This window comes from Streptomyces sp. yr375, from assembly GCF_900110755.1.
Lineage (GTDB): Bacteria > Actinomycetota > Actinomycetes > Streptomycetales > Streptomycetaceae > Streptomyces.
In genome coordinates, this window is record NZ_FOFF01000014.1 from 57672 (window position 1) to 167584 (window position 109913).

At 70.3% G+C, this 109913-nt stretch carries 105 protein-coding genes, 1 tRNA gene and 1 pseudogene (1 of these 107 only partly in view); 71 read left to right on the forward strand and 36 right to left on the reverse strand.

Annotation, left to right across the window (positions count from 1 at the left end; translation table 11 throughout):
- Together BMZ82_RS16645 and BMZ82_RS40230 are read left to right on the forward strand one after the other, a co-directional pair.
- Positions 1-655, forward strand: partial view of a helicase HerA domain-containing protein gene (locus tag BMZ82_RS16645; RefSeq protein ID WP_143098867.1) — the 3' end only. The gene continues 2888 nt to the left of window position 1, outside the view; 655 of the gene's 3543 nt are visible here — the last part of the coding sequence; its start codon lies off the left edge, out of view; it ends in the stop codon at positions 653-655.
- A complete protein-coding gene (locus BMZ82_RS40230) occupies positions 655-1089 on the forward strand; it encodes a hypothetical protein (protein WP_143098868.1) in 435 nt (144 codons plus the stop codon). Before BMZ82_RS16645 ends, BMZ82_RS40230 begins: the two co-directional genes overlap by 1 nt.
- Before the next feature lie 384 nt (positions 1090-1473).
- On the opposite strand, the gene BMZ82_RS41830 is transcribed toward BMZ82_RS40230, so the two are convergent.
- Positions 1474-1782 (reverse strand): DUF5959 family protein, encoded by a 309-nt coding sequence (locus BMZ82_RS41830; RefSeq protein WP_256251945.1) that lies wholly within the window; start codon positions 1780-1782, stop codon positions 1474-1476.
- A 299-nt stretch (positions 1783-2081) separates the two neighbouring features.
- Here BMZ82_RS41830 and BMZ82_RS16655 point away from each other — a divergent pair, with 299 nt between their 5' ends.
- From BMZ82_RS16655 to BMZ82_RS16670, 4 genes are all read left to right on the forward strand, one after another.
- On the forward strand, positions 2082-2933 hold the full coding sequence (locus tag BMZ82_RS16655) for a helix-turn-helix domain-containing protein (RefSeq protein ID WP_093776425.1): 852 nt from the start codon (positions 2082-2084) through the stop codon (positions 2931-2933).
- A gap of 96 nt (positions 2934-3029) precedes the next feature.
- The gene (locus tag BMZ82_RS16660) at positions 3030-3434 is read left to right on the forward strand and encodes an ATP-binding protein (protein WP_093776427.1); all 405 of its coding nucleotides are present in this window, start codon (positions 3030-3032) and stop codon (positions 3432-3434) included.
- 172 nt (positions 3435-3606) lie between these two features.
- The gene (locus BMZ82_RS16665) at positions 3607-4458 is read left to right on the forward strand and encodes a sigma factor-like helix-turn-helix DNA-binding protein (protein ID WP_093776429.1); all 852 of its coding nucleotides are present in this window, start codon (positions 3607-3609) and stop codon (positions 4456-4458) included.
- Entirely contained in the window at positions 4455-5279 is an 825-nt protein-coding gene (locus tag BMZ82_RS16670; RefSeq protein ID WP_093776431.1) for an integrase, read from the forward strand. Before BMZ82_RS16665 ends, BMZ82_RS16670 begins: the two co-directional genes overlap by 4 nt.
- Before the next feature lie 29 nt (positions 5280-5308).
- Here BMZ82_RS16670 and BMZ82_RS16675 read toward each other — a convergent pair whose 3' ends face one another.
- Positions 5309-6613, reverse strand: coding sequence for a HEAT repeat domain-containing protein (locus tag BMZ82_RS16675; RefSeq protein ID WP_093776433.1), 1305 nt, complete (start codon positions 6611-6613; stop codon positions 5309-5311).
- Positions 6614-6848: 235 nt separating this feature from the next.
- On the opposite strand from BMZ82_RS16675, the gene BMZ82_RS16680 reads away from it, so the two are divergent.
- The 10 genes from BMZ82_RS16680 to BMZ82_RS16725 all read left to right on the forward strand — a co-directional run bounded on the left by BMZ82_RS16680 (position 6849) and on the right by BMZ82_RS16725 (position 13251).
- Positions 6849-7196, forward strand: a complete 348-nt coding sequence (locus BMZ82_RS16680; protein WP_093776435.1) for an SCO3933 family regulatory protein — start codon at positions 6849-6851, stop codon at positions 7194-7196.
- Between the two features lie 5 nt (positions 7197-7201).
- Positions 7202-8569 (forward strand): FtsK/SpoIIIE domain-containing protein, encoded by a 1368-nt coding sequence (locus BMZ82_RS16685; protein WP_093776437.1) that lies wholly within the window; start codon positions 7202-7204, stop codon positions 8567-8569.
- Positions 8570-8656: 87 nt separating this feature from the next.
- Positions 8657-9331, forward strand: coding sequence for a DUF2637 domain-containing protein (locus tag BMZ82_RS16690; RefSeq protein WP_093776439.1), 675 nt, complete (start codon positions 8657-8659; stop codon positions 9329-9331).
- 15 nt (positions 9332-9346) lie between these two features.
- Positions 9347-9532 (forward strand): hypothetical protein, encoded by a 186-nt coding sequence (locus BMZ82_RS16695; protein WP_093776441.1) that lies wholly within the window; start codon positions 9347-9349, stop codon positions 9530-9532.
- Complete coding sequence (locus tag BMZ82_RS16700; protein ID WP_093776443.1) at positions 9529-9711, forward strand: mobile element transfer protein; 183 nt, start codon at positions 9529-9531, stop codon at positions 9709-9711. The genes BMZ82_RS16695 and BMZ82_RS16700 overlap by 4 nt, the downstream gene beginning before the upstream one ends.
- A gap of 15 nt (positions 9712-9726) precedes the next feature.
- Positions 9727-9882 (forward strand): hypothetical protein, encoded by a 156-nt coding sequence (locus tag BMZ82_RS40720; protein WP_093776445.1) that lies wholly within the window; start codon positions 9727-9729, stop codon positions 9880-9882.
- Between the two features lie 20 nt (positions 9883-9902).
- A complete protein-coding gene (locus BMZ82_RS16710; RefSeq protein ID WP_093776447.1) occupies positions 9903-10202 on the forward strand; it encodes a SpdD protein in 300 nt (99 codons plus the stop codon).
- A 108-nt stretch (positions 10203-10310) separates the two neighbouring features.
- Entirely contained in the window at positions 10311-11678 is a 1368-nt protein-coding gene (locus BMZ82_RS16715; RefSeq protein WP_093776449.1) for a replication initiator, read from the forward strand.
- Entirely contained in the window at positions 11678-11848 is a 171-nt protein-coding gene (locus BMZ82_RS16720; protein ID WP_093776451.1) for a helix-turn-helix transcriptional regulator, read from the forward strand. Before BMZ82_RS16715 ends, BMZ82_RS16720 begins: the two co-directional genes overlap by 1 nt.
- The gene (locus BMZ82_RS16725; RefSeq protein WP_093776453.1) at positions 11845-13251 is read left to right on the forward strand and encodes a tyrosine-type recombinase/integrase; all 1407 of its coding nucleotides are present in this window, start codon (positions 11845-11847) and stop codon (positions 13249-13251) included. The genes BMZ82_RS16720 and BMZ82_RS16725 overlap by 4 nt, the downstream gene beginning before the upstream one ends.
- A 232-nt stretch (positions 13252-13483) precedes the next feature.
- Here the strand turns inward: BMZ82_RS16725 and BMZ82_RS16730 are convergent.
- Positions 13484-13555 (reverse strand) — tRNA-Arg (locus BMZ82_RS16730).
- A gap of 110 nt (positions 13556-13665) precedes the next feature.
- Between BMZ82_RS16730 and BMZ82_RS16735 the strand changes: the two genes are divergently transcribed.
- The 26 genes from BMZ82_RS16735 (at position 13666) to BMZ82_RS16860 (ending at position 41681) form a co-directional block, all read left to right on the forward strand.
- Entirely contained in the window at positions 13666-14145 is a 480-nt protein-coding gene (locus BMZ82_RS16735; RefSeq protein ID WP_093776615.1) for a response regulator, read from the forward strand.
- Between the two features lie 168 nt (positions 14146-14313).
- Complete coding sequence (gene nrtL / locus BMZ82_RS16740) at positions 14314-15357, forward strand: ArgS-related anticodon-binding protein NrtL (RefSeq protein ID WP_093776455.1); 1044 nt, start codon at positions 14314-14316, stop codon at positions 15355-15357.
- 14 nt (positions 15358-15371) lie between these two features.
- A complete protein-coding gene (gene lysA / locus BMZ82_RS16745; RefSeq protein ID WP_093776457.1) occupies positions 15372-16763 on the forward strand; it encodes a diaminopimelate decarboxylase in 1392 nt (463 codons plus the stop codon).
- Positions 16764-16935: 172 nt separating this feature from the next.
- Positions 16936-18225, forward strand: a complete 1290-nt coding sequence (locus BMZ82_RS16750) for a homoserine dehydrogenase (RefSeq protein WP_093776617.1) — start codon at positions 16936-16938, stop codon at positions 18223-18225.
- Positions 18226-18231: 6 nt separating this feature from the next.
- Positions 18232-19290, forward strand: a complete 1059-nt coding sequence (gene thrC, locus BMZ82_RS16755; RefSeq protein WP_093776459.1) for a threonine synthase — start codon at positions 18232-18234, stop codon at positions 19288-19290.
- 266 nt (positions 19291-19556) lie between these two features.
- On the forward strand, positions 19557-20486 hold the full coding sequence (gene thrB / locus BMZ82_RS16760; RefSeq protein ID WP_093776461.1) for a homoserine kinase: 930 nt from the start codon (positions 19557-19559) through the stop codon (positions 20484-20486).
- A gap of 427 nt (positions 20487-20913) precedes the next feature.
- A complete protein-coding gene (gene rho, locus BMZ82_RS16765) occupies positions 20914-22956 on the forward strand; it encodes a transcription termination factor Rho (protein WP_093776463.1) in 2043 nt (680 codons plus the stop codon).
- 210 nt (positions 22957-23166) lie between these two features.
- Positions 23167-24942 (forward strand): trypsin-like serine protease, encoded by a 1776-nt coding sequence (locus BMZ82_RS16770; protein WP_177244526.1) that lies wholly within the window; start codon positions 23167-23169, stop codon positions 24940-24942.
- A gap of 184 nt (positions 24943-25126) precedes the next feature.
- Entirely contained in the window at positions 25127-26266 is a 1140-nt protein-coding gene (locus BMZ82_RS16775) for an LCP family protein (protein WP_093776467.1), read from the forward strand.
- A gap of 194 nt (positions 26267-26460) precedes the next feature.
- Complete coding sequence (gene rpmE / locus BMZ82_RS16780; RefSeq protein ID WP_093776469.1) at positions 26461-26685, forward strand: 50S ribosomal protein L31; 225 nt, start codon at positions 26461-26463, stop codon at positions 26683-26685.
- Positions 26686-26792: 107 nt separating this feature from the next.
- Entirely contained in the window at positions 26793-27869 is a 1077-nt protein-coding gene (gene prfA, locus BMZ82_RS16785; RefSeq protein ID WP_093776471.1) for a peptide chain release factor 1, read from the forward strand.
- 38 nt (positions 27870-27907) lie between these two features.
- Positions 27908-28753: a peptide chain release factor N(5)-glutamine methyltransferase gene (gene prmC, locus BMZ82_RS16790; RefSeq protein ID WP_093776473.1), complete on the forward strand. Its 846-nt coding sequence runs from the start codon at positions 27908-27910 to the stop codon at positions 28751-28753.
- Between the two features lie 55 nt (positions 28754-28808).
- Positions 28809-29456: an L-threonylcarbamoyladenylate synthase gene (locus BMZ82_RS16795; protein ID WP_093776475.1), complete on the forward strand. Its 648-nt coding sequence runs from the start codon at positions 28809-28811 to the stop codon at positions 29454-29456.
- Positions 29453-30130, forward strand: coding sequence for an arsenate reductase/protein-tyrosine-phosphatase family protein (locus BMZ82_RS16800; protein ID WP_093776477.1), 678 nt, complete (start codon positions 29453-29455; stop codon positions 30128-30130). Before BMZ82_RS16795 ends, BMZ82_RS16800 begins: the two co-directional genes overlap by 4 nt.
- An 87-nt stretch (positions 30131-30217) precedes the next feature.
- Entirely contained in the window at positions 30218-31465 is a 1248-nt protein-coding gene (gene glyA / locus BMZ82_RS16805; protein WP_093776479.1) for a serine hydroxymethyltransferase, read from the forward strand.
- 184 nt (positions 31466-31649) lie between these two features.
- The gene (locus BMZ82_RS16810; RefSeq protein WP_093776481.1) at positions 31650-32966 is read left to right on the forward strand and encodes an MraY family glycosyltransferase; all 1317 of its coding nucleotides are present in this window, start codon (positions 31650-31652) and stop codon (positions 32964-32966) included.
- A gap of 300 nt (positions 32967-33266) precedes the next feature.
- Positions 33267-33683, forward strand: coding sequence for a Cg1360 family ATP-synthase-associated protein (locus tag BMZ82_RS16815; RefSeq protein WP_093776483.1), 417 nt, complete (start codon positions 33267-33269; stop codon positions 33681-33683).
- A gap of 222 nt (positions 33684-33905) precedes the next feature.
- Positions 33906-34715 (forward strand): F0F1 ATP synthase subunit A, encoded by an 810-nt coding sequence (gene atpB, locus BMZ82_RS16820; protein WP_177244527.1) that lies wholly within the window; start codon positions 33906-33908, stop codon positions 34713-34715.
- Between the two features lie 72 nt (positions 34716-34787).
- Positions 34788-35033, forward strand: coding sequence for an ATP synthase F0 subunit C (gene atpE / locus BMZ82_RS16825; protein WP_067259277.1), 246 nt, complete (start codon positions 34788-34790; stop codon positions 35031-35033).
- A 43-nt stretch (positions 35034-35076) separates the two neighbouring features.
- A complete protein-coding gene (locus tag BMZ82_RS16830) occupies positions 35077-35622 on the forward strand; it encodes a F0F1 ATP synthase subunit B (RefSeq protein WP_093776621.1) in 546 nt (181 codons plus the stop codon).
- Positions 35619-36440, forward strand: coding sequence for a F0F1 ATP synthase subunit delta (locus BMZ82_RS16835; RefSeq protein ID WP_093776485.1), 822 nt, complete (start codon positions 35619-35621; stop codon positions 36438-36440). The genes BMZ82_RS16830 and BMZ82_RS16835 overlap by 4 nt, the downstream gene beginning before the upstream one ends.
- Before the next feature lie 134 nt (positions 36441-36574).
- The gene (gene atpA / locus BMZ82_RS16840) at positions 36575-38164 is read left to right on the forward strand and encodes a F0F1 ATP synthase subunit alpha (RefSeq protein ID WP_093776487.1); all 1590 of its coding nucleotides are present in this window, start codon (positions 36575-36577) and stop codon (positions 38162-38164) included.
- A 21-nt stretch (positions 38165-38185) separates the two neighbouring features.
- Positions 38186-39103: a F0F1 ATP synthase subunit gamma gene (locus BMZ82_RS16845; RefSeq protein ID WP_093776489.1), complete on the forward strand. Its 918-nt coding sequence runs from the start codon at positions 38186-38188 to the stop codon at positions 39101-39103.
- On the forward strand, positions 39103-40539 hold the full coding sequence (gene atpD, locus BMZ82_RS16850) for a F0F1 ATP synthase subunit beta (protein WP_093776491.1): 1437 nt from the start codon (positions 39103-39105) through the stop codon (positions 40537-40539). The genes BMZ82_RS16845 and atpD overlap by 1 nt, the downstream gene beginning before the upstream one ends.
- A 180-nt stretch (positions 40540-40719) precedes the next feature.
- Positions 40720-41094, forward strand: a complete 375-nt coding sequence (locus BMZ82_RS16855) for a F0F1 ATP synthase subunit epsilon (RefSeq protein ID WP_079659511.1) — start codon at positions 40720-40722, stop codon at positions 41092-41094.
- Between the two features lie 140 nt (positions 41095-41234).
- A complete protein-coding gene (locus BMZ82_RS16860; protein WP_093776493.1) occupies positions 41235-41681 on the forward strand; it encodes a DUF2550 domain-containing protein in 447 nt (148 codons plus the stop codon).
- Positions 41682-41700: 19 nt separating this feature from the next.
- On the opposite strand, the gene BMZ82_RS16865 is transcribed toward BMZ82_RS16860, so the two are convergent.
- The 3 genes from BMZ82_RS16865 to BMZ82_RS16875 form a co-directional block, all read right to left on the reverse strand.
- A complete protein-coding gene (locus BMZ82_RS16865; protein WP_093776495.1) occupies positions 41701-43530 on the reverse strand; it encodes a glycoside hydrolase family 18 chitinase in 1830 nt (609 codons plus the stop codon).
- 156 nt (positions 43531-43686) lie between these two features.
- Complete coding sequence (locus BMZ82_RS16870; protein ID WP_093776623.1) at positions 43687-44328, reverse strand: response regulator; 642 nt, start codon at positions 44326-44328, stop codon at positions 43687-43689.
- Positions 44329-44333: 5 nt separating this feature from the next.
- Positions 44334-45509 carry a sensor histidine kinase gene (locus BMZ82_RS16875; RefSeq protein ID WP_093776497.1) on the reverse strand — a complete coding sequence of 392 codons (1176 nt, stop codon included), beginning with the start codon at positions 45507-45509 and terminating at the stop codon, positions 44334-44336.
- A 163-nt stretch (positions 45510-45672) separates the two neighbouring features.
- On the opposite strand from BMZ82_RS16875, the gene BMZ82_RS16880 reads away from it, so the two are divergent.
- Positions 45673-46248, forward strand: coding sequence for a hypothetical protein (locus BMZ82_RS16880; protein ID WP_093776499.1), 576 nt, complete (start codon positions 45673-45675; stop codon positions 46246-46248).
- A gap of 113 nt (positions 46249-46361) precedes the next feature.
- Here the strand turns inward: BMZ82_RS16880 and BMZ82_RS16885 are convergent, their stop codons facing one another.
- Positions 46362-46934 (reverse strand): cob(I)yrinic acid a,c-diamide adenosyltransferase, encoded by a 573-nt coding sequence (locus BMZ82_RS16885; RefSeq protein ID WP_093776501.1) that lies wholly within the window; start codon positions 46932-46934, stop codon positions 46362-46364.
- A gap of 384 nt (positions 46935-47318) precedes the next feature.
- Here BMZ82_RS16885 and BMZ82_RS16890 point away from each other — a divergent pair, with 384 nt between their 5' ends.
- Positions 47319-47642, forward strand: a complete 324-nt coding sequence (locus tag BMZ82_RS16890) for an STAS domain-containing protein (protein WP_093776503.1) — start codon at positions 47319-47321, stop codon at positions 47640-47642.
- A gap of 251 nt (positions 47643-47893) precedes the next feature.
- On the forward strand, positions 47894-50401 hold the full coding sequence (locus BMZ82_RS16895; RefSeq protein ID WP_093776505.1) for an ATP-binding protein: 2508 nt from the start codon (positions 47894-47896) through the stop codon (positions 50399-50401).
- An 82-nt stretch (positions 50402-50483) separates the two neighbouring features.
- Here the strand turns inward: BMZ82_RS16895 and nucS are convergent, their stop codons facing one another.
- A complete protein-coding gene (gene nucS, locus BMZ82_RS16900) occupies positions 50484-51155 on the reverse strand; it encodes an endonuclease NucS (RefSeq protein WP_093776507.1) in 672 nt (223 codons plus the stop codon).
- Positions 51156-51465: 310 nt separating this feature from the next.
- Between nucS and BMZ82_RS16905 the strand changes: the two genes are divergently transcribed.
- Positions 51466-51858: an SCO5389 family protein gene (locus BMZ82_RS16905; RefSeq protein ID WP_093776508.1), complete on the forward strand. Its 393-nt coding sequence runs from the start codon at positions 51466-51468 to the stop codon at positions 51856-51858.
- A gap of 89 nt (positions 51859-51947) precedes the next feature.
- Here the strand turns inward: BMZ82_RS16905 and BMZ82_RS16910 are convergent, their stop codons facing one another.
- Positions 51948-52976 carry an LLM class flavin-dependent oxidoreductase gene (locus BMZ82_RS16910; RefSeq protein ID WP_093776510.1) on the reverse strand — a complete coding sequence of 343 codons (1029 nt, stop codon included), beginning with the start codon at positions 52974-52976 and terminating at the stop codon, positions 51948-51950.
- Between the two features lie 222 nt (positions 52977-53198).
- Here BMZ82_RS16910 and BMZ82_RS16915 point away from each other — a divergent pair, with 222 nt between their 5' ends.
- Positions 53199-53531 carry an ATP/GTP-binding protein gene (locus tag BMZ82_RS16915; protein ID WP_093776512.1) on the forward strand — a complete coding sequence of 111 codons (333 nt, stop codon included), beginning with the start codon at positions 53199-53201 and terminating at the stop codon, positions 53529-53531.
- Positions 53532-53556: 25 nt separating this feature from the next.
- Here BMZ82_RS16915 and BMZ82_RS16920 read toward each other — a convergent pair whose 3' ends face one another.
- From BMZ82_RS16920 to mce, 7 genes are all read right to left on the reverse strand, one after another.
- Complete coding sequence (locus tag BMZ82_RS16920; RefSeq protein ID WP_093776514.1) at positions 53557-54417, reverse strand: ABC-2 transporter permease; 861 nt, start codon at positions 54415-54417, stop codon at positions 53557-53559.
- A complete protein-coding gene (locus BMZ82_RS16925) occupies positions 54414-55610 on the reverse strand; it encodes an ABC transporter ATP-binding protein (protein ID WP_093776516.1) in 1197 nt (398 codons plus the stop codon). The genes BMZ82_RS16920 and BMZ82_RS16925 overlap by 4 nt, the downstream gene beginning before the upstream one ends.
- A gap of 161 nt (positions 55611-55771) precedes the next feature.
- Complete coding sequence (locus tag BMZ82_RS16930) at positions 55772-56542, reverse strand: ABC transporter permease (RefSeq protein WP_093776518.1); 771 nt, start codon at positions 56540-56542, stop codon at positions 55772-55774.
- A 1-nt stretch (position 56543) separates the two neighbouring features.
- Positions 56544-57518 carry an ABC transporter ATP-binding protein gene (locus BMZ82_RS16935; RefSeq protein ID WP_093776520.1) on the reverse strand — a complete coding sequence of 325 codons (975 nt, stop codon included), beginning with the start codon at positions 57516-57518 and terminating at the stop codon, positions 56544-56546.
- Positions 57519-57612: 94 nt separating this feature from the next.
- Complete coding sequence (locus BMZ82_RS16940; protein WP_057583994.1) at positions 57613-58551, reverse strand: coiled-coil domain-containing protein; 939 nt, start codon at positions 58549-58551, stop codon at positions 57613-57615.
- 184 nt (positions 58552-58735) lie between these two features.
- Complete coding sequence (gene scy / locus BMZ82_RS16945; RefSeq protein ID WP_093776522.1) at positions 58736-62584, reverse strand: polarized growth protein Scy; 3849 nt, start codon at positions 62582-62584, stop codon at positions 58736-58738.
- A 232-nt stretch (positions 62585-62816) separates the two neighbouring features.
- Positions 62817-63257: a methylmalonyl-CoA epimerase gene (gene mce, locus BMZ82_RS16950; protein ID WP_093776524.1), complete on the reverse strand. Its 441-nt coding sequence runs from the start codon at positions 63255-63257 to the stop codon at positions 62817-62819.
- A gap of 160 nt (positions 63258-63417) precedes the next feature.
- On the opposite strand from mce, the gene BMZ82_RS16955 reads away from it, so the two are divergent.
- The 3 genes from BMZ82_RS16955 (at position 63418) to BMZ82_RS16965 (ending at position 67088) form a co-directional block, all read left to right on the forward strand.
- Positions 63418-64629, forward strand: a complete 1212-nt coding sequence (locus tag BMZ82_RS16955; RefSeq protein ID WP_093776526.1) for an acetyl-CoA C-acetyltransferase — start codon at positions 63418-63420, stop codon at positions 64627-64629.
- Positions 64630-64702: 73 nt separating this feature from the next.
- Positions 64703-65659: a methylmalonyl Co-A mutase-associated GTPase MeaB gene (gene meaB, locus BMZ82_RS16960; RefSeq protein ID WP_093776528.1), complete on the forward strand. Its 957-nt coding sequence runs from the start codon at positions 64703-64705 to the stop codon at positions 65657-65659.
- Between the two features lie 190 nt (positions 65660-65849).
- The gene (locus BMZ82_RS16965) at positions 65850-67088 is read left to right on the forward strand and encodes an MFS transporter (RefSeq protein WP_093776530.1); all 1239 of its coding nucleotides are present in this window, start codon (positions 65850-65852) and stop codon (positions 67086-67088) included.
- Between the two features lie 30 nt (positions 67089-67118).
- On the opposite strand, the gene BMZ82_RS16970 is transcribed toward BMZ82_RS16965, so the two are convergent.
- Positions 67119-67706, reverse strand: a complete 588-nt coding sequence (locus BMZ82_RS16970) for a PepSY domain-containing protein (RefSeq protein ID WP_093776532.1) — start codon at positions 67704-67706, stop codon at positions 67119-67121.
- Positions 67707-67852: 146 nt separating this feature from the next.
- On the opposite strand from BMZ82_RS16970, the gene BMZ82_RS16975 reads away from it, so the two are divergent.
- Together BMZ82_RS16975 and BMZ82_RS16980 are read left to right on the forward strand one after the other, a co-directional pair.
- Entirely contained in the window at positions 67853-68602 is a 750-nt protein-coding gene (locus BMZ82_RS16975; RefSeq protein WP_371271238.1) for a response regulator transcription factor, read from the forward strand.
- Complete coding sequence (locus tag BMZ82_RS16980; RefSeq protein ID WP_093776536.1) at positions 68599-69972, forward strand: sensor histidine kinase; 1374 nt, start codon at positions 68599-68601, stop codon at positions 69970-69972. Before BMZ82_RS16975 ends, BMZ82_RS16980 begins: the two co-directional genes overlap by 4 nt.
- A 49-nt stretch (positions 69973-70021) precedes the next feature.
- Here the strand turns inward: BMZ82_RS16980 and BMZ82_RS16985 are convergent, their stop codons facing one another.
- From BMZ82_RS16985 to BMZ82_RS17000, 4 genes are all read right to left on the reverse strand, one after another.
- The gene (locus BMZ82_RS16985) at positions 70022-70498 is read right to left on the reverse strand and encodes a MarR family winged helix-turn-helix transcriptional regulator (protein ID WP_093776538.1); all 477 of its coding nucleotides are present in this window, start codon (positions 70496-70498) and stop codon (positions 70022-70024) included.
- 92 nt (positions 70499-70590) lie between these two features.
- Entirely contained in the window at positions 70591-71397 is an 807-nt protein-coding gene (locus BMZ82_RS16990; protein WP_093776540.1) for an AIM24 family protein, read from the reverse strand.
- Between the two features lie 2 nt (positions 71398-71399).
- Positions 71400-72050, reverse strand: a complete 651-nt coding sequence (locus BMZ82_RS16995; protein WP_093776542.1) for an AIM24 family protein — start codon at positions 72048-72050, stop codon at positions 71400-71402.
- A gap of 1 nt (position 72051) precedes the next feature.
- The gene (locus BMZ82_RS17000; RefSeq protein WP_093776625.1) at positions 72052-72684 is read right to left on the reverse strand and encodes an AIM24 family protein; all 633 of its coding nucleotides are present in this window, start codon (positions 72682-72684) and stop codon (positions 72052-72054) included.
- Between the two features lie 190 nt (positions 72685-72874).
- Here BMZ82_RS17000 and BMZ82_RS17005 point away from each other — a divergent pair, with 190 nt between their 5' ends.
- The gene (locus BMZ82_RS17005; protein WP_093776544.1) at positions 72875-73219 is read left to right on the forward strand and encodes a DUF3817 domain-containing protein; all 345 of its coding nucleotides are present in this window, start codon (positions 72875-72877) and stop codon (positions 73217-73219) included.
- Positions 73216-73509 (forward strand): MTH1187 family thiamine-binding protein, encoded by a 294-nt coding sequence (locus BMZ82_RS17010; protein ID WP_093776546.1) that lies wholly within the window; start codon positions 73216-73218, stop codon positions 73507-73509. The genes BMZ82_RS17005 and BMZ82_RS17010 overlap by 4 nt, the downstream gene beginning before the upstream one ends.
- Before the next feature lie 21 nt (positions 73510-73530).
- On the opposite strand, the gene BMZ82_RS17015 is transcribed toward BMZ82_RS17010, so the two are convergent.
- From BMZ82_RS17015 to BMZ82_RS17025, 3 genes are all read right to left on the reverse strand, one after another.
- Positions 73531-74142 carry a TetR/AcrR family transcriptional regulator gene (locus tag BMZ82_RS17015; RefSeq protein ID WP_256251952.1) on the reverse strand — a complete coding sequence of 204 codons (612 nt, stop codon included), beginning with the start codon at positions 74140-74142 and terminating at the stop codon, positions 73531-73533.
- Positions 74143-74234: 92 nt separating this feature from the next.
- Positions 74235-74915: a DUF4166 domain-containing protein gene (locus BMZ82_RS17020; protein ID WP_093776627.1), complete on the reverse strand. Its 681-nt coding sequence runs from the start codon at positions 74913-74915 to the stop codon at positions 74235-74237.
- 23 nt (positions 74916-74938) lie between these two features.
- Positions 74939-75727, reverse strand: a complete 789-nt coding sequence (locus tag BMZ82_RS17025; RefSeq protein WP_093776550.1) for an SRPBCC family protein — start codon at positions 75725-75727, stop codon at positions 74939-74941.
- 218 nt (positions 75728-75945) lie between these two features.
- On the opposite strand from BMZ82_RS17025, the gene BMZ82_RS17030 reads away from it, so the two are divergent.
- The 4 genes from BMZ82_RS17030 to BMZ82_RS17045 all read left to right on the forward strand — a co-directional run bounded on the left by BMZ82_RS17030 (position 75946) and on the right by BMZ82_RS17045 (position 79719).
- Positions 75946-76941 carry a matrixin family metalloprotease gene (locus BMZ82_RS17030; RefSeq protein WP_093776552.1) on the forward strand — a complete coding sequence of 332 codons (996 nt, stop codon included), beginning with the start codon at positions 75946-75948 and terminating at the stop codon, positions 76939-76941.
- Between the two features lie 73 nt (positions 76942-77014).
- The gene (locus BMZ82_RS17035; protein WP_093776554.1) at positions 77015-77524 is read left to right on the forward strand and encodes a MarR family winged helix-turn-helix transcriptional regulator; all 510 of its coding nucleotides are present in this window, start codon (positions 77015-77017) and stop codon (positions 77522-77524) included.
- A gap of 44 nt (positions 77525-77568) precedes the next feature.
- Complete coding sequence (locus BMZ82_RS17040) at positions 77569-77907, forward strand: DUF3817 domain-containing protein (protein WP_093776556.1); 339 nt, start codon at positions 77569-77571, stop codon at positions 77905-77907.
- 111 nt (positions 77908-78018) lie between these two features.
- On the forward strand, positions 78019-79719 hold the full coding sequence (locus BMZ82_RS17045) for a coenzyme B12-dependent isobutyryl-CoA mutase large subunit (protein WP_093776558.1): 1701 nt from the start codon (positions 78019-78021) through the stop codon (positions 79717-79719).
- Positions 79720-79789: 70 nt separating this feature from the next.
- Here BMZ82_RS17045 and BMZ82_RS17050 read toward each other — a convergent pair whose 3' ends face one another.
- The gene (locus BMZ82_RS17050) at positions 79790-80455 is read right to left on the reverse strand and encodes a TetR/AcrR family transcriptional regulator (RefSeq protein ID WP_093776560.1); all 666 of its coding nucleotides are present in this window, start codon (positions 80453-80455) and stop codon (positions 79790-79792) included.
- A gap of 345 nt (positions 80456-80800) precedes the next feature.
- Here BMZ82_RS17050 and BMZ82_RS17055 point away from each other — a divergent pair, with 345 nt between their 5' ends.
- The 4 genes from BMZ82_RS17055 (at position 80801) to BMZ82_RS17075 (ending at position 85227) form a co-directional block, all read left to right on the forward strand.
- On the forward strand, positions 80801-81778 hold the full coding sequence (locus tag BMZ82_RS17055) for a tetratricopeptide repeat protein (protein WP_093776562.1): 978 nt from the start codon (positions 80801-80803) through the stop codon (positions 81776-81778).
- A 639-nt stretch (positions 81779-82417) separates the two neighbouring features.
- Complete coding sequence (locus BMZ82_RS17065) at positions 82418-83059, forward strand: DUF6230 family protein (RefSeq protein ID WP_093776564.1); 642 nt, start codon at positions 82418-82420, stop codon at positions 83057-83059.
- 133 nt (positions 83060-83192) lie between these two features.
- The gene (locus BMZ82_RS17070) at positions 83193-83843 is read left to right on the forward strand and encodes a DUF6114 domain-containing protein (protein WP_093776566.1); all 651 of its coding nucleotides are present in this window, start codon (positions 83193-83195) and stop codon (positions 83841-83843) included.
- A complete protein-coding gene (locus BMZ82_RS17075) occupies positions 83833-85227 on the forward strand; it encodes a hypothetical protein (protein ID WP_093776568.1) in 1395 nt (464 codons plus the stop codon). Before BMZ82_RS17070 ends, BMZ82_RS17075 begins: the two co-directional genes overlap by 11 nt.
- A 122-nt stretch (positions 85228-85349) precedes the next feature.
- Here the strand turns inward: BMZ82_RS17075 and pyk are convergent, their stop codons facing one another.
- The 3 genes from pyk to pta all read right to left on the reverse strand — a co-directional run bounded on the left by pyk (position 85350) and on the right by pta (position 90249).
- Positions 85350-86780, reverse strand: coding sequence for a pyruvate kinase (gene pyk / locus BMZ82_RS17080; protein ID WP_093776570.1), 1431 nt, complete (start codon positions 86778-86780; stop codon positions 85350-85352).
- Between the two features lie 155 nt (positions 86781-86935).
- A complete protein-coding gene (locus tag BMZ82_RS17085) occupies positions 86936-88150 on the reverse strand; it encodes an acetate kinase (protein ID WP_093776572.1) in 1215 nt (404 codons plus the stop codon).
- A complete protein-coding gene (pta, locus tag BMZ82_RS17090; RefSeq protein ID WP_093776574.1) occupies positions 88147-90249 on the reverse strand; it encodes a phosphate acetyltransferase in 2103 nt (700 codons plus the stop codon). Before pta ends, BMZ82_RS17085 begins: the two co-directional genes overlap by 4 nt.
- Before the next feature lie 202 nt (positions 90250-90451).
- Here pta and BMZ82_RS17095 point away from each other — a divergent pair, with 202 nt between their 5' ends.
- Positions 90452-91477 carry an ATP-dependent 6-phosphofructokinase gene (locus BMZ82_RS17095; protein ID WP_054239866.1) on the forward strand — a complete coding sequence of 342 codons (1026 nt, stop codon included), beginning with the start codon at positions 90452-90454 and terminating at the stop codon, positions 91475-91477.
- A 29-nt stretch (positions 91478-91506) separates the two neighbouring features.
- Here BMZ82_RS17095 and BMZ82_RS17100 read toward each other — a convergent pair whose 3' ends face one another.
- Both BMZ82_RS17100 and BMZ82_RS17105 read right to left on the reverse strand, forming a co-directional pair.
- Positions 91507-92244: an XRE family transcriptional regulator gene (locus BMZ82_RS17100; protein ID WP_371271239.1), complete on the reverse strand. Its 738-nt coding sequence runs from the start codon at positions 92242-92244 to the stop codon at positions 91507-91509.
- Between the two features lie 40 nt (positions 92245-92284).
- The gene (locus tag BMZ82_RS17105) at positions 92285-93094 is read right to left on the reverse strand and encodes a 5'-methylthioadenosine/S-adenosylhomocysteine nucleosidase (RefSeq protein ID WP_093776576.1); all 810 of its coding nucleotides are present in this window, start codon (positions 93092-93094) and stop codon (positions 92285-92287) included.
- A gap of 45 nt (positions 93095-93139) precedes the next feature.
- Here BMZ82_RS17105 and BMZ82_RS17110 point away from each other — a divergent pair, with 45 nt between their 5' ends.
- Together BMZ82_RS17110 and BMZ82_RS17115 are read left to right on the forward strand one after the other, a co-directional pair.
- Positions 93140-93685 (forward strand): hypothetical protein, encoded by a 546-nt coding sequence (locus BMZ82_RS17110; protein WP_093776578.1) that lies wholly within the window; start codon positions 93140-93142, stop codon positions 93683-93685.
- A 197-nt stretch (positions 93686-93882) separates the two neighbouring features.
- Complete coding sequence (locus BMZ82_RS17115; protein ID WP_256251948.1) at positions 93883-94374, forward strand: hypothetical protein; 492 nt, start codon at positions 93883-93885, stop codon at positions 94372-94374.
- A 98-nt stretch (positions 94375-94472) separates the two neighbouring features.
- On the opposite strand, the gene BMZ82_RS17120 is transcribed toward BMZ82_RS17115, so the two are convergent.
- On the reverse strand, positions 94473-95177 hold the full coding sequence (locus BMZ82_RS17120) for a response regulator (protein WP_093776582.1): 705 nt from the start codon (positions 95175-95177) through the stop codon (positions 94473-94475).
- Entirely contained in the window at positions 95174-96856 is a 1683-nt protein-coding gene (locus tag BMZ82_RS17125) for an ATP-binding protein (protein WP_093776584.1), read from the reverse strand. The genes BMZ82_RS17120 and BMZ82_RS17125 overlap by 4 nt, the downstream gene beginning before the upstream one ends.
- 123 nt (positions 96857-96979) lie before the next feature.
- Here BMZ82_RS17125 and BMZ82_RS17130 point away from each other — a divergent pair, with 123 nt between their 5' ends.
- A complete protein-coding gene (locus BMZ82_RS17130; RefSeq protein WP_093776586.1) occupies positions 96980-98413 on the forward strand; it encodes a cation:dicarboxylate symporter family transporter in 1434 nt (477 codons plus the stop codon).
- Between the two features lie 137 nt (positions 98414-98550).
- Here the strand turns inward: BMZ82_RS17130 and BMZ82_RS17135 are convergent, their stop codons facing one another.
- Positions 98551-99462 (reverse strand): NAD-dependent epimerase/dehydratase family protein, encoded by a 912-nt coding sequence (locus BMZ82_RS17135; protein ID WP_256251949.1) that lies wholly within the window; start codon positions 99460-99462, stop codon positions 98551-98553.
- A gap of 45 nt (positions 99463-99507) precedes the next feature.
- Here BMZ82_RS17135 and BMZ82_RS17140 point away from each other — a divergent pair.
- From BMZ82_RS17140 to BMZ82_RS17160, 5 genes and pseudogenes are all read left to right on the forward strand, one after another.
- Positions 99508-100017, forward strand: a pseudogene (locus BMZ82_RS17140) (Lrp/AsnC family transcriptional regulator).
- Between the two features lie 29 nt (positions 100018-100046).
- Positions 100047-100433: a MerR family transcriptional regulator gene (locus BMZ82_RS17145; RefSeq protein WP_033285465.1), complete on the forward strand. Its 387-nt coding sequence runs from the start codon at positions 100047-100049 to the stop codon at positions 100431-100433.
- A complete protein-coding gene (locus tag BMZ82_RS17150) occupies positions 100430-100753 on the forward strand; it encodes a thioredoxin family protein (RefSeq protein ID WP_093776590.1) in 324 nt (107 codons plus the stop codon). The genes BMZ82_RS17145 and BMZ82_RS17150 overlap by 4 nt, the downstream gene beginning before the upstream one ends.
- 174 nt (positions 100754-100927) lie before the next feature.
- Positions 100928-103180: a HelD family protein gene (locus BMZ82_RS17155; protein ID WP_093776631.1), complete on the forward strand. Its 2253-nt coding sequence runs from the start codon at positions 100928-100930 to the stop codon at positions 103178-103180.
- Between the two features lie 53 nt (positions 103181-103233).
- A complete protein-coding gene (locus tag BMZ82_RS17160; RefSeq protein ID WP_093776592.1) occupies positions 103234-104634 on the forward strand; it encodes a cytochrome P450 family protein in 1401 nt (466 codons plus the stop codon).
- A gap of 43 nt (positions 104635-104677) precedes the next feature.
- Here BMZ82_RS17160 and glgB read toward each other — a convergent pair whose 3' ends face one another.
- The 3 genes from glgB to treS form a co-directional block, all read right to left on the reverse strand.
- Positions 104678-106888 (reverse strand): 1,4-alpha-glucan branching enzyme, encoded by a 2211-nt coding sequence (gene glgB / locus BMZ82_RS17165; RefSeq protein WP_093776594.1) that lies wholly within the window; start codon positions 106886-106888, stop codon positions 104678-104680.
- A 90-nt stretch (positions 106889-106978) separates the two neighbouring features.
- On the reverse strand, positions 106979-108352 hold the full coding sequence (locus BMZ82_RS17170; RefSeq protein WP_177244528.1) for a maltokinase N-terminal cap-like domain-containing protein: 1374 nt from the start codon (positions 108350-108352) through the stop codon (positions 106979-106981).
- Positions 108353-108440: 88 nt separating this feature from the next.
- Positions 108441-109913, reverse strand: a 1473-nt coding sequence (treS, locus tag BMZ82_RS17175) for a maltose alpha-D-glucosyltransferase (protein ID WP_093776598.1), incomplete at its 5' end; no start/stop codon positions are given.

Genomic DNA, 109913 nt, shown 5'->3' on the forward strand with positions numbered 1-109913 from the left:
GGCCCTTGGTGCGGGGCCAAGTAAGTTTTTGGGCTCCTTCATCGTGAAGCGGGTGTTGCACGCCACGATGAAGGGAGTGTTCCTAAAAAGGAAGGCCCCCGCACTACTAATCGTTGATGAATTTCAAAATTTTGTAGATACTTCGTTTGCTACGCTGATCCCTGAAGCTCGGAAGTTCAATCTCGGTGTTACCGTGGCTAACCAGACGCTGGGGCAACTATCCTCCTTCTCTCTACATGAGGGTATGCGGAACGAAGCTCTGATCCAAACAGTCCTTGGCAATGTCGGTAACATGATTATTCAGGGTGTTGGCCGTCACGACGCGGAACGTTTGGCCCCAGAAGTAGAACTCACTGCCGCCGATTTGTCCCGGATTGGAAAATATAGCGGGGTGGTGGCCTTTACTGTTAATGGGGAACGGCTCGCCCCTTTCACCGTGCGCATGAGTGATTCTCGAGAACGTCCGGGTACCGTCGCTGAGGTCGTCGCATTGGCTCAGGCAGACGACACTTTGAAGCGCTTGGCCGGGGAGGTTCAACCTCCGGAGATTGAAAGAGGCGAAGGCTCCGGAGAGCGCCACAGAGAAGAACCTTCTAGCAAATTTGAAAAGGAGGATGGCGATGATATGGAATCTCGCCAAGGTGAGATAGGGTAATGTGGATTGCACCGGTTGTTTCAGGCGTTAGTGCCACGCTTTCCTTGATCGTGGTCATCCTGGTCGCCAAGATGAAAACTCAGGATGATCACGAGAGATGGTTGAGGGAGGAGCGCATACGTTCTGTCATCCAGTTGAAACTTGCTGTCTCCCGGGTGCGCTCTGAATACTCCCGCCCGCATGAGGTGGCGCAGGTAGATGCCGGTGCCCTTCACCATGATTTTGACTTCACTGAGGTAAACGCTGCGATGACGCATATAGATGTCGTCGGTACCCAAAGCGCTGTTTCAGAAGTGGCGACCCTGAGGCGGGGGCTTCGGGAGTTTGTCAGGGCCAGTTCGAACAGTGGGCCAGAATGGCGAGCAAAGCGAAATGCTCTAGACGCTACCGTAAACAATATCGTCGAACTCGTTCGGAAGGATGTGGTGTTGTGAATAGTAATTGTTGAGCAATCGTAAGGGCTAGAGTGATATCCTACTGGCATGTGTCACGGTGTTTGATGCCAGCCCGAGAGGAGTTACGGGTGTGATCATGGCCCCGTAAGCTTCCGGCGCGTCGGGCAGTAGACGGCTGATTGCTGAGAGCGTGGCACGGGTTCCGGCCGGGCTGGAGCGGGGCGGAGACAGGAGCGCAGGCCCGGCCGGGAGCCGGGCCGCGCGCGGCGAGCGGAGCGAGCCGCCTTGAACCAGTAGAGAAAGTTTGAATCATGCTCGAGTCGCTGGTGTTGTCCGGTCCCGGGAGATGCTTGACACTTCGGTCCCAGCTGATGGTTGACGGCGCCCGTGATCGGCTTGGCCGTGTGCCACTGATCGGCTCGTTCAGTGCCGCCATTCATAGACGCCTGGTGAAGATTGCAGTACTTCGGTCGGCCACTCCTGCCTCACAAGCTCAAGCAGCCCCCGCTGCTCGTCGATCCATCCCTCTGCAAGACGCATGGGAATGAACACCGAGACACACGAACTCCCCAGGTCCTCAACGCTGACCGTAGGGGTCTCATGCTCCTCGTTGTACGGCTGGATCCTGATCTCAGGACTGTGGTCGTTGTCCTTCCAGCAGGCGTCGTGGCCTGCGGCGAGCACATCCAGAGCACGAGACCAGTCCTCCAGGTCGGAGGGGAACAGGGCCATGTCGAGTCGACCGCTGACGAAGCTGCTCGTGATGAGAACCTCTGCATCGGAGCTGGTCGTGAAGGTGCAGCACGCCCTGCAGGTGACGCCCCAGCACGCGCACCCGGAAGCTGTTCTCACCATCGGTGAGGCTGATCAAATCCACCCTGCGTCCCCTGCTCTGCCCGTTGACCATCGGTCGTACCTCATGGTGTTGAACCTGTCCTTTGGCCACAACCATGTTGTTCATAGACAAGCGGGGAGCGTTGCCATGACTCGGGGGCCCGGCGCCTGCTGCTCCGTGGTGTAGAACCCTGGGTATGGGGAGTGAGCGACAGCAGCGGATGAAGGCGCTTGGGGTGCGTCTTCGGGGACTTCGCGCGGAGGCCGGCCTGACGGGTGCGGTGTTGGCGCAGCGGGCTGGTGTGGGGCAGCCGACCGTGTCCAAGGTCGAGAACGGGCGGATGGTTCCCAGCCTCGACGTCCTGCGGCGCTTGACACTTGCCCTCGACCTCGACGAGCCGACCACCCATGAGGTGCGTGACCTCCTGGCCGCCGTCGAGGCTGCGCCGGATACCGACGAGACAAACAGCGACGACGCGCCGGCCGGGGCGACCCTCGATGACGCGGTGCGGTCCGCACGGCTGGTGCGCTCGTTCCAGTGCGTCGTTCTGCCGGCCATGCTCCAGAGCGCGGAGTACGCCCGTCACGTTTTCGAGAGTGCGCCGAACTTGACCCCTGAGGGGATCGGTCGTGCGGTGGCTGCCCGTGTGGAACGGCAGAGCCTCCTGTACGAGCCTGGGCGGGAGTCGGTGTTCGTGCTGACGGAAGCCGTGTTGCGGACCTGGCCAGGGAACCCCTCGTTAATGCTCGCCCAGTTCGACCGGCTCCTTGCCGTCGAGAGTCTGAGCACGGTGCGCCTCGGGGTCATCCCCTGGCGTCGGGCCGTACCCGTCATGCCTCGTCACGGGTTCACCTTGTGCGACCGGCGGGCGGTCGTCGTCGAGACCTTCCGAGGTGAACGGGTCCTGGACGACTCCGCCGAGGTCACGGCGTACGAGGAGACCTTCGCCCGGTTCGAAGAGGCTGCGATCTTCGGGATCGAGGCGCGGGAGCTGCTGCTCCGGGTGATGCAGGAGTTCCGGGAGTTGGAGGACTTCACCACTCGTTAGAGGAATAATTCCTCTAGATGCCTGGCTCATCAGTCATGCGTAGGAATACTCTGCTCGCAATGCCGTCTAGCCCCCTAGACGAAGAGGAGAGTTCCCATGCCCAAAAAGTGGTGCCGCATCTTCCCTGGCCTGGCCTGGCAGGTTGCGGAGGCCCGACACTTCGTCGGCGCCCTGCTTGAGGACGAGGGCTCCGGCCTCGTGGACGACGCGGTCCTGGTCGTCGGCGAGCTGGCGGCCAATGCAGTCCGGCATACGCGAAGCGGCTGGTACCGCGGATGGTTCCTCGTAGTCGTCCACTTCGGCGACGACCTGGTCCGCATCGAGGTGACCGACCAGGGCGGCGACGAGGAGCCCCTGCTCCGCAGCGTGAACAGCCAGGTGGAAGAGGGCGGCCGCGGGCTGATGCTGATCGCGGCCTGCGCCAAAGACTGGGGCGTGAAGGACCGGCCCGCCGGTGGGCGTTGCGTCTGGGCCGAGCTGTCGCGGAACGGCGCGTCATGACCTCCTGTCCTGTGGTGATCCGTGGCCGCCTCGTGGGCAGTGGAGGGTGAGTCCTCGTGGTGTGCCTCGGCGGCGGGCCGGCTTCTATGTGATCGGTGTTCATTCGGGAAGGCGACTCCCGCCCATTCCGTCTAGGGCCCTAGACTCCTGGGTACTTCTAGGAGGTGTGGTCATGTCGGACGAGTTGCAGCGGATCATGGCGATCGATGATCCGTACCTGCTCCTGCGTGAGGTCACGACGCGGTTGGCCGACGCGCAGCAGGAGGTGACCGAACTCGCCCGGCTCCGTCGCCGTGTGGTCCAGGACCTCCATGCACAAGGGCTGTCGTATGCGCAGATCGCCGAGAAGGCCGGCCTGAGTCGGGGGCGGATTCACCAGATCCGGCACACCGGTCCGGCGCCCGAAGGGGTCTTCCTTGGTGCGGGCGCCGTCACGATCGTGACTCCGCTGCGGTGGGACGGCGAGAAGAAGCGTCCGGTCGTCGCCATGGCTGACGTGAACTCCGGGAAGCGGCTGGAAGAGCTGGCCAAGTCGTACGGGCTCGATGTCAGCTCCGGTCACGTGCTGGTGAGCGGTGAGGTCGACCTCAACCGTGACGGCCTGGTCGTCGTCTGCGGTCCGGGCATGTCCGAGACCATGAGTGACCTGTACGCCCAGGATCCGGTACTGAGCTGGGAGCATCCGGAAGGAGAACCCTGGGCGCTGGTGGACCGGCGTACCGGCAACTCGTATCGAGCGGGCCGGGACACCGATCCGTCTCGCTGGTACGACGTCGGGTACCTCGGCCGGCTGCCTCGGCCGGACGGCAACGGCTCAGTGCTCGCCATCGCCGGAATCCACACCGAGGGCTCCCTCGGTGTGGTCCACATGCTCACCTCCGACCTCAACACGATCTGGGGGCAGGTGGGCGAGCGCCGCTTTTCCACGCTGGTGGGCGTCGAGTACGACCCCGAGACCGACGAACCGCAGTCCGTCGAACTGCTCACCCCCCTCTACCTGCACGACGAGGAGACGGAGGCGTGAACGTCGCCCTCGGTTCACAGCCCTCCGAACCGCGCGGCGGCAACGAGGACTTCGCCGCTGCCGCACATGGCACGGCTGTCCTGCTGGACGGTGCCGGCGTGGCCGGGGCGGAGACCGGTTGCATGCACGGCGTCGCGTGGTTCTCGTTCACGCTGGGCGGGCTGCTGTTGAGCGCCATCACGGTGCTACCTGCACGGCCGCTCGCCGATTGTCTGGCCGACTCGATCCGCGGAGTCCGGTCGCTGCACGAAGACACCTGCGACCTGGCCTATCGGGCCAGTCCGACCAGTACGGTCGTCGCCGTGCGTGCCGCTGAGGGAGTCCTGGAGTACCTCGTACTCGGCGACTCGACACTCCTGCTCGCCGACAAGGACGGGAAGACGACCGCCGTCACGGATCTGCGCCTGGACGACGTCAGCGTGCAGTTGCGTGGGCCAGTCGACGCGTTGCCTACCGGTTCCCCCGAGCACGCTGCCGCCCTGGCCGAGTACCGCGACGCCCTGACGGGGCTCCGCAACCGGCCGGGCGGTTTCTGGATCGCCGGACCCGATCCTCAAGCGGCCGAACATGCCCTCACCGGGTGCGTCCCGCTGGAGTCGCTGACCTCCGTGACGCTGCTCAGTGACGGCGCTACGCGACTCGTCGACCTCTTTGAACTCGTCACCTGGCAAGAGGCGTTGGACGTCCTCGGCGAGTCCGGGCCCGACGGGCTGATCCGCCGCGTGCGGGATGCCGAGGCCGACGACCCCGACGGTCGGCGCTGGCCACGGGGCAAGGCACAGGATGACGCCACCGCCCTGCACTGGGTGCTGCCGAAGTAACCGGCGTTTGCCCCTGCTCTCGCCCTTGCTCAGATGCGGTAGGCCCCCGCTGGTACGCCATGGGCGAGGCCGTGCGGAGTCAGGGCGATGACGCCGGTTCCCCGTGACGGTGTGTCGGGGCCGATGTGCAGGGGGCTGACGCCGTAGGAGCGGGCGAGGTCGGCGGCCATGTCGTGGGCGGCCCACCGCCATTCGTCTTCGTCGTCCTGGCTCTCTTGCGCGGCGTCCCAGTCGGGCGTGAGGCCCAGTTCCACACGGCGGGCCCGCTCGTACGGCAGGGGCTCGCCGAGGGTGAGCAATTCATCCTCTCCCTCGCCTGTTTCGCAGTACCGCCGGGTTACGGTGCCTTGCTCGGCGATGAGCCAGGCGGAGCCGTCGCCCTGGCCGCCGTAGTAGTACGCGTGTGCCTGGCCGTAGCGGGCGCTGAGTTCGGTGCACAGGCGCAGGACGTCCTCGCTCCGTTCCTCGCCGCACGGGTCGCACCATGCACCGAGGATGAGGGTCCAGCCGTCGAGCTCGGGCGTCACGAAGACCCGTTCGTAGCCGTTGTAGGGGTCGTCCTCGCCGAAGCCGTGGCCGTCGGCGTCGACGATGTCATTGCCCAGAGCGAAGGTCACGGGTCGCGGGTCCGCCAGGCCGAGGGTCTGCATGATTCCGGCCTGGTCACCGCTCGGGACGGCCATCCAGTGATTCCAGCACGCCCACATTCCTTCGGGCCGGTCGTCCGGGAGCTTGACGCGGATGAGTCGTTCGATCGCGGCCACGTCGGCGCGGGACAGTGCCGGTTCGCCGCCCAGCTCGGCCAGCACGGTCAACGCCCGCGCCCGCTGCTGGCCCGGTCCTTCTTCCCGGATGCGCTGGAGCAGGGGAATGACGTGCTCGCCTTGAAGAATCAGGGCGTCCTGCGCCTGTCGGGCAACCCTCTCGTCGGGGTCCCCGAGCAACGGCAGCAGAGCAGAGACGGCGGGCCGGGCAGCGTCGCCGCAGTGCTGGAGTCCGCGGATGGCCATCCTGCGCACGTCCGGCACGGGATGGGAGAGGGCTGCGGTGTAGCGGTCCAGGGCCGCCGAGCCAAGGCAGGAGAACGCGAAGCCGACGCGCTTGCGAGAGCTCTTAGTGGACGCGGAGGCGAGACCTCGGAGTAGGCCGTCGAAGGCTGCGTCGCCGATCCGCTCAAGCACGTCGGCGATCGGCCGCCAGTCCACGGGGGATTCCTCGTCCGTCAGCTCCCGCACCAGGTGCTCCACCGCGTCGGTGCCGAGAGCGGCCAACGTGTCCGCCGCCGCTTCACGTCGGTCTGGCACCCCGAGGTCCCGTATCAAGTCGGTGTCCATCGCGTTCCCTCCAGCAAGGTCGAACGGCCCTCGGGCGTCATGATCCGGCACAGGTCTGACAACGCCAGAGCCACCCGACTTGCATACCCCCCTAGACAGTTGACGGGGTGTCGGTCTAACGTGGTCGTCAACCCCCCTAGACAGTCAGGGCGGGCCGCCTCCCGTGCTGTCTAGGGGGGTATTCAAACCGAAGCGGCGCGGACTGAACGCGTCGCCGACAAGTGAGGTTCAAGAAATGCGTGTCATCCCCGTAGACGTCTCTACCGCAACGCTGCTCGTCACCAAGCTGCCTGAGATCAAGGTGAAGGACCGTCAGACCGGTGAGGTCGCCGTGGACCCGGTGACCAACCAGCGGCTCATGGTGCTGGAGCTGGTGTTCATCGCGCAGGGCGGTTCGGACATGATCAAGGTGACCATCCCTGAGCAGGGCATCGGTGAGGGCCTGGTGATGGGTGCTCCGGTCATCATGTCCGGACTCATCGCCCGGCCGTGGGAGAGCGAGTTCGGTGGGCGGATGCGTCACGGCATCGCCTATCGGGCGGACGCCGTCATGGTCAACGCCCCCGCTCCGGTGCAGGGCTGATCACCATGACTGACACCCTCTGGGGACTGGTGCTGTGCCTGCTGGCCCTTGCCGCGCTGCTGGTCCTGCGCCGTCGTCTGCCGGTCGCGTTCTGGTGGCTCGTGGGCTATCCGTTCGTGGCGCTGCGCGTGCTCACCACGTACCGGGCCACGATGGACGCCTGTGGTCTGACGGTTCCGGCTTCGGCCGTCCGTCGGGCCACGGCCCGGGTGATCGGGAGGGAGGCGGCACCCGTACCGCCTCGCCGGTCGCTGCCGCTGCCGACCGGGTCCGGTCTCGTGATGCGGCTGCGCATGGCGACCGGGCAGGCTCCTGAAGACTTCATGGCGTCGGCTGACCGGCTGCGGCATGCCTGGGCCGCGCACGCCGTGCACATCCGTCCTACCAAGCCGGGGTGGCTCGAACTGAGGCTGATCGGTTGGGACGTGCTTGCTGACGTGCGGCCCGCCCGGCGGTGGCAGAGGAGTGGCCCGCTCTCCCTGCCCATGGCGCTGCGGGATGACGGGCGGTGGCACGTGCGGGACTTCCGTGCCGTGCCGCATGAACTCATCCTGGGTGCAACGCAGTCCGGGAAGTCCGTGTACCTGCGGAACCTGCTGTGCGGCCTGGCCCGGCAGCGGGTCGTGCTCGTCGGGATCGACTGCAAGTGGGGCGTCGAACTCGCGCCGTTCGCACCCCGGTTGTCGGCACTCGCTGACACCTCCGACTGTGCCAACGAGCTCCTCGACGTCCTGCTGGAAGAGATGGAGGCACGGTTCCGGCTCATTGGTCTCCGGTCCGGGGCGGGTGCGGATGCCGTGCTCACCTCGGACGTGTGGGGGCTGCCGGATGCGGTGCGGCCGGTGCCGGTCGTGGTCGTCGTCGACGAGGTCGCGGAACTCTTCCTCGCCGCAAGCCGGGACGACGAGAAGCGACGCGACGCCATGGTCACCAAGCTCATCCGCATCGCCCAGCTCGGCCGCGCGGCCGGCATCTACCTCGAAGTGTGCGGACAGCGCTTCGGCTCCGAACTCGGCAAGGGCGCCACCATGCTCCGCGCCCAGCTCACCGGCCGCATCTGCCACCGGGTCAACGACGAATCGTCGGCGAACATGGCGCTCGCCGACATCTCCCCTGAAGCGGCGCTCGCCGCCACCTCCATCCCGGCCGAACGGCCCGGCGTCGCCATCGTCGGCGACTCCTCCGGCGGCTGGTCCCGCGCCCGCTCACCCCACCTCACCCTCGACGAGGCGGCGGCGATCTGCCGCGCGACCTCCGCTCTGGTGCCGGAACTGCCCCGCCTCGACCCCTTCCGGCCCTTCGTCGCCGAAGAGTCCGCCGGGTCTGCCTCTCCCGCCGCTGCTGCACCCACCGCGCGCCCGGTGACCGAGTAGCCGCACTTCCCTCCCCACGGTCGGCGTAACCGCCTCGCGCCAAGTCCCTATCCCTCCCATGCCTCGAACCGGAAGGAAGTCGAGCCGATGCGTGCCCAGTTGGCCCGTGTGGACGCCGTGATCGTCCAAGCCGTCATCGCGGGTGCCCTGTCCTTCTCGCACCTGCACGACCTTGCTGAGGCGGCTGGACAGGGCGGCTGGAAGGCGTGGGCCTATCCCGTCAGCGTCGACCTGCTGTTGGTCGCCGCCTGGCGTCGGATGCGGGAAGCGCAGCGCGCCGGACAGCCCGCTGGGGGACCGCGGCTGTGGTTCCTCGTCGCCCTGGCCGCATCCCTCGGCGCGAACGTCGCGACCGCAGGGCTCCTCGACCTGGACGACGTTCCCGCGTCGCTCCGCGTGGTGGTGGCCGGCTGGCCCGCCGTCGCCTTCTTCGGCGGAACGCTCCTTGCGCACTCGCCCCACACGCCAGAGGCACCTTCGGAGACGGAGACGCCCACCGCCCCGGTCGCCATCGAGGAGCCGCAGCGTGACGCGCTCCCGGAACCGTCCATCGAACCGGAACCCACTATCGAGCCGATCACCGCCCCAGCCCCGGCGCCCACTGCTCCCGCCGTCTCCCTGCCGCCCGCCCTCGTCGACCGCGTCCGGGTCCTGGCCGAGGAACACCGCGCCGCCACCGGCGGCCCCGCCGACCCCGACGCCGTCCGGGCCCGGCTCGGCCTGCCCGCGTCCATGACGCCGTCCGTCGCAGCCCACCTCTGAAAGGAGACGCACCTGATGCGCCCCGCCATCCGCTCCGCACTGGAGTACGCCGCAGAACTGACCCGCCGCAATCGGCTCGTCGAAGCCGTCGCCGTCGCGCAAGCCGCGTTCCAACAAGCCACCGAGGACGAATTCCCCGAGATCAGGCAGTGGCTCACCGACCACGCCGACGACTTCACCGGAGAGGACGCCCAGCAATGACCAGCCCCAGGTTCCGCAACGTCCGCCGCATCGGCCCCGTCCAGGTCGCCTCGTTCATCGCCCGTGGCCGTAACCGCCACCTCGCCGCCTGCACGGCTCCGCGCTGCGACTTCTCCGCCGAGTACGACAGCCGCGCCGCCGCCGAACTCGCCGCCCGCACGCACCGCTGCAGGGCCTGAAAGGAGATCAACGCCATGGATGTCCCGCTCTGGTTCGCCGTGCTCGTCGTCGGCTTCCTCGGCATTCAACTCGCCCGTCCTCCTTGGTGGTTGGTCGCCCTGCTCCTCCTGGGCGGCTACCTCATCGCCCACAGCGTCCTCGCCCCCGCCGTCGCCACGCTCCTCGACTGACCGCAGAAGGGACCCCCCTCGTGTTCACCCCGAAGTACCCGCCCCAGGACACCGCCCCGATCCACACCACCACGACCCCGACCGCCTACAACCCGGCGCACTACGTCCCGGCTCCCGCACCGGTTCCGTTCGCCCCAGTCCCCAACCGGCCGGCCGTCCAGATCACCCCCGGAAGCGTGCTCGCCCTGGTCGCCGGTGGTAGCGCCGCCGTCTTGGTCGTCGGCGCGGTCCTGGTCTCCATGCTGCTCGCGGTCGCGATCACCGCCGCCTCTGTGGCCGTCTGCGCGGTCGTCATCCGCTCCATCCTCAAGAGCCGCTGACCTCTCCCGCTCCGCTCGCCCCGGCTTGCCCGCACTGTCTATCCCCCTTGACAAGGCAAGTCGGGGCTTCCGTCCCAAACTCCCGCCCCTCCGAGGAGGAACCCGCACATGCGCCCCGAGGCTCCCGCCGGAGCCATCCGCCAACTGGCAACCCTCGCCCAGTACGGCGACCTGAGCACCTACGCACACCAGATCCAGCGTCTCGGCGGCTGCGAGCGGCCCGTACGGATGGAGGGCCACCGCCTCGACGTCCACGCCGCAACCGGTGAGATCGTCCGTGAGGTCGTCGACCGCGACCTTCCGGCCGGACAACTCCTCATCCGCTGCAACAACCGCCGGGCAACCCGGTGCGCCGCCTGTGCGGAGGTCTACCGCAAGGACACCTTCCACCTCGTCACGGCCGGCCTGAGCGGCGGCAAGGGAATTGGCCCGGCCGTCGCCGGACACCCCCGCGTCTTCGCGACCTTCACTGCTCCGTCCTTCGGGCCCGTCCACAACCGACCGGGCGGCGGTCGCTGCCGCTGCGGACGCAGCCACCCGGACGACGACCCCGCTCTCGGCACGCCCTTGAACCCGGAGCGTTACGACTACCGTGCGGCCGTCCTCTGGAACGCGCACGCTGGTGCCCTCTGGGCCCGGTTCACCACCTACCTGCGCCAACAGCTCGCCTCCCGCGCGGGTATCGGCCGATCGGCGCTGCGCGACTGCCTCAAGGTGTCGTATGCCAAGGTCGCCGAGTATCAGCGGCGCGGGGCCGTCCACTTTCACGCTGTGATCCGGCTCGATGGCCCGGACGGTGCCGAGGACACCCCGCCGGTCTGGGCCACGACAGAACTCCTCAGCGACTCGATCCGCTCTGCAGCCCGGCTCGCCGAGGCGCCCGGCCCGACCCTCGACGGCCGCGCCCACACCTTCCGCTTCGGCGAACAGCTCGACATCCGCCCCATCGCCTCGGCCGACTTCACCGGACCCACCAACCTGACCAGTCGGGCTGTCGCCGCCTACATCGCCAAGTACGCCACCAAAGGCGCGGAGAGCGCGACGGGCACTCTCGACCGCCCGATCCGCAACCCCGTCATCGACCTCATCGGCACCGACGTCACCGACCACGCCCGTCAGATGATCCTGACCTGCTGGCACCTCGGCGCACGCTCCGAACTCGAAGACCTGCGCCTGCGCAAGTGGGCCCACATGCTCGGCTTCCGCGGCCACTTCTCGACCAAGTCCCGCGCGTACTCGGTCACCCTCGGGGCCCTCCGCCAGGAGCGCGCCGACCACAACGAAGCGCTCACCCGCGAACGCGCGGCCCTGGCTGGCCACCCCCTCCCGGACCCGGACACCGTCCTTGTCCTCTCGCACTGGCGCTTCGCCGGTACCGGGCTGACCGCCGCCGAATCCTGGCTCGCCTCCTCGCGGCGACCCGACACCCCGGACACGGAAGGAGACTCGTCGTGGACCGCCGACGAGACGAACTGATGACCGTCCCGCAGATCCTCACCGAGCTGGGCGGAGTCTCCCGCCGCACCTTCTACCGCTGGCGGGAACTGGGCCAGGCCCCGGAAGCGATCAAGCTTCCGAACGGTGAACTCCGCTTCTGGCGAAGTGACTTCACCTCGTGGCTCCACGGACTCGGGGAGGCCGCGTGAAGTCCTACGACGTGCGGATCTGGAGCATCCGCAAGAGGCCGACAAAGAAGGCTTCGTATGAGGTGCGCTGGAGGGTCGCCAGCACGCTGCCGTTCTCCGAGACCTTCCGAACCAAGGCACTCGCCGACAACTTCCGGGCGCAGCTACTCAGGGCCGTTCAGAACGGGGAGGCATTCGACTCGGAGACCGGTCTGCCGGACTCGATGGCAACCGCCAAACCGTCCCTCACCTGGTACGACTTCGCGCGGGCGTACATCGCCATGAAGTGGCCGCACGCCGCGCCGAACTCCCGAGACAGCGCCAACGAGACGATGACGCTCGTCACGACACAGTTGCTCGACGACAGGCCGGGTCGGCCGGCTGATGACGTGCTCCGCCGTGCGTTGCGAGGCTGGGCCTTCGTCGTCCAGAGCGCGGACGAGGAACCGCCGCCCGTCGACATCGCGAACGCCCTGCGCTGGGTGGCCAAGGCGTCGCTGCCGCTGGCGACGCTCAAGAACCCGGCGGACATCCGACGCATCCTCGACTCGCTCAAGCTCACGCTGTCCGGGGCCACGGCCGCCGCCGAGACAGTGCGGCGTAAGCGGGCTGTCCTCTTCAACGCCCTCGCCTATGCGGTCGAGCTGGGGGAGCTCCCCGAGAACCCGGTCGCGCTCGTGAAGTGGAAGCCCCCCAAGGTGACCAAGGAAGTAGACCGTCGGGTCGTCGTGAACCCTCGGCAGGCCGGGGAGCTCCTGGCCGCGGTCTCGTACGTGGGCGGCTACCGCCGGGCTCGCGGGCGTCGTCTTGTCGCGCTGTTCGCCTGCATGTACTTCGGAGGTCTTCGTCCGGCTGAGGCTGTGGCGCTGCGCCGTCAGGACTGCACGCTGCCGGACAGCGGGTGGGGTTCGTTGATCCTGGAGAAGAGCCGCCCGACCGTCGGGAAGCGTTGGACTGGCACTGGTGCCGTGCACGACGACCGAGGCTTGAAGAACCGAGCGGCGAATGAGACCCGTATCGTTCCGATTCCGCCCCGCCTGGTGCGCATGCTCCTCGCGCACCTCCAGGAGTTCGGCACGGCCAAGGACGGCCGGCTGTTCGCCAACGAGCGTGGGGGAGTGGTCGCCTCCACCACGTACTGGCGCGTCTGGGATGAGGCGCGGCACCTGGCGCTCACGCCCGAACAGGCGGCATCACCGCTTGCCGCTCGCCCCTACGACCTGCGGCACGCTGCGCTGTCGTCCTGGCTGAATGCCGGGGTGGATCCGACCGAGGTTGCGGAGCGGGCGGGCAACAGCGTCGAGGTGCTGCTGAGTCGGTACGCGAAGTGCCTCGACGGGCGACAGGACGTCGCCAATCGCCGGATCGCCGAACTCCTCGGCGAGGACGGCGGCGGGGAGGACGGACAACCGGAAGCGACCTGATCCCGCCGCACCTGCGACCGCCCACCCGCGGCATGATGGCCCCTGGACTTCGGTCCGGGGGCATCGTCGTTTCCCGGGGTCTACCTGCGATTTTCTGCTCTGCGGCCTGGCCGCGAATAGGCCGCGGGCTCCGACATACAGCCGCTCCGAGCGGCACATGGCTGCACATACGCGAAGACCCCGGCCTCAGCGTTTCCGCTGGTGACGGGGTCTTTGGGCACCGTATGAAGGGTGCCCCCGGCAGGATTCGAACCTGCGCACACGGCTCCGGAGGCCGTTGCTCTATCCCCTGAGCTACGGGGGCGTGTCGGTCGTGAGGTGTTGCTCGCGGCGACGGGTAGAACACTACCAGCTCGTTCGGGGTGTTCATGAACGGTTTCCGTGGGGGGTGGAGGTCGCCCGCACGGGGTGGAAGTGGGGAAAACCCGGACGCGGTGGCCGGTGCCGACCTACTCTCGAGTTGTGTCAGGCGCGTCGGGTCGGGTGCTTGTTGTGGACGACAACAAGGTCATCCGGCAACTGATCAGGGTCAATCTCGAGCTGGAGGGCCTCGAGGTCGTGACCGCGTCCGATGGTGTCGAGTGTCTGGATGTCGTTCATCAGGTACGGCCCGATCTCGTCACCCTCGATGTCGTCATGCCCCGGCTGGACGGGCTGCGCACCGCCGCTCGGTTGCGTGCCGATCCGCTGACGCATGATCTTCCCCTTGCCATCATCAGCGCCTGTACGCCGTACGAGGTCGAAGCCGGCCTCGAAGTCGGCGTCGACGCCTTTCTCACCAAGCCCTTCGATCCCGCCGAACTCGTCTCGGTCGTACGGGAGTTGATGGAGGGGAGGCGTGGTGAGGGCGGGGTGCGGCCCCATCGTGTTCTTCCTACCCGGCCCTGCCCGTAGGAACCCGTAGGGGAGGGGGAGGGGCTTCGGCTGTCTGTGTCGGTCGTCCGGCGGCCCGCCTGTCCGTGCTCTGCATCGGCGTCCATATCGGCGTCCATATCCCGGAATCCCGGGCTCTGCGCCAAACCGGCTCGCCTACCCGCCCCCCTCCTCCCCTACGCTTGTCCCGTGACCCCCGTCGAGCTCTCCCGTACCGTGCTGCGCGCGGTGCGTCGTGCTGTGGACGACGGGGAGCTCAGCGTGGCCGTTCCTGCGCGGGCGGTGGTCGCGCCGCCGGGGCCCGGCGGGCGGGGGGACTACGCCACCGGCATCGCCCTGCAGCTCGCCCGGCCGGCCGGGCAGCCCCCGCTTCGGGTCGCCGAGGTGCTGCGGCCCTACCTGGCCGGCGCCGAAGGTGTCTCCGGCGTCGAGATCACCGGGCCCGGCTTCCTCAACATCAGTCTTGACGGTTCCGCCGCCTCCGCACTCGTCCGGCGGATCCTGCGCGACGGCCTGCGGTACGGGCATACCGACCGCCTCGCCGGGCAGGTCTTCGCGGTGTGTGTGCCGTACGAGGTGCGGGCCGAGGTTCTCGCCGACGCGCTCGCGCGGATCATCGCGACGCAGGGCGCCCGCGTCGACATCAGCCACGACGACGTCAGCCAGGGCGCCCCCCACCCCCTCACCCTCCGCCCCGTCCCCCCTCCCGAGGATCCCGCCCCCCTCGGGCTCGACGCCGCGCGCTGGGCCCTGTTGCATCCCTCGCCGCATGATCGGCCGCGCGTTACCGCTGATCATCTGGTGCAGCGGGAGGGGAATCCGCTCTTTCGGGTTCGTTACGCCCATGCCCGCACCCGGGCCGTGTGTCGTAATGCCGCCGATCTCGGGTTCGGCGGCGAGGTCGGGTCCGTCGTGTCGCCGGATGTCGGGGAGCTCGTCGCCCTGCTTGCGGACCATCCACGTGTTCTTGCCACGGCGGTCGTAGCCGTCGCCCCCTCGTCCCTGTCGGCGAACGGGGCGCTCGGGCCCGACCCCGCCGCCCCCTCCCGTCTCACCCGTCACCTTCTTGCCCTGGCCGATGCCACCCTTCTCCTTCTTCCCGCCGTTCTTCCCCTCGGGGAGGAGAAACCCTTGGCCGCCCACCGTGCCCGGCTCGCGCTTGCCGAAGCCGCCGGGGTGGTGCTGGCCGGTGGCCTGTCCCTGCTCGGTATCGACGCACCCGACCACCTCTGAGAGAGCAAGCCCAGATGAGCCGTTCCGCCCACCCCGCCGGGCCCCGTCACGCCGACGTCCTTCCCGAGGGGTATTACTCCGCGCCGCCCGCCGATCTCAACACGCTCGACCCGAAGATCTGGGCGCGGACCGTCACGCGTGACGCCGACGGTGTGGTCACCGTCGGCGGTGTCGACGTCGCCTCGCTCGCCGAGCAGCACGGCACCCCCGCCTACATCCTCGACGAGGCCGACTTCCGGGACCGGGCCCGTGCCTGGCGTACCGCGTTCGGGCCGGACGCCGACGTCTTCTACGCCGGCAAGGCGTTCCTGTCCCGGGCCGTCGTGCGGTGGCTGCACGAGGAGGGGCTCAACCTCGATGTGTGCTCGGGCGGCGAGCTCGCCACCGCGCTGTCCGCTGGGATGCCCGCCGAACGCATCGCCTTCCACGGCAACAACAAGTCCACGGACGAGATCCACCGGGCCGTCGACGCCGGGGTCGGGCGGATCGTCCTCGACTCCTTCCAGGAGATCGTGCGGGTCGCGCACATCGCGCAGTCCCTCGGCAAGCGGCAGCGCGTGCAGATCCGTATCACCGTCGGGGTGGAAGCGCATACGCACGAGTTCATCGCCACCGCCCACGAGGACCAGAAGTTCGGGATTCCGCTCGCCGGCGGGCAGGCCGCCGAAGCCGTGCGCCGGGCCCTTCAGCTCGACGGGCTCGAAGTCGTCGGGATCCACTCCCACATCGGGTCGCAGATCTTCGACATGTCCGGGTTCGAGGTTGCCGCGCACCGCGTCGTCGGGCTGCTCAAGGACGTGCGCGACGAGCATGGCGTCGAGCTGCCCGAGATCGACCTCGGTGGTGGGCTCGGGATCGCCTACACCAGCGACGACGATCCCCGCGAGCCGCACGAGATCGCCAAGGCGCTCACCGAGATCGTCACCCGCGAGTGCGACGCGGCCAAGCTGCGGACCCCTCGTATCTCCGTCGAGCCGGGGCGGGCCATCGTCGGGCCGACCGCCTTCACGCTGTACGAGGTCGGCACCGTCAAGCCGCTCGACGGGCTGCGGACGTACGTCTCCGTCGACGGCGGCATGTCGGACAACATCCGCACCGCGCTGTACGACGCCGAGTACAGCGTCGCCCTCGTCTCCCGCACGTCCGACGCCGCGCCGATGCTCGCCCGGGTGGTCGGCAAGCACTGCGAGAGCGGGGACATCGTGGTCAAGGACGCGTTCCTGCCCTCGGACCTGGCACCGGGCGACCTGATCGCCGTACCCGCCACCGGCGCGTACTGCCGGTCGATGGCCAGCAACTACAACCACGTGCTGCGGCCGCCGGTCGTCGCCGTGCACGAAGGGGAGTCGCGGGTGATCGTGAGGCGGGAGACCGAGGAGGATCTGCTGCGGCTCGACGTCGGATAGGCGCCCTTGAAGGCGCGCTTCCGAACGGGGCGGAAGATCTCCTGTCTGCCGCCCCGCAGGAAATGAAATACATGTCTCACGATCCGGACCAGGGATAGAAACTCCGGTCCGGTGAGTGAGACTGGGTCAACCGGAAACTGTCGTAGACGGTATGAGGAAACGAGGTCGGATGATGCGTACGCGTCCGCTGAAGGTGGCGCTGCTGGGCTGTGGAGTGGTCGGCTCAGAGGTGGCGCGCATCATGACGACGCACGCCGACGACCTCGCCGCGAGGATCGGCGCCCCCGTCGAGCTCGCGGGCGTCGCCGTCCGGCGGCCCTCCAAGGTCCGGGACGGCATCGACCCCGCCCTCGTCACCACCGACGCCACCGCCCTCGTCAAACGCGGCGACATCGACGTCGTCGTCGAGGTCATCGGCGGCATCGAGCCCGCTCGTACGCTCATCACCACCGCCTTCGAGTACGGCGCCTCCGTCGTCTCCGCGAACAAGGCGCTCCTCGCGCAGGACGGCGCCGCGCTGCACGCCGCCGCCGAGGAGCACGGCGAGGACCTGTACTACGAGGCCGCCGTCGCCGGCGCCATCCCGCTGATCCGGCCGCTGCGCGAGTCCCTCGCCGGCGACAAGGTGAACCGGGTGCTCGGCATCGTCAACGGCACCACCAACTTCATCCTCGACAAGATGGACTCCACCGGCGCCGGCTATCAGGAGGCCCTCGACGAGGCCACCGCCCTGGGGTACGCCGAGGCCGACCCGACCGCCGACGTCGAGGCCTTCGACGCCGCCGCCAAGGCCGCCATCCTCGCCGGGATCGCCTTCCACACGCGCGTGCGCCTCGACGACGTCTACCGCGAGGGCATGACCGAGGTGACGGCGTCCGACTTCGCCTCCGCCCGGGCGATGGGCTGCACCATCAAGCTGCTCGCCATCTGCGAGCGGGCCGCCGACGGCGGGTCGGTCACCGCCCGCGTGCACCCCGCGATGATTCCGCTGACCCACCCGCTCGCCTCCGTGCGCGGCGCGTACAACGCCGTGTTCGTGGAGTCGGACGCGGCCGGGCAGCTCATGTTCTACGGCCCCGGCGCCGGCGGTGCTCCCACCGCCTCCGCCGTGCTCGGCGACCTCGTCGCCGTCTGCCGCAACCGGCTCAGCGGGGCAACGGGGCCCGGCGAGTCGGCGTACGCCGCCCTGCCGGTGTCGCCGATGGGCGATGTCGTCACCCGCTACCACATCAGCCTCGACGTGGCCGACAAGCCTGGCGTTCTCGCCCAGGTCGCGACCGTCTTCGCCGAGCACGGGGTGTCGATCGATACCGTTCGGCAGCAGGGCAACAACGGCGAGGCCTCTCTCGTCGTCGTCACCCACCGCGCGTCCGACGCCTCCCTGACCGGGACCGTCGAGGCGCTGCGCACGCTCGACACCGTGCGGGGTGTCGCCAGCATCATGCGGGTTGAAGGAGAGTAACCAGCAATGACCCACCAGTGGCGCGGAATCATCGAGGAGTACCGGGACCGGCTTCCGGTGTCCGACAGCACGCCGGTCGTGTCGCTCCGGGAGGGCGGCACGCCCCTCGTGCCCGCGCAGGTGCTCTCCGAGCGCACGGGCTGCGAGGTCCACCTCAAGGTGGAGGGCGCCAACCCGACCGGGTCCTTCAAGGACCGCGGTATGACCATGGCCATCACGCGGGCCAAGGAGGAGGGCGCGCAGGCAGTCATCTGTGCCTCCACGGGCAACACCTCTGCCTCCGCCGCCGCGTACGCCGTGCGCGCCGGGATGGTCTGCGCCGTCCTCGTCCCGCAGGGCAAGATCGCGATCGGCAAGATGGGCCAGGCCCTCGTGCACGGCGCGAAGATCCTCCAGGTCGACGGAAACTTCGACGACTGCCTCACGCTCGCCCGCGCGCTGAGCGACAACTACCCGGTGGCGCTGGTCAATTCGGTCAACCCGGTGCGCATCGAGGGCCAGAAGACGGCCGCCTTCGAGATCGTGGACATGCTCGGCGACGCCCCCGACATCCACGTCCTGCCGGTCGGCAACGCGGGCAACATCACCGCGTACTGGAAGGGATACCAGGAGTACGCCGCCGACGGCATCGCCGCGCACAAGCCCCGCATGTGGGGCTTCCAGGCGTCCGGCAGCGCCCCGATCGTGCGCGGCGAGGTCGTCAAGGACCCGTCGACGATCGCCACCGCCATCCGCATCGGCAACCCCGCCTCCTGGAAGTTCGCGCTGGCGGCGCGGGAGGAGTCCGGCGGCTTCATCGACGAGGTGACGGACCGTGAGATCCTGCGCGCCTACCGGCTGTTGGCCGCGCAGGAGGGCGTCTTCGTGGAGCCCGCGTCCGCCGCGTCGGTGGCCGGTCTGCTGAAGGCGGCCGAGCAGGGCAAGGTCGACCCGGGGCAGCGCATCGTCTGCACGGTCACCGGAAACGGCCTGAAGGACCCCGACTGGGCCGTCGCCGGCGCCCCGCAGCCGGTCACCGTCCCGGTCGACGCGGCCACGGCCGCCGCCCGCCTCGGTCTGGCCTGAGCGACAACCCGCAGGCAGGAAACCCCGACTCGAACGGGTAATCCCCGTAAGGGGTGCACAGGGGGCTTACGACACGCATCGTGCGCCTCCTGTGCGCCCTATGTCGCGGCAGAACCTTCCTTCGATACGCTGTACCGAACCCGCCCGCCGCATATGCGCTGTGCCGGTGCCGCGTCGTCAGCGCGTCACCGACGGGCCTCAAGGGTCCTCACACACCCATCGAATGTCATTCGACAGTCCCGCAGCTCAAGGAGAGTCATCGCGAGATGGCCGGTCCCGCCTTCCGCGCCGCCCCCGTCCGGGTGCGCACCCCCGCCACCAGCGCCAACCTCGGCCCGGGCTTCGACGCCTTCGGCCTCGCACTGGGGCTCTACGACGACGTCGTCGTCCGGGTGGCCGACTCCGGGCTGCACATCGACATCGCGGGGGAGGGCAGCGAGACCCTCCCGCGCGACGAGAAGCACCTCCTCGTCCGCTCCCTGCGCACCGCCTTCGACGTCCTGGGCGGCCAGCCGCGCGGCCTGGAGATCGTCTGCGCCAACCGCATCCCGCACGGCCGGGGCCTCGGCTCCTCCTCCGCCGCGATCTGCGCCGGCATCGTCGCCGCGCGCGCGGTGACCATAGGCGGCGAGAGCAGGCTCGACGACGCCGCGCTGCTGGAGCTCGCGACCGAGATCGAGGGCCACCCGGACAACGTCGCGGCCTGCCTGCTCGGCGGCTTCACGCTGTCCTGGATGGAGTCGGGCGCCGCGCGGGCGATCAGGATGGAGCCCGCCCGTTCCATCGTTCCGGTGGTTTTCGTGCCCGGGAAGCCCGTGCTCACCGAGACCGCGCGCGGACTGCTCCCGCGCTCCGTCCCGCACGTCGACGCAGCAGCAAACGCCGGTCGGGCGGCCCTACTTGTCGAGGCCCTCACCCGGCGCCCCGAGCTACTGCTGCCCGCCACCGAGGACCGGCTGCACCAGGAGTACCGCGCACCGGCGATGCCGGAGAGCGCGGCGCTCGTGGAGCGGCTGCGCGCCGACGGGATCCCCGCGGTGATCTCCGGTGCCGGACCCACCGTGATGGCGCTGGCCGACGCGGACACGGCCGACAAGATCGAGGCGTCGGCCGGTGCGGACTGGGCCGCGAACCGCCTGGTCATGGACGCGCAGGGGGCGTGCGTGCTGCCGCTCGCGCCCGCCGGTGACCTTTGACAGCACACGGTCGCCGGATTTCGAGAGGGGGAATGTTTGTTGGATCCGGTAGTGTTAACCTCAAGTCTGCACCCGACCCCACCACGGCGAGGTGCTTCGTGTCCCCCTTCGGGACAGACATTCTTCCGGGAGCTCCCCAAGCCGCACTGCGTTCCGTACGTCGTACCTGGGCAGTACGCCGTGCAGCGGCGCTGAGCGGTCCACAGGTGGGGATCCCCCCCTCTGGGGGAGCTTCGGAATCGGTGCGACCACGCCACGTGACACTGAGTGTCACGGCTCGTCGAGGAAGCGCCATCACCAGCACATCACTCTTCCGCCGTTTAGGCGGACAGCCGCCCCGGCTTCGCCACAGCAAGGTCCGAAGCCGGACAGCACAACCGGTCGCCGAGCCAGACAGGCCGACGTCCGCTCCAGGGAAGGACCCTTCGTGAGCGACACCACCGATCTGATGGGCGCACGTGTCGAGGAGACCGCTGCCGCGCCCGCCACGGACGCCTCCGCGCCTGCCACCGGTGCCGGCTCCCGGCGGCGCCGCGGTACCGGCCTCGACGGCATGGTGCTGGCCGAGCTGCAGCAGGTCGCATCCGGCCTCGGCATCAAGGGCACCGCGCGGATGCGCAAGAGCCAGTTGATCGAGGTCATCAAGGACGCGCAGGCCGGGGGCGGCAGCGCCCCGGCGAAGGCCGCGGCTCCCGCCGGGGACGCCGCCGAGACCAAGCCCAAGCGCCGCGCCACCTCCAAGGCCCGTACGGGTGACGCCGCCGCCGAGAAGCAGGCGGCCGAGGCCCCCGCCGAGCAGGCCGTGGCCCAGCAGCAGATCGAGATCCCCGGCCAGCCGGCCAGCAACGACGCCCCCGTGGAGCGCCGTCGCCGCCGCGCCACCGCCGAGGCGGGCAGCCCGGAGACGGTCACCGCCGAGGCGAAGAGCGCCCCGAAGGCCGAGACGCCCGCCCCGGCGCAGACCGAGGCCCAGGCCCAGCCCCAGGGCGACGCCAGGAACGACGACGGTGCCGAGGGCCGCCGCCGCGACCGCCGTGAGCGCGGTCGCGAGCGCGGCGAGCGCACCGACCGCGGCGACCGTCGCAAGGGCGACGACCAGCAGGGCGGCGGCCAGGGCCAGCAGCGCGGCGGCCAGCAGCAGGACCGTCAGCAGCAGCGCGGTCAGCAGCAGGAGCGCCAGCAGCGCGACAGCGGCCCCCGTGACAACGGCCCGCAGGACGACGACGACTTCGACGGCGGCAGGCGTGGCCGGCGCGGCCGCTACCGCGACCGCCGCGGCCGCCGCGGGCGCGACGAGATCGGCACCCCCGAGCCGCAGGTCAACGACGACGACGTGCTGATCCCCGTCGCGGGCATCCTGGACATCCTCGACAACTACGCGTTCATCCGGACCTCCGGCTACCTGCCGGGCCCGAACGACGTGTACGTGTCCCTCGCCCAGGTCCGCAAGAACGGTCTGCGCAAGGGCGACCACGTCACCGGCGCGGTCCGGCAGCCGAAGGAAGGCGAGCGGCGCGAGAAGTTCAACGCGCTGGTGCGTCTCGACTCCGTCAACGGCATGGCGCCCGAACACGGCCGTGGCCGCCCGGAGTTCAACAAGCTGACCCCGCTCTACCCGCAGGACCGCCTCCGCCTGGAGACGGACCCGGGCGTGCTGACCACCCGGATCATCGACCTCGTGTCGCCGATCGGCAAGGGCCAGCGCGGTCTGATCGTGGCCCCGCCGAAGACCGGCAAGACCATGATCATGCAGGCGATCGCCAACGCGATCACGCACAACAACCCCGAGTGCCACCTGATGGTCGTCCTGGTCGACGAGCGTCCGGAAGAGGTCACCGACATGCAGCGGTCGGTCAAGGGCGAGGTCATCTCCTCGACCTTCGACCGCCCGGCCGAGGACCACACCACGGTCGCCGAGCTCGCCATCGAGCGCGCCAAGCGGCTGGTGGAGCTGGGCCACGACGTCGTCGTCCTGCTCGACTCGATCACCCGTCTGGGCCGTGCGTACAACCTCGCCGCCCCGGCCTCCGGCCGCATCCTGTCCGGTGGTGTCGACTCGACGGCCCTCTACCCGCCGAAGCGCTTCTTCGGTGCGGCCCGCAACATCGAGGACGGCGGCTCGCTGACCATCCTCGCCACCGCGCTGGTCGACACCGGGTCCCGCATGGACGAGGTGATCTTCGAGGAGTTCAAGGGCACCGGCAACATGGAGCTCAAGCTCGACCGCAAGCTCGCCGACAAGCGCATCTTCCCGGCGGTGGACGTCGACGCGTCCGGCACCCGTAAGGAAGAGATCCTGCTCGGCAACGACGAGTTGGCCGTCACCTGGAAGCTGCGCCGTGTGCTGCACGCGCTCGACCAGCAGCAGGCGATCGAGCTGCTCCTCGACAAGATGAAGCAGACGAAGTCGAACGGCGAGTTCCTGATGCAGATCCAGAAGACGACCCCGTCGCCGGGCAACAACGACTGACGTTCGTCTCGCAGCATTCGGTACCCGTAAGGGCCGCCCCTGGTGAAAGGGGGCGGCCCTTATCCGTTCTTCACGGCGGGATACGATCGCGCCTTTACACCACCTGATCAAACTCTTGGTCAGAACGTCTTGAAACGAACTTCTTGATCCCTAGGGGGGACTCGAGTGGGTACACCCACGTCCGAGGGCGGCGGTCGGCACAGACGCCGGATGAGGATCGCCCTGCCCGTCGCCGCGGCCGGTCTGGCCGCCGTGGTCGCCGGCGCGCTGTTCCTGACGTCGGCCCAGGCCGCCGAGACGCCGCCGACGCCCACGCAACCCGCGACGAAGTCCGCCAAGGAGCTCCAGAAGCTCATCTCCGTCGCCGTCAACGGGGACGACACCCCGGGGCAGACCTCCAAGGAGGCCCTGAGCGCGGGCAAGAACGCGAGCACCGGCGCCACCAAGGTCGACCCGAAGATCATCGGCGGTACGGCGGCGAGCATCACCAACGCGCCGTGGATGGCCCAGCTCTGGTACGGCGACGACCGGGGCACCGCCACCACCAGCGACGACATCGGCTTCTTCTGCGGCGGCTCCGTCATCTCGCCGACGAAGATCCTCACCGCCGCGCACTGCGTCAAGGGCTACGACTGGCAGGCCAACGGCTATGTCGTCACCGGCAGCACGCAGCTCATGGGCGAGGACGGCGACCTGCACGGCGGTACGGGCACGCTCGTCGCGCGGCAGTGGAACCACTGGTCCTACAGCGACACCAGCCTCGACAACGACATCGCCGTGCTGACCCTGGACACCCCGGTCAAGGCCACGCCGATCAAGATGACGACGAACACGGACAGCGCCTCGTACGCGACCGGCACCAAGGCCACGCTGTACGGCTGGGGCCGCACCAGCTCCACCACGCAGGACATCTCCGAGACGCTGAAGACGGCCGAGCTGCCGATCCAGTCGAACGCGACCTGCACGGCCTACTACGGCGCCGAGTACATCAAGGGTCACATGGTGTGCGCGGGCACGCCCGCCACCGGCAGCGACGAGGGCACCACCACCGCCTGCAACGGCGACTCCGGCGGCCCGCTGATCGTCAAGAACACGGCCGGTGAGAGCCGGATCGTGGGCGTCGTCTCCTGGGGCGTCGAGAACTGCGTCGAGAGCGGCGCGTACAGCGTCTTCAGCAAGATCTCCACGTACGCCGCCAGCGCCTACCCGCGCGTGGACGACACCAACCTCAGCGGTGACCACCTCGCCGACCTGTGGGTGCGCAACGCGTCCAGCAAGGCCGCCCGGGACCTGTACTCCAAGGGCACCTCGCTGACCGGCGGCGACTCCTGGGGCACCATGAGCGCCTACAACCTCGTCGTGCAGACCGACCTGGACCGCGACGGCGTCCAGGACCTGATCCTGCGCCGCACCTCCGACGGCGACGTCCTGTGGATGCACTACGTGCTGTCCAGCGGGACCTGGGCCACCAAGCTGATCGGCGACAACTGGAAGACCCGCACCCAGATCGTGGCCCCCGGCGACGTCACGGGCGACACCCTTCCCGACCTGATCGCCGTCGACTCGGCCGGCGCGCTGTGGGTCTACCCGGGCAAGGGCAACGGCTCCTTCGCCGCGCCCGTCAAGAACGGCACGGGCTGGAACCAGTACAACGTCGTACGCGGTCACGGCGACTTCAGCTTCGACGGCAAGACGGACCTGCTGGCCCGCAACAAGACCACCGGCGAGCTGTTCCTCTACAAGGGCAACGGCACCCCCACCGCCTCCTTCGCGGCCCGCATCAAGGTCGCGACGTGGAGCAACACGACGTACAACGTCATCGCCACCGTCGGGGACGTCAACGGCGACGGTCTCGCCGACGTCCTGGCCCGCACCCCGGCCGGCACCCTGTACCTGTACAAGGGCACCGGAAAGGCCACCACTGCGATCTTTGCCACAAAGGTCTCACTCGGCACGACGTACAAGCAGTACGACCTCTTCGGCTGAGTTGGCCTGAGTCCGGCCGAAATCGCAGGTGAGCGGGGGTGCTCCCGACCCGCTCGCGTCACGCTCCGTGCCCGGTCCGCCTCGGATCGGGCACAGAGCGTTGTGCAACCCTGTCCCGAGTTTCCCCGTCTGACCTGACGGAGTGACGATGGTGAGGTCGCGCGAGACGAGAACAGAGGAGCACATGGCCGCCGAGAGCACGCCGGAGCCCGGCACACCGGGTGAGTCCGGCACGACGAGCGGGGAGCCCCGCTGGGACGGGCCGCGCCACCGCAAGGAGCGCGGCAGCCGCAAGGGGCTGCTGATCGCCGCGTGGATGGCCGCGGGCGTCGTCGTCCTCGGCGGCACCGGTGCGGGCTATCTGTACTTCAAGCTCAACGGCAACATCAAGAGCGTCGACATCAACCAGGCCCTGGGCACCAACCGGCCGACGAAGACGGACAACGGCTCCGAGAACATCCTCGTCCTCGGCTCGGACACCCGCTCCGGCGCCAACAAGAAGCTCGGCGGCGGCACCGACGACGGCAGCGCCCGCTCCGACACGGCGATGATCATCCACGTGTACGAGGGCCACAAGAAGGCCAGCGTGGTGTCCATACCGCGCGACACCCTGATAGACCGCCCCGCGTGCACCGACACCAAGGGCGTCACCCATGACGCCGCGTCCGCGGTGATGTTCAACTCGGCGTACTCGACGGGCGGCGCGGCCTGCGCGGTGAAGACGGTCGAGGCGATCAGCGGGGTCCGTATGGACCACTACCTGGAAGTCGACTTCGCCGGCTTCGAGAAGCTCGTCGACGAACTCGGCGGCGTCCAGGTCACCACGACCAAGGCCATCAAGGACTCCGACAGCCACCTGAACCTCAAGGCCGGCACGCACACCCTCACCGGCGAGCAGGCCCTCGGCCTGGTCCGCACCCGGCACGGCGTCGGCGACGGCTCCGACCTCGGCCGCATCCAGCTCCAGCAGGCCTTCATCAAGGCCCTGGTCGAGCAGGTCAAGCACATCGGCCTGTTCACCAGCGGCACCAAGCTGTACGACCTCGCCAACACCGCCACCAAGGCCGTCACGACCGACTCCGACCTCGGCTCCCTGAACGCCCTGATGTCCTTCACGAACGGCCTCAAGAGCATCAGCGCGGCCGACATGAACATGGTCACGATGCCGGTCCAGTACGACCCGTCCAACCTCAACCGCGTCATCGTCTCCGAGGCGAAGGCCAAACAGGTCTGGACAGCCCTCAAGACCGACCGCCCCATCCCCAAATCAGCCACCGAGGGCACCGCCACAGGCGAGGCGGCGGGCGTCGTGACGTCGTCGTAGGACTTGGGAGGGTGCTGGGGGCGAGGGCTCGGGGGAGGGCCGACGGGGCCGGGGAGCACTCCCGGGAATACTGGGGGCCCGACCCCGGTTTTGGGGGATACGGCCAGTGCTGGCAGACTGGTACGTCGGCTCCGGTTCACGTTTGTCGCATCCCGCGGCAGCGACCCGGCGCCCTCCCGAAACTAGGAGACACCTTGAAGCGCGACATCCACCCCGAGTACGTCGAGACGCAGGTCAGTTGCACCTGTGGCGCGTCGTTCACCACCCGTAGCACGATCGACAGCGGCGCCATCCGCGCTGACGTCTGCTCCGAGTGCCACCCGTTCTACACGGGCAAGCAGAAGATCCTCGACACCGGTGGCCGTGTGGCCCGCTTCGAGGCCCGCTTCGGCAAGGCCGCCGCAGGCTCCACGAAGTAGCGAGCCCCTTCTCGCCGGTCCACGGTCGTGTCCCCGCCCAGGGACATACCGGGACCGGCGTTTTTGGTCGCCCGCCCTTCCCGCCCGCACGTCATCTGGAGCCCACCATGTTCGAGGCCGTCGAGGAACTGCTCGGTGAGCACGCCGACCTGGAGAAGAAGCTCGCCGACCCGTCGGTCCACTCCGACCAGGCCAACGCGCGCAAGCTGAACAAGCGGTACGCCGAGCTCACCCCCATCGTCGGCACGTACCGCTCCTGGCGGCAGACGGGCGACGACATCGAGACCGCGCGGGAGTTCGCCGCCGACGACCCGGACTTCATCGCCGAGGTCAAGGAGCTGGAGAAGCAGCGCGAGGAGCTCACCGAGAAGCTGCGCCTGCTGCTCGTCCCCCGGGACCCCAACGACGACAAGGACGTCATCCTCGAGGTCAAGGCCGGCGCCGGCGGCGACGAGTCCGCGCTGTTCGCGGGCGACCTGCTGCGTATGTACCTGCGGTACGCGGAGCGCGTCGGCTGGAAGACCGAGATCATCGACGCCACCGAGTCCGAGCTGGGCGGCTACAAGGACGTCCAGGTCGCCGTGAAGACCAAGGGCGGCAACGGCGCCACCGAGCCCGGCCAGGGCGTGTGGGCGCGGCTGAAGTACGAGGGCGGCGTGCACCGCGTGCAGCGGGTGCCGGCGACCGAGTCGCAGGGCCGGATCCACACCTCCGCCGCCGGTGTCCTCGTGACGCCCGAGGCCGAGGAGGTCGACGTCGAGATCAACGCCAACGATCTGCGCATCGACGTCTACCGCTCCTCGGGACCCGGCGGCCAGTCCGTCAACACGACCGACTCCGCCGTGCGCATCACGCACATTCCCACCGGAGTCGTCGCCTCCTGCCAGAACGAGAAGAGCCAGTTGCAGAACAAGGAGCAGGCGATGCGTATCCTGCGCTCCAGGCTGCTCGCAGCGGCGCAGGAGGAAGCGGAGCGGGAGGCCGCCGACGCCCGGCGCAGCCAGGTCCGCACCGTCGACCGCTCCGAGAAGATCCGCACGTACAACTTCCCGGAGAACCGCATCTCCGACCACCGCGTCGGCTTCAAGTCGTACAACCTGGACCAGGTCCTGGACGGCGACCTCGACGCGGTGATCCAGGCCTGCGTCGACGCGGACTCGGCCGCCAAGCTCGCAGCCGCCTGAGGCACCTCGTACGACGTACCGAGTACCGGAGGACTTGCGTGAACCTGCTGCTCGCAGAGGTGGCCCAGGCCACCCAGCGGCTGGCCGACGCCGGCGTGCCCTCGCCGCGCAACGACGCGGAGGAGCTCGCCGCGTTCGTGCACGGTGTGAAGCGCGGTGAACTCCACTCCGTGAAGAACTCCGACTTCGACGCCCGCTACTGGGAGACCATCGCCCGGCGTGAGCAGCGCGAGCCGCTCCAGCACATCACCGGGCGGGCCTTCTTCCGGTACCTGGAGCTCCAGGTCGGGCCCGGAGTCTTCGTGCCGCGCCCCGAGACCGAGTCGGTGGTCGGCTGGGCCATAGACGCCGTCCGCGCCATGGACGTCGTCGAGCCCCGCATCGTCGACCTGTGCACCGGCAGCGGCGCCATCGCGCTGGCCCTCGCCCAGGAGGTGCCGCGCTCGCGCGTGCACGCCGTGGAGCTGTCCGAGGACGCCCTCAAGTGGACCCGCAAGAACATGGACGGGTCCAGGGTCGACCTCCGTCAGGGCGACGCCCTGGACGCCTTCCGCGACCTCGACGGCCAGGTCGACCTGGTCATCTCCAACCCCCCGTACATCCCGCTCACCGAGTGGGAGTACGTGGCGCCCGAGGCCCGCGACTACGATCCCCAACTCGCCCTGTTCTCAGGGGAGGACGGCCTCGACCTGATCCGCGGCATCGAGCGCACCGCGCACCGGCTGCTGCGCCCGGGCGGTGTCGTCGTGATCGAGCACGCCGACACCCAGGGCGGCCAGGTGCCGTGGATCTTCACCGAGGAGCGGGGCTGGGCCGACGCGGCCGACCACCCCGACCTCAACAACCGACCGCGCTTCGCGACCGCCCGCCGGGCGATGCCGTGAGCCGCACCATCCCGACTTCAGCCCGGCAGTACGTGCACGAGGAGGCCCGCTAGACATGGCACGGCGATACGACACCAATGACGCGACCGACCGCGTGACCGGTCTGCGCGAGGCCGCGTCCGCCGTCCGCCGTGGCGAGCTCGTGGTCCTGCCGACCGACACGGTGTACGGGATCGGCGCCGACGCGTTCTCCTCGGAGGCCGTCGCCGATCTCCTCGACGCCAAGGGCCGGGGCCGCAACATGCCCACGCCCGTCCTCATCGGCTCCCCGAACACGCTGCACGGCCTGGTCACGGACTTCTCCGAGCTGGCCTGGGAACTGGTCGACGCGTTCTGGCCGGGCGCGCTGACGCTCGTCGCCAGGCACCAGCCGTCCCTCCAGTGGGACCTGGGCGACACCCGCGGCACGGTCGCCGTGCGCATGCCGCTGCACCCGGTCGCCATCGAGCTGCTGACGGAGGTCGGCCCGATGGCGGTCTCCTCCGCCAACCTCACCGGCCACCCGGCGCCGGAGAACTGCGACCGCGCGCAGGAGATGCTCGGCGACTCCGTCTCCGTGTACCTCGACGGCGGCCCGACGCCCGCCAACGTCCCGTCGTCGATCGTCGACGTCAGCCGTGCGGTGCCGGTGCTGCTGCGGGCGGGCGCGATCTCCGCGGACGAGCTGCGGAAGGTCGTACCCGACCTCGAGGTGGCGAATTGACAGCCCCTGACGCGGGGCGTGGCATAGGCAACGGGGACCGTGCCGCGGAACAGACGACGACGTTCGGGTTTCCGCGCGACACCTTCCGCATCCTCCACGTCAGCACCGGCAACGTCTGCCGCTCGCCGATCACCGAGCGGCTGACCCGGCATTTCGTGTCGCAGCGGCTCGGGATGCTGGGCGGCGGGCTGATCGTGGAGAGCGCGGGCACCTGGGGCCACGAGGGCGCGCCGATGGAGGCCAACGCGGAGACCGTGCTGGCCGACTTCGGCGCGGACGCGACCGGGTTCACCGGCCGCGAACTCCTCGACGAGCACGTCATCATGGCCGACCTGGTCCTGACGGCGACCCGTGACCACCGCTCCCAGGTCATCTCCATGGGCCACTCGGCGGGCCTGCGCACCTTCACCCTCAAGGAGTTCACCCGCCTGGTGAACGCGATCGACCCCGCGACCCTGCCCCCGCTGGACGAGGGCGTGGTGATGCGCGCCCGCGCCCTGGTCCGCGCGGCGGCGGCCCTGCGCGGCTGGCTGCTGGCCCCGACCCTGGAAGCGGACGAGGTCTACGACCCCTACGGGGCGCCCCTCCCCTTCTTCCGTTCGATCGGCGACGAGATACACCAGGCACTGGATCCGGTCGTCACCGCACTGACGGGCGTGCCCGCGCGGATGTAGCGCATGCGGCGGATGTGACCGGCCGCGCACCCCTGCCGCCCCGGGCCTACATTGGACGTACGTCACCGTCGACGCCCGGAGCGCACCATGTCGGTCACCCACGTCCCCGAGACCGATGTCCTGCGCCGGCAGGACCCCGAGCTGGCCGAGATCCTGCTCGGGGAACGGCAGCGGCAGGCGACGACGCTGCAACTGGTGGCCGCCGAGAACTTCACCTCGCCCGCCGTGCTGGCCGCGCTCGGCTCACCCCTCGCCAACAAGTACGCGGAGGGCTATCCGGGGGCCCGCCACCACGGCGGCTGCGAGATCGTCGACGTCGCCGAGCGCATCGCGGTGGACCGCGCCAAGACACTGTTCGGCGCCGAACACGCCAACGTCCAGCCCCACTCGGGCTCCTCCGCGATGCTGGCCGCCTACGCCGCCCTGCTGCGTCCCGGCGACACGGTCCTCGCCCTCGGGCTGCCCTACGGCGGCCATCTCACGCACGGGTCGCCGGCGAACTTCTCCGGGCGCTGGTTCGATTTCGTCCCCTACGGGGTGGACGCGGAGAGCGGGCTCATCGACCACGACCAGGTGCGGGCGCTGGCCCGCAGCCACCGCCCGAAGGCGATCGTGTGCGGGGCCATCGCCTACCCCCGCCACCTCGACCACGCCTTCTTCCGCGAGGTCGCCGACGAGGTCGGCGCCTATCTCATCGCCGACGCCGCCCACCCCATCGGCCTGGTCGCCGGGGGAGCGGCGCCCAGCCCGGTGCCGTACGCCGACATCGTCTGCGCCACCACGCACAAGGTGCTGCGCGGGCCGCGCGGCGGGATGATCCTGTGCGGCGCCGAACTCGCGGAACGGGTGGACCGGGCTGTTTTCCCGTTCACGCAGGGCGGTGCGCAGATGCACACCATCGCCGCCAAAGCGGTCGCGTTCGGCGAGGCGGCAACCCCGGCGTTCAGCGCGTACGCCCATCGGGTGGTCGCCAATGCGAGGGTTCTCGCCGCCGCGCTCCAAGGCGCGGGGCTGGCCGTCACGACCGGCGGCACCGACACCCACCTCATCACCGCCGACCCGGCTCCCCTAGGGGTCGACGGACGCACCGCGCGCGGGCTGCTCGCCGCCGCCGGGATGGTGCTGGACTGCTGCGCCCTGCCCCACGACCACGCCCGTGGCCTGCGCCTGGGCACCGCCGCGGTGACCACGCAGGGCATGGGGGAGATGGAGATGACCAGGATCGCGGCCCTGCTCGCCGGGGTGCTGCGGGATGAGATAGAGGTCAAGAAGGCCCGAGAGGAAGTGCGCGAACTGGCCGCGGCGCATCCGCCGTACCCGCCGTATCCGGGCTGAACCGGGGTAGACGCGCCCTGTGCACACCCTGGAGCGCACCCCCGTACGCCGCTGCGCACAGCCGCACGTGAAACCATCCTCCCTACCCGGAAGTCCTCACACATATGCGACACATATGCGCTGTGGAGGAGTCGATCGCTAGGGTGTGGGACTGAGATGGCCAGCGAGACCTGTGGGGAAGCCCGTGCGTGAATACCTGCTGACGCTCTGCATCACGGCCGCGGTGACGTATCTGCTGACAGGGCCGGTACGGAAGTTCGCGATCGTGGCCGGAGCGATGCCGGAGATCAGGGCCCGTGACGTGCACCGGGAACCCACTCCGCGGCTCGGCGGGATCGCCATGTTCTTCGGCCTGTGCGCCGGTCTGCTGGTCGCCGACCATCTCAACAACCTCAACGAGGTCTTCGAGAAGTCGAACGAGCCGCGCGCCCTGCTGTCGGGCGCCGCGCTGATCTGGCTGATCGGCGTCCTGGACGACAAGTTCGAGATCGACGCCCTGATCAAGCTGGGCGCCCAGATGATCGCCGCCGGTGTGATGGTGATGCAGGGTCTGACGATCCTGTGGCTGCCCATCCCGACCGTCGGCACGGTCGCGCTGACCCAGTGGCAGGGCACCCTGCTGACGGTGGCGCTGGTCGTCATCACCATCAACGCGGTCAACTTCGTGGACGGCCTCGACGGTCTCGCCGCCGGCATGGTGTGCATCGCGGCCGCCGCGTTCTTCATGTACGCCTACCGCATCTGGTACTCGTACGGCATCGAGGCCGCCGCCCCGGCGACGCTGTTCGCGGCGATCCTGATGGGCATGTGCCTGGGCTTCCTGCCGCACAACATGCATCCGGCGCGGATCTTCATGGGCGACTCGGGCTCGATGCTGATCGGGCTGGTGCTGGCCGCGGGCGCGATCTCGGTCACCGGGCAGGTCGACCCCGACGTGATGAAGCTGTTCTCCGGGTCGGAGCGCAACGCGGTGCACCAGATGGTGCCGGTCTACATCCCGCTGCTGATGCCGCTGACGATCATCGCGATCCCGGCCGCCGACCTCATCCTGGCGATCGTGCGCCGTACCTGGCGCGGCAAGTCGCCGTTCGCGGCGGACCGCGGGCATCTGCACCACCGGCTCCTGGAGATCGGCCACTCGCACAGCCGGGCGGTGCTGATCATGTACTTCTGGTCGGCGCTGATCGGGTTCGGGGCGCTCGCCTACTCGGTCAACTCGGCTTCCATGTGGATCGTTTTGGGCGTCGTGTTCCTCAGCGCGATCGGCCTGGCACTGCTCCTGCTGCCCCGCTTCACCCCGCGCGCCCCGCGTTGGGCGGAGTCCTTCGTGCCGCCCCGCTACCGCCGCCCCCGGGCCGCCGAGACGGTCGCGGCCACCGCGCAGGAACAGCCGGAAACCGTCGCCGCCGTCGCCGACGAGGAGCCGGTTCCGGTGGGTGTGACGGGCGTCAACGGGGCCACCGCGATCGGCGGTCGGCACAGCTCCAAGGTAAGAATCTGACTAGAGCATTGCCAAAACGTGGGAGAACGAGGAGCGGGCAAAGCCCCCATTACCAGACAACCTCCCCCGGTTTCTGCACAGACGCGCACTGTCACTCTCATGTGTGACAGCAACCACACCATCCAGGTAAAGAGCTCATCAAATAGTTTGTGATACGGTTCACGAGAACCCCGGACAGAGCCGACGGGCCGCAGCACGCCGGTCCATCGGAGCGAGATGGCGTGAGGTCTTTCGCCCCTCGAGCCGGGACTACGCTCGTCCATGACGACACCTGCCCCCCTTGAATGCGGAGTTGCCGCCATGCAGTCCAACGACGTACGAACGCTGCTGCACTGTGCCCTGCCCACCGCGCTCGCGGGTGTGGCGGGAGTCGCGGTGAGCGCCGCCGTTGCCGGTGGCAAGGGAGCGCTCGGCGCCGTCTTCGGCGCGGTTCTCGTCCTGCTGTTCATGGGCGGCGGACTGATGGTGCTGCTGCGCACCGCGCGCCAACTGCCCCATCTGTTCCAGTCGATGGGGCTGTTGCTCTACACCACCCAGATCCTGCTGTTGATGATCGTGCTGATCACGTTCAAGGGGACCTCGGCCTTCAACCCGAAATGCTTCGCCTTCACGCTGCTCGCATCCACCCTGGTGTGGATGGCGGCGCAGGTGGTTTCCCATATGAAGGCCAAGATCCTCTACGTCGAGCCGGATTCCGCCGCTCGGACGTCGTCGTGACCTGTAGGGCCGGTGTAAAGGGACTTCCGCTCTTTTGCTATGGTCTCGCCACAACTGCGGCAGAGCTGGCGCGGGCGGCAGTCGTGCCTGTGACGTCTCACGGTTCGGACCCCAGTCGCCGCCCCCTTATCCGCAAGTCCAGTCCAGTGCCGTCCCGCGGTCGCAGGCCGCGCCGACACATCGAGGTTGCCGTACCCATGCGCCACGCTGAAGGAGCTCGCGGTGAGTAACGCCAAGACGCTCGCCTTCGAGACCGACTGTCATATTTTCGACGGGTGCGGTTTCCCGACCCCCGGCCTGCACTCGTTCATGTTCGAGCCGCTCTTCACCGTCGGCGGCATCGAATTCAACAAGCCGATGCTGCTCTCGCTGGTGAGCACCGTCGTCGTCATCGGATTCTTCTGGGCGGCCTTCAACAAGCCGAAGCTGATCCCGGGCAAACTCCAGATGGTCGGCGAAGCGGGGTACGACTTCGTACGCCGCGGCGTCGTCTACGAGACGATCGGCAAGCGCGAGGGCGAGAAGTACGTCCCGCTGATGTTCGCGCTGTTCTTCTTCATCTGGATCATGAACCTCTGGTCGATCATCCCGGTCGCCCAGTTCCCGGCCACGTCGGTCATCGCGTTCCCGGTGGGTCTCGCGGCGCTCGTCTACATCGTGTGGATGAGCATCACGTTCAAGCGCCATGGCTTCATCGGCGGTTGGAAGAACATCACCGGCTACGACCCGTCGCTCGGCCCGGTGTTCCCGATGGTCATGTTCTTCGAGTTCCTGTCGAACGTGTTCATCCGGCCCTTCACGCACGCCGTCCGGCTCTTCGCGAACATGTTCGCCGGCCACGTGCTGATCCTGATCTTCACCATCGGAACCTGGTACCTCCTCAACGGCATCGGCATCGCCTACTCGGCGGTCTCGTTCCTGATGGTCATCGTGATGACGGTCTTCGAACTGTTCATCCAGGCCCTCCAGGCCTACGTCTTCATCCTCCTGTCCTGCAGCTACATCCAGGGCGCGCTCGCCGAGCACCACTGAGCACCCGCACCATCCCCTGAATTTCCGGTGGCCAACCCCCACCGGTCTGTGTAAAGAGAAGGAAGTTACGGCATGTCCGCTCTCGACACCCTCGCCGCGGTCGAAATCAAGGGCAACCTCGCTGCCATCGGCTACGGTCTCGCGGCCATCGGCCCCGGCGTCGGCGTTGGCATCATCTTCGGTAACGGCACCCAGGCGCTGGCTCGCCAGCCCGAGGCCGCCGGCCTGATCCGCCAGAACCAGATCCTGGGCTTCGTGCTCTGTGAGGCGCTCGCCCTCATCGGTCTGGTCATGGGCTTCGTCTACCCGTCTGCCTGACGGTTTCGGCCGACGAGAGAATTCCACGGAAGGAACTGATGTGATCTCGCCCTTGCTGCTCATGGCGGCTGAGGAGGAACAGAATCCTCTGATTCCGGAGATTCCCGAGCTCGTCATCGGTCTGATCGCTTTCGCGATCGTGTTCTTCGTCCTGGGCAAGAAGCTCCTTCCGAACATCAACAAGGTTCTGGAAGAGCGTCGCGACGCCATCGAGGGCGGGATCGAACAGGCCGAGATTGCTCGGACCGAGGCGCAGAGCGTTCTGGAGCAGTACAAGGCCCAGCTCGCCGAGGCCCGTCACGAGGCCGCGCGGCTGCGCCAGGAGGCGCAGGAGCAGGGCGCCGTGCTCATCACCGAGATGCGCGCGGAAGGCCAGCGTCAGCGCGAGGAGATCGTCGCCGCCGGGCACAGCCAGATCGAGGCGGACCGCAAGGCCGCCGCGTCCGCGCTGCGTCAGGACGTCGGCAAGCTCGCCACCGAACTGGCCGGCAAGCTGGTCGGCGAGTCCCTCGAGGACCACGCCCGCCAGAGCCGCGTCATCGACCGCTTCCTCGACGAGCTCGAGGAGAAGGCCGAGGCGTCTCGATGACCTCACACGGAGCGAGCCGCGAGGCATTCGCAGCAGCCCGTGAGCGTCTCGACGCGCTGACGGACTCCACGTCCGTGGACGCGGCACAGCTTGCCGGCGAGCTGGCGGCCGTCACCTCGGTGCTCGACCGCGAGGTCAGCCTGCGACGGGTCCTCACCGACCCGGCGCAGGCCGGTGACGCCAAGGCCGAGCTGGTCAAGCGCCTGCTCGGCACCCAGATCAGCGGCACCGCCGCCGACCTGGTGGCCGGCACCGTGCGCTCCCGCTGGTCGCAGTCCCGCGACCTGGTGGACGCGCTGGAGGAGCTGGCGAGCATCGCCGACCTCACCGCCGCGCAGCAGGCGGGCACGCTCGACGACGTCGAGGACGAGCTGTTCCGCTTCGGGCGGATCGTCTCTTCCAACACCGGGCTGCGCGCCGCACTGACCGACCGGAAGGCCACCGTCTCGGCCAAGAGCGAGCTGCTGAGCAGCCTGCTCGGCAGCCGGGCCGACGCGGCCACCGGGCGACTGGTGACGCGCCTCGTGACCGCCCCCCGTGGACGTAGCCTGGAAGCGGGCCTCGAGTCCCTGTCCAAGCTCGCCGCGGAGCGCCGCGACCGGATGGTCGCCGTCGTCACCTCGGCGGCACCGCTGAGCGACCCGCAGAAGCAGCGCCTCGGCGCCGCCCTCACGAAGCTCTACGGCCGCCCGATGCACCTCAACCTCGACGTGGACCCCGCGGTCCTCGGCGGGATCCGGGTGCAGGTCGGCGACGAAGTGATCAACGGCTCCCTCGCGGACCGTATCGAGGACGCCGCCCGCCGCATGGCGAGCTAGCAGCAACTCAAGACCGCAGTACGAACTGATGGCGGCCCTGGTTGGGCCGTGCAGAGGATTCACCTCTTTCAGGGGGGAGTCCCCATCCCCCCAAAGTGAAACTTCGGGCCCAACAAGGAGAGCAGGGAACCCAGATGGCGGAGCTCACGATCCGGCCGGAGGAGATCCGGGATGCGCTGGAGAACTTTGTCCAGTCGTACAAGCCGGACGCGGCCTCGCGCGAGGAGGTCGGTACGGTCACCCTTGCCGGCGACGGCATCGCGAAGGTAGAGGGCCTCCCCTCGGCCATGGCCAACGAACTGCTGAAGTTCGAGGACGGCACCCTCGGCCTCGCGCTCAACCTCGAAGAGCGCGAGATCGGTACCGTCATCCTCGGCGAGTTCAGCGGCGTCGAGGAGGGCCAGCCGGTCACCCGCACGGGAGAGGTCCTGTCCGTCGCCGTCGGCGAGGGCTACCTCGGCCGTGTCGTCGACCCGCTCGGCAACCCGATCGACGGCCTCGGCGAGATCGAGACGTCCGGCCGCCGTGCCCTGGAGCTTCAGGCTCCGGGCGTGATGGCCCGTAAGTCGGTGCACGAGCCGATGGAGACCGGCTACAAGGCCGTCGACGCGATGACCCCGATCGGCCGTGGTCAGCGTCAGCTCATCATCGGTGACCGCCAGACCGGCAAGACCGCCCTGGCCGTCGACACGATCATCAACCAGCGCGACAACTGGCGCTCGGGCGACGTGAACAAGCAGGTTCGCTGCGTCTACGTCGCCATCGGTCAGAAGGGCTCGACCATCGCCTCCGTGCGTGGCGCCCTCGAAGAGGCCGGCGCGCTGGAGTACACGACCATCGTCGCCGCCCCGGCGTCCGACCCGGCCGGCTTCAAGTACCTTGCGCCGTACACCGGTTCGGCCATCGGTCAGCAGTGGATGTACGAGGGCAAGCACGTCCTCATCATCTTCGACGACCTCTCGAAGCAGGCCGACGCCTACCGCGCCGTGTCGCTGCTGCTGCGCCGTCCGCCGGGCCGCGAGGCCTACCCGGGCGACGTCTTCTACCTGCACTCCCGGCTGCTCGAGCGCTGCGCGAAGCTCTCGGACGAGCTGGGCGCCGGCTCGATGACCGGTCTGCCGATCGTCGAGACGAAGGCCAACGACGTCTCGGCGTTCATCCCGACCAACGTCATCTCCATCACCGACGGCCAGTGCTTCCTGGAGTCGGACCTGTTCAACGCCGGTCAGCGTCCCGCGCTGAACGTCGGTATCTCCGTCTCCCGAGTCGGTGGTTCCGCGCAGCACAAGGCGATGCGTCAGGTGTCCGGCCGGCTCCGCCTCGACCTCGCCCAGTACCGCGAGCTGGAGGCGTTCGCCGCCTTCGGTTCCGACCTGGACGCGGCGTCGAAGTCCCAGCTCGAGCGCGGTCAGCGTCTGGTGGAGCTGCTCAAGCAGGCTCAGTACCAGCCGATGCGCACCGAGGACCAGGTCGTCTCCGTCTGGGCCGGCACCACCGGCCGGATGGACGAGGTTCCGGTCTCCGACATCCGCCGCTTCGAGAAGGAGCTGCTGGAGTACCTGCACCGCAAGGAGCAGGGCCTCATGACCTCCATCAAGGAGGGCGCGAAGATGTCGGACGACACCCTCACCGCCATCGCCGACGCCATCGCCGAGTTCAAGAAGCAGTTCGAGACCTCGGACGGCAAGCTCCTCGGCGAGGACGCCCCGGCCGCGGCCAAGTGACGTAAGGAAGGGACCTGACTCATGGGAGCCCAGCTCCGGGTCTACAAGCGTCGCATCCGATCCGTCACCGCGACCAAGAAGATCACCAAGGCGATGGAGATGATCGCCGCCTCGCGCGTCGTCAAGGCGCAGCGCAAGGTGGCGGCCTCCGCGCCGTACGCGACCGAGCTCACCCGCGCGGTCACGGCGGTCGGCACCGGTTCGAACACGAAGCACGCGCTGACCACGCAGGCCGAGACGGTCGTGCGGTCCGCGGTGCTGCTCCTGACGAGCGACCGCGGTCTGGCCGGCGCGTTCAACTCCAACGCCATCAAGGCCGCCGAGCAGTTGACGGCGCGCCTCGAGGCCGAGGGCAAGCAGGTCGAGACGTACATCGTCGGCCGACGTGGCGTGGCCCACTACAACTTCCGTGAGCGCAAGGTCGCGGAGTCGTGGTCGGGCTTCACCGACGAGCCGACGTACGCGGACGCCAAGAAGGTCGCGGCCCCGCTGATCGAGGCCATCGAGAAGGACACGGCCGACGGCGGCGTGGACGAGATCCACATCGTCTTCACCGAGTTCGTCTCGATGATGACGCAGACGGCGATGGATGACCGTCTGCTGCCGCTCAGCCTCGACGAGGTGGCGAAGGAGTCGGCGCCGAAGGGCGAGATCCTTCCGCTGTACGACTTCGAGCCCTCGGCGGAGGACGTCCTCGACGCCCTGCTGCCGCGCTACGTGGAGAGCCGCGTCTACAACGCGCTTCTCCAGTCGGCCGCTTCCAAGCACGCCGCCACGCGGCGCGCGATGAAGTCGGCCACCGACAACGCGGGAGATCTCATCGAGACCCTCTCGCGGCTTGCCAACGCGGCCCGCCAGGCCGAAATCACCCAGGAAATCAGCGAGATCGTCGGTGGCTCCGCAGCCCTGGCCGACGCGACCGCGGGGAGTGACAGGTAATGACGACGACAGTTGAGACGGCCGTTGCCACGGGCCGCGTCGCCCGGGTCATCGGCCCGGTCGTCGACGTGGAATTCCCCGTCGACGCCATGCCGGAGATCTACAACGCCCTTCACGTCGAGGTCGCCGACCCGGCGAACGACGGCGAGAAGAAGACGCTGACCCTGGAGGTCGCCCAGCACCTGGGTGACGGCCTGGTCCGCACCATCTCGATGCAGCCCACCGACGGTCTGGTCCGCCAGGCCGCCGTCACCGACACCGGCACGGGCATCACCGTCCCGGTCGGCGACTTCACCAAGGGCAAGGTGTTCAACACCCTCGGTGAGGTGCTGAACGTCGACGAGAAGTACGAGGGCGAGCGCTGGTCCATCCACCGCAAGGCCCCGCGCTTCGACGAGCTCGAGTCGAAGACCGAGATGTTCGAGACCGGCGTCAAGGTCATCGACCTGCTGACCCCGTACGTCAAGGGCGGCAAGATCGGCCTGTTCGGCGGTGCCGGCGTCGGCAAGACGGTGCTCATCCAGGAGATGATCTACCGCGTCGCCAACAACCACGACGGTGTCTCCGTGTTCGCCGGTGTCGGCGAGCGCACCCGTGAGGGCAACGACCTCATCGAGGAGATGGCCGACTCGGGCGTCATCGACAAGACGGCGCTTGTCTTCGGTCAGATGGACGAGCCCCCGGGCACCCGTCTGCGCGTGGCCCTGGCCGGTCTGACCATGGCGGAGTACTTCCGCGATGTGCAGAAGCAGGACGTGCTGTTCTTCATCGACAACATCTTCCGCTTCACGCAGGCCGGTTCCGAGGTCTCGACCCTGCTCGGCCGCATGCCCTCCGCGGTGGGCTACCAGCCGAACCTGGCCGACGAGATGGGTCTCCTCCAGGAGCGCATCACCTCGACCCGTGGTCACTCGATCACCTCGATGCAGGCGATCTACGTCCCCGCGGACGACCTGACCGACCCGGCCCCGGCCACCACCTTCGCCCACCTCGACGCGACGACGGTGCTCTCCCGTCCGATCTCCGAGAAGGGCATCTACCCGGCCGTGGACCCGCTGGACTCCACGTCCCGCATCCTGGACCCGCGGTACATCGCGGCGGACCACTACAACACCGCCATGCGCGTCAAGACGGTGCTGCAGAAGTACAAGGACCTCCAGGACATCATCGCCATCCTCGGCATCGACGAGCTGGGCGAGGAGGACAAGCTCACCGTCCACCGCGCCCGTCGCGTGGAGCGCTTCCTGTCCCAGAACACCCACGTCGCCAAGCAGTTCACCGGCGTCGACGGGTCGGACGTCCCGCTGGACGAGTCGATCGTGGCGTTCAACGCGATCATCGACGGCGACTACGACCACTTCCCGGAGCAGGCGTTCTTCCTGTGCGGTGGCATCGAGGACCTGAAGGCCAACGCCAAGGAGCTGGGCGTCTCCTGACCTCGGAGCCGAAGAGCTCTGAAGAGTTCTGAAGAGTTCCGATATCTGAAGAGTTCTGAGTTCTGAAGTGTTCTGAAACTCGTGTGAGGGGGCGGGCGCGTCCTGCCCCCTCACGCACGCCTACTAGACTTGTAACCAACACCCGGCAGAACCCGCCGGGTGGTGACCCGAGGAGCCACCTTGGCTGCTGAGCTGCACGTCGCGCTGGTCGCGGCCGACCGAGAGGTCTGGTCCGGCGAGGCCACCCTGGTCGTCGCGCGCACCACGTCCGGCGACATCGGCGTCATGCCCGGTCACCAGCCGCTGCTCGGTGTGCTGGAGTCGGGCCCGGTGACCATCCGTACGAGTGATGGTGGAACGGTCGTCGCCGCGGTGCACGGCGGTTTCATCTCGTTCGCGGACAACAAGCTGTCGCTGCTGGCCGAGATCGCCGAGCTGTCGGACGAGATCGATGTCCAGCGCGTGGAGCGCGAGCTCGAGCGCGCGAAGGCGGAGGGCGACGCCGCCGCCGAGCGCCGCGCGGACGTACGACTGCGTGCGGCGGCTACGCGCTAACCCGCGCGAGCTGCCTGACGTCACTCAGCCGCGGTCGGCTCCGGAGCAATCCGGAGCCGACCGCGGCTGAGGCAGATATGGATGTTTTTTCCGTTCCGTTACCTATTTTCGGTACCTAGGAGACGAGGAGGTCGGTGTCGATGGTCCTCGCTCTGACTGTGTGCGGAATCGTCGTGGCCCTGGTGGCGCTGGGGCTTTTCGTCTTCGGTCTGCGCCGCAGACTCATCCAGCGTTCCGGCGGCACCTTCGACTGCTCCCTGCGCTGGGACGTCCCCGAGAAACCGGACACCAGCGGCAAAGGCTGGAGCTACGGGGTCGCCCGCTACAACGGCGACCGCATCGAGTGGTACCGCGTCTTCTCCTACGCCTACCGCCCGCGCCGGGTCCTGGAGCGCGGCTCGATCGAGGTGGCCGGCCGCCGTCTCCCCGAGGGCGAGGAGGAGTTGGCGCTGCTGTCCGATGCCGTCGTCCTGGTCTGCCTGCACCGGGGCACGCGTCTCGAACTCGCCATGAGTGAAGACGCGCTGACCGGTTTCCTCGCCTGGCTGGAGGCGGCTCCGCCCGGACAGCGCGTCAACGTCGCCTAGTTCTCTTCGGGCAACTCCCTTACGACAGCCCGCTGTTGATGGCGTTCACCAGCTCGCCGCCCGCGGTGTCGCCGCTGAACTCCCAGAAGAACGCGCCGCCCAGGCCCTGGCTCTTGGCCCAGGCCAGCTTGGTGGCGATGGTGGCCGGGGTGTCGTAGGACCACCAGTTGCTGCCGCAGTGCGCGTATGCCGTGCCGGCGATGGTGCCGGTGGCCGGGCAGGACGTCTTGAGGACCTTGTAGTCCTCGATGCCCTGTTCGTACGTCCCCGACGCCGGGCCCGTCGCCGTGCCGCCCGGGGCGTCCTGGGCGACGCCGGTCCAGCCACGGCCGTAGAAGCCGATGCCGATGAGCAGCTTGCTCGCGGGGACGCCCTTCGCCCTGAACTTGGCCATCGCGTCGGCCGTGCTGAATCCGGCCGTGGGGATGCCGCTGTACGAGGTGAGCGGGGAGTGCGGGGCCGTCGGGCCCTGGGCGGCCCACGCGCCGAAGAAGTCGTACGTCATGACGTTGTACCAGTCGACGTACGCCGCCGCGCCCGCGTAGTCGGCCGCGTCGATCTTGCCGCCGGTGCTGCCGTCGGCGGTGGTGGCCGCGGTGACGAGGTTGCCGGTGCCGAACTTGGCGCGCAGGGCGGCCATCAGGTTCTTGTAGGCCGCCGCCCCGCTGGTGTCGCAGGACAGGCCGCAGGCGTTGGGGTACTCCCAGTCGATGTCGATGCCGTCGAAGACGTCGGCCCAGCGTGGGTCCTCGATCAGGTCGTAGCAGGACTGGGCGAAGGCCGCCGGGTTGGCGGCGGCCTGGGCGAAGCCGCCGGACCAGGTCCAGCCGCCGAACGACCACAGCACCTTGAGGCCCGGGTACTTGGCCTTGAGCTGCCGCAACTGGTTGAAGTTGCCGCGCAGCGGCTGGTCCCAGGTGTCGGCGACGCCGCTGACGGACTGGTCGGCGGTGAACGCCTTGTCGTAGTCGGCGTAGGAGTCGCCGATCGCGCACTTGCCGTTCGTGACGTTGCCGAAGGCGTAGTTGATGTGCGTGATCTTCGCGGCGGAGCCGGACGTCACCAGGTTCTTGACCTGGTAGTTGCGGCCGTAGATGCCCCACTCGGTGAAGTAGCCGAGCTTGACCTTGTCGCCGTTGGTCGGGGGAGTGGTGCCGCCGGTGGTGTGGACGGCGACCGCGCCGCCGGCCGGTCCGCTCTGGTCGGCGGTGTCGCGGGCCTGGACGGCGTAGGAGTAGTCGGTGCCTGCGGTGAGGCCGGTGTCGGTGTACGAGGTCGTCGTCACGGTGGCGACCTTCGCGCCGTCGCGCAGGACGTCGTAGTTCTTGATGCCGTGGTCGTCGGTGGCGGCGGACCAGGTCAGTTTCACCGAGGTGTCGGTGACGCCCGAGGCGGTGGGGGTGCCGGGGGCGGACGGGGCGGCGTCGCCGGGGACCGTCGTGCCGTCACAACTGCCGCCGTTCAGCTTGCAGTTGGCGGGGGAGCCGGGGCCCGCGCCGTTGAAGCCGAAGGAGAGGGAGGCGCCGGGGGCGATCGTGCCGTTGTAGGACTTGTTCCTGGCGGTCCAGTGGGTGCCGGCGGACGTGACGTCGGCGTCCCAGGCGGAGGTGACGGACGTGCCGGACGGGAAGTCCCATTCCACCGTCCATGAACCGAGGGCGGTGGCACCGGTGTTCGTCACCGTCCAGCGGCCCTCGAAGCCGGTGCCCCAGTCGGAGGCCTTGGTGTAGGTGGCGGTGGCCGATACGGCATCCGCGGCGGCGCGGGCGGGGCTCGCGAGGCCGGCCAGTCCGGCGAGCGGGAGCAGCAGGGCCGCGAATCCTGCCGCGGCTCGGTGTCTGAAGCGCATCCGGCGTCTCCTCAAGGGGAGTTGGGGGGGCGTGGCTGAGCCCTCACGCCCACGGTGCCGCGAGAATAGAAAGGTCTGGACCATCGGTCAATAGGTCTGGACCATCTAGGTGTTGGCCTCGCCGCCGGCCCATCCGTCGGCCTCTTCGTGGGCGCTCTAGATCCCCAACTCCTGTGCCAGCACCGCCGCTTGCACCCGGCTGCGCAGCTCCAGCTTGCCCAGCAGCCGGCTGACGTGCGTCTTCACCGTCGCCTCCGCCATGTCGAGGCGCTCGGCGATCCCCGCGTTGGACAGCCCCTCGCCGAGACAGGCCAGCACCTCGCGCTCGCGCCGGGTGAGGCTGTCGAGGACGGCGGGGTCGGCCCTCGGCCCCCGTACCGGCTTCGCCGCGAACTCGGCGATCAGCCGGCGGGTCACGGCCGGGGCGATCATGCCCTCGCCGGCCGCCACCGTGCGGACCGCCGCCAACAGGTCCCTCGCCTCCGTGTTCTTCAGCAGGAACCCGGCAGCGCCCGCCCGCAGCGCCCCGAACACGTACGCGTCGAGGTCGAAGGTGGTCAGCACCAGGACGTCGGCGAGGCCCTCCGCGACGACCAGCCGGGTCGCCGACACCCCGTCCAGACGCGGCATCTGAAGGTCCATCAGAACCAGATCCGGCCTCAACTCGCGGGCCAGCGCCACCGCTTGCTCCCCGTCCGCCGCCTCCCCGACCACCTCGATGTCGGGCGCGCTGCCCAGGATGAGGACGAGCCCGGCGCGCACGGCCGACTGGTCCTCGGCGACCAGGACCCGGATCACGGAGCTCACGCGGGCTCTCCTTCCGCGAGGGGGAACGTGGCGCGCACCGTCCAGTGAGCGCCCTCGGGCCCGGCGTCGAACGCGCCGCCCAGCAGCGCCGCCCGCTCCCGCATCCCGATCAGCCCGGCCCCCGAACCCGGGGCGCGGGGCCCGTCCCGGTGGCCGTAGGGGCTGCGCACCCGGACGTCGAGCACGCCGTCGCGCTGGGCGAGGGCGACGGTGACCCGGCCGGGGGGCGCGTGCTTGAGGGCGTTGGTCAGTGACTCCTGGACGATGCGGTAGGCGGCGAGTTCGACGGGGGCGGGGACCTGGCCGTGCTCGGCGTGCAGGGCGACGTCCAGGCCGTTGGCGCGGGCGCCGCCGACGAGCGCCGCCAGGCCGTCCAGGGTGGGAGCGGCGGCGGGTTCGTGGTCCTCGCTGCCGTCGCGCAGGATCCCGATCAGCCGCCGCATCTCCGCGAGCCCTTCGACACTGTTCTCGCGGATGACGGACAGGGCCTGCCGGGAGGTGCCCGGCTCGTCGATCGAGAGGGCCGCCGTCGAGTGGATGGCGATCGCGGACAGGTGGTTGGCGACCATGTCGTGCAACTCCCGTGCCATCCGCGCCCGTTCGCTCGTGACGGCCTGGGCGCGGTCCATCTCCGCGAGCAGCGCGGTCTGTTCGGCGCGCAGCCGGGCGGCCTCGGCGGCGTCACGGTGGTTGCGGACGATCCAGCCGGTGGCGGCGGGACCGTAGGCCACGATGCCGATCACCACGCCGATCAGCAGGGTCTCCGGCGCGCGCCACACCGCGAACGGCACCAGCGTCCCGGCCACCGTCAGCAGGCCGGTGATCCACTGGATGCGGCGGGCCGAGGCGAGCGGGCCGTACAGGACGGCCGCGTACATGAGGTCGGTGAACATCAGGACCGTGACCAGGCTGCCCTGGGTGCAGGTGTCCAGGACGATCGCGGCCGTGCCGGCCAGCAGCGCCGTGCGCGGCGCGACCCGGCGCAGCACCTCGCAGCCGGCCATCACGCCCAGCGCCGCCAGGACCGGCCAGGGGCCGTCGAGCAGCACGATCGGGTCCTTGGCCGGCCGGGTGCCCAGCCCCAGGACCGCCAGCAGCAGGCCGCCCAGCAGCCCGCCGGCCGCGACGTACACGTCGAACCGGTGCGGGCGGGGCAGTCCTCGTACGGCCATGCCCTCCATCCAACACGCCCCACGCCCCGGCCGCCTGCACCCCGAGGACGGTCCCGAACTGCATCTTTCGATGTACCGCGACGGGCACCGACCTCGTCCCCACCGCCGACGAGACGCGCTCACGCGCACGGGAGCCTGGGAAGGAGAGCGAGAGGAGCGAACCGTGATCGTCGGACTGATCATCGCCTGCGAGGTGGCCTTCTGGGTGCTGCTGGCCGCCGGACTGGCCTTCCGGTACGTGTTCCGGATGCCGCGGCTGGGCCTGGCCCTGCTGCTGTGCGAGCCGCTGCTGGAGATCGTGCTGTTCGCCGTGACCGCGATCGACCTCCGGAACGGCGCCGAGCCGGACTGGCGGCACGGTCTCGCCGCCGTCTACCTCGGCTTCACCGTGGGCTTCGGTCACTCCACCCTCAGGTGGGCCGACGCCCGTGTCGCCCACCGCTTCGCCGGCGGTCCGCCGCCCGTGCGGCCGCCGAAGTACGGCACGGCCCGCGCCGTCCACGAGTGGCGGGTCGCGGGCCGCTGGACCGTCGCCGCGCTGGTCGCCCTCGGCCTGCTCCAGGCGGCCGCCTGGTACGTCGGCGGGGACGGCGACATCGGCTCGCTGCGGGCGTGGCAGCAGCGGATGCTGTTCGTCATCGGTGTCAACGTTGTCATCGCCGCGAGCTACACCCTGTTCCCGAAGAAGCGGCCGAAGGGCGAGGGCGGTGCGCGTCGGGAACAGGCCAAGATGCGTTAGCGCTCGCTGCCCGGCACCCAGAGCACGTCCCCGGCGGCCTTGTTGGCGACGCGCGCCAGGATGCCGCATGTTCCGGGGGCAACCCCCGGACCCCCGGCCGGGGGTGGGTTTTCTCAGCGTTCGCCGCCAGGAACCCACAAGACGTCTCCCACATCCCGGTTGGCCACGCGCGCCAGGATGAACAGCAGGTCCGAGAGGCGGTTGAGGTAGGTCGCGGTGAGGGGGTTCATGAGGGCGGCGTGGGTCTCCAGGGCGGCCCAGGTGGAGCGTTCGGCGCGGCGGACGACCGTGCAGGCGTGGTGGAGCAGGGCCGCGCCCGGGGTGCCGCCGGGGAGGATGAACGAGCGGAGCTTCTCCACCTGCTCGTTGAAGTGGTCGCAGTCCGTCTCCAGCCGGTCGATGTAGAACTGCTCCACCCGCAGGGGCGGGTACTGCGGGTTCTCCACCACCGGCGTCGACAGGTCCGCGCCCACGTCGAACAGGTCGTTCTGGACGCGGGTGAGGACCTTGACGACCTCCTCGTCGAGTTCGCCCAGCGCGAGCGCCGTGCCGAGCACCGCGTTCGCCTCGTTGACGTCGGCGTACGCGGCGATCCTGAGGTCGGTCTTGGCGACCCGGCTCATGTCGCCGAGGTTGGTGGTGCCCTTGTCGCCGGTCTTCGTATAGATGCGCGTCAGATTCACCATGCGGCCAATCTAGACCGATCGGACGGTGCCACCAATCGGTGGGAACAGGAGTGAAACGGACAGCAATTGACGACGTGACCGGTGTCTCACGCCATGAGACGTGAGCCGCGTTACTAAGCGGTCACACAGTGCCCGCGCGAGCGCTAATCTCCCGCCAGAGTCACACCGATGCGCCGGATGGCTGACACCGGTGACATCGGACGCGTGAGCGGGCAGGGCTTCTCCAGGCACCGAAACCGCACAGGCCCCATGGGCCTCACCCCTGCGGGTGAATTCGGTATCGGTTCGCTCACAGACGGCAACCTCCGACCGCTCGGCGCAGTCAGAGGATGCAACACCGGACACCACACCGCGGAGCACACGACGCACGCCTAGGGGAGCGCTATGCACATCAGGGGCGACCACGTCGAGCTGGTCGTCGGGGGCCGCCTCGACGTCCGCAGCGCGGCGGACGCCCGTACGGCCCTGCACACGGCCGTCGACGACGGAGTCGGCGACCTGGTGCTGGACCTGTCGGAGCTGGACTTCTGGGACGCCACCGGACTCGGCGTCATCATGGGCGTCCACCGACGGGCCGGCCGCCGTGGCCGGCGACTGGTGCTGCGTGGCGTGCCTCCGCAGATGCAACGCCTGCTGGTGGCCACCCGGCTGCACCGGATCCTCGCCATCGAGGGCGGCATCGGCGCGGAGTCCCTGCCCCGGGTGTGACCCGCGGGGCGCGTGGCCTGCGACGGACCCCGTGCGACGGGCGGCGCGCGACGGGCGCAATCCTCACGAGACCGTGACGGTTCGGGCGGCCCGGCACCCCGGGCTGTCCTGGATACTGTGCGAAGGTTTACGGTTCGTCTGCCCGCCGCCCTCAGCCTTCGAGCGGGCACCGGACCAGAAGCGACAGCGCGCAGTGTGCAGCACGGCCGGGAGGGGCTACCGCCACACGACGCTTTTGGGGGGCTAGACCTATGGACCCGAACACCCGGGGACCCGAGGAGTACGGCCGGGACGGCCAAGGCGGCGACGGCCACGCGCCGCGCCCGCGCCCGTCCAGGGACCCCCTCACCCCCGACTTCGGCCAGCACGCGCCGGCCCTGGCCCGCACCGTGCGGCTCGTCGCCGGGGCGCACCTGCTCACCGTCAACCCGGTCGACGGCAGCGAGATAGAACTCCGCCCGCCCACCGGGCAGCCCGAACGGCCCGCGAAGCGCAGCCCCGAGCAGCGCGCCGAGGCCGACCGCGCCGCCCGGCCGCCCGCCCCCGCCAGGACCGCACCGCCGCTGCTGGGCCGCCAGGACGAACGCGAACAGCTCGTCCGCTTCCTCGCCCGCGGCCGCTCCGTCCGCCTCACCGGCGCCCCCGGCTCCGGCCGCACCAGCCTCCTCGACCTCGTCGCCGAGGACTGCGAGGACCTCGCCCCCGACGGCGTCGTCCGCCTCACCGGCCACGGCCGCAGCACCGCCGACCTGTTGCAGGAGCTCTTCCACGCCGTCTACGACGCCCCCCGCCACCGCCCCGACGGCGACGACCTGCGCGCCCTCGTCCGGGAGATCGGCGCGGTCGTCGTCATCGACGACCTCGCCCTCGGCGGGGCCGCCCTGGACGCCCTGCTGGACGCGACGCCCGAGTGCGCGTTCCTGCTCGGCGCGACCCCCGACACCCCGCTGCCGTCGGCTGACTCCGCCGTCGAGGAGGTCGTCCTCTCCGGACTGGACCGGGCGGGCGGCGTCGAGGTCATCGAGCGCGCCGTCGGCCGCGTCCTCACCGAGGAGGAGGCCAACTGGGCCGGCGACCTCTGGTTCGAGTCCGAGGGCCTGCCGCTGCGGTTCGTCCAGGCCGGTGCGCTGCTCTCGCAGCGCGACCGGTTGCGGGCCGGCGTCGACGTCGTCGACGCGTTCGGCGTCTTCGAGGACGCCCGGCCGCTCACCGGATCCGTCGACGCCGTCGCCGGGGCGGGCGAGGCCGAGGAGATACCCCTGCCGTCGCTCGGCGAGGCCGCCGCGCCCGCGCCGCTGCTCGCCGCCCGCCTCAGCGGCTCCGCCCGCGCCACCCTGCGCTTCGCCGTCGCCCTCGGCGGCGAGATCCCGCACCAGGCCCATCTGCCCGCCCTGGTCGGCGACACCCACGCCGACGCCGCCCTCGGCGAACTGACCGACTGCGGACTCGTCTCCCCGGTCGGCACCCGCTACCGGCTCGCCGCCGGCGTCCAGGCCCAACTGGAGGCCGCCGGATACGGCGACGACGTCGAGGCCCACGCCCACACCGCCGCCCAGCACTACGCCTGGTGGGCCGGACACCCCTCGGTCACCCCGGCCCGGGTCTGCGCGGAGGCCGACGCCGTGCTCGCCGCCCTCACCGTCGTCGTCCCCACGACGACCCGGCCCGCGCCGGACGAGGAGAGCACCTCCGTCCAGCTCGCCCGCACCGCCGCGCCCGCGTTCGCCGCGGGCCTGCACTGGAGCGCCTGGGAGGCCGCCCTGCACGAGGGCGCGGAGGCCGCCCGGCTGGCCGGCGAGTCCGCCGACCGCGCCTACTTCCACCACGAGCTGGGCGTCCTCGCCCTGTGCGCCGGTGAACTCGACCGGGCCCGCTCCGAGTTGGAGGCCTCCCTCGCCCTGCGCGGGGCCATCGCCGACAAGCGCGGCACCGTCGCGGGCCGCCGCGCCCTCGCCCTGGTCGCCGACGCCTCGGGCGACGTACCGGGCCTGGCGGCCACGGCGACGGCCGCCGAGGAGGCGCCCGCCGCCCGCCGCGAGGAGACGGCGTTCACGCCGCGCGCCGTCCAGGCGGCGCTGCCGACGTTCCCGCCGGACGCCGAGACCGTCGTCGCCCACCGCAGTCCGCCCGCCGCGCCGGTCCACCACAGCCGCGGCGGCCTCAAGAGCCTGGCCAAGCGCAACCTCGTCGCGGTCGGCGCGGGCACGCTGCTCGCCGCCGTGCTCGGCACCGTCGTCACCCTCGGCGCGACCTCCGACAACCACCCCGACGACCCCTCCCGCCAGCTCGGCGTCAACCCCTCGGCCAGCCCCGGCGCGAGCGACGACGGCCTGGACTCCGACACCCCGTCCGATGACAACGGCTCCACCGACACGGGCGTCGCGACCAGCCGGCCGACGGACCCGGGTCCGGACGGCACGATGGGCACGTCGGACGATCCGACGCCCACGGGGGAGGCCGAGCCGTCGTCGGAGGCGAGCAGCTCGGACGGGCCGGGGGGCGGGGAGTCGTCTCCGACGCCGACCGAGAAGCCGTCGCCGAGCGCGACGTCCGGGACCGGGCCAGGGTCCGAGTCGCCGACGCCGACCGGGTCGTCCACCAGCGGTACGGGCGGCTCGGCGTCGCCGACGCCGACGGAGTCCGTCCCCACCGGCACGCCCTCGGCGGGCACCACCCCGCCCGCCTCGAACTCCATGTCGGCCGGCAGCCCGACGTCCGCCGACTCCTCCGCGTCGGCCTCGCCGGAGCAGGTGATCTGAGCCTCGGCACGCACGCGAGAAGGGCCGGGTTCCTGTCACAGGAACCCGGCCCTTCTCGTCGTAGCCGTAGCCGTAGCCGAACTCAGAACAGGCGCAGTTTGTCGTCCTCGATGCCGCGCATCGCGTCGTAGTCCAGGACCTGGCAGCCGATGCCGCGGTCGGTGGCGAGGACGCGGGCCTGGGGCTTGATCTCCTGGGCGGCGAACACACCGCGGACCGGGGCCAGATGGGGGTCGCGGTTCAACAGCTCCAGGTAGCGGGTGAGTTGCTCGACGCCGTCGATCTCGCCGCGCCGCTTGATCTCCACCGCGACGGTCTGGCCGGTCGCGTCCCGGCACAGGATGTCGACCGGGCCGATGGCGGTCATGTACTCGCGGCGGATGAGGGTGTAGCCGTCGCCGAGGGTCTCGATGCGGTCGGCGAGCAGTTCCTGAAGGTGTGCTTCCACGCCGTCCTTGATCAGACCGGGGTCGACACCGAGTTCGTGCGACGAATCATGGAGGATCTCCTCCATCGTGATGATCAGCTTTTCGCCGCCTTTGTTGACGACGGTCCAGACGCCTTCCTCGTCGCCCGCGCCCTCCTTCAGGGTGCAGGGCGGCGACATCCAGTTCAGGGGCTTGTAGGCCCGGTCGTCCGCGTGGATCGAGACGCTGCCGTCCGCCTTCACCAGGATGAGACGGGGGGCGGAGGGCAGGTGGGCGGTGAGCCGGCCGGCGTAGTCCACGGAGCACCGGGCGATGACGAGACGCATGGGGCGCAACGCTATCGGACGCCGCACGCGGCACACGATTCGCCCGCCCGTCCGCCACCACCACCCGCAACCGGGACCCCTCCGGGCCCGCCCCTTTTGATCTGGAAAACAATCGTTCGACAGTGGCCGATTGTGTGCCTACTTGGGGTTTTCTATGTACTCAATCTCCTGGTGCGGTCACCGTCCGTTGCCTACCGTAGTGAACGGGAGGTCGCGATGCGTGTACTCAGCGTGTGCGGTATTTCGACATGCGAACTCCCTTTCCCTGTCCGGCAACCCCTGTTGTTGCGGGGGTGCGAGAGGAGTACTCATGTCGCTCGACGTCTCACCGGCCCTACTCGAACAGGCCGAGCGAGGCGAGGTCGACGAAGCAGAATTCGTCGACTGCGTCCGGACCTCCCTGCCCTATGCGTGGGAGATGGTCAGCTCGCTGGTGGCCCAGCTAAAGGTGGACGGCGGAGCCTTCGCCGACAACCAGACGCCCCCGCCGGACGAGCAGGCACGCGGACAGTTGCTGCGCGCGCTCGCCAGTGACGCGATACGCGGTGCGCTGCAGCGGCACTTCGGTGTACGGCTGGCCTTCCAGAACTGCCACCGCGTGGCGGTGTTCCCGCTGAACGCGGCAGTGGACGACAAGCTGGCCCGCTTCACCTCGGTCCGCAGCCAGGTGCTGAACCAGTCACCCGAGTTCCGGGACTGCTGAGGCACCCGTGTGAGCCTGATGCTTGCCGCTCCTGACGCGGGAGGTGCCATCAGTACGGGAGCGGCAGGCTTCGTGGTCGGCTGGGCTGTTCATCGGAGGTGGGGGAGCACCTCCGAGCCCAGCCGTCGTACGTTCTCCTCGGTGGCGGCCAGATCGCCGGAGCCCTCGACGAGCAGGGCGAAGCGCGAGACGCCGGTGCGCTCGCTGGTCGCCGCGAGGCGGTCGACGCACAGTCGAGGGGTGCCCACCGGATGCAGCCCGCAGAGCAGTTCGGTGTACGCCACCGGGTCCCGCATGCCGCGGGCCCGGCCGTCCACCGTCACATGGGCGTCGAGCCCCTGGCGCAGCCAGCCCGGCATCGCCTTCACCAGCGTCTCCACCGCGTCCGTGCGCCGGTCCGCGATCTGGCAGACGCCCGCCGAGACATGCGCCGCGTCCCGGATCTCGTCCCCGGACCGCCCGGCGGCGCGGGCGTGCCGCCGCCACAGGGCGACCATCTCGGCCTTCTCCTCGTCCCCCACGTGCATGCCGAGGAGCATCGGCAGGCCGCGCTCGGCGGCCAGCCGCACGCTCGCCGGCGAGGTGCACGCGACGACGACCTCCGGACCCGATTCGTCCGTCAGCGCCTCCGACGGCCTTGGCACGACGGCGACTTCACGGAACCGGAAGCGGTCGCCGGTGCCCTCCACCGAGGGGTCGCGCAGCCAGCGCATCAGCAGATCGAGTGATTCCGGGAACCCCTGTTCGTACGCCTTCAGGCCCGCGCCGAACACCTCCAGGTCGACCCACGGCCCGCCGCGGCCCACGCCAAGCGAGAAGCGGCCGCCGCTCGTCAGGTGCAGCAGCGCGGCCTGTTCGCCGAGGGCGACGGGGTGGACGGTGGGCAGCACGCTGACCGCCGTGCCGACCCGGATCCGCCGGGTGCGGCCGAGCAGCAGCGCGGCGAGCGTGACCGCCGACGGGCAGGTGCCGTACGGCACGAAGTGGTGCTCGGCCAGCCAGACCGAGTCGAGACCCGCCTCCTCGGCCACCTCGGCCGAGCGGACCGCGCGGTGCAGCGCCTCCCCCTGACCCTGGCCGGGGAACTGGGCTCCCAACACGAAACTTCCAACGCGCATGGACTTTCCCGCTTCCTTGGCTCCGACGCGGAGCTCCCCCACCGGGCATAACCGTCTGACACGTGCCGAGGACACGGCCTGGCGGAGAGATTTGCGGATTGTCTGCAGAATGCGTCATCTGGCGGGGGGACTTGTCCGGTTCGCTGCCCTACGGGTACCCCGGCGCGCGCCGCGTAGGCTGGACGCCAAACCTGCTCCCTGTATAGCCCCGTGAGGTGTCCTGTGTCCCCGCGTCGCAACCGACCCAAGGGTGAGGGCTCGTCCGGCCGCAGTGCCGAGGACGACCGCGAGAACCGCTACGGCGGCTGGCAGTCCGCGGAGAGCTGGCAGGGCGAGCGGTGGAGCGTACGGCACGTGGCCGGGGCGAGCGCCCAGGGCAAGTCGTACCGGTGCCCCGGCTGCGACCAGTTGATCCCCGACGGCGTCCCGCACGTCGTCGCCTGGCCCGAGCACGCGGGGGTCGACGACCGCCGGCACTGGCACAAGGCGTGCTGGAACGCGCGGGACCGCCGCACCCCGGGGATGCAGCGGTCCCGTAACGCGCCCAAGTTCTAGGGCTTCCGGAAGGGCTTCCGGGAGGTCACACGTCCCGCTTCTCCAGCAGGGCGAAGGCGCCGCCGAGGGCGACGGCCGTGACGCCCAGCGCGATCCACAGCGGGTCCCAGCCCGAGGGGCCGCTCTCGCTGAGCGAGGTCGAGTAGAAGACGCTCAACTGGTTCGGGATCGAGTACTCGAACAGGGCCTCGCGCAGGCCCTCCAGGGACGACGAGAACATAAAGATCGCGACGACCAGCGGGGCCAGCAGGACGCCGATCATGACGGTGATGGCACCGGCCGAGTGCCGGACGACCGAGCCGACGGCGAGCGAGAGCAGGCCGAGCAGCGCGACGTAGAGGGACACGCCGAAGGTGGCCTTCAGCCACTCCTGGCCGGTCGGCTGCCGGGCTTCGCTCAACATCGCCACGTGCACCACCGCGACGAAGCCGCACGACACGAACGTCACGACGAACGCGACGGCGAAGAACACGATCGCCTTCGCGGCGAGGACCCGGCCACGCGACGGGCAGGCCACCATCGTGGTCCGGATCATGCCGGTGCCGTACTCCGAGGCGGTGGTCAGCACGCCGAGCGTGATGACGCACATGCTGCCCAGCAGCACGCCGAAGAAGCCGAAGGACAGCGCGGTCTCGCCGCTGAGGTCGGCCTCGGTGGCGCTCGCGGAGACCACCGCCCCGGCCAGCAGCCCGATGCCGACGACGAGCAGCACGAACACGCCCAGTGTCCACATCGTGGAACGCACCGACCGGATCTTCGTCCACTCCGAGGCGATGGCGTGCCCGAGGTGCGTGCGCACGATCGGGATCGGCGAGGTGTAGGCGGGACCGGACGTCCCCTGCCAGGCGGGCGCGGCCTGCGGCGACGACTGCTGCGGGGTGCTCATCGGGCGTCCTCGGACTTGGTCGGGGCGGGGGCTTCGTCCAGCGGCGCGGCGGGCGCGGCTGCGGGCGGCTGGGCGTACGGGTTGGGGCCGGTGGGGGCCGCGGGAGGGGTGGGGGCGCCCGGGGCGGCGTAGGACCCGTAGGGGGCCGTGGGGGGCGCGTAGCCCTGCTGCTGCGGGGGCGGCGGGGCGTACCAGCCGGGCTGGCCCTGGCCCGGGACCGGCATCGGGGGTTGCAGACCGGGCGGCGGCTGCTCCTGGAGGCCGGCCTTCTGGTCGACGGTCGAGCGGTAGTCGACGGCGCCCTGCGTCATCCGCATGTACGCCTCCTCCAGTGATGCCTGGTGCGGCGACAGCTCCCACAGCCGTACGTCGGAGTCGTGCGCGATGTCGCTGATGCGGGGCAGCGGCAGGCCGGTCACGCGCAGCCCGCCGTCCTGCTCGGGCAGCACATGGCCGCCCGCCTCGGTGAGCGCGGAGGCCAGCTTCTCGCGCAGGTGCGGTTCGGTGAGCGGGGTGCGGACGCGCGCGAAGTCGGCGGAGTTGGCCGAGATGAAGTCCGTCACGCTCATGTCGGACAGGAGCTGCCCGCGCCCGATGACGATCAGGTGGTCGGCCGTCAGCGCCATCTCGCTCATCAGGTGGGACGAGACGAAGACCGTACGGCCCTCCGCGGCGAGCGACTTCATCAGGTTGCGCACCCAGAGGATGCCCTCGGGGTCGAGGCCGTTGACCGGCTCGTCGAAGAGCAGCACCTGCGGGTCGCCGAGCAGCGCGGCGGCGATGCCGAGCCGCTGGCCCATGCCCAGGGAGAAACCCTTGGAGCGCTTTTTGGCCACATCCTGGAGGCCGACGACGCCGAGCACCTCGTCCACCCGCCGGGCCGGGATGCCGGACAACTGGGCCAGGCACAGCAGATGGTTGCGGGCGTGCCGGCCGCCGTGCACGGCCTTGGCGTCCAGCAGGGCGCCCACCTGGCGGGCGGCGTTCGGCAGCCTGCGGTACGGGTAGCCGCCGATCGTCACCGTCCCGGCGGTGGGGTTGTCCAGGCCGAGGATCATCCGCATGGTCGTCGACTTGCCCGAGCCGTTGGGCCCGAGGAAGCCGGTGACGGCGCCCGGCCGTACCTGGAAGGAAAGGTTGTACACAGCGGTCTTGTCGCCGTACCGCTTGGTCAGGCCGACAGCCTCGATCATGCTCCGCACCCATCGAAAGGTTCAGGACAGCAGGGCACACGCCCCCGTAAGGGTTAGGAGGATATCGGGGCGCTGACGGTTCCGCTCAAAAGAAAGCAAAGCCCAGAACGTCACGCGTCGTACTCGGTCAGGTGTTGCACCCTGTCATGTCTCGCGCCCGGTCACGCGTCGCGTCGCTTCAGCAGGACGTAGCCGGCCGCGAGCGCGGCGACCACCCACAGCGCCATGATGGCGAGCCCGCCCCAGGGCCCGTACGGGGTGTCGTCGTTGATCGGCGTGACCACCTGCATGATCCTGCTGCCGGCCTGGTCGGGCAGGTAGCGGCCGATCTTCTTCGTCGCCGAGACGTTGCCGAGGATGTTCGAGATCAGGAAGAAGAACGGCATCAGGATGCCCAGCGACAGCATCGGCGAGCGCAGCATCGTGGCCATGCCCATCGAGAACACGGCGATCAGGGTCATGTACAGGCCACCGCCGACGACCGCCCGCAGCACCCCGCTGTCCCCGATCGACGCCCGGTGCGAGCCGAGCATGGCCTGCCCGAGGAAGAACGTGACGAAGCTGGTCACCAGCCCCACGGCGAGACAGAGCCCGGCGGCCACCGCGATCTTGCTGAACAGGAAGGCGCCGCGCTGCGGTACGGCCGCCAGCGAGGTGCGGATCATGCCGGTGCTGTACTCGTTCGACACGACCAGCACCCCGAACACGATCATCGCGAGCTGGCCGAGGGTCATCCCGGCGAAGCTGATGAACGTGGGGTCGAAGGAGAGCCGGTCGCCCCGGCTCATATGGTCGAACTCGTGCCGTGACAGCGCCGAGATCAGCATGCCGAGGGCGATGGTGACGACCACGGCGAGGGACAGGGTCCACATGGTGGACGCCACCGACCGGATCTTGGTCCACTCGGACCGGATGACCTGGGTCGCCGCCATGTCAGCTCCTCGTCCAGTCGTCGCCCCACCGCCGGTCGGCGGGCGCGTCCGGGCGCCCGCCCGGCTGCTCGTCCGAGTGCGCGTGGTACTCCACCGACTCCGCGGTCAACTGCATGAACGCCTCCTCCAGCGAGGCCTGTTGGGGGCTCAGCTCATGCAGCACGAGCTGGTGCCTCGCGGCCACCTCCCCGATCCGCTCGGACTTGTCGCCGGCCACCTCCAGCACCCCGCCGCCCGTCTCGACGACCGTGATCCCGGCGTCGTGCAGCACATCGAGCAGCCGCTCGCGCTGCGGGCTGCGGATGCGGACGTACGACCGCGAGTTCTGCGCGATGAAGTCGGCCATGGAGGTGTCGGCGAGCAGCCGGCCCTGGCCGATGACGACGAGATGGTCGGCGGTCAGCGCCATCTCGCTCATCAGATGGGAGGAGACGAACACGGTCCGCCCCTGCGCCGCGAGGGACTTCATCAGGTTGCGGATCCAGTGGATGCCCTCGGGGTCGAGCCCGTTGACCGGCTCGTCGAACATCAGGATCCGCGGGTCGCCCAGTAGCGCGCCCGCGATGCCCAGCCGCTGCCCCATGCCCAGCGAGAACCCCTTCGCCTTCTTCCGCGCCACCGAGGTCAGCCCGACGGTGTCCAGCACCTCGCGCACCCGGCTCCGCGGGATGCCGTTGCTCTGCGCCAGACACAGCAGATGGTTGAAGGCGCTGCGCCCGCCGTGCATGGCCTTGGCGTCCAGCAGGGCGCCGATGTACTTCAGGGGGTCCTTGAGCCGGTCGTAGTGCTGCCCGTCGATCCGCACGTCCCCGGCGGTCGGCCGGTCGAGGCCCAGCAGCATCCGCATGGTGGTCGACTTGCCGGCGCCGTTGGGACCGAGGAAGCCCGTGACGATGCCGGGTCTGACGGTGAAGGTCAGGTTGTTCACCGCGACCTTCTCGCCGTACCGCTTCGTCAGGCCCTCGAGCTCGATCATGCGGACACGCTAAAACGCGACGAAGCCCCCTGCCACCGGAGTGGCGGAGGGCTTCGCCGATGTTCGGTCGCCGCAGCGCGGCAGCGCCGGACGGTTACCGGGACTGCTGCGCCGGAACCCCGCGCGAGATCGGCTCGTCGTCCGTGGACGGCGCGCCGGCCGCGGCCACCGCGGCACCGGTCAGCGTGGCGAGCATCTCGCGGACGTTCGTGAGCTGCGCGTTGATCGAGTCGCGGCGGTTGGTGAGGGCCGCCAGCTCGCGCTCGGATTCCGAACGGATGCGGTCCGCCTTGGCGTTGGCGTCGGCCACGATGTCCTCGGCCTGACGCTGCGCCGTCTCGACGGTCTGCCGGGCGCGACGCTCCGCGTCCGTGCGCAGCTTCTCGGCCTCGAGACGAAGCTGCTCCGCACGGTGCTCGATCTCCGCGAGACGCTTCTCCGCCTTCTGCTGACGGGACGCGAGGTCGCGCTCCGACTGCTCACGGCGCTTGGCGAGGTTGGTCTCGAAGTCGGCGGCGGCCTGCGCGGCCTTGGCGCGGGTCTCCTCGAAGAGGGCGTCGGCCTCCTCACGCTTCGACTGCGCGTCCTTCTGCGCCTCGGAACGCAGTTGCGACGCGTCGCTCTTGGCCTTCTCGACGATCCGGACGCCCTCGTCCTCCGCCTTGGCCTTGCGCTCCGCAGCGAACGATTCTGCGTCGTTGCGCACCTGCTGGGCCGCCGACTCGGCGAGCTCACGGTGCTGCTCGGCCGCGCGACGGGCCTCCTCGCGCAGATCCTTGGCCTCTTCCTCGGCGAGGCGGAGGATCTTCTCGACACGCGCGCCGAGACCGGCGTACGACGGCTCGGCGTCGCTTACCTGGGCCTGGGCGTTCTGCGTCTCGAGGTGGAGCTCCTCGATGCGCTTTTCCAGAGCAGTGATACGGGCCAGAGCGCTGTCACGGTCGGAGACGAGCTTCGAGATGCGTTCGTCCACCTGAGCGCGGTCGTACCCACGCCGCACAAGCTCGAAGCCGTAGGGGGAAGTGTCGCTCATGGGGTTCCTGTCGAATGAGACCGGTGAGGTGATAGGTGGAATCCTAGGGGCCTGAGCGGTGTGTCATCGAGCGTATGCGTGTTTGATCTGGAGAATGACACCCCTTTTGGGTGGCTGAACGGCGGACCGCTTGCCAAAGATACGGGGCAAAGACCCAAGACTTTAACGCAATCCACACATTCCGCTAGCCGTCCGAGGACTTCCCACCCGATCGAGGGGACCCGATGGCCGCGCCCGCCTTGACGCCCCCGTCCTTGCCGCCGGCCGGCGCCTCGAAGGACTCCAACGCCTCCAGCACGTCCTGGACACGGGAGATCTCGGCGTTGATGTCCTCGCGCCGACGCACCAGGACCTCCAGCTCCCGCTTGCCCTCCTCGACCGTGCGCCGCGCCTCGCGGACCGCCTCGGCCTTCAGCTCCTCGGCCTCCCGCACCAGCGTCGACTTCTTCTGCTCGGCCTCCTTGAGCAGCCCCTCGGCCTTCTTCACGGCGGCGATACGGACCTTGCCCGCCTCGGAGTTGGCGTCCGACACCAGCTCCTTCGCCTTCGCCTGCGCCTTCGCGAGCTGCTCCTCCGACGCCTTGATGAGCGCGTCGCAGCGGTCGCCGGTCGACTTCATCGTCTCGGCGGCCTCGCGGCGGGCCCGCTCGTGCAGCGCCTCGATCTCGCCGGTGATGCGGTCGCGCAGCTCCTCGGACCGCTCCCTTATCGCGGTCGCGTCCCGACGGGCCCCGACCAGCAGCTCGTCCGCGTCCGTACGGGCCTTCTCCACCCGGGAGTTGCCCTCCACGGTCGCCTCGGAGACGACCCGGTCGGCCTCGCTGCGGGCCGCGCCGACCATCGAGTCGGCCTGCGCCTCCGCGTCCGCGGTGGTCTTCTGCGCCTGCGTCTGCGCCTCGGTGAGCAGCTTGTCGGCCTCGGCGGCGGTCTCCGTGATGAGGGTGTCGACCTGCTCGGCCGCCTCCGAGCGCCGCTTGTTGGCCTCCTTGCGGGCGTCGTCCAGCGTCGAGTCGGCCTCGTCGCGGGCGACGCTCATCAGCCGGTCGGCCTCCGCCGCCGCCTCCGCTTTGAAGCGGTCGGACTCGGCGCGGATCCGCTCGGCGTGCTGCTGCGCGGAACCCACCGTCTCGGCGGCCTCGGCGCGCAGCCGCTCCGCGTCCCCGGAGGCGTCCGCGATCAGCTTCTCCGCCTTGGCGACCGACTCGGCGCGCAGCCGCTCGGCCTCCGTGACCGTCTCCGTCTGGAGCCGCTCGGCCTCGCCGCGCGCCTCGGTGATGAGGGTGTCGGCCTGGGTCGCCGCGTCCGAACGGATGCGGTTGGCGTCGTCGCGGGCGTCCGCCCGGGTGCGCGACGCGTCCTGCTCGGCCTGCGCGATGGTGTCCGAGGCCTCGGTGCGCACCCGCTGGGCGTGCGCGGACGCCTCCGAGCGCAGCCGCTCCGCGTCCGCGATCGCCTCGCCGACGGTCCGCTCGGCCAGCGCCTGCGCCGCGTCCGCCGCGTCGGACGCCTCGCGCCGGAGACGGCCCGCGTCCTCGGCGGCCCGCTCCCGCTCGGCGTAGGCGTCGGAGCGGACCCGGTCCGCCTCCTGCTCGGCCTCGCGCCGGGCCCGGTCCGCCGCGTGCTCGGCGGCCGACCGCAGCCCGGTGATCTCGTCCTGGGCCTGCTCGTGCAGCCCGGCCACGGAGTCCCGTACCTGCTGTGCGTGCTGTTCGGCCGCCGACACCATCTCGGTGGCCCGCCGGTCCGCCTCCTCGACCAGCCGGACGGCCTCGCCCTGGGCCTCCTCGACGCGCCTGCGCGCCGAGGCGAGCAGTTCCTCGCTCTGCTCGCGGGCCCGCTCGCGCTCCTGGTCGGCCTCCTGGCGGGCGGAACCGAGCGTCTCCTCGGCCTCCCGCCGACGCCGCAGGGCCTCCTCCTGGGCGGCGGCCAGCGTCTCGGACGCCTCGGCGGCCAGCCGCTCGGCCGCGGCCTGCGCCTCCGCGCGCAGCCGGTCGGCGGTGTCCTGCGCCTCGTTCTTCAGCCGCTCGGCCTCGGCGGCGGCGTCCGACCGCAGCCGCACGGCCACGTTCTCGCCCTCGGCGCGGGACGCGGACGCGTCGGCGGCGGCCTCGGTGCGCAGCCGGTCCGCCTCGTCGGCGGCCTGCTGCTGGAGCGTACGGATCCGCTCGGCGGCCTCCGAGCGCAGCCGGTCGCTCTCGTCGGCGGCCTCGCGGCGGATCCGCGCGGCCTCCTCCCGGGCGTCGGTCAGCGCCTGCTCGGCGGAGAGCAGCCGGGACTCCGCCTCGGCGTGCAGCCGGTGCAGCTCCTCGGCGGCCTCCGCCTGCCGGGACTCGATGCCCCGCTCGGCGTCCTCGCGCAGCTCGCGCGCGGCCTGCTCGGCGTTCGAGGTGATGGTCTCGGCGAGCTCCACCGCCTCGTCGCGCTGGCGCTCGGCCTCGGCGCGGGTGCGCTCCAGGGTCTCCTCGGCCTGCCGGCGCAGCGTGGTGGCGCGCTCGATGGCCTCGGTGCGCACCTTCTCGCTGTCCGAGGCGGCCTTCTGGCGCAGCTCGTCCGCGTCGGCGCGGGCCTTGGACAGCAGCTCCTCGGCGGTCCTGGCCGCCTCCTCGATCTGCTGGACGGCCTCCCGGCGGGCCTCCGCGCGGATCTTCTCGCCCTCGGCGACCGCGTCGGCCCGCAACTGCTCGGCCTCGCCGCGCAGCCGGCGGGCCTCCTCCTGCAGCTCGACCGTCTTGGCGCGGTACTCCTTGGTGTCGTCCTTCGCCGAACCCTTGAGCTGCTCGGCGATGTCATGCGCCTCGGCGCGCAGCCGGTCCGCCTCGGTCTCCGCCTCACGGCGGATCCGCTCGGCTTCCTCGGCGGCGGCCTTGGTGGTGTTCTGCGCGTCCTCCTGCGCCTTGTTGAGGACGTCCTCGGCGGTCTTCGCCGCCTTCGACAACTGGGTCGCGCTCTCCTCGGCGGTGAGCGTGCGGGCCTTCTCGGAGGCCTCCGCGACGATCTTCTCGGCCTCGGCGCGGGCGTCGGCGACGGCCTGTTCGGCGTCCGCCTTGGTGGTCTCGGCCTCCTTGGTGGCCTCGGTGACCAGCCGGGCGACCTGCTCCTTGGCCGTACGGGTGCGCTGCTCGTTGGCCGACTCGGCGCTCGCGAGGGCCTTCTCGGCGGTCGCCCTGGCCTCGGCGACGACCTTGTCGGCCTCGGTCTGCGCCTTGCGCAGCGCCTCCTCGGCCTCCGACATGCGCTGCTCGGCGGCGCGGCTCAGCTCACCGGCCTGGCGGCGGGCCGCGTCCGACTCGGTGGCGGTGGAGTTGCGGAGCTGCTCGGCGTGGTCGCTGGCCTCCTGGGCCTGGCTGGAGGCCGCGTTCAGCATCCGCTCGGTGTCCGTGCGGGCGCGCAGCAGGAGCTGCTCGGCCTCCGCGCGGGCCGCCTCGGCGTCGGCCTGGAGGCGCTGGCGGGCCTCCGCGGCGACCCGCTCGGCCTCGGCGCGCGCCGCCGCCAGGGACTGCTCGGCCTCGGCGCGCGACTCGTCGAGCAGCCGGCGCGCCTGCGCCTCGGTGCGGGCCCGCAACTGCTCGGCCCACGCCACGTTCTCGTTGACGTGCGACTCGACGTTCTGCCGGCGCTCGGCCAGCTCCTGGTCGAGCTGCTGGCGCCGGGTGACGGCCTCCTGGTGCAGCTCCGCCTGGAGGCGGGCCGCCTGCTCGGCGTGCTCCTGGAGGATCCGCTGCGTCTGCGACCGGGCCTGGCTCAGCTCCCGCTCGGCGTCCTGCCGCAGTTGGTCGGCCTGCATCTGCGCGTTGCGCAGCATCTGCTCGGCCTGATACCCGATGTCGCCGCCGTCGAAGGCGGGCCGGGACATGATGGTGCGCCGCGCCTCGTGCAACTTGGCGCGCAGCACCTCGACCTGGTAGCCGAGGTCCTCGGCGTGCTGAATCGCCTTTTCCCGCTCGGTCTTCAGCCGCTTCATCTCGGCTTCGAACCGAGTCAGGTGGTCGACGTCAGCCGCCGGCTCCCGCTCCTGGCTCTCGTAGCCCCGCACTGCGCGGTCCCATCCGTCCCTGGTCGCAAGCTTCCCGAACGAGCTCCGTCCGTCCGCCGGACGGGGCTCCCGGGGAATGGTGTCAGATCAACGACGGAGCATGGGCTGCTGCCCCGACGCTCGTCCCCCGAAACCCGGACCCCGGCTGCGTCCCGCCGCCGTACGGCAGGACCGGGTCGCCCCGGTGTGAGCGGCGACCGCCCCCAACCCTACCGGCCCATATGTACGAGGGTCAGTGCTCCAATGACTCAACAGGGGCCGATGTGACCAGTTCTGTCAGTACTCCGTGGCAATCCTTCGGGTGCAGGAAAGTGATTCGTGACCCCATGGAGCCGCGCCGGGGCTCCTCGTACAGCACGCGTACGCCCTTTCCGCGGATGTCGGCGGAGTCGGCGTCGACGTCCGCCGTACCGAAAGCGATGTGGTGGACCCCCTCGCCGTTCTTCGCGAGCCACTTCCCGACGGCCGAGTCCTCCCGCGTAGGCTCGAGAAGCTGCAGGTAGGAGGCACCGCCGTCGGAGGTGTCGTTGATCTTGAGCATGGCCTCGCGCACGCCCTGCTCCTCGTTGACCTCGGAGTGGAAGACCTCGAAACCGTAGGTGGCACGGTAGAACTCGACGGTCGCGTCGAGGTCGTGGCAGGCGATCCCGATGTGGTCGATTCGCGTCAGCATGGTGTCAGTGCACCGCCTGGGAGATGGTTACGCAACGTGCGCGCGATCACACTGAAGGGCCGGTGACGGCGCGGACCACCGCTCAGTACATTCGAAGTAAACCCTCGTTCACTCCGCCACTCCTCGGCCTGTGCAGGGCCGGTAAGGGGAATCGCAGCTCATGACTGGATCGACTGCTTCCAACGGCACGACCTCGGTGATCGTCGCGGGCGCGCGTACGCCCATGGGACGGCTGCTGGGCTCCCTGAAGTCCTTCTCCGGGGCCGACCTCGGCGGCTTCGCGATCAAGGCCGCCCTCGACCGTGCGGGGATCGGCGGCGACCAGGTGCAGTACGTGATCATGGGCCAGGTGCTCCAGGCGGGCGCCGGCCAGATTCCCGCCCGCCAGGCGGCCGTGAAGGCCGGCATCCCGATGAACGTCCCGGCGCTCACCATCAACAAGGTGTGCCTGTCCGGCCTCGACGCGATCGCGCTGGCCGACCAGCTCATCCGGGCCGGCGAGTTCGACGTCGTGGTGGCCGGCGGCCAGGAGTCCATGACCAACGCCCCCCACCTGCTGCCCAAGTCCCGCGAGGGCTTCAAGTACGGCGCGATCGAGATGCTCGACGCGATGGCGTACGACGGTCTCACCGACGCCTTCGAGAACATCGCGATGGGCGAGTCCACGGAGAAGCACAACACCCGGCTGGGCATCGCCCGTCCGGAGCAGGACGAGATCGCCGCCCTGTCCCACCAGCGCGCCGCCGCCGCCCAGAAGAACGGCGTGTTCGAGGCCGAGATCGCCCCGGTGGAGATCCCGCAGCGCAAGGGCGAGCCGGTCGTCTTCAGCACGGACGAGGGCATCCGCGCCGACACCACCGTGGAGTCCCTGGGCAAGCTCCGCCCGGCGTTCACGAAGGACGGCACGATCACCGCGGGCACGTCCTCGCAGATCTCCGACGGCGCGGCGGCCGTGGTCGTGATGAGCAAGGCCAAGGCCGAGGAGCTGGGCCTCGAGTGGATCGCCGAGATCGGCGCCCACGGCAATGTGGCCGGCCCGGACAACTCGCTCCAGTCCCAGCCCTCCAACGCCATCCTGCACGCCCTGAAGAAGGACGGCCTGGAGGTCCCCGACCTCGACCTGGTCGAGATCAACGAGGCCTTCGCCGCCGTCGCCGTGCAGTCAATGAAGGACCTCGGCGTGTCCACGGAAAAGGTGAACGTGAACGGTGGTGCCATCGCCCTGGGTCACCCGATCGGCATGTCCGGCGCCCGGCTCGTCCTGCACCTGGCCCTGGAGCTCAAGCGGCGGGGCGGCGGCGTCGGCGCGGCGGCGCTGTGCGGCGGCGGCGGCCAGGGTGACGCGCTGATCGTGCGGGTACCCAAGGCCTGAGCCGGTCGTACGTGTACGTGTCGTACGTATACGTATGTACGCGTGCAGATGGGTGTCTAGGAACGGAGCTGTGATGCAGGACGTCGCCTCGCTGGTCGCCCAGGCCAGGGCGGGCCGGCCGCGGGCCGTGGCCCGGCTGATCTCCCTGGTGGAGGGGGCGTCCCCGCAGCTCAGGGAGGTCATGGCGGCCCTGGCCCCGCTCGCGGGCAACGCGTACGTGGTCGGCCTGACGGGGTCACCGGGCGTCGGCAAGTCCACGTCGACGTCCGCGCTGGTCACGGCGTACCGCAAGCAGGGCAGGCGGGTCGGCGTGCTGGCCGTCGACCCGTCGTCGCCGTTCTCCGGCGGCGCCCTGCTCGGCGACCGCGTCCGCATGTCGGAGCACGCCTCCGACCCCGGCGTCTACATCCGCTCGATGGCCACCCGCGGTCACCTCGGCGGCCTCGCCTGGTCGGCCCCGCAGGCGATCCGCGTACTGGACGCGGCGGGCTGCGACGTGGTCCTGGTGGAGACGGTCGGCGTCGGCCAGTCGGAGGTCGAGATCGCCTCCCAGGCCGACACCAGCGTCGTACTGCTCGCCCCGGGCATGGGGGACGGCATCCAGGCGGCCAAGGCGGGCATTCTGGAGATCGGCGACGTCTACGTCGTCAACAAGGCCGACCGGGACGGCGCCGACTCCACCGCCCGCGAACTGAACCACATGCTCGGCCTCGGCGAGGCCCGCCGCCCCGGCGCCTGGCGCCCGCCGATCATCAAGACCGTCGCCTCGAAGGCGGAGGGCATCGACGAACTCGTCGAGGCGCTGGACAAGCACCGCGCGTGGATGGACGAGCACGGGGTCCGCGCCGAGCGCCGCCGCGCCCGCGCGGCCCGCGAGGTCGAGACGATCGCCGTCACCACCCTGCGCGAACGCATCGCCGACCTGCACGGCGACCGCCGCCTCAGCGCCCTCGCCGACCGCATCGTCACCGGCGGACTGGACCCCTACAGCGCGGCGGACGAACTGGTGGCGGGACTCACGGAGAGCTGAGCCCCGCGAGGCGAAAGGGCGCGGAAAAGGCGTGGTCCGTCCGTGGGGCGCGCTGCTACGTTCACTCCCGTGTTCCTCCTCTTGGCATAGGGCCCGCTTCGGCCCGTGACCGGTGAGCGGCAGTCGGCCGTACCGGTCGCGGCGCTACGGCGACCCCTTTTCCGCTCTGCCATGAGTCGAGGAACTCCTCATGTCCGCTTCACACGCCGACGGCGTGCGCCCTTCGTATGCCGTCGTCCTGCGCGTCCCGCACGCCCGCCGCACCTTCGCCGCCGCTCTCGTCGGCCGGTTGTCGTACGGGATCGTCCCGCTGTCCCTGATGCTCGCCGTGACCCGGTCCTCGGGCTCGTACCCGGTGGCGGGCACCGTGATGGCCCTGTTCGGGGCCACCGTCGTCTTCCTGTCGCCCGCGCGGGCGGCCCTCATCGACCGGTACGGGCCACGCCGGGCGCTCGTCCCGATGGCCGCCGCCTGCACGACGGTGCTCGGGCTGCTGGCCGCGGCCGTCTCCCGACCGGACGCCGTTTCTGCCCTCTCGCTCGGTGCCCTCGCCGCCGTGGCCGGGGCCTGTGCGCCGCCGCTGGGGCCGACCATGCGGGCCGTGTGGGGACGGCTCACCCCGGACCGCGCGCTGTTGCGGCGCGCCTACAGCCTCGACGGTGTCGCCGAGGAACTGCTGTTCGTCACCGGCCCGTTGCTGGTCGGCGTCCTCGTCGGCTTCGCGCCGCCGGCCGCCGGGATCGTCGTCGGGGCGGCCCTGATGGCCGGGGGCACGGCCGGGTTCGTGTCGTCGCCCGCGGTGCGGGACGTACGGCCGGAGAAGGCCGCCGGGCGGCGCGGCGGGGGCGGACTGCGCGGGCTCGGGCGGCCCGTCGTCGCCATCGCGGGCGTCGGGCTCGCGCTCGGCGTGATCGACCTGCTGGTCGTGGCGTTCGCCGAGCGGCACACGGCCGGGACCGGGGCCGGTGGGGCGGGCGCGGCCTGGGTGCTGGCCGCGCTGTCGGCCGGCAGCGCCGTCGGCGGGCTGCTCAACGGGGCCGTCGCCTGGCGGACCCCGGCCGGGGCCCGGCTGCCGCTGCTCACGGCGGGGCTCGGGCTGACCCTGTGCGGGGCGGGACTGGCGCCGGGGCTCGGCACGCTCGCCGTCGCCGTCGCGGCGGCCGGGTTCTTCGTGTCCCCGGCGATCACCACGGCCTACCTCATCGCCGACGAGACCGCCGCGCCCGAGGCCCGGGTACGGGCCGGGGCGTGGGTCAACACGGCCGTCAACGCGGGGAGCACGGCCGGTACGGCGGTCGCGGGCGCGCTGGCCGCACGGCTGCCGGTGGGGGTGTGCTTCGCGGTGACGGGGGCGGTGGTGCTGGCGACGGCGACGGCCGTCACGGCGATGCGCCGAAGGGGCACGAGCGAACCCGTGCCCCTCGCCTGACGGTCGTCCCGATCAGCCGGTTCGGTCGGCTCAGTCGTCGAGGTCCTGGGTGACCTTGCCGGTGTGGGCGTCGACCTGCCACTCGCCGCCCTTGGCGGTGTCCACGCTCCACGTCGTGGCGCCGCCGTCGTCGTCGAGGTCGACGTCGGTCACCGTGCCCTTGGCGGCGACGGCCAGCGCGGCTTCGCGGGCGTCGACGCCCGCGCCCTTCAGCGCGGCGAGGTCGGCCCGGCCGTCGGCCGCGTCGTCGCCCTCGTCGTCGGCGTCCCGGTGGGCGCCGACGACCGTGCCGGTGTCGGGGGAGACGGCGACCGTGTGCTCGGTGCCGTCGGCCTTGACGACGTCCACGTGCCAGGTGCCCGCGTCGGCGCCGTCGTCCTCCCGGTCGGCTCCGACGGCGGTGCCCGGCGTGTGCTTCAGCGCCGCCGCGATCGCCTCGGCGACGGACGCCGGGCGCGCGGAGGTCACCAGGGCGTTCGTCCCGGCGGCCGACACGACCCGCGTCTCGGCGCTCACCTTCGCGTCCGGCTTCGTGTTCGGCTCGGCGAAGGCGACCGCCGCACCCCCGCCGATCACGAGCGACGTGACGACGGCGGCGATGACGAGCTTGCGCTTCATGGGGTTTCCTCCCGCTGTGATGCTGCTTCGGTTGCTACTTCGGTTGCTGCTTCGTTGCGACGAGGACCAAGGTGCCCGAGCCGACCTGAAGGCACGCTGAAGCCGCCTGAAGATCACTTCAGGTTCGGTTTGGCACCCTGGTCCACATGCGCCCACCCGTCGCCCACCACCGCCCTACTCGAGGCGCTTCGCGCCGCCCCTTCAGATTCTTGATCGTCGAGGATGAGAAGCGGCTGGCCCTGTCGCTCGCCAAGGGCCTGACCGCCGAGGGCTACGCCGTGGACGTCGTCCACGACGGCCTGGAGGGGCTGCACCGGGCGAGCGAGTCGCCGTACGACCTGGTGATCCTCGACATCATGCTGCCCGGCATGAACGGCTACCGCGTCTGCGCCACCCTGCGCGCCGCCGGCCACGACGTCCCGATCCTCATGCTCACCGCGAAGGACGGCGAGTACGACGAGGCGGAGGGCCTGGACACGGGCGCGGACGACTACCTCACCAAGCCGTTCTCCTACGTCGTCCTCGTCGCCCGCGTGAAGGCGCTGCTGCGGCGGCGCGGGCAGGGCGCCGGGGCCTCGCCCGTGCACGTCCTGGGCGAGCTGAAGGTCGACACCGCCGCGCGGCGCGTCTTCCTCGCCGAGGAGGAAGTGGCGCTCACCGCGAAGGAGTTCGCCGTCCTGGAGCAACTCGTGCGGCGGGCCGGCGAGGTGGTGTCCAAGGCCGAGATCCTGGACCACGTCTGGGACTTCGCCTACGACGGCGACCCCAACATCGTCGAGGTGTACGTCAGCGCCCTGCGCCGCAAGCTGGGCGCGGGGCGCATCCGGACGGTGCGCGGGGCCGGTTACCGGCTGGAGCGGCCGGAGCGCTCGGAGCGCGTCGAGGCGGCGCTGTGAGACGCCGGCTCGGCTCCGTGCGGGCGCGGGCGACGCTCGGCGCGGTCCTCGTCGTCGCCGTGGCCCTCCTCGCCGCGGGCACGGCCGTACTGCTGTCCCTGCGGTCCAACCTGACCGACCAGGCGGGCGGCCAGGCGGAGCGGTCCGCGCGGGCCGTCGCCGCCCAACTCGCCGTCGGCACGCCCTACGCGGACCTGTCCTCGCTGGACGACGACGAGCGGCCGGTCCAGATCGTCGACGCCGAGGGCACGCCGGTCGCGGCCGGCGAGGACCTGGAACGCATCGGCCCGGCCACGGTGGCCGGCGACTCCGGCGCGGATCTCGAACCCGGCGAGATCGACGACGACACCCGCTTCGTCGACGGCACCGCGACCGTCGACGGCGACACGGCCGACTACCGGTTCGCCGCCGTCGAGGTGCGCGACCCGCGCAAGGGGCCGCTCACCGTGTACGCGGGCGCGCCCCTGGAGGCGGAGCAGAGCGCCGTACGCACCGCCCTCACCGTCATGCTGATCGGCTTCCCGCTGCTGCTGGCCGTCGTCGCGGGCGTCACCTGGCTGGTCACCCGGCGGGCGCTGCGCCCGGTCGAGGGCATCCGGCGTGAGATGGCCGCGATCACCGCCTCCGCCGACCTGGCCCGCCGGGTGCCCGAGCCGGACACCCACGACGAGGTCGCCCGGCTCGCCCGCACGACGAACGAGACGCTGGCCGCGCTGGAGACCTCCGTGGAACGCCAGCGCCGGTTCGTCGCCGACGCCTCCCACGAGCTGCGCAGCCCGATCGCCTCGCTGCGCACCCAGTTGGAGGTCGGTGCGGCGCACCCCGAGCTGCTGGACGTGGCGGGCGCGGTCGAGGACACCGTACGGCTCCAGCGGCTGGCCGCCGATCTGCTGCTGCTCGCCCGGCTGGACGCGGGCGAGGCACCGGCGACCGGGCGGCGGGTGGACCTGGTGGCGCTGGCCCGGGAGGAGGCCGGTCACCGGGCGGGCGTGACCGTGGACGTGGCGTCGAGCGCCGTGGAAGTGGCCGGATCGCGGGGGCAGTTGGGGCGGGTGCTGGCCAACCTGCTGGACAACGGGCTGCGGCACGCCCGGTCGTCGGTCGGCGTGCGGGTGCGGCGGGCGGGGGAAGCGGGGGAGTGGGCCGTCGTCGAGGTCGCCGACGACGGGGACGGAGTGCCCGAGGCGGACCGGGAGCGGATCTTCGAACGGTTCGTACGGCTCGACGACGCGCGCAGCCGCGACGAGGGCGGGGCGGGGCTGGGCCTGGCGATCGCCCGGGACGTGGCCGTCCGGCACGGCGGCACGCTCACGGTGCGCCAGACGCCGACAGGCGGAGCCCTGTTCGAACTCCGCCTGCCGATCGCCTAGATGTCCGTCAGACCCATCAGATCTGTCGGATCAGGGTGTTCCGCGCCTGCTACGGGCGTCCCCGGTGGCCACGGAGGTGTTCCGCGACGGGCTTCAGGCTCTTGGAGAGGTCGGCGGCGGCCTCGGCGGAGAGGAGGTCGATGAAGTGCCGGCGCACGGAGTCCACATGATGGGGGGCTACCTTGTGCATCGTCTCCAGGCCGTGGTCGGTCAGGACCGCGTACAGCCCGCGGCGGTCTGACTCGCAGTTCTCACGGCGCACCAGATCGGCGTTCTCCATGCGGGTGATCTGGTGCGAGAGGCGGCTCTTGGACTGGAGGGTGGCGGCCGCGAGGTCGCTCATCCGCATCCGGACGCCTTCCGACTCGGAGAGGTTCACCAGGATCTCGTAGTCGTTCATGGTGAGGCCGAACGGCTGTAGGTCCTTCTCGAGCTGGTACGTCAACAGCCTGTTGACCTCCAGGTGGGTGCGCCAGGCGCACTGCTCCGCTTCGGTCAGCCAGCGCGTGGCCGTTTCGGTCTCCATGAATGAAGTCTACCTAAAATGTTGAAAGGCTAACTAATAAGGATGGCGTGACAGTGCGCACGCGTTCGACGTCACACTCCGCAGAGTACCGCTCACAGCCCGAAGCGACGCTGGAGGTCTCCGAGCTGTCCGGGAAGGCGCGGTGCGCCGGACTGTGCCCCGTGACCGCCCTGACTGCCCGCTCTCGCGCCGCCGTAGGGCACCCCCGGCTCGTGCGGCACCGCGCCCGTGGCCTGCTCGGCCATGAGGGTCTCGGTGGACTGCAACAGCACCGTGCCGGCGCCCACGAACTCGAACTGGTGCTCCTCCCCGGAGACCCCGCCGAGGCCGGTCAGCGCACGTAGACCGCCCAGTACGCCGGTCATGTACCCGTGGTCGTAGTGATGGCACGGGGACGGGCAGTCGGCCCAGCCGACGAGCGCCTGCGGGTCGACCCGGATCGGGGGTTCCATGAACACCACCGGACCACTGGAAGCGGCGACGAACTTGCCGGTCCCGATCAGCGTCAGAAATCCGGGGACGATCGACTGCTTGAGTGACAGACTTGGCTGAAACGCGAGCAGATTGCCCGAGCGAATGGTCAGATTGCCGTCCTCCAGGTCGTACGAGTTCACGTCGAAGGCCCGGTCGGCGAGGAGCATCTTGCCCGAGCCCTCGGCCACGACCCAGTCGCTCGCGTGCAGAGGCGAATGGAACGAGGTGCGCACGAGGCGGTCCAGCCGGCCGTGCCCCACGCCGTTGAAGTCGATCGACCCGTAGTAGGCGATCATCTTCCCCTTCTGAAGGAACCACTGGCTCCCCTTGAGCTCCACGCAGAAGGTGTAGTGGTTCACGTTGTCGTCGACCGGCAGGGTCATGGGGTCGTACACCGTCGGGCCGCCGCCCGGAGCCCCGTACATGCTCACAGCTTCTCCTCCGACGCCTGGACGAACACCACACCGCTGCCGCTGAGCTCCAGTTGGAACGCCTCGCCGGAGCCGCGGCCCACCATGTCCCGCCAGCCCAGCGCGGTCGACAGCTTGTTGCGGACGTCGCCGTGGTGGGCGACGTAGGCCTGGGGGTCGACGTGGACCGGGCGCTGCGGGGTGATCGGGACCTCGAAGACCCCGCCGTGTGCCATCACGGCGACCGCCCCGTGCCCCTTGAGGGTGGTGGTGAACAGGCCCTGGCCGCTGACCTGGCCGCGGACCATGCCCATGACCCCGCCCTGGGAGCCCAGGAACATCGTGCCCTGCTGGAGCGTGCCCTCGAAGGCCAGCAGCCGGTCCGCCTCCACGTACAGCGTGTCGCCGGTCAGCCGGATGACCTGGACGTGGTGGCCGCCGTGTCCGAACAGGACCGTGCCGCTGCCCTCGACGGTCATCAAAGGCGTGTCCTCGTTGGCCAGCCGCCGCCCGATCATGGACATCACGCCGCCCTGCCCGCCCTGGACGTTGGGCGTGAACGACACCTCGCCGCGGTAGGCCAGCATCGCGCCGCGCTGGCTGTAGAGGCGCTGGCCGGGGACGACCGTCGCCTCGAGCATCTTGGAGTTGATCTCACGGAAGGTCATCTCACACGTCCCCCGCGATCGTGTTGCGCTCGCTCGGCTGGACGTACACCAGGCCGTCGCCCTCGAACCGGATCTGGAAGGCCTCGCCGCCGCCCTCGCCCATGAACGTGCGGAACGTCACACCCGACTGGAAGGTCTGCCGGACGTCGCCCTGGTGCGCGAGATACGCGCCCGGGTCCACCGTCAGCGGGTACTGCGGGCTGACGCGCAGCACCACCGCCGGTCCGTCCGACGTGATCGCCGCCTGGCCGTGGCCTTCCACGGTCGTCGTGAACAGTCCGTTGCCCTGGGCCGCGCCGCGCATGCCGGTGAAACTCGTCCCGGTCCGCAGGCCCGCGTCGGTCGCGAGCAGGTTGCTCGACTCGACGAACAGCTTGTCCCCCTGGAGCTGGACAAGGTTGATCTCGGAGGCGCGATCGGCGAACCAGCACGTGCCCTGCCCCCTCACCTCCATCACGGTCATCTGCTCGCCGGTGAGCCGCCGGGTCACCATGCCCCGGATGCCCTCACCGCCGCCGCTGAGCTTCTTGAATGCCATCTGCCCGTCGTACGCGACCATCGAGCCGTTCTTCGCCTTCACGGCGTCCCCGGTCATGTCGACGGCGAGCACCTTGCTGCCTTGAAGTCGAAACATCGCCACGCTGCGAAGGTATCCGGCGAAGGGGTGCGCGGAACAGCACCCGGGGGTGGAGAGAGACCCTGAACGCACCCTTAGGGGGACCGTTTGCCACAATGGGCGAAAGCTTGTGCGTGCATTCACAAACCGCTCGCTCAATCGTCTGCCCGCCGCCCGCCCATCGCCGTACCTCCCCCGAAGGTGACTCGTGGACCTGAAGACAGCCTCCGCCCTCCGCCGACTGCGCCTGGTCTCCGCCCCGGAAGCCGTGTCCTTCCTCCTGCTGCTGGTCTGCTCGGTGCTGAAGCGGACCACCGACTTCAACGCGGTGCCCGTCATGGGCATGGTCCACGGCGTCCTGTTCATCCTGTACGTGCTCTTCTGGGCGGACGCCTGGAACCGCACCAAGTGGGCCCCGAAGACCGCGGCCCTCTACTTCGTCCTCTCGGTCCTGCCGACCGGCGGTTTCTTCGCCGAGCGCAAGCTGCGCCGCGAGGCGGAGGACGCGGTCATCGCCTCCCGCGCCCGCACCGACGGCGTGGTGAACGCGTGATCGTCGCCTTCTCCGTCACCCCGCTGGGCGTCGGCGAGGACGTCGGCGCATACGTCGCCGACGCCGTCCGGGTCGTCCGCGAATCCGGCCTCCCGAACCGCACCGACGCCATGTTCACGTCCATCGAGGGCGAGTGGGACGAGGTCATGGACGTCGTCAAACGCGCCGTGGCCGCCGTCGAGGCACGCGCGCCCCGCGTCTCCCTCGTCCTCAAGGCGGACATCCGCCCAGGAGTGACGGACGGCCTCACCTCGAAGGTGGAGACCGTCGAGCGGCACCTGGAGCAGTGACCTGGCTGGGCCCGACGGGCCTCAGCGTCGTGCGGAGGCGCGGCGCAGGTACTGGCGGACCGCCCGTTGGGCCACCGGGCCCAGTTCCTCCAGGGCGCTGACCAGGAGGCCCAGTTGGTCCAGGGCGTCCAGCGCGGACCCGGCGCCGGCCGCGTCGACCCCTTCGTACAGCTCGATGCCGACGAAGGACGCGGCCACCGCGCGGGCCAGCCCCGCCGGGTCGGTGAACTCGCCGAAGGGCGTGCCCGCGAGGACGCGGCGCAGGACGTTCTCGATCTCGACGATCCACAGGTCGAGGCCCGCCGCCGTCGCCGGGCCGAGGACCTCGTGGGTCTGGGCGCCCGCCAGGAGCTGGCCGAGCCGGGCGACGTTCCCGTCGGCGCGCTCCTGTTCGTGGATGTCGCGGCCCAGGGCGAGGAGTTCGGACAGCGAGGCGACGGCGTCGAAGCGGGCGCGGTAGCGCGCGACCGTGCGCTCCGCTCCGTACCGGCACGCCGCCGCGAGCAGCTCGTCCACCGAGCCGAAGTGGTAGAAGACCAGCGCCTGGTTCACCCCGGCGGTCGCCGCGATCGTCCGCGCCGACGTCTTCGCGATGCCCTGCTCGGTGAGCGTGCGCAGAGCGCCCTCCAGCAGCTTCGCCTTGGTCGCCGTCTTCGTGTCCGGCTTCGTGGCCGTCTTCGGTCCGGTCCTCGGTCCGGTCCTCGGTTCCGGCTTCGTGTCCGGGCTCACCCGCGTGCCTCCTCGCGCACCGGACGCAGCCCCGGGCGCACACCGCACGCGCGGACGTCCGTGTACGTCGTGGTGAACGAGCCCTGGTAGCCGAACAGCGGGCCGAAGAAGCGGTTCACGACGCTCACCCGGATCCGGAACCGGCCGGCCCGGTCGTCGTAGGACTCCCGTACCTCCGCCGTCGCCCCGATCAGTTCGGGGACCCGGACGTCCAACAACCCCTCGCGGAAGCGGTGTTCGCCGGAGCGGATCAGCAGCGAGCCGTCCGCCTGGGCGGTGAGGCGCAGGTCGGTGGCGAGGTGCTGGTGGGTGCCCAGGTAGTCGAGGACGTGGCCGCCGCCGGGGCCCAGCACCATCTGGGCGTCGAAGCGGCGGGCCCGGCCGGGCAGGTCGAAGGTGCGCACGAAGCTCACCGTCTCACGCCCGAAGCCGTCCACGTACGGCACGTTCTCGATCATGAACGGGATGTGCCTGCCCGCGCGCGGCACGAGGATGTTGCGGGTCGAACCCAGGGCGAGGAACGGTTTCACCCAGGCCCCGCCGTGCCAGATCCGGTCCATCACGCCCCGGCCCGTGCAGGCCTCCCCGCTCGCCAGCCCCACCGAGAAACGGCGTTGCAGTGCGGGGTGCAGCCGGTCGAAGTCGCCGCCCATCGCCGTACGGAAGATCGAAGGCATCGAGGTCGTCGAGGTCGTCGAAGTCATCGGGGGTCCTCCAGGGTGTGCAGGACGCGAGGCGCACGCGCGCGTACCGGTGGTCGGCGCAGGCAGCGGCGGGCCGCCGGTGTGCGGGAGCGGGGCGGCGCGAACAGGGCCACGCACACCGCGAGGCTCAGCAGCAGCGGGCACAGGTAGGCCAGTGACGCCGCGAACGGGCCGAAGAGCAGCAGCAGGGACTCCAGGCCGAGGCCGGTGCAGGCGAACGCGACGACACACGCGCGTACGGCGATCTCCACGAGCCAGTTCACCAGCGCGCGTTCCGGCGTGACGCCCCGCTCCAGCCACAGCCGCAGCCGGTCGAAGGACCAGGCCGTCGCCCAGCCCATCAGGGGTCGGAACAGCGCCCGGTCGGCCAGTGCGCCGAACACACCCCAGCGGGGGCGGTAGTCGTAGCCGGTGAGGAAGCGGACGCCGTCGCCGTCGGGGACGTAACGCCAGTAGCCGCTGCCCTCGGCCAGCAGGGAGAGCGGGTGCGGGGAGGCGAAGCGCAGGGCGGACGTGCGGGTGCCGTCGGGGCGTTCGCGCTCACCGGCGGAGACACCCGTCCCGGCGATCGTCAGGAACGGCAGCACGCGCGTGGCGTAACGGAACCGCTGAGGCGCGCCCTCGCCGTCGCCCTCGCCGGGCGGAAGGTAGTCGATCTCGGTGAACCGCAGGTCCCAGCGCCGGTGCTGCGCCGGGTCCTGTGTGCGCGCCCACACCTCGTCGAGGTCGGCGCGGATCCGCGCCTCGACGAACAGCCCGGTGCGCTGTCCTGTGCGCTGTCGCATGCGATCTCCCAGGTCGGGCCAGGTCGGGCAAGGTCGACGTCGGCTCTCGAGCAGAGTTTGAGCGATCGCTCAAACTCTCGGAAGTGGACGGTACACCTGTTTGAGCGGTCGCTCAAACAGGTGACGGAGGGAGGGGTTTCGGCGCGCGCCGCATGGCTAATGTCTCCCGGGGTCGATCAAGTTCCGCGCGGTGGCGTGGCATTGAAGGGGAGTGTGCGGTGGCAGGGCGGCGCGGACCGGGGCTACTCGGCAGGGCGATCACGGCGTTCGTAGTGGCGGCTTCGCTGTCGGTGGTCTGTGTGGGGGAGGCGCACCGGAGCACGCCGGCGTGCGCACGCGCGCGTGGCGAGCTCACCGTCGACGACCTGCCCGCCGGTTCGTCCGTGCTCGACTGCCGCGCCGTCGGCCGCCTGATCACCCATGACGGGGCCGGCGTGACGGTGCCCGAACCCGGTACGACCGTCAGCGTCGACGCGCTCACGGCGGACGGCTCGGCGCGCGACTTCACGCTGGCGGTCGCCGCCGACGGCACGGTCTCGTACGGCCACGGCCACGAGGAGGGCCATGGCGAGGCCCGTACGGAAGCCCTCACGGGCAGCCGCCGTGACGCCCCCGCCCCCTGTGCCGACGGGGCCTACTCCACGGCCGGCCGTAAGGAGTACGGCACGTACGAGTGGTTCGTCGGGGACGGTCCGCTGCCCGGCGGTCTCTCCCGCGCGGAGGCCCGGCGGGCCTTCCAGGACGCCGTCGCCACCATCACCACCAGCCGCAACGACTGCGGCTACGACGACACCGTCACGGCGAAGGCCCGCTACCTGTCGACCACCGGGAACGAGGCCGGCATCGACCGCGCGGCCCGCTGCGTCCGCCGGGACGGCCTCAGCGTCTGGGACGGCGGCGACCTCGGCACCGACGCCGTCGCGACGACCTGCTCATGGAGCCGCCCGGTGCCCGGCGGCCCGGACGAACTGCTCGAGGCGGACGTCCGCTTCAACACCCACGACTACGCGTTCACCGACCACCCGTCCGGCGGCTGCACGCAGGCGTACGACATCCGCAGCGTCGCCACGCACGAGGCCGGCCACGTCTTCGGCCTCGGCCACTCCGGCGCGGGGCACGAGAACCTCACCATGTTCGCGAACTCGTTCGCCTGCTCCACCGACGCCCGTAGCCTCGGCAAGGGCGACGTCCTCGGCCTGCGCAGCCTGTACTAGCAGCCTCTACTAGGGGGACCGAAGGACGAGACGGGGCTGACCACGATATGACCGGCCGGTAGGGTCTGGAGGCGTGCCGAAACCGCTCAGTCTTCCCTTCGATCCCATCGCCCGCGCCGACGAGCTCTGGAAGCAGCGCTGGGGAAACGTACCGGCCATGGCCGCGATCACCTCGATCATGCGCGCCCACCAGATCCTGCTGGCCGAGGTGGACGCCGTGGTCAAGCCGTACGGCCTGACGTTCGCCCGGTACGAGGCGCTGGTGCTGCTCACCTTCTCCAAGGAGGGCGAGCTGACCATGTCGAAGATCGGCGAGCGGCTCCAGGTGCACCCCACCTCGGTGACGAACACCGTCGACCGCCTGGTGCGGTCCGGCCTGGTCGAGAAGCGCCCCAACCCCAACGACGGCCGCGGCACCCTCGCTGGCATCACCGACAAGGGCCGCGAGGTCGTCGAGGCGGCCACCCGCGACCTGATGGCGATGGACTTCGGGCTCGGGGTGTACGACGTGGAGGAGTGCGGGGAGATCTTCGCGATGCTGCGGCCCCTACGGGTCGCCGCGCACGACTTCGAGGACCGGTAACCCCGCGCAAGATCGCCCCATAACCGGTGGTTACGCTCGTCCCCATGAAACGAAGCGTGCTGACCCGCTACCGCGTCCTGGCCTATGTCACCGGTGTGCTGCTGGTCCTGCTGTGCCTGAGCATGATCGCCAAGTACGGCCTGGACGTCGACGGCGCCGCGACCTTCACCCGCGTCGTGGCCATCGCGCACGGCTGGCTCTACGTCGTGTACCTGGTCCTCGCCTTCGACCTGGGCTCCAAGGCGAAGTGGCCGGTCGGCAAGCAACTGTGGGTGCTGCTCGCCGGGACCATCCCGACGGCCGCCTTCATCGTGGAGCGGAAGATCAGCCGCGAGCTGGAGGGCACGTTCTCGGACGCGACCCCGGAGCCCGTCAAGGCGTGACCGCCACCGCCCCACCGTCGTGACCCTCACCGCCGCACGCACACGCGCGTGCGGCGGTTTGTCATCCCCCTCAAAGCGCCGTCTATGAGGACATCCCCGTAAATTGGGTGCATGGACGCTGACGCCATCGCGGACGGCCGCCGTCGCTGGCAGGCCCGGTACGACGCCTCGCGCACGCGTGAGGCCGACTTCAGCACGCTCTCCGGGGACCCGGTGGAGCCCGTGTACGGGCCCCGGCCCGGCGACGCCTACGAGGGCTTCGAGCGGATCGGCTGGCCCGGGGAGTACCCCTACACGCGCGGGCTGTACGCCACCGGCTACCGGGGGCGGACGTGGACCATCCGGCAGTTCGCGGGGTTCGGCAACGCCGGGCAGACCAACGCGCGCTACAAGACCATCCTGGCCAACGGCGGCGGCGGGCTGTCCGTCGCCTTCGACATGCCGACCCTCATGGGACGCGACTCCGACGACCCGCGCTCGCTGGGGGAGGTCGGGCACTGCGGGGTAGCCGTCGACTCCGCCGCCGACATGGAGGTCCTGTTCCAGGACATCCCGCTCGGGGACGTCACCACCTCCATGACGATCAGCGGCCCGGCCGTCCCCGTCTTCTGCATGTACCTCGTGGCCGCCGAGCGGCAGGGCGTGGACCCCGGGGCGCTCAACGGCACGCTCCAGACGGACATCTTCAAGGAGTACATCGCCCAGAAGGAGTGGCTCTTCCAGCCCGAGCCGCATCTGCGCCTCATCGGCGACCTGATGGAGTACTGCGCGGCCGGCATCCCCGCCTACAAGCCGCTGTCCGTCTCCGGCTACCACATCCGTGAGGCGGGCGCGACGGCCGCGCAGGAACTGGCGTACACGCTGGCGGACGGCTTCGGGTACGTCGAACTGGGGCTCAGCCGCGGCCTGGACGTGGACCTGTTCGCACCCGGGCTGTCCTTCTTCTTCGACGCGCACCTCGACTTCTTCGAGGAGATCGCCAAGTTCCGCGCGGCGCGCCGCATTTGGGCACGATGGATGCGGGACGTGTACGGGGCGAGGTCGGAGAAGGCGCAGTGGCTGCGGTTCCACACGCAGACCGCCGGCGTCTCGCTGACCGCCCAACAGCCGTACAACAACGTGGTGCGGACGGCCGTGGAGGCGCTCGCGGCGGTCCTCGGCGGGACCAACTCGCTGCACACCAACGCCCTCGACGAGACCCTCGCGCTGCCGAGCGAGCAGGCGGCGGAGATCGCGCTGCGCACGCAGCAGGTGCTGATGGAGGAGACCGGGGTCGCCAACGTGGCGGATCCGCTGGGGGGTTCGTGGTTCGTCGAGCAGTCGACGGACCGGATCGAGGCGGCGGCCGAGGAGATCTTCGAGCAGATCAGGGAGCGGGGGGCGCGGGCTCACCCCGACGGGCGGCACCCGATCGGGCCGATCACGTCCGGGATCCTGCGGGGCATCGAGGACGGCTGGTTCACCGGGGAGATCGCGGAGTCGGCGTTCCGGTACCAACAGGCCCTGGAGAAGGGGGAGAAGAGGGTCGTCGGGGTCAACGCGAACACCGGTTCGGTGACCGGGGACCTGGAGATCCTGCGGGTCGGCCACGAGGTGGAGCGGGAGCAGGTGCGGGCTCTCGCGGAGCGGAGGGGCGGGCGGGACGGGGTGGCTGTGCGGGGTGCCCTCGACGGCTTGTTGGCCGCCGCTCGGGGCGGGGGCAACATGATCGGGCCGATGTTGGATGCGGTGCGGGTCGAGGCGACGTTGGGGGAGATCTGTGAGGTTTTGCGGGAGGAGTGGGGGGTTTATACGGAGCCGGCGGGGTTTTAGGCGGCCTGGGCTTCCGTCCCTGGGGGCTGTGCCCCCAGACCCCCCTATCGGCCCTTAAGGGGCCTCGTCCTCAAACGCCGGACGGGCTGGGTGTGCCGGACGGGCTGGATTGGCTGGAGTGGCCGGACGGCGCCAGGCCCTGTACCAGCAGCCGGGTCAGGCTTCTTACCCACTCCTCGTCCGCCGGTTCCGCGCTGACCAGGGTGCGGTGGACGACCGCGCCCGCGACGACGTCGAAGATGAGGTCGGCGGTGCGGGCGGCCTCGGTCGGGTCGGTTGCCGGGGGGAGTTCGCCGCGGGCCTGGGCGCGGGAGCGGCCCTCCAGGACGAGGTCCTTCTGCGGGTCGACGATGGAGGCGCGGATGCGTTCGCGCAGGGCGTCGTCGCGGATGGCCTCGGCGACGGCCGCCATCAGGCCGCTCTTGGCCTCCGGGCGGGCCAGGATCGCCGCGAACTGCAGGACCACGCCCTCGATGTCGGCGGCCAGGCTGCCGCGGTCGGGGAGTTCGAGTTCGCCGAAGAGTTCCGCGACCGCGTCGACGACCAGTTCGTTCTTGCCGGACCAGCGGCGGTAGAGGGTGGTCTTCGCCACGCCCGCGCGCGTGGCCACGTCTCCCAGGGTCAGCTTCGACCAGCCCAGTTCGACCAGTGCCTCCCGTGTCGCGGCCAGGATCGCGGTGTCCGCGGCGGCGCTGCGCGGACGGCCGGTTCGGCCTGCGGGGGTGCGGCTCTGCATCCCCGCACCCTAACCGGCGGTTTGTGCGGGGCTTCCGTGAGGCAGATCACCGGGAGACGGTCCGGGACGTGGTGTTGCCAAGGCACCCAGTGCCATTACGCTACGACCCGTAGCGAAAGCTCATGTGAAAGCTCATGTGGAAGCTCATGTGGAAGCTCGTTCGAAGGCTCGCGACGGACGTACGCGGGCCGACGTGGTGAGGCGGGGCAGGGCGCGGGGTGGGGACCCCGGCGCTCGTGTCCGCGAGGTTCGAGAAGTTCGAGAAGTTCAGAACGTATTTCGAGCAGTTCGGGGCGTATTCGGAACGCTTTTCACGCAGGCGCGCCGACGGGGGAGGATAGACGCATGCAGCCACGGAACATGTCCATGAGCGGAGTCGTCGACCTCGCCGCGGTGAAGGCGGCCCAGGAGGCCAAGGCGAAGGCGGAGCAGACGCGCGCCGAAACAGCGCGGCAGGGCGGCGCGGGCGCCGTCTCTCCGGCCGATCTCGTCATCGACGTCGATGAGGCGGGATTCGAGCGGGAGGTCCTGCAGCGGTCCGCCGAGGTGCCCGTCGTCATCGACTTCTGGGCCGAGTGGTGCCAGCCCTGCAAGCAGCTCAGCCCGGTCCTGGAGCGGCTCGCCGTCGAGTACAACGGCCGCTTCCTGCTCGCCAAGATCGACGTCGACGCCAACCAGATGCTGATGCAGCAGTTCGGGGTGCAGGGCATCCCGGCCGTTTTCGCGGTCGTCGCGGGGCAGGCGCTGCCGCTCTTCCAGGGGGCCGCCGCCGAGACGCAGATCCGGCAGACCCTCGACCAGTTGGTGCAGGTCGCCGAGGAGCGGTTCGGGCTCACCGGTCTGAACGTCGATCCCGACGCGGAGTCGGGCGCAGGACCGGAGGCCGTCGCGGCCGACCCGGTCGGGCCGTACGACGCGCTGCTCGAAGCCGCCGTACAGGCGCTGGACGCCGGTGACTTCGGCGGTGCGGTGCGGGCGTACCAGAGCGTGCTGGCCGAGGACCCCGGTAACAGTGAGGCCGAACTCGGGCTCGCGCAGGCCGAGTTGCTCCAGCGGGTGGGCGGGATGGACCCGCAGCAGGTCCGTAAGGACGCGGCCGAGCGGCCCGCCGACGCCCAGGCGCAGATCGCCGCGGCCGACCTGGATCTGGTGGGCGGTCATGTCGAGGACGCCTTCGGGCGGCTCATCGACACCGTGCGCCGCACGGCCGGCGAGGACCGGGACGCCGTACGGCTGCGGCTGCTCGAACTGTTCGAGGTGGTCGGGCCGGAGGATCCCCGAGTGTCGGCGGCCCGGCGGGCGTTGGCGCGCGCGCTGTTCTGATCCGGGTGCTGACCAGTCGCTAAACGTCAGAGCCCGTGTCGCGCGAGTGAGAGTTGTGCCGCAGTGGTTCCCCAGTGGCCGCGCTTTACCAAATCTTGGTAATCGCGGCCGCTGTTACTGGCAGTAAGACGGGGGCGTTGATCTGTCGGATTCTGTCCACCGATCAACGGCTTTGTCCCGGGCGGAGCTGGCACCCTGCGTCGCCGGTCGAGACCTGTGGGTCGTTGTTCGGTTATCCGGCCGTTACTAGCCAGTAATGAACCCCCTTGTGCGGGCGGCGAGAATGCACCACGATCGGCCACGCTCGGTCCAATCCCGTACCCCGACAGCCGGTTGGGTCAACGGGGTTTCCTGGGTCCCCACCGAGCAGGGCCCGACGGCAGTGTCGTCGGCCCTTGGGCAGGGGGGTCTTCGCCGCTCGGCGGAGCCTGTCCAGCAAGGTTGTGCGTGATGCGTGTCAGGCGCGACCAGTGGTTGTCGCTCGGGGGTGATCGCCGGTGATCGGTGCGCGGTTAGCGCCTCCGAGTACGGGCGCTCCCCTTCCCGAGGACGTAGCACTTCTCCCATCCCTGCCCGGCCGAGCCGCCGTTTCAGGAGGCGAGCCGGGGTCAGGAGATGTACGTCCGAGAAGGAGGAAATATGGAGTCCCAGGTGCGTGGCGGGACCAGATGGAAGCGGTTCGCTGTGGTGATGGTGCCCAGCGTCGCCGCCACGGCATGTATAGGTGTCGCCCTCGCGCAGGGCGCGCTGGCGGCATCGTTCAGCGTGTCGGGTCAGTCGTTCAAGGTGAGCGCCGACTACATCCACGGTGAGGGCTTCTCGCAGTACGGAGCCATCGACACGGGCAAGACGCTCGACAACAAGGGCGCGATCCACCCGGTCGCGGTGTCGGCGTTCGCCGATGCCCGCATCCAGAAGATGTGCCAGTCGGTCGTCACGCCGGGCATCCCGTTGCTCGGCTCTGTCACTCTGCAGTTGACGGCAGGTGACAGCAGTGACCAGCAGAAGCAGGTCAGGGCCCAGAACCTGTACATCGACGTCGAGGACCTCGCCGCCGAAAAGGCCGTGTTCAACGACATGGAGATCGGCGTCTCCGCAGGTTCCATGAAGAACCCGCCCATGAAGGACAAGGACCAGGCGAGCCCCAACGGCTTCGGCCAGCAGGCGTCGTCCGTGGACCTGTACGGAGTGAAGCAGACGGCGTGGGCCACCACCGCCGGAACCTTCACCCTGCCCGGACTGAGCATGAAGCTCTACTCGGGCACCAAGGAGTGCTACTAGGCACTCGGTGACGGGCGGGGCAGGCCGTGAGGCCTCCCGCCTGTCGCCTCCGACCGGGTCTTCGCCCCCTCGCGCCCTTGTGCGCCTGCGGAAGACCCTCACCACGGCAACACCGCACCAGGGAGCTGTTTCCATGAGCGCCGAGACTCCTGCCGCCTCCAGCCTGTTCACCCGGTGGAGGCTGCAGTTCCGCGCCTGGCGGGGTACGAGGCCATTCTGGGCCGGTCTGTTCGTCATGATCGCCGGTCTCCCGATCATGTACTTCCCTTACGCGCACCTCACCATCGGTCAGTTGACGATCCGCATGTCCACGACGGCGGGCGCGGGATCGCTGATCATCGGAGTCCTGCTCGTCGTACTGGGCGTCAGTCTGTGGTTCCAGAAGCACATCCGTACCTTCGCGGGAATCGCCGCGATCCTGCTGTCGCTGGTCTCGCTCCCTGTCTCCAACTTCGGCGGCTTCATCGTCGGTTTCCTGTTCGGGATGATCGGCGGGGCGATGGCCGTGTCCTGGGCGCCGGGCCCGCCGCCCGCCCCGGCTCCGGCGCCGGAGGCCGGTGCGAACGCCGGGAACGCCCCCGAGAGCGCGTTGCCCGAGAGCCCCGCCCCGGCGGGCGACCTCACGGTGAACCCGTACAGCACGGGCCCGTCCGGCACCGGGAAGACGTCCCTGACCAAGGACGACGAGGGACCGGCCGCGCCGCACGATCTGCACGACGAACTGCACGATCTGTCAGGAACGAGCCCGGCCAACGGGGCGAACGGGAGGCACAGTGCCGGCTGACGAGGTTTCCACCGGGAGCGATGTGGACGCTGCCCGTGTGAGGACCACCGGGCCGCGCCACGCGGCACCCAAGAAGCCACTGTTCACCAGACTCCACATGCCGGCCGGCAAGGCGATAGCCCTGGCGGCCATGCCGACGGCGGTCCTGATGGGGATGGGCTTCACGCCCACCCTCGCCAACGCCGACGACCAGCCGGCGTCCAAGAGCCTCACGATCGACGAGTACAAGGACTGCGTGGCGGCCCTGGCCGACCAGGACGCCTCCCCGTCGGCCTCGCCCTCACCGTCCGCCTCGGCCGGTGCGAGCGACGACGCCGACGACTCGAAGAGCGACTCCAAGGACTCCAAGGACGAGTCCACGGACGGCTCTGCCGGTTCCAAGGACGACGCGAAGGACCCGTCGGGCGGCTCCTCTTCCTCGGGATCCTCAGGCTCCTCGGGTTCAGGCTCCGGTGACACGGCCGAGCCCGCCCCTTCGGCCTCCTCCTCGCCCGACAAGTCCGCGACGTCCGGTGACACCGCGACGACGAGCCCCTCGGACACCGGGAAGAACGTCCTGGAGACCATCGGCGACGCCATCACGGACCTCTTCGACGGCAAGACGACCGGCTCCGCCTCCGGTTCCGACGCGACGGCCACGTCGAGCCCGTCGCCGTCCGCCTCCGCCTCGGCCCCGGCCGACGACTCGTCGGGCACCGACACAGGCTCCGGCACCGGCTCCGCGGGCAAGGAAGCGGCGAAGGACACCGCCAAGAACACCGCGGCCACGGCCGAGGACACGGCGAAGGACGGCAAGGACGCCAAGGGCTCCGAGAAGAAGGCCGACGACGACGCCACGGCCTCGCCGAGCCCCTCGGAGAGCGCTTCGGCGAGCCCTTCGGAGAGCGCGAGCCCGGACGCCGACGGCTGCCCCGTGGCCACGGACGACGAGGGCGGCATCGACAACAAGGGCGTCAGGCTGCCCGACGACCCCTGGTTCCTGAACGCCAGTTCGCTGCTCCTCAAGGGCGCCGACTACCAGGGCATCGTCAAGGTGAAGACCGCCAACGGCACCGTCAAGGACGTGCTGAAGTACGTCGTCTCCGACGGGACCGACATCGGCGACCTGCACCAGACGGTGGACGACAAGCAGGCGGGCCGCATCTACCACGTGCAGGCCGGCAAGGGCACCACGTCGACCATCCGCAACGGCAACACGATCATGTACACGGAGAGCATCTCCGGGAACCTGTTCGGCCTGATCCCGGTCACGTTCACCCCGAAGACCCCGCCGCCGCTGAACATCCCGCTGATCTACTTCACCAACGTGAAGGTCCAGCAGGCCGGCCAGCTCGGCGGCACCCTGACCGTGCCGGGACTGCACCAGTACACGACGGCCGGCTGAGCCACCCCCAGACCCGTTCGGGAGCCGCACAAAACGCTGAGGGCGCCCCCTGTCGCCAGGGGGCGCCCTCAGCGCCGTACGAGCTCTGCGAGCCCTGCAAGCCCCTGCGCGGGGCCCGTGGGTCAGTCGCGGGTGTCGCCGCCCAGGTGGTGGACGCGGAGCATGTTGGTGGTGCCGGGGACGCCGGGGGGCGAGCCGGCGGTGATGATGACGATCTCGCCCGGGCTGAAGCGGTTGATCTTGGCGATCTCCTGGTCGACCATGTCGACCATCTCGTCGGTCGTGTTCACGAACGGCACGACGTGCGACTCGACGCCCCAGCTCAGCGCGAGCTGGTTGCGGGTGTTCTCGTCGGTGGTGAAGGCGATGATCGGCTGGGACGCGCGGTAGCGGGACAGCCGGCGCGCGGTGTCGCCGGACTGGGTGAACGCCACCAGGCCACGGCCGCCGAGGAAGTCGGAGATCTCGCACGCGGCACGCGCGATCGAACCGCCCTGCGTACGCGGCTTCTTGCCCGGCACGAGCGGCTGGAGCCCCTTGCTGAGCAGCTCCTCCTCGGCCGCGGTGACGATCTTCGACATCGTCTTCACGGTCTCGATCGGGTACGCGCCCACGCTCGACTCGGCGGACAGCATGACCGCGTCCGCGCCGTCCAGGATCGCGTTGGCCACGTCGGAGGCCTCGGCGCGGGTCGGGCGGGAGTTGGTGATCATCGACTCCATCATCTGGGTCGCCACGATCACCGGCTTCGCGTTGCGCCGGCACAGCTCGATGAGGCGCTTCTGCACCATCGGGACCTTCTCGAGCGGATACTCGACGGCCAGGTCGCCACGGGCCACCATGACGGCGTCGAACGCCGCGATGACGGCCTCCATGTTCTCCACCGCCTGCGGCTTCTCCACCTTGGCGATGACGGGGACCCGGCGGCCCTCCTCGTCCATGACCCGGTGGACGTCGTCGACGTCCTTGGCGTCCCGGACGAAGGACAGCGCGACCAGGTCGGCGCCCATGCGCAGCGCGAACCGCAGGTCGTCGATGTCCTTCTCGCTCAGCGCGGGCACGTTGACGGCCGCACCGGGCAGGTTGATGCCCTTGTGGTCGGAGATGACACCGCCCTCGATGACGATCGTCTTCACCCGGGAGCCCTCGACGTCCAGGACCTTCAGCTCGACGTTGCCGTCGTTGATGAGGATCTGGTCGCCGCGCGAGACGTCGCCGGGCAGGCCCTTGTACGTCGTGCCGCAGATCGTCTTGTCGCCGGGGACGTCCTCGGTGGTGATGGTGAACTCGTCACCGCGCACCAGCTCGACGGGACCCTCGGCGAAGGTCTCCAGGCGGATCTTCGGGCCCTGGAGGTCGGCCAGGACACCGATGGCCCGGCCGGTCTCCTTGGCGGCGGCCCGGACCCGGTCGTAACGGCCCTGGTGCTCGGCGTGCGTGCCGTGGCTGAAGTTGAAACGGGCCACGTTCATGCCGGCCTGGATCAGCGACACGAGCATTTCGTGGGAGTCGACCGCGGGGCCGAGAGTACAGACGATTTTCGAACGGCGCATGGGGCGATCCTATCGGCTTGTTTCGCTCCGGAATATTCCGTCTGGCGGAAGATGCGGAAGACGCGCGGAAGATTTCAGAACATACAAATGGGCGGGCTAGTGCTCAGTTGCTTTACCGGGCGGTTGCCGGGCGGCGGACGCATATCAATACCGCCTCACCCGTGCGTGGGCCTCACCAGTGCGTAGGTCTGCGTGGCGATCTCCAGTTCCTCGTCCGTCGGCACCACGGCGACCGCCACCCGGGCGCCGGCCGGCGAGATCAGCCGCGGCTCGTCGCCGCGTACGGCGTTCAGCGCGCCGTCCACCGCCAGACCGAGCGAGTCCAGGCCCGCGACGGCCGCCGCCCGCACCGGCGCCGCGTTCTCCCCGACCCCGGCGGTGAACGCGACCGCGTCCACGGTGCCGAGTACGGCGTAATAGGCGCCGATGTACTTCTTCAACCGGTGAATGTAGATGTCGAAGGCGAGCTTCGCCCGTGCGTCGCCCTCGTCGAGCCGGCGCTGGATCTCCCGCATGTCGTTGTCGCCGCACAGTCCGATCAGACCGCTCTTCTTGTTGAGAAGAGTGTCGATTTCGTCGATGGACATTCCGCCAACACGCGCCAAATGGAAGATGACGGCCGGATCGACGTCCCCGGAGCGGGTTCCCATCACGAGGCCTTCGAGCGGGGTGAGCCCCATCGACGTGTCCACGCACCGGCCCCGCTCCACCGCCGACGCGGACGCCCCGTTGCCCAGGTGCAGCACGATGACGTTCACCTCTTCGGGGGTCTTGCCCAGCAGCCCCGCCGTCGCCCGGGAGACGTACGCGTGCGACGTCCCGTGGAAGCCGTAGCGCCGCACGCGGTGCGCGTCGGCGGTCTCGACGTCGATCGCGTACCGCGCCGCCGCCTCCGGCATCGTCGTGTGGAAGGCGGTGTCGAAGACGGCGACCTGCGGCAGGTCGGGGCGCAGTGCCGTCGCGGTGCGGATGCCGGTGAGGTTTGCCGGGTTGTGCAGCGGCGCGACCGGGATCAGCCGCTCGATCTCGGCGAGGACGGCGGCGTCGATCACGGTCGGCTCGGTGAAGGTCTGGCCGCCGTGCACCACGCGGTGGCCGATGGCGGCGAGCTCGGGGGAGTCCAGCCCGAGACCGTCCTTCGCCAGCTCCTCCGCGACGGCCTTCAGCGCGGCGTCGTGGTCGGCGATCGGCCCGGTCCACTCACGGGCCGCGCCGCCGGTCGCGAGCGGCGTGTGCTTCAGCCGGGCGGACTGCTCACCGATGCGTTCGACGAGCCCGCTCGCCAGCCGGCCGCCGCCCTGCATGTCGAGCAACTGGTACTTCACCGACGAGGAGCCGGAGTTGAGGACGAGGACGCGGGTGCCGGTCACTGGGCGGTTGCCTTCTGGTCGGTGGTCTGGGGCGTGCTCTGGGCCTGGATCGCCGTGATGGCGACGGTGTTGACGATGTCCTGGACGAGCGCGCCCCGGGACAGGTCGTTGACGGGCTTGCGCAGCCCCTGGAGCACCGGCCCGACCGCGATCGCGCCGGCCGAACGCTGCACGGCCTTGTAGGTGTTGTTGCCGGTGTTGAGGTCCGGAAAGATCAACACGCTGGCCTGTCCGGCGACTTCGGACCCCGGCAGCTTGGTCGCGGCGACGGTGGGCTCGACGGCCGCGTCGTACTGGATCGGCCCCTCGATCTTCAGATCGGTGCGCCGGGCGCGGACCAGCTCCGTCGCCTCCCGCACCTTGTCGACGTCCGCGCCCGAGCCCGACGTACCGGTGGAGTACGACAGCATCGCGATCCGCGGCTCCACGCCGAACCGGGCGGCCGTCGCGGCCGACTGGATGGCGATGTCGGCGAGCTGCCCGGCGTTCGGGTCGGGGTTCACGGCGCAGTCGCCGTAGACGAGGACCTTGTCGGCGAGGCACATGAAGAAGACGGACGAGACGATGCCGGCGTCCGGCCTGGTCTTGATGATCTCGAAGGCGGGGCGGATCGTGGCCGCCGTGGAGTGCACCGATCCGGAGACCATGCCGTCGGCGAGGCCCTCCTCGACCATCAGCGTGCCGAAGTAGTTCACGTCGGAGACGACGTCGTACGCCAGCTCCACCGTGACGCCCTTGTGGGCGCGCAGTCCGGCGTACTTCTCGGCGAAGGCGTCGCGCAGTTCGCTGGTCGCGGGGTCGATCAACCGGCAGTCGCCGAGGTCGATGCCCAGGTCGGCGGCCTTCTTGCGGATCTGGTCGACGGGCCCGAGGAGCGTGAGGTCGCAGACGCCGCGGCGCAGCAGCACCTCGGCGGCGTGCAGGACGCGTTCCTCCGTGCCCTCGGGGAGGACGACCCGGCGCTTGTCGGTGCGGGCCTGTTCGAGGAGCTTGTGCTCGAACATCATCGGGGTGAGACGGTCGGTGCTGGGGGCCGACACCCGCTTCAGCAGCTCGGCGGTGTCGACGTGCCGCTCGAAGAGGCCGAGCGCGGTCTCCGCCTTGCGCGGGGTCGCCGCGTTCAACTTGCCCTCCATGGAGAACAGTTGCTCGGCGGTGGGGAAGCTGAGGCCGGGCACCGAGACGACCGGGGTGCCGGGGGCGAGTCGGGCGGCGAGGGTGAGGATCTCGTCGCTCGGGACCTCGTTGAGGGTGAGCACCACACCGGCTATCGGCGGGGTGCCGGCGCTGTGCGCGGCGAGCGAGCCGATCACCAGGTCGGCGCGGTCGCCCGGGGTCACGACCAGACAGCCCGGGGTCAGGGCGGCCAGGAAGTTCGGCAGCATGGCCCCGCCGAAGACGAAGCCGAGCGCGTCGCGGGCCAGCCCCGAGTCGTCGCCCAGCAGCACCTTCCCGCCCAGCGCGTGGCTGATCTGCGCGACGGTCGGCGCGGACAGGGCGGGCTCGTCGGGCAGCACGTAACAGGGCACGGGCAGCCGGTCGGCGAGGCGGTCGGCGATCTCGTCGCGGTCCTCGCGGGCGACCCGGTTGCTGACCATGGCGAGGACGTCGCAGCCGAGGCCCTGGTACGCGCGGTAGGCGTTGCGGGTCTCGGCGAGCACCGACTCCGCGGTCTGCCCGCGCCCGCCGACGACCGGCAGCACGGACGCGCCGAACTCGTTGGCGAGACGGGCGTTGAGGGCGAGTTCGTCGGGGAACTGGGTGTCGGCGTAGTCCGTTCCCAGGACGAGGACGACGTCGTACGCGCGGGCCACGCGGTGGAAGCGGTCGACGAGGGTCGAGACCAGCTCGTCGGCCCCCTGCTCGGCCTGGAGGGCGGACGCCTCGTGGTAGTCCATGCCGTAGCCGGTCGCGGGGTCCTGCGCCAGCCGGTAGCGGGCGCGCAGCAGCTCGAACAGGCGGTCGGGGCCGTCGTGGACGAGGGGGCGGAAGACGCCCACCCGGTCGACCCGCCGGGTCAGGAGTTCCATGACCCCCAGCTCGACGACCTGGCGGCCGTCGCCGCGGTCGATACTGGTGACGTACACGCTGCGGGTCACGCGAGCTCTCCGTTCCTGCTGTCGGGCTTTGGGGCTTTCGGGCTCTCGGGGTCATAAAAATCGCCCACCTAGGTGAGCGGATCGCTCTTGACAATACCCCTGGCCGTGGATAAGGCGCCCGTCAAGAGACAGCCCGGTCGGCGGCGTGGAACAATCGAGGCCAGGCTCACCGATACCGACAGCGAGCAGGAGACACAGCACGATGCGCATCGGAGTTCTCACCGCAGGTGGCGACTGTCCCGGCCTCAACGCAGTGATCCGGTCGGTCGTACACCGAGCGGTGGACAACTACGGCGACGAGGTCATCGGTTTCGAGGACGGCTACGCGGGTCTGCTCGACGGCCGCTACCGAGGCCTCGACCTCAACGCGGTGAGCGGCATCCTGGCCCGCGGCGGCACCATCCTCGGCTCCTCCCGGCTGGAGCGCGACCGGCTGCGCGAGGCCTGCGAGAGCGCCTCCGACATGATCCACGACTTCGGCATCGACGCGCTGATCCCGATCGGCGGCGAGGGCACGCTGACGGCGGCGCGGATGCTGTCGGACGCCGGGCTGCCGGTGGTCGGCGTCCCGAAGACGATCGACAACGACATCTCGTCGACGGACCGCACGTTCGGCTTCGACACGGCGGTCGGCGTCGCCACGGAGGCGATGGACCGCCTGAAGACGACCGCCGAGTCGCACCAGCGCGTCATGGTCGTCGAGGTCATGGGCCGGCACGCGGGCTGGATCGCGCTGGAGTCCGGGATGGCGGCGGGCGCGCACGGCATCTGCCTGCCGGAGCGGCCCTTCGACCCGGCGGACCTGGTGAAGATGGTCGAGGAGCGGTTCGCGCGCGGCAAGAAGTTCGCGGTGATCTGCGTCGCGGAGGGCGCGCACCCGGCCGACGGCACGATGGACTACAGCAAGGGCGCGATCGACCAGTTCGGCCACGAGCGCTTCCAGGGCATCGGTACGGCCCTGGCGTACGAGCTGGAGAAGCGGCTCGGCAAGGAGGCCCGCCCGGTCATCCTCGGCCACGTCCAGCGCGGCGGCGTCCCGACGGCGTACGACCGCGTCCTCGCGACCCGGTTCGGCTGGCACGCGGTGGAGGCGGCGCACCGGGGCCAGTTCGGCCGGATGACGGCGCTGCGCGGGACGGACGTGGTGATGGTCCCCCTCGCGGAGGCGGTGACCGAACTGAAGACGGTCCCGAAGGACCGGATCGTGGAAGCGGAGTCGGTCTTCTAGCAGCCCCTTTAAGGGCTCTCGGCTTCTCTCTAGGCGGTTCGGCTCTCGATCATCGCCCAGAAGTCGTCGACGATCCGGTCGAGGAAGTCCTGTCCGCCGTCGCCCGGGTTCGGTGTGGCGGCCAACTGCCCCTGGTAGTCGCGGTGCAGCTCCTGGAGGGCGTCCTCCAGGAGTCGCCGGTCCAGGGGGACGATCCTGCCGACCGGTTTGACGTACGCCTGCCAGCGCGTGCGCGTCGCGGTGCGCAACAGGTCTGCGAGCCTGGCCTCGTGGCCGGTGAGGGCGATCAGGTCGGGCAGCGTGAGGTGGAGCAGCTCGGCGAGCGCGGCCGTCTGCCGGTCCGTGCCCTGCCACTCCCCGCTCTCCTCCATCCGCGCGTACGCCGCGAACTCGTGCCCCACGGTCCGGGCGACGTCCTCCGGTGCGAACCCGCGGGCGATGCGATGGTCGCGCAGGCTCCGCGGCCGGCCGATCAACTCGACCGGCGAGCACCACAACACCCCGGCGAGCGCGGTGAGTTCGGGGTGCGTGGGGGTGAGCGTGCCGCGTTCCCAGGCGTGGACGAGGTCGGGAGTGGCGTGCGGCAGCGCGTACGACGCCCGAAGCCCGTGAGCGACGTGCCCCGGCGTCATCCCGAGCGCGGCGCGAAGTCTGCGGGCGGCGGGGGCGTTGAAGGGCGGACCTGCTTGGCGCGTGTGGGACGGGGGTCTGGGCACGGGGACAAGGTAGGTGGTGGGGGGTGGGGTGGCTACCGGGTGTTTGGCCATAGTCACCGGTCGGGACTCCGGCGGCGTCCCGTGTGCCCCGTTATCCCGTGATCTTGCCGATGACGGGCCCGTAGAAGGTGCCGCCCTGGAAGGTGATGTGGTCGCCCGCGGAACCGGGGTGTGGGGTGTGCGGGCGGTGTTTGTGCAGCACCGCTCGTGCCACCTCCGCCGCCTGCCGGGCGGCCTGTTGCCGGGAGCCGGTGGTGTCCGTCGCGGTCTTCGTGGCGTCGGCGTGGTCGCTGATGCCCCGGATCACGAGGGCGTCCAACTGGCTGTTCACATGGGCCGCGTGGGCCGCGCCGGAGCCCTCCATCTCGATCGCGGCCGTGTCGTTGTAGTGCGTGCGCAGATGCCCGGCGATCTCGGCCTCGGCGTCGGCCAGGACCACGTCCCCTGAGGCGATCGGCTTGAAGTGGGAGCGGACGTCCGGCAGGTCCCGTGCGGCCGAACGGGCCGCCTGGAGCAGGGCGTTGGACGCGTGCCAGGCCTCGGGGCGGGCCAGGAAGCCCTGCGGGGTCCACTTGCCGCCGTGGATGCCGTAGACCTTGGTGCCGATGACGACGTCGCCGATCTCGATGTCGTCCTTCAGGCTGCCCGCGATGCCGACGAACAGGATCGCCTGCGGGCGGAGCCAGGTGACGAGTTGGGTGGTCATCGCCGCGGCGTTGACCACGCCCTCGCCCAGTTCGGCGAGGGCGACCTGCCAGGGGGTGCCGTCGAGCCCGCCGACCTCGACGCGGGTGCCGTCCCGGTGGACGTGTTCCGCGCGGTCGGTGAGATGTGCGCGTACGGCCGCGTATTCGAGCGCGAGCGCGGTAAGGACCACGACAGTGGGTTTTGTCTCTGGCACCCCTTCAAGGTACTGCCAGGTCCATCGGGGGAGAGGACGGTTGCCATGGCCGAACAGGGCGTCGGGGTCGGGCAGTTGCTGCTCGCGGAGTACCAGAGCGTCAAGGACGAGCAGAAGGCGCGGATCGGGTTCCGGGACAACCTGCTGTACGTGACGCTGGCGGTGGTGGCCGCCGTCGCCGCCGCGGCGGCCCAGGCCAAGCAGGCGTCGATGCTGCTGGCGCTGCCGCCGACGTGTGTGGTGCTGGGGTGGACCTACCTGGTCAACGACGAGAAGATCTCGGCCATCGGACGGTATGTGCGCGGGGAGTTGGGGCCACGGCTGGCGCAACTGACGGGGACCGACGTGGCGTTCCGGTGGGAGAGCTATCACCGCGACGACGCCGGGCGCGTGACCCGCAAGGCCGTGCAGTGCGTCGTCGACCTGGTGGCGTTCTGCGTCGTGCCGCTGGCCGCGCTCGTCGTGTACTGGGTGGGCGGGCCGGTGACGGCGGGGCTGCTCGCGCTGTCCCTCGTCGAGGCGGGGGCGGTGGCCGCGCTGGGGGTGTTCGTGGTGCGGTACGCGGTGCCGTTCGGGGGCGGCGGCGCGTGACCTGAATTGCTGCTTCGGCGGTATGGCACCCGGTCTGTGGAATTACGCGGGCATTCATCCGATTTCGAGGAGTCGGCCGCGTTTGCGGAAACTATGTTCTGAGCAAAGTGCATAGTTAATCCGTTGTGTGCGTCTGGCCTCGCTGGTAGCATCTTTCGCGACCAGAACATTTCAGAATGCACCGGGGGAATGACGTCGTGAACGTACGAAGCAAAGGCATCTCGACCACGATTGCCTTCGCCATGACCGGCGTGATGTGTGGAATTGGCGCACAGACGGCGAATGCGGCTCCCATGGCTCCGGCGGCTTCGGTGACTTCCGTGGAAGTCCAGGCCGCCGGCGTCGGAGCCGACGAGATCTGCACGGTCGTGGGGATCGGCAGTGGCGCGGCCGGCCTCACCAAGGCGCTGGCCAAGGGCGCGTCGTGGGTCGGCATCGGGGCCAGCATCGGCTGCTACCTGTATTCGCAGGCGAAGAACGCCACGCCCGCGCAGAAGCGGGCAGCCATGATCAAGTCGTACAAGAGCTACCAGGCGAAGAGCGACCTCAAGAAGCTCGAGGCGCTCGGGTATTCCTGCCAGAAGAAGAACGGTGGCGGTGGCGGCGGCACCGATGTCGCGCCCCGGATCGGGTACCGGGACATCACCATGAAGGGCGTCACGTACAAATGCGGTAACACCAGCGACTGACCGGTCGCCGGGGCGGCGCTATGGAGGGCGATTCCGCTCTCCATAGCGCTGGTCGTAGTTATCGTGGCCGTCGTGGTCGTCGTAGCCGCCGCGGTTTTTCACCGGTTCTTTCCGGTACCCGCTCCTCGTGTCCACCGGTACACCAGCTCCGGCCTTCCCACCTGGCCGTAGAGCGGCTTTCGTTCGGCTCTGCCCGCCTCCACCAGGTGTTCCAGATACCGCCGGGCCGTGATGCGGGAGATTCCCACCGCCTCGGCGACTCCGGCCGCGGTCAGGCCCTCCGCCGCCTCCCGCACCGTCTCCGTGACCCGCTCCAGGGTCGGTGAGCTGAGGCCCTTGGGCAGTGCCGCCGGGCTCGGTGCGCGCAGTGCGGCGAGGGCGCGGTCGACCTCGTCCTGGCCGCTCGCCTCGCCCGCCGCGCCCCGGAACTCGGCGTACCGGACCAGCCGGTCCCGCAGGGTCGCGAACGTGAACGGCTTCAGCACGTACTGGACGACCCCCAGGGACACGCCCTCGCGCACCACCGTCAGGTCCCGCGCCGACGTCACCGCGATGACGTCCGCGTGATACCCGGCCGCCCGCAGCGAGCGCGCCAGTTGCAGCCCGTGCGCGTCCGGGAGGTGCAGGTCCAGCAGCAGCAGGTCCACCGGCGTGCGGTCCAGCAGGCGTCGCGCCTCCGCGCCCGTGTGCGCCTTGCCGACCGCCACGAAGCCCGGCACCCGCCCGACGTACATGACATGGGCGTCCGCGGCGACCGGATCGTCCTCCACGACCAGCACTCTGATCGGCTCTTCGCCCGTCATCCTCTGCCTCCACCAGACGTGGCACCGGCCCCGGAGGCACCGGCCCCGGAGGCACCGGCCCCGGAAACCCGGGACGCGGCAGCCGCCCGCAGCGGCAGGCGGACCTCGAACTCGGCTCCGCCGCCCGCCGCCTCCGCCACCGACAGCGTCCCCTCGTGCCGGTGCACGGCCTGCCGGACCAGGGCCAGCCCGAGACCCCGGCCGCCCGGCCCCGCCGGTTTCGTCGAAAAGCCGCGCTCGAAGACCAGGGAGGCGTGCGCCGGATCCACGCCCGCCCCCGTGTCCGCCACCCGGAACAGGAGCGCGTCGCCCTCCGTGCGGGCGGTCACGGTCACCCGCGCGCCCACGCTGCCCTGCGCCGCGTCCACGGCGTTGTCGATGAGGTTGCCGAGGATCGTCACCAGATCCCGGGCCGGCAGCGACTCCGGGAGCAGACCGTCGTCCATACCGCTCTCCTGCGACACCACCAGTTCCACGCCCCGCTCGTTCGCCTGTGCCGTCTTGCCCAACAGCAGCGCCGCCAGGACCGGTTCGCTGACCGCCGACACCACCTGGTCCGTCAGCGCCTGGGCCAGTTCCAGTTCAGCCGTCGCGAAGTCGACGGCCTCCGCCGCGCGGCCCAGTTCGATCAGCGAGACCACGGTGTGCAGGCGGTTCGCCGCCTCGTGGGCCTGCGAGCGCAGCGCCTGCGTGAAGCCCCGCTCGGAGTCCAACTCACCCATCAGGGACTGGAGTTCGGTCACATCGCGCAGGGTGACGACCGTCCCCCTGCGCTCCCCGCCCGACACCGGGGAGGTGTTCACCACCAGCACCCGGTCCGCCGCCAGGTGGACCTCGTCGACCCGGGGTTCCGAGGCGAGCAGCGCGCCCGTCAGCGGGGCGGGCAGGCCGAGCTCGGCCACCGACGTGCCCACCACCTCCCCGGAGACGCCCAGCAGTTCCCGGCCGCCGTCGTTGATCAGCGCCACCCGGTACTGCCCGTCCAGCATCAGCAGCCCCTCGCGCACCGCGTGCAACGCGGCCTGGTGGTAGTCGTGCATCCGGCTCAGCTCCGCCGCGTTCATGCCGTGCGTGTGGCGGCGCAGCGACGCGTTGATGACGTACGTGCCGATCGCGCCCAGGGCGAGCGCGCAGCCGGCGACCGCGAACAGGGCCGTCACCTGGTCCTGCACCCGCTTGCTGATCGACTCGACCTTGATGCCCGCGCTGACCAGTCCGACGACCCGGTGGTTCGCGTCCTCCACCGGGGTGACCGCGCGGACGGACGCGCCGAGGGTGCCGGTGTACGTCTCGGTGAACGTGCCGCCCTTCAGGGCCTTCGCCGTGTTGCCCCGGAAGCGCTGGCCGATCTGCGACTCGTCCGGGTGGGTCCAGCGGATGCCTTGCGGGTTCATGATCGTGACGAAGTCGACCTCGGTGTCCCGCATGACCCGCAGGGCGTACGGCTGGAGCTCGGCGGTGGGGTTCGGGGCCTGGATGGCCGACCGTACGGAGGGGGAGTCGGCGACCGAGCGGGCCACGGCGCGGGCCTGGCGGCCCGCCGCGTCCTCGGCCTGGGTGCGGTCGCTGACGTACGTGAACAGCGCGTACCCCGCGACGAGCACCGCTATCAGCACGGCCTGCATGGCGAAGAGCTGGCCGGCCAGACTGCGGGGTCTCGGCATGTCGGGGATGCGCATGTCGTCAGTGTGCCCCCGAGGTTAAGTGTGAACTAAATGAACGGAAGGGTGACCGCCCTCACAGGACGGGAGATAGTCGCGGCAATCCCCCATAAACCCCGGACGTGAGCCGCACTCCGGTGGATGCCGACGAAGACGTCAAGGAGGGCAGCCGTGGCCGCCAGCAGCACCCCCGATACGGCACCTGCCGCACCCGCAGTCAAGCGGGACCGCACCCACTATCTGTACATCGCGGTGATCGTCGCGGTGGCGCTCGGCATCGCCGTGGGCCTGATCTGGCCCGACGCCGGGGTCGAGCTGAAGCCCCTGGGCACGGGCTTCGTCAACATCATCAAGATGATGATCTCGCCGATCATCTTCTGCACGATCGTGCTGGGCATCGGGTCCGTGCGCAAGGCCGCCAAGGTCGGCGCGGTCGGCGGCATCGCGCTCGGCTACTTCACGGTGATGTCGCTGGTCGCGCTGAGCATCGGTCTCGTTGTCGGCAACATCCTGCACCCGGGCGACGGGCTGCACCTCACCGACGCGATCAAGGCGTCCGGGCACGACCAGGTCACGGAGGCGCTGCCGCCGGTCGACTTCGTCCTGTCGATCATCCCGAAGACCTTCGTCGCCGCCTTCACCGGCGAGCAGGTCCTGCAGACCCTGCTGGTCGCCCTGCTCGCCGGCTTCGCGCTCCAGGGCATGGGCAGCGCCGGCCAGCCGATCCTGCGGGGCGTCGAGCACATCCAGCGGCTCGTCTTCCGCATCCTCGCCATGGTGATGTGGGCCGCCCCGGTCGGCGCGTTCGGCGCGATGGCCGCCGTCACCGGGTCCGCCGGCGTCGACGCGCTGAAGAAGCTCGCCATCCTGATGGTCGGCTTCTACATCACCTGCTTCCTCTTCGTCTTCATCGTGCTCGGCGCGCTGCTGCGGATCGTCTCCGGCCTGAACATCTTCACGCTGTTCAAGTACCTGGGCCGGGAGTTCCTGCTGATCCTGTCCACGTCCTCCTCCGAGTCCGCGCTGCCGCGCCTCATCGCGAAGATGGAGCACCTGGGCGTCAGCAAGCCCGTCGTCGGCATCACCGTCCCGACCGGCTACTCCTTCAACCTCGACGGCACCATGATCTACATGACCATGGCGTCCCTGTTCATCGCCGACGCGATGGGCACCCCGATGCCGGTCGGCGAGCAGATCCCGCTGCTGCTCTTCCTGCTGCTGGCCTCCAAGGGCGCGGCCGGTGTCACCGGCGCGGGTCTGGCCACGCTGGCCGGCGGTCTCCAGGCGCACAAGCCGGCCCTGGTGGACGGCATGGGCCTCATCGTCGGCATCGACCGCTTCATGAGCGAGGCGCGCGCCCTGACGAACTTCGCGGGCAACGCCGTGGCCACCGTCCTGATCGGCACCTGGACGAAGGAGATCGACCGCGCGCGCGTCGACCAGGTACTCGCCGGACACCTCCCCTTCGACGAGAAGACGCTGCTCGACGAGCACGAGGCCCATGGCGACGCCGAGGGCGACGCCGTCGAGGTCCTCCCCGAGCAGGGCGGCGAGAAGGAACTGGCCAAGGCCTGAGTTCCACCGCCCGACCCCGAGGACCCCAGGGTCCTCCCCGACTCCGAGCGTCCGGCCCGGCCTGAACCCGGGCCGGGCGCTCGGCATTCGTCACGGGGCATCGCCCTCCGGGCCTCTCCCGCTTCCGTCGGCGTACGTCAGTTCACCGTTCCCAGCGTTTCGGTGACCGCTTGTCCCAGCCACTGCCGTACGTCGCCGAAGGCGAACCCGAGTTGCGTGGCACGGGAGTTGTCCATGCCGTAGCAGCGGCGGAAGGCGAACGGGGACAACTCGTCGGTCTCCGACGCCTCCTGGAACACCACCGCGCCGCCGCAGGCAGCCGCGGCCACCGCCTCGCACAACTCCCGTGTCGTCAGCGTGCCGTGGGAGGCCGCGTTGACGGGGCCGGTGAAGTCCTGGCCCACCGTCCAGAAGAGGAAGTCGGCGATCTCGTCGACGTGGATGTAGGTCGCCGGACGGTTCACCGGAGGCACGGTGATCGGCTCGCCGGTGCGGATGCGGTCCGCGTAGTGGGCGAGCCGTCCGGTGAAGTCGTCGTCCCCGCCCAGGACATGGGCGACCCGGACGGCCACATAGGGGAATACCGGCTCCGCCACGAACACCGCCTCCGCCTGCCGCTTGCCCTCGCCGTAGTGGGCGTCGAGGAACTCCGGTTCGTGCCAGGGGAGTTCGAGATCGACGGCCGCGTCCATCGGATCGACGTCCGCCTCCCGGACCGGCGCGACGGAGTCCTGGTCCGCGTAGACCTCGACCGTCGACGTCATCACGTAGCGGCCGGTGCGGCCCGCGAGGACGCGGCGCGTGATGGCCGCCTGGCGCGGGGTGTAGCAGACCTGGTCGACGACGACGTCGAAGGTGCGCGCGCCGAGAGCGGCGCGCAGCGCGTCCTCGTCGTCCCGGTCGGCGATCAGGTGGACCACCCCGGCGGGCGGCGGCGACGAACCGCGGTTGAGGACCGTGACCCGGTCCCCGGCGGCCAGCAGCCGCGCGATGAGCCGCTTGCCGAAGTAGCGGTTCCCGCCGATGACCAGCACTTCTCGCTTTTCCATGGCCATAATTTTTCCGGCCTGTACACGCGTTCTGAAGGGGCAACCATGGGAGTTCCGGCCGCCGTACCGAAAGAACCACGGCACGCGCGCGCCTATGCCGACGAAACATCGGTGGCCTTCGACGCGCTGGACCGGCAGATCCTCCAGCTCCTCCAGACCGACGGCCGCATCAAGCTCAGCGAGCTCGGCCGACAGGTCCGGCTGAGCCCGGCCGCGGTCACCGAGCGGGTCCGACGGCTGGAGGCGGCGGGCGTGATCAGCGGCTACGGCGCCCATGTCGTCCCGGGCCGGCTCGGCTACGGCATCCAGGCGTTCATCCGGGTCGACCCGCACGGCGGCTACACCCTGAAGCACCCCAGGACCCTGGAGCTGATCCAGCGGCCCGAGATCACCGAGGTGCACCACGTAGTCGGCGAGGACTGCTGAATCCTCAAGGTCGCCGTCCGGGACACCGTCCACCTGGAGGAGGTCCTCGAAGCGGTCTCCGAGCTCGGGCGCACCACGACGTCGATCGTGCTGACCTCCCCGGTGGAGCGCAAACCGCTGTTGCCCTGACGCCGACGTCAAGGATTACCGTCCTGGACATGCGAATCGGCGAGCTGGCCGCGCGGGCCGGGACCACGACGCGGGCCCTGCGGTACTACGAGGCGCGGGGGCTGTTGCCCGCGCGGCGGGGTGGCAACGGGTACCGGACGTACGACGAGGGTGATCTGAAGCTGCTCCGGCAGATCAGGACCCTGCAGGACTTCGGGTTCGATCTGGAGGAGACGCGGCCCTTCGTGGAGTGTCTGCGGGCCGGGCATCCGGAGGGGGACTCGTGTCCGGCCTCGCTCGCCGTCTACCGGCGGAAGCTGGCCGAACTGGATTCCCTGATCGGGGAGTTGCAGGCGGTGCGCGCGGAGATCGGGGTGCGGCTGGCGACGGTCGAGGAGCCGGTGCCGTTGTGCGAACTGGGAGGACGGGAACTGTGAGCGACGTTACGGACGTCACGGACGAGGATTTCACCGCGGAGGTGATCGGGGCCGGGTTGCCGGTGCTGGTGGAGTTCACGGCGGACTGGTGTCCCCCGTGTCGGCAGATGGCACCGGTGCTGCGTGCCCTGGCCACCGAGGAGGCCGGTCGACTCAAGGTGGTGCAGTTGAACGTGGACCAGAATCCGGAGACCACGAACGCCTACAAGGTTCTCTCGATGCCCACGTTCATGGTCTTCCGGGGCGGTGAGCCGGTGAAGGCCATGGTGGGGGCCCGGCCCAAGCGCCGACTGCTGGAGGAACTGGCCGAGGTGATCTGAGGGACCCGGGCTTCTTGACGGGCCCCGTGAACGAGAAAATCCCCTGAGCAATTGCGCTCGGGGGATTTTTTTGCGTATATTCAATGGTTCGCGACTTCGCGGGAATTGGGTCGCAAAGAGGCTTAGTGAGCACAGTATATATGTCCGGGAGTGGAATTGTCAAACAGCGATGAAATTCACGGTGAGCAGGAATTCATCGACGGTCTGTACGCACGCGTGGACGCACTGCGCGGCGCCACCGAGGACTCCGTCACGGACGCGCTCGGGCGGGGCAACACGCCCATGCAGGCCCGGCTGGAGCGGGACATCCTGGTCGCCGAGCGCTCGGGGCTGCTCGCCGCGCTGAACGCCGTGGACGGCTCGCTCTGCTTCGGCCGGATCGACCTGACCTCCGGCACCACCCACCACATCGGCCGCATCGGCATCCGCTCCGACGACGCCGACCTCACGCCGATCCTGATCGACTGGCGCGCCGACGTCGCCCGCCCCTTCTACCTGGCCACCGGCCACACCCCGATGGGCCTGCGCCGCCGTCGGCACCTCACCACCGACGGGCGCCGCGTCACCGCCCTGCACGACGAGATCCTCGACCTCGGCGACGCCACCCGCACCGGCCACGAGGACCCGAGCGGCGACGCCGTCCTGCTCGCCGCGCTCAACTCGGCCCGCACCGGCCGGATGAACGACATCGTGCAGACCATCCAGGCCGAGCAGGACGAGATCATCCGCGCGCCCCACCGCGGGGTGCTCGTCGTCGAGGGCGGCCCCGGTACCGGCAAGACCGCCGTCGCCCTGCACCGCGCCGCCTATCTCCTCTACGAGCACCGGGAGTTGCTCGCCAAGCGCGCCGTCCTGATCGTCGGCCCCAACCCCGCGTTCCTCGGCTACATCGGCGAGGTGCTGCCCTCCCTCGGCGAGACCGGCGTACTCCTCGCCACCGTCGGCGAGCTGTTCCCCGGCGTGCGGGCGACGGCCACCGACCCCCCCGAGGCCGCCGCCGTCAAGGGCCGCGCCGCGATGGCGGACGTCCTCGCCGCCGTCGTACGCGACCGGCAGGCGCTGCCCGATCCGGTGGTCGCGATCGAGCACGACCGCGAGATCCTCATGCTCGACGACGGCCTCGTGGGCGTCGCCCGCGAGGCCACCCGGGCCGCCGGGCTGCCGCACAACGCGGCCCGCGAGCACTTCGAGGGCTGCATCCTCAACACGCTGACGGACATGGTCGCCGAGCGCATCGGCACCGACCCCTACGACGGCTCGAACATGCTCGACGCCAGCGACATCACCCAGATCCGCGACGAACTCGCCGAGAACCCCGAAGTCTGGGCCGCCATCGACCAGTTGTGGCCGCGCATCACCCCGCGCCGCCTGGTCGCCGACTTCCTCGCCGCCCCCGAGGCCCACCTGAGCGACGCGGACGCCGCCGCCGTCCGCCGCCCGGTCACCCGCGCCTGGACGGTCGCGGACGTCCCGCTGCTCGACGAGGCCGCCGAACTCCTCGGCGAGGACGACCGGTTGGCCCGAGCGCGCGCCGACCGCGAGCGGGAGACGCAGATCGCCTACGCGCAGGGCGTCCTCGACGTCTCCTACGCCTCGCGCACCTACGAGTTCGACGACAAGGAGGACGGCGACCCCGACGCTTCCGAGGTCCTGTCCGCGCACGACATCATCGACGCCGAGCGGTTCGCCGAGCGGCACGAGGAGGACGACCACCGCAGCGCCGCCGAACGCGCGGCGGCCGACCGGACCTGGGCGTTCGGGCACATCATCGTCGACGAGGCGCAGGAGCTGTCGCCGATGGCGTGGCGGCTGCTGATGCGGCGCAGCCCGACCCGCTCGATGACCCTGGTCGGCGACCCCGCGCAGACCGCCGAGGCGGCCGGGGTCGGCTCCTGGTCGGGGATCCTCGCCCCCTACGTCGAGGACCGCTGGGAGCACACCCGCCTCGGCGTCAACTACCGCACCCCCGCCGAGATCATGGAGGCCGCGGCCGCCGTCGTCCGCGCCGAGCACCCCGGCTTCGAGCCGCCGAGCTCGGTCCGCTCCACCGGCGTCCGGCCCTGGGCGCGCGCCACCGACGACCTGCCCGCCGCCGTCGCCGAGGCGGTGGCCGAACTGACCCCCGCCGAAGGCCGGTTGGCGGTGATCGCGCCACGCGCGCTGCACCGGCGGCTGGCGGCCCGCCTCGACGGGGTGACGGCGGGCACGCAGCCGGACCTGACCCGCACGGTCGTCCTCCTCGACCCGCGCCAGTCGAAGGGGCTGGAATTCGACTCGGTCCTCGTCGTCGAGCCCGCCGACTACGGCACCAGCGACCTGTACGTCGCCCTCACCCGGGCCACCCAACGGCTCGGCGTGCTCCACACCAAGGAACTGCCGAAGCCGCTGCTGACAGCGCTGGCGTGCACCGGCATCACCAAGACGTAACAGTTCATGTGGTGATCACTGCGCGTGCACGGTCGGTGCGGTAAGCGTTGCCTATGGAAGACCAACACCACGTCACCGCGCCGGCCGACAGCCCCGCACTCGGAGCGCTGCCCGTCGAGCCCCTGCTCACGGCGGAGTTCGACGCCGACCCCGGCGCGGTGTACCGACGGCTGCGCAGCACGTACGGTCCCGTGGCCCCGGTCGGTCTCCTGGGCGTGCCGGTGTGGCTCGTACTGGACTACCGGGAGGTGCTGGAGGTCCTGCGCAACGAGAGCCGGTGGCGGCGCGACGTACGGCACTGGCGGGCCCGCGCCCAGGGCGAACTGCCGCCCGGCTGGCCGCTGCTGGCCGGCTACGAGGTGCGGCAGACGATGTTCATGGACGACGAGGAGCACCTCGCCGCCCGCCGCACCCACCACGCCGCCCTGCGCCCCTTCCAGGACGCCAAGAGCCCCGAGGGCTGGGAACTTCGGGCGGCCGTCGCCCGGTACGCCGACGAGCTGGTCGCGCTGCTGGCCGCCGAGTCGGGCCGGACCGGCTTCGCCGACCTCGGCGCGCAGTACACCCGGCCGCTGCTGCTCATGGTCACCAGCAAACTGTTCGGCTGCCCGGTCGAGTTGGGCGACGAACTGGTCATGGACCTGTGGCGGATGCTCGACGGCGGCCCCGACGCGGGCCCCGCCACCGGCCGCGCCCTGTCCGCGTTCACCCGGCTCGCCGCCCACCGCAGGGCCAGACCCGGCGACGACCTCACCTCGTACATGATGCTCGCCGACCCCGACCTCACCGACGAACAGCTCGGCCGGGAACTGTTCATGAACGCCGTCTACCTCAACGACATCACCGGCAACATGGTCCTCAACACCCTGCTGGAGGTGTTGCGCGGCAACGCGACGGTGCGGCGCAGTCTGTCGGCGGGACAGCTCGGCGAGACGGTCAACCGGGCCGCCCTCGCCAACCCGCCCATCGCCAACATGTGCTTCCGGTTCGCCGCGCGGGACGTGCGGCTCGGGCAGTTCTGGATCCGCGCGGGCGACATCGTCTTGCCGTCCTCGGCCGCCGCCCACCAGGACCTGCTGGCGATCGGCTCCTCCCACATGGTCGGCTCCGCCGTCTCCACCCGCGCCCATCTGGGCTGGGGCGCGGGGCCCCACCAGTGCCCCAGCGCCGCCCGCGAGTTGGGCGGGCTGATCGTGACGACGGCGGTGGGGCGCGTCTTCGACCACTTCGCCAAGGCCGAACTGGCCCTTCCGTTCGACCAGTTGCCGTGGCGGTCGGGTGCGGTCGTGCGCGGCCTGAAGATGCTGCCGGTGCGCTACGAGATGGCGGCGGCGGAGCTGGACACGGCCCGGCCGGCCGCACTCGAGTCGGCGTCCGTCGGGATCGACGGTCAGGCCAGGGGGCTGCTGGCGGCGCTGCGGCGCTTCATGTCCGGTGCCCGCTCGGGGGGCTGAGCGCGGGCGGAGCCCCCGGCGACCCGGGGGCTCCCCGGTCCGCCTACGCCGGGCGCAGCCACACCGTCGCCAGCGGCGGCAGGGTCAGCCGGATGCTCGCCGGGCGGCCGTGCCGGCCTTGCGGTTCCGGTTTGACGACGTCCGGGTTGGTGACGTCGCCGCCGCCGTACGCCGCCGCGTCGGTGTTGAGGGCCTCGTGCCAGGCCGGGACGTCGTCGGGGACGCCGAGCCGGTAGCCGTGCCGGACGACGGGGGAGAGGTTGGAGACGGACAGCAGCGGGGAGCCCTCGGCGTCGTAGCGCAGGAACGCGAAGACGTTGTCCTCGGCCGCGTCGCCGGCCACCCACTGGAAACCGGCCGGGTCGGTGTCCCGCTGCCAGAGCGCCGGGGTGGTGCGGTACACGCCGTTCAACTCGCGGACCAGGTCCCGGACGCCCCGGTGGTCGGCCTCGGCACCGTAGGCCGAATCCAGCAGCCACCAGTCGGGGCCGTGCGCCTCGGACCACTCCGCGCCCTGGGCGAACTCCTGCCCCATGAAGAGGAGTTGCTTGCCCGGGTGGGCCCACATGAAGGCCAGGTACGCGCGCAGACCGGCCCGCTGCTGCCACCAGTCGCCGGGCATCTTCGACACCAGCGAACGCTTGCCGTGCACCACCTCGTCGTGGGAGAGGGGCAGTACGTAGTTCTCGCTGTACGCGTACACCATCGAGAAGGTCATCTCGTGGTGGTGGTAGCGCCGGTGCACCGGCTCGTGGGCCATGTACTGGAGCGAGTCGTGCATCCAGCCCATGTTCCACTTCAGCCCGAAACCGAGCCCGCCGAAGCCGCTCGGCCCCGGGTGGTGGGTGGCCCGCGTGACGCCGTCCCAGGCCGTGGACTCCTCCGCGATCGTGACGACGCCGGGACTGCGGCGGTAGACCGTCGCGTTCATCTCCTGGAGGAAGGCCACCGCGTCCAGGTTCTCCCGGCCGCCGTGCTCGTTCGGCGTCCACTGGCCCGCCTCGCGCGAGTAGTCGAGGTAGAGCATCGACGCCACGGCGTCCACCCGCAGGCCGTCGATGTGGAACTCCTCGCACCAGTAAGTGGCGTTGGCCACCAGGAAGTTGCGCACCTCGCGCCGCCCGAAGTCGAACTCCAGCGTGCCCCAGTCGGGGTGGGCGGCGCGGAGCGGGTCCTCGTGCTCGTAGAGGGGCTTGCCGTCGAACTCCGCCAACGCCCACTCGTCGCGCGGGAAGTGGGCCGGCACCCAGTCCATCAGGACGCCGATCCCGGCCCGGTGCAGGGCGTCCACCAGGTACTTGAAGTCGTCCGGCGTGCCGAGCCGGGCCGTCGGCGCGTAGAAACCGGTGACCTGGTAGCCCCAGGACCCGCCGAAGGGATGCTCGGCGACGGGCATCAGCTCGACGTGCGTGAAGCCCAAGTCCGTGACATAAGCCGGTAGTTGCTCGGCGAGTTGACGGTACGTCAGGCCCGGTCGCCAGGAGGCGAGATGGAGCTCGTAGACGGAGAACGGGGCCTCGTGCACGGGTATCTCGGCCCGCCGGGCGAGCCACTCCTGGTCCGTCCACTCGTGGTGCGAGGCGTGCACGATCGACGAGGTCGCCGGCGGGACCTCCGTACGCGTGGCCATCGGGTCGGCGCGCAGGGTGTGGGAGCCGTCGGGGCGGGTGATGTCGAACTTGTACAGCTCGCCCTCGCCGATCCCGGGCACGAACAGCTCCCAGACGCCGGAGGAGCCGAGGGAGCGCATCGGATACCCGGTGCCGTCCCAGTAGTTGAAGCCGCCGGTCACCCGCACCCCGCGCGCGTTCGGGGCCCACACGGAGAAGCTCGTGCCCTCCACGTCCTGGTGGGTCCTCGGGTGCGCGCCGAGCACCGTCCACAATTGCTCGTGCCGGCCCTCGCCGATCAGGTGCAGGTCCAACTCGCCCAGCGTGGGCAGGAAACGGTAGGCGTCCTCGGTCTCCACGCTCGCGTCCTCGTAGACCACGAGCAGCCGGTAGGCCGGGACCTCGGTGAGGGGCAGCACCCCGGAGAAGAACCCGTCGCCGTCGTCGTGCAGTTCGGCGCGCATCGCACCCACGAGCACGGTGACGCTCCGCGCGTACGGCCGCAACGCCCGGAACACCACCCCGCCGGGCACGGCATGCGCACCGAGCACGGAGTGCGGGGCGTGATGCGTACCGTGCAGCAGCCGCTCACGATCGGCGGCGGAAGCCTCTGACGCGGGCGGATCGCCGGTGACCGTGAGCATGGGTATGGGCTTGGTCTTGGCCTTCGGAGACTTCTTCCCTGCGGGCTTCTTCGGGGGAGTCACGTGCGCGGTCTCCTCAAGGCTCAGGGCTCAGGGCAGGTCGGGGGTGGCGGCGAGGCGGCGTATCGCGGAGAGCGGGACGGGGAGCCAGTCGGGGCGGTGGCGGGCCTCGTAGACGACCTCGTAGACGGCCTTGTCCGTCTCGTAGGCCCGCAGCAGTACGGGGTCGGTGCGCGGGTCGGTGCCCGCGACCTCGGCGTAACCGGAGCAGTAGGCCGCCCGGCAGACGCGGGCCCAGCCGGGGGCGGGCGGGTCGGTCGAGTGGGCCGCGTAGTCGAAGGAGCGCAGCATGCCCGCCACGTCCCGCACCGCCGGTTGCGGCAGCCGCCGTTCGGCCAGCGGGCGGGCCGGCTCGCCCTCGAAGTCGATCAGCGACCACTGCCCGGAGGCCGCCCGCAGGCACTGGCCGAGGTGCAGGTCGCCGTGGACGCGCTGGGCGGTCCAGGTGTGGCCCTCGGCCGCGAGACCGGCCAGCGCCGTGAAGGCGGTGCGCAGCGCTGGCGCGTACGGCCGCAGCGCGGGCACCGCCTGCGCCGCCGCGTCGAGGCGGACGGCCATGCCGTCCGTCATCGGCCGTATCTGCGCGTGCCCCAGCGTCGCCGTGGGCAGCGCGCGGGCCAGCGCCCCGTGCACCTCGGCGGTGGCCCGGCCCAGCGCGCGCGCCTCCGCGCTGAAGTCCTCGCCCTTGGCCAGTTCCCGCAGCGCCAGCTCCCAGCCGTCCGCCGCGCCCTGCACATACGGCTGGAGCACGGCGAGGACGTACGGGTCGCCCTCGAGGTGCGCCTCCATCCAGGCCGTCGGCGCGGGCACCCGGGGGCAGTCCTCGCGGGCCAGCGCCAGCGGCAGTTCCAGATCGGGGTTGACGCCGGGCACGACCCGGCGCAACAGCTTTAGGATGAACGTATCTCCGTAGACGACGGACGAGTTGGACTGTTCGCCGGTGAGCAGCCGTGGGACCAGTCCCGTCCGGATCTCCTGTGCCGGGTCGCGCTCGCAGCGCAGTGCGCCGATCCGGGCGCGGGAGCGCAGCGCCTCCAGGAGCACGTCGGCGGGCCGGGTGTCGTACAGGGCGTCGTACACGGTCCGCCCGGCCAGCGGGCCGCGCGTCACGTGTCCGATGAGCGCGGGGGCGAGCCGGGGCGGCAGGGTCTGGCGTACGCCGATCAGGAGTTGGTAGCAGTCGCCTGGACCGGTGCCCTGCTCGGCGCGCACCAGCAGGTGGTAGAGGCCGAGCCGGGTACTGGCCGGGACCAGTTCGGTGGCCGCCACCTGCGAGAACCCGGTGACCGGGCGCCCCTTGCCGGCGAACCAGCGCTGCCGGGGCAGCCATTCGCGCAACAGGGGGTCCAGTGAGGCGAGGAGGCCGGGGTCCGTCCGGCCGGAAAGGGTGACAGTCGCCGCCATAGGTGTCACATTCCTTTCCCCGGGGGGTCGGGGTGTTACTGATGCGTGCCCCGGGCGGGACAGGGGAAACCCGCCCCGCCGCAGGACGCTAGGCCGCGTCGCGGCGCAGCCGGAACCAGTAGAAGCCGTGCCCGGCCAGCGTGAGCAGGTACGGCAGGTCGCCGACCGGCGGGAACCGCACCCCGCCGAACAGCTCCACCGGATACCGCCCGTTGAACCGGCTCAGGTCCATCTCGGTGGGCTGTGCGAAGCGCGAGAAGTTGTGCACGCACAGCACCAGGTCGTCCTCGTACTCACGGAGGAAGGCGAGGACCGCCGGGTTGGACGACTGCAACTCGGTGTATGTCCCGAGGCCGAAGGCGGGGTTCTGCTTCCGGATCTCGATCATGCGCCGGGTCCAGTGCAGCAGCGACGACGGCGACGACATCGACGCCTCGACGTTGGCGACCTGGTACCCGTAGACGGGATCCATGATGGTCGGCAGGAACAGCCGTCCGGGGTCACAGGACGAGAAGCCCGCGTTGCGATCCGGTGTCCACTGCATCGGCGTGCGGACGGCGTCGCGGTCGCCGAGCCAGATGTTGTCGCCCATGCCGATCTCGTCGCCGTAGTAGAGGATCGGCGAGCCGGGGAGCGACAGCAGCAGCGCGGTGAACAGCTCGATCTGGTTGCGGTCGTTGTCGAGGAGCGGGGCGAGCCGGCGGCGGATGCCGATGTTGGCGCGCATACGCGGGTCTTTCGCGTATTCCGCGTACATGTAGTCGCGTTCTTCGTCCGTGACCATTTCGAGGGTCAGCTCGTCGTGGTTGCGAAGGAAGATGCCCCACTGGCAGTTCGCGGGAATCGCCGGGGTCTTGGCGAGGATTTCCGACACCGGGTAGCGGGATTCCCGGCGCACCGCCATGAAGATGCGGGGCATGACCGGGAAGTGGAACGCCATGTGGCATTCGTCGCCGCCGGAGGCGTAGTCGCCGAAGTAGTCGACGACGTCCTCGGGCCACTGGTTCGCCTCGGCGAGGATCACCGTGTCCGGGTAGTGGGCGTCGATCTCCTTGCGGACCCGTTTGAGGAACTCGTGCGCCGCAGGAAGGTTTTCGCAGTTCGTGCCTTCCTGGGCGTACAGGTAGGGCACGGCGTCGAGGCGGAAGCCGTCGATGCCCAGGTCCAGCCAGAACCGCAGCGCGGAGATCATCTCCTCCTGCACGGCCGGGTTCTCGTAGTTGAGGTCCGGTTGGTGGGAGAAGAAGCGGTGGAAGAAGTACTGCTTGCGGACGGGGTCGAAGGTCCAGTTGGAGACTTCGGTGTCGACGAAGATGATGCGGGCGTCGGCGTACTGCTTGTCGTCGTCGGCCCACATGTAGTAGTCGCCGTAGGGTCCGTCGGGGTCCTTCCTCGATTCCTGGAACCACGGGTGCTGGTCGCTGGTGTGGTTCATCACGAAGTCGATGATGACGCGCATGCCGCGTTGGTGGGCGGCGTCGACGAATTCCACGAAGTCGGCCAGGTCGCCGAATTCGGGGAGGACGGCGGTGTAGTCCGAGACGTCGTATCCGCCGTCGCG

What these genes read in the sequence shown, in the direction of transcription:
- BMZ82_RS40230 (WP_143098868.1), top strand. Translation starts at nt 655, where the DNA reads ATGTGGATTGCACCGGTTGTTTCAGGCGTTAGTGCCACGCTTTCCTTG.
- BMZ82_RS41830 (WP_256251945.1), bottom strand. Translation starts at nt 1,782, where the DNA reads ATGGCCCTGTTCCCCTCCGACCTGGAGGACTGGTCTCGTGCTCTGGAT.
- BMZ82_RS16655 (WP_093776425.1), top strand. Translation starts at nt 2,082, where the DNA reads ATGGGGAGTGAGCGACAGCAGCGGATGAAGGCGCTTGGGGTGCGTCTT.
- BMZ82_RS16660 (WP_093776427.1), top strand. Translation starts at nt 3,030, where the DNA reads ATGCCCAAAAAGTGGTGCCGCATCTTCCCTGGCCTGGCCTGGCAGGTT.
- BMZ82_RS16665 (WP_093776429.1), top strand. Translation starts at nt 3,607, where the DNA reads ATGTCGGACGAGTTGCAGCGGATCATGGCGATCGATGATCCGTACCTG.
- BMZ82_RS16675 (WP_093776433.1), bottom strand. Translation starts at nt 6,613, where the DNA reads ATGGACACCGACTTGATACGGGACCTCGGGGTGCCAGACCGACGTGAA.
- BMZ82_RS16680 (WP_093776435.1), top strand. Translation starts at nt 6,849, where the DNA reads ATGCGTGTCATCCCCGTAGACGTCTCTACCGCAACGCTGCTCGTCACC.
- BMZ82_RS16685 (WP_093776437.1), top strand. Translation starts at nt 7,202, where the DNA reads ATGACTGACACCCTCTGGGGACTGGTGCTGTGCCTGCTGGCCCTTGCC.
- BMZ82_RS16690 (WP_093776439.1), top strand. Translation starts at nt 8,657, where the DNA reads ATGCGTGCCCAGTTGGCCCGTGTGGACGCCGTGATCGTCCAAGCCGTC.
- BMZ82_RS16695 (WP_093776441.1), top strand. Translation starts at nt 9,347, where the DNA reads ATGCGCCCCGCCATCCGCTCCGCACTGGAGTACGCCGCAGAACTGACC.
- BMZ82_RS16700 (WP_093776443.1), top strand. Translation starts at nt 9,529, where the DNA reads ATGACCAGCCCCAGGTTCCGCAACGTCCGCCGCATCGGCCCCGTCCAG.
- BMZ82_RS40720 (WP_093776445.1), top strand. Translation starts at nt 9,727, where the DNA reads ATGGATGTCCCGCTCTGGTTCGCCGTGCTCGTCGTCGGCTTCCTCGGC.
- BMZ82_RS16715 (WP_093776449.1), top strand. Translation starts at nt 10,311, where the DNA reads ATGCGCCCCGAGGCTCCCGCCGGAGCCATCCGCCAACTGGCAACCCTC.
- BMZ82_RS16720 (WP_093776451.1), top strand. Translation starts at nt 11,678, where the DNA reads ATGACCGTCCCGCAGATCCTCACCGAGCTGGGCGGAGTCTCCCGCCGC.
- lysA (WP_093776457.1), top strand. Translation starts at nt 15,372, where the DNA reads ATGAGCCGTTCCGCCCACCCCGCCGGGCCCCGTCACGCCGACGTCCTT.
- BMZ82_RS16750 (WP_093776617.1), top strand. Translation starts at nt 16,936, where the DNA reads ATGCGTACGCGTCCGCTGAAGGTGGCGCTGCTGGGCTGTGGAGTGGTC.
- thrC (WP_093776459.1), top strand. Translation starts at nt 18,232, where the DNA reads ATGACCCACCAGTGGCGCGGAATCATCGAGGAGTACCGGGACCGGCTT.
- thrB (WP_093776461.1), top strand. Translation starts at nt 19,557, where the DNA reads ATGGCCGGTCCCGCCTTCCGCGCCGCCCCCGTCCGGGTGCGCACCCCC.
- BMZ82_RS16770 (WP_177244526.1), top strand. Translation starts at nt 23,167, where the DNA reads ATGAGGATCGCCCTGCCCGTCGCCGCGGCCGGTCTGGCCGCCGTGGTC.
- BMZ82_RS16775 (WP_093776467.1), top strand. Translation starts at nt 25,127, where the DNA reads ATGGCCGCCGAGAGCACGCCGGAGCCCGGCACACCGGGTGAGTCCGGC.
- prfA (WP_093776471.1), top strand. Translation starts at nt 26,793, where the DNA reads ATGTTCGAGGCCGTCGAGGAACTGCTCGGTGAGCACGCCGACCTGGAG.
- BMZ82_RS16795 (WP_093776475.1), top strand. Translation starts at nt 28,809, where the DNA reads ATGGCACGGCGATACGACACCAATGACGCGACCGACCGCGTGACCGGT.
- glyA (WP_093776479.1), top strand. Translation starts at nt 30,218, where the DNA reads ATGTCGGTCACCCACGTCCCCGAGACCGATGTCCTGCGCCGGCAGGAC.
- BMZ82_RS16815 (WP_093776483.1), top strand. Translation starts at nt 33,267, where the DNA reads ATGCAGTCCAACGACGTACGAACGCTGCTGCACTGTGCCCTGCCCACC.
- atpE (WP_067259277.1), top strand. Translation starts at nt 34,788, where the DNA reads ATGTCCGCTCTCGACACCCTCGCCGCGGTCGAAATCAAGGGCAACCTC.
- BMZ82_RS16835 (WP_093776485.1), top strand. Translation starts at nt 35,619, where the DNA reads ATGACCTCACACGGAGCGAGCCGCGAGGCATTCGCAGCAGCCCGTGAG.
- atpA (WP_093776487.1), top strand. Translation starts at nt 36,575, where the DNA reads ATGGCGGAGCTCACGATCCGGCCGGAGGAGATCCGGGATGCGCTGGAG.
- BMZ82_RS16845 (WP_093776489.1), top strand. Translation starts at nt 38,186, where the DNA reads ATGGGAGCCCAGCTCCGGGTCTACAAGCGTCGCATCCGATCCGTCACC.
- atpD (WP_093776491.1), top strand. Translation starts at nt 39,103, where the DNA reads ATGACGACGACAGTTGAGACGGCCGTTGCCACGGGCCGCGTCGCCCGG.
- BMZ82_RS16860 (WP_093776493.1), top strand. Translation starts at nt 41,235, where the DNA reads ATGGTCCTCGCTCTGACTGTGTGCGGAATCGTCGTGGCCCTGGTGGCG.
- BMZ82_RS16865 (WP_093776495.1), bottom strand. Translation starts at nt 43,530, where the DNA reads ATGCGCTTCAGACACCGAGCCGCGGCAGGATTCGCGGCCCTGCTGCTC.
- BMZ82_RS16875 (WP_093776497.1), bottom strand. Translation starts at nt 45,509, where the DNA reads ATGGCCGTACGAGGACTGCCCCGCCCGCACCGGTTCGACGTGTACGTC.
- BMZ82_RS16885 (WP_093776501.1), bottom strand. Translation starts at nt 46,934, where the DNA reads ATGGTGAATCTGACGCGCATCTATACGAAGACCGGCGACAAGGGCACC.
- BMZ82_RS16890 (WP_093776503.1), top strand. Translation starts at nt 47,319, where the DNA reads ATGCACATCAGGGGCGACCACGTCGAGCTGGTCGTCGGGGGCCGCCTC.
- BMZ82_RS16895 (WP_093776505.1), top strand. Translation starts at nt 47,894, where the DNA reads ATGGACCCGAACACCCGGGGACCCGAGGAGTACGGCCGGGACGGCCAA.
- nucS (WP_093776507.1), bottom strand. Translation starts at nt 51,155, where the DNA reads ATGCGTCTCGTCATCGCCCGGTGCTCCGTGGACTACGCCGGCCGGCTC.
- BMZ82_RS16905 (WP_093776508.1), top strand. Translation starts at nt 51,466, where the DNA reads ATGTCGCTCGACGTCTCACCGGCCCTACTCGAACAGGCCGAGCGAGGC.
- BMZ82_RS16910 (WP_093776510.1), bottom strand. Translation starts at nt 52,976, where the DNA reads ATGCGCGTTGGAAGTTTCGTGTTGGGAGCCCAGTTCCCCGGCCAGGGT.
- BMZ82_RS16920 (WP_093776514.1), bottom strand. Translation starts at nt 54,417, where the DNA reads ATGAGCACCCCGCAGCAGTCGTCGCCGCAGGCCGCGCCCGCCTGGCAG.
- BMZ82_RS16925 (WP_093776516.1), bottom strand. Translation starts at nt 55,610, where the DNA reads ATGATCGAGGCTGTCGGCCTGACCAAGCGGTACGGCGACAAGACCGCT.
- BMZ82_RS16930 (WP_093776518.1), bottom strand. Translation starts at nt 56,542, where the DNA reads ATGGCGGCGACCCAGGTCATCCGGTCCGAGTGGACCAAGATCCGGTCG.
- BMZ82_RS16935 (WP_093776520.1), bottom strand. Translation starts at nt 57,518, where the DNA reads ATGATCGAGCTCGAGGGCCTGACGAAGCGGTACGGCGAGAAGGTCGCG.
- BMZ82_RS16940 (WP_057583994.1), bottom strand. Translation starts at nt 58,551, where the DNA reads ATGAGCGACACTTCCCCCTACGGCTTCGAGCTTGTGCGGCGTGGGTAC.
- mce (WP_093776524.1), bottom strand. Translation starts at nt 63,257, where the DNA reads ATGCTGACGCGAATCGACCACATCGGGATCGCCTGCCACGACCTCGAC.
- BMZ82_RS16955 (WP_093776526.1), top strand. Translation starts at nt 63,418, where the DNA reads ATGACTGGATCGACTGCTTCCAACGGCACGACCTCGGTGATCGTCGCG.
- meaB (WP_093776528.1), top strand. Translation starts at nt 64,703, where the DNA reads ATGCAGGACGTCGCCTCGCTGGTCGCCCAGGCCAGGGCGGGCCGGCCG.
- BMZ82_RS16965 (WP_093776530.1), top strand. Translation starts at nt 65,850, where the DNA reads ATGTCCGCTTCACACGCCGACGGCGTGCGCCCTTCGTATGCCGTCGTC.
- BMZ82_RS16970 (WP_093776532.1), bottom strand. Translation starts at nt 67,706, where the DNA reads ATGAAGCGCAAGCTCGTCATCGCCGCCGTCGTCACGTCGCTCGTGATC.
- BMZ82_RS16975 (WP_371271238.1), top strand. Translation starts at nt 67,853, where the DNA reads ATGCGCCCACCCGTCGCCCACCACCGCCCTACTCGAGGCGCTTCGCGC.
- BMZ82_RS16985 (WP_093776538.1), bottom strand. Translation starts at nt 70,498, where the DNA reads ATGGAGACCGAAACGGCCACGCGCTGGCTGACCGAAGCGGAGCAGTGC.
- BMZ82_RS16990 (WP_093776540.1), bottom strand. Translation starts at nt 71,397, where the DNA reads ATGTACGGGGCTCCGGGCGGCGGCCCGACGGTGTACGACCCCATGACC.
- BMZ82_RS16995 (WP_093776542.1), bottom strand. Translation starts at nt 72,050, where the DNA reads ATGACCTTCCGTGAGATCAACTCCAAGATGCTCGAGGCGACGGTCGTC.
- BMZ82_RS17000 (WP_093776625.1), bottom strand. Translation starts at nt 72,684, where the DNA reads ATGTTTCGACTTCAAGGCAGCAAGGTGCTCGCCGTCGACATGACCGGG.
- BMZ82_RS17020 (WP_093776627.1), bottom strand. Translation starts at nt 74,915, where the DNA reads ATGCCTTCGATCTTCCGTACGGCGATGGGCGGCGACTTCGACCGGCTG.
- BMZ82_RS17025 (WP_093776550.1), bottom strand. Translation starts at nt 75,727, where the DNA reads ATGCGACAGCGCACAGGACAGCGCACCGGGCTGTTCGTCGAGGCGCGG.
- BMZ82_RS17040 (WP_093776556.1), top strand. Translation starts at nt 77,569, where the DNA reads ATGAAACGAAGCGTGCTGACCCGCTACCGCGTCCTGGCCTATGTCACC.
- BMZ82_RS17045 (WP_093776558.1), top strand. Translation starts at nt 78,019, where the DNA reads ATGGACGCTGACGCCATCGCGGACGGCCGCCGTCGCTGGCAGGCCCGG.
- BMZ82_RS17050 (WP_093776560.1), bottom strand. Translation starts at nt 80,455, where the DNA reads ATGCAGAGCCGCACCCCCGCAGGCCGAACCGGCCGTCCGCGCAGCGCC.
- BMZ82_RS17055 (WP_093776562.1), top strand. Translation starts at nt 80,801, where the DNA reads ATGCAGCCACGGAACATGTCCATGAGCGGAGTCGTCGACCTCGCCGCG.
- BMZ82_RS17065 (WP_093776564.1), top strand. Translation starts at nt 82,418, where the DNA reads ATGGAGTCCCAGGTGCGTGGCGGGACCAGATGGAAGCGGTTCGCTGTG.
- BMZ82_RS17070 (WP_093776566.1), top strand. Translation starts at nt 83,193, where the DNA reads ATGAGCGCCGAGACTCCTGCCGCCTCCAGCCTGTTCACCCGGTGGAGG.
- pyk (WP_093776570.1), bottom strand. Translation starts at nt 86,780, where the DNA reads ATGCGCCGTTCGAAAATCGTCTGTACTCTCGGCCCCGCGGTCGACTCC.
- BMZ82_RS17095 (WP_054239866.1), top strand. Translation starts at nt 90,452, where the DNA reads ATGCGCATCGGAGTTCTCACCGCAGGTGGCGACTGTCCCGGCCTCAAC.
- BMZ82_RS17100 (WP_371271239.1), bottom strand. Translation starts at nt 92,244, where the DNA reads ATGGCCAAACACCCGGTAGCCACCCCACCCCCCACCACCTACCTTGTC.
- BMZ82_RS17110 (WP_093776578.1), top strand. Translation starts at nt 93,140, where the DNA reads ATGGCCGAACAGGGCGTCGGGGTCGGGCAGTTGCTGCTCGCGGAGTAC.
- BMZ82_RS17120 (WP_093776582.1), bottom strand. Translation starts at nt 95,177, where the DNA reads ATGACGGGCGAAGAGCCGATCAGAGTGCTGGTCGTGGAGGACGATCCG.
- BMZ82_RS17125 (WP_093776584.1), bottom strand. Translation starts at nt 96,856, where the DNA reads ATGCGCATCCCCGACATGCCGAGACCCCGCAGTCTGGCCGGCCAGCTC.
- BMZ82_RS17130 (WP_093776586.1), top strand. Translation starts at nt 96,980, where the DNA reads ATGCCGACGAAGACGTCAAGGAGGGCAGCCGTGGCCGCCAGCAGCACC.
- BMZ82_RS17135 (WP_256251949.1), bottom strand. Translation starts at nt 99,462, where the DNA reads ATGGAAAAGCGAGAAGTGCTGGTCATCGGCGGGAACCGCTACTTCGGC.
- BMZ82_RS17145 (WP_033285465.1), top strand. Translation starts at nt 100,047, where the DNA reads ATGCGAATCGGCGAGCTGGCCGCGCGGGCCGGGACCACGACGCGGGCC.
- BMZ82_RS17160 (WP_093776592.1), top strand. Translation starts at nt 103,234, where the DNA reads ATGGAAGACCAACACCACGTCACCGCGCCGGCCGACAGCCCCGCACTC.
- glgB (WP_093776594.1), bottom strand. Translation starts at nt 106,888, where the DNA reads ATGCTCACGGTCACCGGCGATCCGCCCGCGTCAGAGGCTTCCGCCGCC.
- BMZ82_RS17170 (WP_177244528.1), bottom strand. Translation starts at nt 108,352, where the DNA reads ATGGCGGCGACTGTCACCCTTTCCGGCCGGACGGACCCCGGCCTCCTC.